This window comes from Saccharicrinis sp. GN24d3 (assembly GCF_052400645.1).
GTDB lineage: Bacteria > Bacteroidota > Bacteroidia > Bacteroidales > Marinilabiliaceae > Saccharicrinis.
The window spans coordinates 230685-317685 of sequence record NZ_JBQTGI010000004.1 but is presented as its reverse complement, the minus strand read 5'-3'; the positions used below and the strand labels follow the sequence as shown (position 1 = coordinate 317685).

General features: G+C 36.7%; 45 protein-coding genes, 1 tRNA gene and 2 pseudogenes (1 of these 48 running past the window's edge). 18 read left to right on the top strand and 30 right to left on the bottom strand.

The window, feature by feature from the left end:
- Positions 1-360 precede the first annotated feature (360 nt).
- Positions 361-897: an RNA methyltransferase gene (locus ACT29I_RS07335; protein WP_444793095.1), complete on the bottom strand. Its 537-nt coding sequence runs from the start codon at positions 895-897 to the stop codon at positions 361-363.
- A gap of 117 nt (positions 898-1014) precedes the next feature.
- On the opposite strand from ACT29I_RS07335, the gene sucC reads away from it, so the two are divergent.
- On the top strand, positions 1015-2205 hold the full coding sequence (gene sucC / locus ACT29I_RS07330) for an ADP-forming succinate--CoA ligase subunit beta (RefSeq protein WP_444793094.1): 1191 nt from the start codon (positions 1015-1017) through the stop codon (positions 2203-2205).
- 73 nt (positions 2206-2278) lie between these two features.
- Here the strand turns inward: sucC and ACT29I_RS07325 are convergent, their stop codons facing one another.
- Entirely contained in the window at positions 2279-3238 is a 960-nt protein-coding gene (locus ACT29I_RS07325; RefSeq protein ID WP_430934853.1) for a GDP-mannose 4,6-dehydratase, read from the bottom strand.
- 376 nt (positions 3239-3614) lie between these two features.
- On the opposite strand from ACT29I_RS07325, the gene lepA reads away from it, so the two are divergent.
- The gene (gene lepA / locus ACT29I_RS07320) at positions 3615-5402 is read left to right on the top strand and encodes a translation elongation factor 4 (RefSeq protein ID WP_430934854.1); all 1788 of its coding nucleotides are present in this window, start codon (positions 3615-3617) and stop codon (positions 5400-5402) included.
- Between the two features lie 256 nt (positions 5403-5658).
- Here lepA and rprY read toward each other — a convergent pair whose 3' ends face one another.
- The 5 genes from rprY to ACT29I_RS07295 all read right to left on the bottom strand — a co-directional run bounded on the left by rprY (position 5659) and on the right by ACT29I_RS07295 (position 10372).
- The gene (gene rprY / locus ACT29I_RS07315; RefSeq protein ID WP_430934855.1) at positions 5659-6342 is read right to left on the bottom strand and encodes a response regulator transcription factor RprY; all 684 of its coding nucleotides are present in this window, start codon (positions 6340-6342) and stop codon (positions 5659-5661) included.
- A complete protein-coding gene (locus tag ACT29I_RS07310) occupies positions 6315-7925 on the bottom strand; it encodes a sensor histidine kinase (protein WP_430934856.1) in 1611 nt (536 codons plus the stop codon). Before ACT29I_RS07310 ends, rprY begins: the two co-directional genes overlap by 28 nt.
- A 174-nt stretch (positions 7926-8099) precedes the next feature.
- Positions 8100-8843 carry a ribonuclease III gene (rnc, locus tag ACT29I_RS07305; RefSeq protein WP_444793093.1) on the bottom strand — a complete coding sequence of 248 codons (744 nt, stop codon included), beginning with the start codon at positions 8841-8843 and terminating at the stop codon, positions 8100-8102.
- A 6-nt stretch (positions 8844-8849) separates the two neighbouring features.
- Entirely contained in the window at positions 8850-10097 is a 1248-nt protein-coding gene (gene fabF, locus ACT29I_RS07300) for a beta-ketoacyl-ACP synthase II (RefSeq protein ID WP_444793092.1), read from the bottom strand.
- A 38-nt stretch (positions 10098-10135) separates the two neighbouring features.
- Complete coding sequence (locus ACT29I_RS07295; RefSeq protein WP_027470525.1) at positions 10136-10372, bottom strand: acyl carrier protein; 237 nt, start codon at positions 10370-10372, stop codon at positions 10136-10138.
- Between the two features lie 172 nt (positions 10373-10544).
- Here ACT29I_RS07295 and purN point away from each other — a divergent pair, with 172 nt between their 5' ends.
- Positions 10545-11135: a phosphoribosylglycinamide formyltransferase gene (purN, locus tag ACT29I_RS07290; RefSeq protein ID WP_430934859.1), complete on the top strand. Its 591-nt coding sequence runs from the start codon at positions 10545-10547 to the stop codon at positions 11133-11135.
- A 134-nt stretch (positions 11136-11269) separates the two neighbouring features.
- Positions 11270-11998 carry a DUF169 domain-containing protein gene (locus tag ACT29I_RS07285; protein WP_444793091.1) on the top strand — a complete coding sequence of 243 codons (729 nt, stop codon included), beginning with the start codon at positions 11270-11272 and terminating at the stop codon, positions 11996-11998.
- Between the two features lie 195 nt (positions 11999-12193).
- Here ACT29I_RS07285 and ACT29I_RS07280 read toward each other — a convergent pair whose 3' ends face one another.
- The 5 genes from ACT29I_RS07280 to ACT29I_RS07260 form a co-directional block, all read right to left on the bottom strand.
- Complete coding sequence (locus ACT29I_RS07280) at positions 12194-13468, bottom strand: peptidoglycan DD-metalloendopeptidase family protein (RefSeq protein WP_444793090.1); 1275 nt, start codon at positions 13466-13468, stop codon at positions 12194-12196.
- 130 nt (positions 13469-13598) lie between these two features.
- Positions 13599-14459, bottom strand: coding sequence for a YitT family protein (locus ACT29I_RS07275; protein WP_444793089.1), 861 nt, complete (start codon positions 14457-14459; stop codon positions 13599-13601).
- Between the two features lie 55 nt (positions 14460-14514).
- Positions 14515-15375 (bottom strand): YitT family protein, encoded by an 861-nt coding sequence (locus ACT29I_RS07270; protein WP_430934863.1) that lies wholly within the window; start codon positions 15373-15375, stop codon positions 14515-14517.
- 384 nt (positions 15376-15759) lie between these two features.
- Entirely contained in the window at positions 15760-18546 is a 2787-nt protein-coding gene (gene leuS / locus ACT29I_RS07265) for a leucine--tRNA ligase (RefSeq protein WP_444793088.1), read from the bottom strand.
- Positions 18547-19489: 943 nt separating this feature from the next.
- Complete coding sequence (locus ACT29I_RS07260; protein ID WP_444793087.1) at positions 19490-20698, bottom strand: glycosyltransferase; 1209 nt, start codon at positions 20696-20698, stop codon at positions 19490-19492.
- A gap of 510 nt (positions 20699-21208) precedes the next feature.
- Between ACT29I_RS07260 and ACT29I_RS07255 the strand changes: the two genes are divergently transcribed.
- Positions 21209-21283 (top strand) — tRNA-Arg (locus tag ACT29I_RS07255).
- Positions 21284-22013: 730 nt separating this feature from the next.
- On the opposite strand, the pseudogene ACT29I_RS07250 reads toward ACT29I_RS07255, so the two are convergent.
- The 17 genes and pseudogenes from ACT29I_RS07250 to ACT29I_RS07170 all read right to left on the bottom strand — a co-directional run.
- Positions 22014-22847: pseudogene (locus ACT29I_RS07250) on the bottom strand (recombinase family protein); the annotation flags it as partial.
- Between the two features lie 60 nt (positions 22848-22907).
- Positions 22908-23111: a hypothetical protein gene (locus ACT29I_RS07245; RefSeq protein ID WP_444793086.1), complete on the bottom strand. Its 204-nt coding sequence runs from the start codon at positions 23109-23111 to the stop codon at positions 22908-22910.
- A 272-nt stretch (positions 23112-23383) separates the two neighbouring features.
- Entirely contained in the window at positions 23384-24400 is a 1017-nt protein-coding gene (locus ACT29I_RS07240) for a nucleotidyl transferase AbiEii/AbiGii toxin family protein (RefSeq protein WP_444793085.1), read from the bottom strand.
- A complete protein-coding gene (locus ACT29I_RS07235) occupies positions 24393-25007 on the bottom strand; it encodes a DUF6088 family protein (protein WP_444793084.1) in 615 nt (204 codons plus the stop codon). Before ACT29I_RS07235 ends, ACT29I_RS07240 begins: the two co-directional genes overlap by 8 nt.
- Positions 25008-25279: 272 nt before the next feature.
- On the bottom strand, positions 25280-28807 hold the full coding sequence (locus ACT29I_RS07230) for an SNF2-related protein (RefSeq protein WP_444793083.1): 3528 nt from the start codon (positions 28805-28807) through the stop codon (positions 25280-25282).
- 23 nt (positions 28808-28830) lie between these two features.
- On the bottom strand, positions 28831-29730 hold the full coding sequence (locus tag ACT29I_RS07225) for a helix-turn-helix transcriptional regulator (RefSeq protein WP_444793082.1): 900 nt from the start codon (positions 29728-29730) through the stop codon (positions 28831-28833).
- Position 29731: 1 nt separating this feature from the next.
- A complete protein-coding gene (locus tag ACT29I_RS07220; RefSeq protein WP_444793081.1) occupies positions 29732-31822 on the bottom strand; it encodes a UvrD-helicase domain-containing protein in 2091 nt (696 codons plus the stop codon).
- Positions 31823-31871: 49 nt separating this feature from the next.
- The gene (locus ACT29I_RS07215) at positions 31872-38162 is read right to left on the bottom strand and encodes a DEAD/DEAH box helicase (protein WP_444793080.1); all 6291 of its coding nucleotides are present in this window, start codon (positions 38160-38162) and stop codon (positions 31872-31874) included.
- A gap of 2 nt (positions 38163-38164) precedes the next feature.
- Positions 38165-42760 (bottom strand): sacsin N-terminal ATP-binding-like domain-containing protein, encoded by a 4596-nt coding sequence (locus ACT29I_RS07210; RefSeq protein ID WP_444793079.1) that lies wholly within the window; start codon positions 42758-42760, stop codon positions 38165-38167.
- Positions 42761-42773: 13 nt separating this feature from the next.
- Positions 42774-43241 carry an IS200/IS605 family transposase gene (tnpA, locus tag ACT29I_RS07205; RefSeq protein WP_444793078.1) on the bottom strand — a complete coding sequence of 156 codons (468 nt, stop codon included), beginning with the start codon at positions 43239-43241 and terminating at the stop codon, positions 42774-42776.
- Positions 43242-43503: 262 nt separating this feature from the next.
- Complete coding sequence (locus ACT29I_RS07200) at positions 43504-48381, bottom strand: Eco57I restriction-modification methylase domain-containing protein (RefSeq protein ID WP_444793077.1); 4878 nt, start codon at positions 48379-48381, stop codon at positions 43504-43506.
- 3 nt (positions 48382-48384) lie between these two features.
- The gene (locus ACT29I_RS07195) at positions 48385-48768 is read right to left on the bottom strand and encodes a four helix bundle protein (RefSeq protein WP_444793076.1); all 384 of its coding nucleotides are present in this window, start codon (positions 48766-48768) and stop codon (positions 48385-48387) included.
- A 26-nt stretch (positions 48769-48794) separates the two neighbouring features.
- Complete coding sequence (locus tag ACT29I_RS07190; RefSeq protein ID WP_444793075.1) at positions 48795-51668, bottom strand: helicase-related protein; 2874 nt, start codon at positions 51666-51668, stop codon at positions 48795-48797.
- Between the two features lie 644 nt (positions 51669-52312).
- Entirely contained in the window at positions 52313-55012 is a 2700-nt protein-coding gene (locus tag ACT29I_RS07185) for a CHC2 zinc finger domain-containing protein (protein WP_444793074.1), read from the bottom strand.
- Positions 55013-55056: 44 nt separating this feature from the next.
- The gene (locus tag ACT29I_RS07180; protein ID WP_444793073.1) at positions 55057-56172 is read right to left on the bottom strand and encodes a hypothetical protein; all 1116 of its coding nucleotides are present in this window, start codon (positions 56170-56172) and stop codon (positions 55057-55059) included.
- A gap of 327 nt (positions 56173-56499) precedes the next feature.
- Positions 56500-56721 (bottom strand): hypothetical protein, encoded by a 222-nt coding sequence (locus ACT29I_RS07175; protein ID WP_444793072.1) that lies wholly within the window; start codon positions 56719-56721, stop codon positions 56500-56502.
- Between the two features lie 71 nt (positions 56722-56792).
- The gene (locus ACT29I_RS07170) at positions 56793-57026 is read right to left on the bottom strand and encodes a DUF4248 domain-containing protein (RefSeq protein WP_444793071.1); all 234 of its coding nucleotides are present in this window, start codon (positions 57024-57026) and stop codon (positions 56793-56795) included.
- A 766-nt stretch (positions 57027-57792) separates the two neighbouring features.
- On the opposite strand from ACT29I_RS07170, the pseudogene ACT29I_RS07165 reads away from it, so the two are divergent.
- From ACT29I_RS07165 to ACT29I_RS07135, 7 genes and pseudogenes are all read left to right on the top strand, one after another.
- Positions 57793-57906: pseudogene (locus tag ACT29I_RS07165) on the top strand (hypothetical protein); the annotation flags it as partial.
- Positions 57907-58281: 375 nt separating this feature from the next.
- Positions 58282-58659: a hypothetical protein gene (locus tag ACT29I_RS07160; RefSeq protein ID WP_430934866.1), complete on the top strand. Its 378-nt coding sequence runs from the start codon at positions 58282-58284 to the stop codon at positions 58657-58659.
- Positions 58660-59143: 484 nt separating this feature from the next.
- Positions 59144-61837 (top strand): glycoside hydrolase family 2 TIM barrel-domain containing protein, encoded by a 2694-nt coding sequence (locus ACT29I_RS07155; protein ID WP_444793070.1) that lies wholly within the window; start codon positions 59144-59146, stop codon positions 61835-61837.
- A gap of 21 nt (positions 61838-61858) precedes the next feature.
- Entirely contained in the window at positions 61859-63592 is a 1734-nt protein-coding gene (locus tag ACT29I_RS07150; RefSeq protein ID WP_444793069.1) for a sulfatase family protein, read from the top strand.
- Between the two features lie 2 nt (positions 63593-63594).
- Positions 63595-65124 carry a sulfatase gene (locus ACT29I_RS07145; RefSeq protein WP_444793068.1) on the top strand — a complete coding sequence of 510 codons (1530 nt, stop codon included), beginning with the start codon at positions 63595-63597 and terminating at the stop codon, positions 65122-65124.
- Positions 65125-65220: 96 nt separating this feature from the next.
- The gene (locus ACT29I_RS07140) at positions 65221-66333 is read left to right on the top strand and encodes a glycoside hydrolase family 88/105 protein (RefSeq protein ID WP_430934870.1); all 1113 of its coding nucleotides are present in this window, start codon (positions 65221-65223) and stop codon (positions 66331-66333) included.
- A gap of 135 nt (positions 66334-66468) precedes the next feature.
- A complete protein-coding gene (locus tag ACT29I_RS07135) occupies positions 66469-69303 on the top strand; it encodes a family 78 glycoside hydrolase catalytic domain (protein ID WP_444793067.1) in 2835 nt (944 codons plus the stop codon).
- A gap of 221 nt (positions 69304-69524) precedes the next feature.
- Here the strand turns inward: ACT29I_RS07135 and ACT29I_RS07130 are convergent, their stop codons facing one another.
- Positions 69525-73622 (bottom strand): hybrid sensor histidine kinase/response regulator transcription factor, encoded by a 4098-nt coding sequence (locus tag ACT29I_RS07130; RefSeq protein WP_444793066.1) that lies wholly within the window; start codon positions 73620-73622, stop codon positions 69525-69527.
- Between the two features lie 356 nt (positions 73623-73978).
- Between ACT29I_RS07130 and ACT29I_RS07125 the strand changes: the two genes are divergently transcribed.
- The 6 genes from ACT29I_RS07125 to ACT29I_RS07100 all read left to right on the top strand — a co-directional run.
- A complete protein-coding gene (locus tag ACT29I_RS07125) occupies positions 73979-77233 on the top strand; it encodes a SusC/RagA family TonB-linked outer membrane protein (protein ID WP_430934873.1) in 3255 nt (1084 codons plus the stop codon).
- A 17-nt stretch (positions 77234-77250) separates the two neighbouring features.
- A complete protein-coding gene (locus tag ACT29I_RS07120) occupies positions 77251-79074 on the top strand; it encodes a RagB/SusD family nutrient uptake outer membrane protein (protein WP_430934874.1) in 1824 nt (607 codons plus the stop codon).
- Between the two features lie 34 nt (positions 79075-79108).
- Positions 79109-81841, top strand: coding sequence for a SusC/RagA family TonB-linked outer membrane protein (locus ACT29I_RS07115; RefSeq protein ID WP_430934875.1), 2733 nt, complete (start codon positions 79109-79111; stop codon positions 81839-81841).
- Between the two features lie 112 nt (positions 81842-81953).
- The gene (locus tag ACT29I_RS07110) at positions 81954-83660 is read left to right on the top strand and encodes a RagB/SusD family nutrient uptake outer membrane protein (protein WP_430934876.1); all 1707 of its coding nucleotides are present in this window, start codon (positions 81954-81956) and stop codon (positions 83658-83660) included.
- A gap of 123 nt (positions 83661-83783) precedes the next feature.
- Positions 83784-86699: a T9SS type A sorting domain-containing protein gene (locus tag ACT29I_RS07105; RefSeq protein WP_444793065.1), complete on the top strand. Its 2916-nt coding sequence runs from the start codon at positions 83784-83786 to the stop codon at positions 86697-86699.
- A gap of 99 nt (positions 86700-86798) precedes the next feature.
- Positions 86799-87001, top strand: the start of a protein-coding gene (locus tag ACT29I_RS07100; RefSeq protein ID WP_444793064.1) for a glycoside hydrolase. Its footprint extends 2362 nt past the window's final position; only the first 203 of its 2565 coding nucleotides appear in the window; the start codon lies at positions 86799-86801; its stop codon lies off the right edge, out of view.

The window sequence follows — 87001 nt, the reverse complement described above, 5'->3', positions numbered from 1 at the left end:
AAGTCCTGTAGCCCGATAAAGTTCTTTAAATTTTCAAAATATATAAAACAAGAACTTAGGGCGGTGGTTCATGTTTGTAATGTGTTTTCGTGCTGGTTCTCAGACACTTTTTGTGAAATTGCAGACTCTTTCACAATTGAAAAGAGATTGAAAAAACAAACGCATCCAGAAATAATTAATTTAATTTTTAATGGCTAAAGTTAACGGCTATGGAAAGTAATCGGGACATGTTATGCCTCGTTTCAGTAATGCGTTGTTTTATTGTACTTGCAATGCTCATGACGAACCTCCAATATATAATCCGGGTTTAACCATTACGACCATTCAATAGTTCTGAAATTCCGATATGCGTTAAGTGGATTATACCAAACCCCTAATCCACTTTGCCGCTTCCCAAAGCACGATACCTGCACTTACACTAATATTCAATGAATGTTTGGTGCCAAATTGAGGTATCTCGATACAACCATCGGAACTGTCAATTACAGCTTGCTGAACACCTTTTACTTCATTTCCAAATACGAGTGCTATCTTCTCGTTTATTTGTGGCTTAAAGTCAAGTAATGAGGTGCTTCCACGGGCTTGTTCAACACAATATACTTTATAGCCTTCAGCTTGTAAGTCAACAACTGACTTATTTGTGTCTTCGTGGTAGCTCCAGTTCATGGAATCTTCGGCCCCCAAGGCAGTTTTATGTATGTCATTATGAGGTGGAGTTGGTGTAATTCCGCACAAGTATATTTCTTCCAGGCATAAAGCATCCGAAGTTCTAAAAACGGAGCCAACGTTATTCAGGCTTCTCACGTTATCCAATATGGCGATAAGGGGAGTTTTTTCGGTTTCTTTGAACTCTTCTACGCTTAGTCTGTTTAGTTCTTTGTTTCGCAGTTTTCTCATGAAATAATTATTTATCGTACAAAAATAAACATTTTGAACGTTTTATTTCTGCATCCAAAATTGTACATTACACTAGTCTTAAAATTAGGTGTATAACCTTTTAAAATTAAATCTACCATGAATATACACGAATATCAAGGTCAGGAGATCCTAAAAAGATACGGCGTTCGCGTTTCTGAAGGAATCGTTGCAGATAATCCGGATGGCGCTGTTAAGGCAGCCAAGAGATTAACCCAAAAAACAGGGACGGACATATGGGTTGTAAAGGCTCAGATTCATGCCGGGGGTAGAGGAAAAGGTGGAGGTGTTAAAGTGGCCAAATCTTTGGATGAGGTTAAAGCTCTGACTAAGCAGATTTTAGGCATGCAGTTGGTTACACATCAAACCGGTCCGGAAGGTAAGAGAGTTAATAAGGTATTGATTGCGCAAAACGTGTTTTATCCCGGTGAATCTGAACCTGAGGAATATTATATGAGCGTGTTACTCAATAGAAACACAGGCAGGAACATTATCATGTATTCTACCGAAGGAGGAATGGATATTGAGAAAGTGGCAGAGGAGACCCCGCATCTAATTTATAAGGAAGAAATTGATCCAGCTACCGGTGTGTTGCCATTTCAGGCAAGAAGAATAGCTTTTAACCTGGGCTTATCAGGAAAGGCATTTAAAGAAATGACCCAATTTGTGCCCGCTTTGTATAAAGCGTATGAAGGCGCTGATGCTTCGTTGGTGGAAATAAATCCGGTATTAAAAACATCCGATGATTTAATTATGGCCATCGACGCCAAATTAAATATCGACGATAACGCGTTGTACAGGCATGCCGATATTGCCGAAATGCGTGATTTAAGCGAAGAGGATCCCGCTGAAATAGAAGCCTCCAAGCATAGCCTGAATTTTGTGAAGCTGGATGGCAATGTGGGTTGTATGGTAAACGGCGCGGGTCTGGCCATGGCCACCATGGATATTATTAAACTATCTGGAGGGGATCCGGCCAACTTTTTAGATGTAGGGGGTGGCGCCAATGCACAAACCGTTGAGGCAGGTCTGAAAATCATCTTGTCCGATCCCAATGTAACTGCTATACTCATCAATATTTTTGGCGGGATAGTTCGCTGTGACAGGGTAGCCAATGGCGTAGTTGAGGCTTATAAAAAGATAGGCGAAATCAATGTTCCCATAATCGTGCGATTACAAGGTACCAATGCGGAAGGCGGTAAAAAAATAATAGATGAGTCAGGATTGAAAGTGTACTCGGCTATTACCCTTAAGGAAGCTTCAGACCTGGTTCAGGAGCTCGTCGGTTAATTTATAAGTCTGCCGTTTTCAGTCTACAGCCATATTGTATGCTGTAGACTGCTTACGCTGAACTCCTGAATGCCTACTTAGTGGCCATGTGCCAATGTACAAAAGCCTTTAACCCTTCCTTTAACGAAGTTTTTGGTTCGTAACCAATCATCTTTTGGGCTTTGCTGATATCTGCGTAAGTAATATCTACATCGCCTGGTTGCATGGGTAGTTGTTCAATGATAAGGTTTTGCCCCGTGACTTCTGCAAGGGTATTAATCAGCTCCATCAGTTTGATCGGCGAATTATTCCCAAGGTTCATATTCTCAAATACACCATCATTGTTTTTAATATACTCTATAGATTTAATAATTCCTGAAACGATATCATGTACAAAAGTGTAATCTCTGGCTGTTGACCCATCTCCATACATCGGTATGGATTTACCCTCGTATAACAAGCGGGTGAATTTGTTGATGGCCAAATCGGGGCGTTGGCGGGGGCCAAAAACGGTAAAAAATCTTACATTAATAAAATCTAAACCGTACAGGTGGTGGTAGGTATGGTTTAAAAGTTCACATGATTTTTTCGAAAAGGCATAGGGCGAAATAGGCATAGATACATCCGCATCCTCGTTCCAGGGAGTATCAGGTATATTGCCATAAACAGAAGAAGAACTGGCAAACACCATTTTTTTTGTGCCCGTATCTTTCATTAAGTCCACCAGGATTCTAGTGGCGCTAATATTGTAATCGATATAACTCTGCGGATTTTCAATAGATGGACGCACGCCCGCTTTGGCAGCAAGGTGTACAATGCAATCAAATTTCTCTTCAAGTTTTTCGCGAACCAGCGTTTCGTTACACAAATTTAATTCGTGAAAAGTAAAGTTGGGATGAGCGGAAAACTCTGATAGATTATCTTCTTTTAATTTTCTACTGTAATAAGGGTCAAAATTATCTATTCCTACCACTTGATAACCATTTTTTAAAAGTGTTTCCGATAAATGCGAACCGATAAATCCGGCACAACCTGTTACTAATATCTTGCTCATGAACCATTGATTTTGTGCAAAGATATATATATCTGCTGGCGACAAAATTTTATTTGATGTAAAAAGTAATTTTTTAGGGCTTATTGTTAACCATATAATAGTATATTTAGGATATGGGCTATTGATGGCAGGTCTATTGCTTTAAACATTGCATATACAAAATGCTTTGTAATATGTGTTTTCAAGTTATCCACAGATTTAATTGCCTCGCGTTTCCCTTATGGGTGACATTTGCCTTTTAATGGTGAATTCCCTGATATTGATAGTCAAAAATGAATTTAAATTAGAATGATTTGAATATCTTTGCCAATTCATATGGAGGGCAATTGCCCTTTAGTTTAGCAAGATAAATTTACGAGTACGGGAATATCATATTATGAAGAATATAAGAAACTTTTGTATTATTGCTCATATCGACCACGGAAAGAGTACTTTGGCCGATCGTCTGTTGGAATTTACCTCCACCGTTTCGGAGAGGGATGCACAAGAACAGGTGTTGGACGATATGGACATTGAAAGGGAGAGGGGAATCACGATTAAGAGTCATGCCATCCAAATGGATTATGAGTTGAACGGTGAGAAATATGTGCTTAATTTAATTGATACTCCCGGACATGTCGACTTTTCCTATGAGGTATCCCGTTCCATAGCGGCTTGCGAAGGTGCCCTTTTAATCGTAGACTCAACTCAGGGGATACAGGCACAAACGATATCCAATTTATATCAGGCTATTGAGCACGACTTGCACATTATTCCTGTCATGAATAAAATGGACTTGCCCAACGCCATGCCCGATGAAGTTGAAGACCAGATTATTGATTTGATTGGAGGCGATCGGGAAGATATTATTAGAGCCAGCGGAAAAACTGGGCAAGGAGTGGATGAAATATTACAAGCTATTGTTGATAAAGTTCCCCCACCGTTAGGTGAGCCCAAGGATCCGTTGCAGTGTTTGATTTTCGATTCGGTATTTAATTCTTTTCGAGGAATTATTGCCTACTTTAAAGTGGTGAACGGAGAAATCCATAAAGGAGACCTGGTTAAGTTTATGGCCACAGGTAAACAATATAATGCAGATGAGATTGGAGTGCTTCGTTTGGATATGGAGCCGCGGAAAGTACTTGGGACAGGGGATGTCGGTTATATTATATCCGGAATAAAAACCAGCAAAGAAGTAAAAGTAGGGGATACCATCACACATGTAAAGGGTGGTTGTGAAAGTCGTATCGAAGGATTTGAAGAGGTAAAACCAATGGTTTTCGCGGGAGTTTATCCTATTGATAGTGACGACTATGAAGATTTGCGTGCTTCCATGGAGAAACTTCAGTTGAATGATGCCTCACTCACGTTTGAGCCGGAGTCGTCGGCAGCGTTGGGCTTCGGTTTCCGTTGCGGTTTCCTGGGAATGCTTCATATGGAAATCATCCAGGAGCGTTTGGATAGGGAGTTTGATATGAACGTGATTACCACCGTACCTAACGTTCCGTATATTGTCCATACTAAAAAGGGTGAAGAAATGGAGGTGCATAACCCTTCGGGACTTCCGGAACCAACCGTTGTCGATAGAATCGATGAACCGTATATCCATGCTCAAATCATCACCAAGTCCGAGTTTATCGGTCAAATAATGACCTTGTGTCTGGCCAAGAGAGGGGAGCTGGTTAAACAGGATTATTTGACCTCTGACAGGGTTGAGCTAAATTATAACATGCCCCTGGCAGAGATCGTATTCGACTTTTATGACAAGTTGAAAAGTATTTCGAAAGGGTATGCCTCATTCGATTATTATTCAACAGGTTTTAAGCCAGCCAAACTGATAAAGTTGGATATTTTATTGAATGGGGAAAGTGTTGATGCATTATCTACCCTTATTCATTTCGATAATGCCTATACGCTAGGACGCAGGATGTGCGAAAAACTAAAGGAATTGATTCCTCGTCAGCAGTTTGATATTGCTATCCAGGCCGCTATTGGGACTAAAATAATAGCGCGTGAAACCGTTAAAGCGGTGCGTAAAGATGTTACGGCGAAATGTTACGGAGGTGATATCAGTCGGAAGCGTAAGCTGTTGGAGAAGCAGAAAAAAGGTAAGAAGCGTATGAAACAGGTAGGTAACGTTGAAGTGCCACAAAAAGCCTTCTTGGCCGTTTTGAAGCTAGATTAAGTTCGAAACCACGAATATAAATAAAAATGAAATTACCGCGTAATTAACTTTATTGTTGGTAGCACCTATTGTTTGTAGGAGCGTTAAATGTGTATTGTTAAAAATACGAATCGCCTGTTTCTTATTTTCCCGTTTTTATTTGGGGTATCAAAAAATCCGATAACACAAAAAACGTCCGATACTAGCGTGTATCGGACGTTTTTGTTTATACCTTTTCGTTCATCAGCTAATGATGTGAATTATCAAGGATGTCGGATTACATGACAAGCTTGTATCCTTTTCCGTGAACGTTGATAATTTCAACAGAGGTTTCCTCTTTGAGATGTTTCCTTAGCTTGGTAATGTACACATCCATGCTTCGGGCATTGAAGTAGTTATCGTCTACCCAAATGGTTTTTAGCGCAAAATTTCGCTCTAAAACCTTATTGGCGTTGTTGCAAAGTAACTTCAATAATTCAGACTCTTTGGTCGTTAGTTTAACAATTTCTTCACCATCAATAAGCTGCTGCTTTTGGGTATCGAACTTGTATTTGCCCAATTGATACACATCTTGTATCGCATTCGTTCCTTTAGTCCTTCTGATAATGGCTTCCAATCTAAAAAGAAGTTCTTCCATACTGAAAGGTTTGGTGATATAATCATCCGCACCAATCTTAAAGCCTTGAAAAACATCCTCTTTCATAGACTTGGCCGTTAGGAAGATAATTGGAATATCCGCATTGATTAAACGGATGTCCTTGGCCAGTGTAAAACCATCTTTTTTAGGCATCATTACATCCAAAACACAAAGGTCGTACGTGTTTGCCGTAAATGCTTTGTAAGCTTCTTCTCCATCCGGACAAAGATCTGTTTCGTATCCTTTAGCTTCCAGGTATTCGCGCAATAGCATACCCAGGTTTTCATCATCTTCCGCTAAAAGAAGTTTGTATTCTTTTTCCATTCTTTTGTGCTTTTTATCGGTAAAAAGATTTCAAATTTTGTTCCTACATTTAATTCGCTTTCTGCAACAATGTTACCTCCGTGGTCGTCCACAATCTTCTTTACGTATGCCAAACCTAATCCGAAACCCTTAACGTTATGCACGTTACCTGTAGGAACCCGGTAGAATTTTTCGAAGATGCGACTAAGGTTCTCTTTAGAGATCCCCATTCCATTGTCTTTTACGGAAATGATAACCCCATTGTTTTTGTTCCAGGTTTTAACCTGCAATATAGGGATGCCTTTTCTGTATTTAAAAGCGTTGTCAAATAAATTATAAATCACATTGGTAAAATGTACCTCGTCCACATAAACCGTGCTGTTTTTCGCGTCCAGGCTTTCAATTATTTTACCTTTCTTATTTTCTACTTTGAGCTTAAAGTTAGTAGAAACATTGTGAATTAATTGGTTTATATCTAATTTTTTTATTTTCAGCCCCGATTTTCCCTTGTCAAAGATGGCCATCTGAAGAACCTTTTCTACCTGAAAGCTTAACCTCTTGCTCTCGTCCTGTATAACCCCGGAAATATGCTGCAAGGTTTTTGGCGTTTTAGCAACACTCGGATCTTTCAGCATTTGGGAGGCTAAGGATATGGTGGATATCGGGGTTTTAAATTCGTGCGTCATGTTGTTGATGAAGTCGTTTTTGATTTCATCCAGTCTTTTTTGCCTAAAAATAATCATGATAGTGATGATGGATGTAAAAATCATCACCAGGGTGAACGCGGCGGACGGTATAAAAGTCCCGATTGATTGTATCATGAAATTAGGTCTTTCGGAAAAATATAGGTTTAAATGATGCGCCTCAGGATGTGGGTCGTTCGGGAACAGGTATTTCTGATAAATTGTTTTGGATGCATTGGGCTTAAATCCTGTAGTGGCCATTGCCATTTTTCCTTTTCCGTCGAAAATAGCAAACTCAAATTGAAGGGTGATTCCCCTGTCTTCCAATTGTTTCATCAACAACACATCCACCTTCTCCCGGTCAATGCGTTCCGAGATAGATCTTTTAGGGAAAAAAGTATTCAGAATCATTTCCGCTTTGTCTTCCACTTTCGATTTGAGTTCATCCTGAATACTTAGCAAAGCACTCGTTAAAGGGCCAAACTTACTGGATCGGGTCGATATTGGTGAGCGGTTATCCAGGCTAAATATTAACGAATCTTCATTGAAGGTCTGCAAGGTAGTGCTGATATATTTGTCTTGCATTTGAAACTTAAACGAGAATTCCAATATTTCGTCTTCACTCAAAGCGTTATCCGGATTGTTATTGAAATACTTTGGGTCCCGTTGCAGGTTTTTGGGTAGCGCTTTAGATGCTTGTATTTTCTTTCTGTATTCTTTCTTTATAAATGCGGCTAGCTCAGAGTTTTCCTCGCGTTCAAGCTTTTCAATAACCTTGGTCATTGCCTGATTCACCAGCTTATCAAACTCTTGTTCTTTTCTTTTGCTGTCATTTTTCATCCAAAGCGTTTGGATATAGATGATACCGCCAAGGCTTGCCGCTATGATAAATGATAAAAGATATATGTATTTTTTATTCATTTCTGTCCTTTCATTGTTGGTAGGCCTTTGTTTAAAGGTTTGCGTTGTTAATTTAAAAGGCTTACAATATTGGGTATTCCGCTCATGAACGTTGATCGGAAAAGTTATCGCAATATAGTTATTTGCACTTTAAAATGACAATAATAATGTGTGTTAAGTTGTTGGTTGGATCAATTATTGCAAATCGTTTTTTCTAATAGAAACATTTTGTAGCGCTTCCATTGCCGCGTTTTGCTGCGATTCTTTTTTTGATGATCCCTCGCCACGGCCAAATACTATGTTTTCTATTTCAACCGATGATACAAATAACGGAGCGTGATCCAACGTGCCCGGTATTTCATCCGTTATAAATTGCACGTCCTTTTTATGTTTTTGCCCCCACTCAATTAACATGGATTTGAAATTATTGTCTTTGCTGGCTATTTCGTTCAGGTTAACAAAAGGGATCAGAATTTTTTTCAAGATAAACTTGCGGCATTTCTGGTAACCGCAATCCACAAAAATGGCTCCGATTAATGCTTCCAATGCATCTCCCGGGATATTCGTTATTTCAAGAGAAATTTTGGATTGGGATGTGATTATATTGTTTAAGCCTATTTTATTGGCTGTTTCGTTTAAAAAAGCACGGTTTACGATTTTTGACCGGGTTTTTGTCAGGAAACCTTCGTTTACATCGGGGTATTTGTTGTACAATTCTTGCGCAACAATAGCGCCTAGCATTGCATCACCTAAAAACTCCAGGCGCTCATTGTTAATAACTTGACCGTTATTTTTCTTTTTCATGGCAGATTTATGAACCAAGGACAATTCATAAATCCCCAGGTTATTGGGGCAGAAGCCGATTACAGACCTTAATAACAAATAAAGCCTTCTCCGGTCGGGAGAAAGCTTTATTATGTTCAATAATGTTTTTAACACAATCGATTAAATTGCTTTAAATATAACAGATGCATTATGACCTCCAAAACCAAAGGTATTTGAAAGCGCTGCTTTAACCTCTCTTTTTTGAGCTTTGTTATATGTCATGTTTAATTTAGGATCAATTTCCGGATCATCGGTAAAGTGGTTGATGGTAGGAGGAACAATGCCGTACTTAATAGCAAGGATACAAGCAATTGATTCTATCGCACCAGCAGCACCTAACAGGTGACCAGTCATTGATTTTGTTGAGCTGATGTTTAATTCGTACGCATGCGCACCAAACACTTCTTTAATCGCTAATGTTTCTGCGATGTCACCTCGGGGGGTGGCAGTGCCATGGACATTGATATAGTCGATTTCTTCGGCTTTCATATCGTTATCCTTTAACGCCATTTTCATCACATTTTTGGCACCCAGTCCTTCAGGATGTGGTGCTGTGAGGTGATGGGCATCGGCTGTCATTCCGGTACCAACTACTTCGCAGTATATTTTGGCACCGCGGGCAACGGCATGTTCATATTCTTCAAGAATTAAAGATGCTCCACCTTCTCCCATAACAAAACCATCGCGGTCTTTGTCGAAAGGTCGAGAAGCGGTAGCCGGATCTTCGTTTCGTGTAGAACATGCTTGCATCGCGTTAAAGCCGCCCATGCCAGCTTCACTGATAGCAGCTTCAGAACCTCCGGTTACAAAGGCTTTTGCTTTGCCTAAACGGATTAGGTTGTATGCATCGCCAATCGCATTGGTAGAGGATGCACAAGCTGAAACCGTGTTGAAATTGGGTCCCCTGAATCCATATTTCATTGAAATTTGACCAGCGGCAATATCACCGATCATCATGGGTATAAAAAATGGGCTGAAACGTGGCGTGCCATTGCCTTCCACAAAGCCCTTAACCTCTTTTGTAAATGTTTGAATTCCACCAATACCGGCACCCCAAATTACGCCTACCTCATCATGGTCGATGCTTTCAGCGTTGATGCCGGAATCTTGAACAGCCTGCTCAGCTGCTATTAAAGCAAACTGAGCAAACATATCAAGTTTTCTTGCCTCTTTACGATCGAAATAATCGTTAGAGTTGTAATTTTTTACTTCGCAAGCAAATTTTGTCTTGAAATTGGTGGCGTCAAATCGAGTAATGGGTGCGGCACCGCTTACTCCTTCAACCAGGTTTTTCCATAGTTCTTCAATGGAATTGCCCAAAGGAGTGATGGCTCCTAATCCCGTTACTACTACTCTTTTTAACTCCATAACTTCGTTTAAAGTGTAAACTTCGTTTTTAATTTAGCTTACTTAGCGTTTTCCTCTATATAAGAGACGGCATCACCAACTGTGCCAATGTTTTCTGCTTGATCATCAGGAATTGCGATGTTAAATTCCTTTTCAAACTCCATGATCAACTCAACAGTGTCAAGAGAGTCAGCTCCTAAATCATTTGTGAAGCTTGCTTCAGTTGTAACTTCGGTTTCGTCAACTCCTAGTTTGTCTACGATGATTGCTTTTACTCTTGATGCAATGTCAGACATAGCTTTTAATTTTAAGTTAATATTTAAAATTTATTGATTAAAATAACTTTGCAAAGGAAAAAAAATCAGGATAATCAGCCAAATAATATTTCAATAAAATCATTCCGGGGCGTTTTTTTTCTATTTTTGGGACATATAAAATCTACAGTAATAAACCTATAAAATACAGGAAATGAGTAAGGTTGCTATATTCGCTTCGGGTTCGGGAAGTAACGCAGAAAACATTGTAAATTATTTTAAAGGAAGGCTTAATTCAAGCGATTTTCACTTTTTTACGAACAACAGCAAAGCTTATGTCAACGAACGGGCGCTAAAATTGGGTGTTAACTTAACCTTATTTTCGCGTGAAGAGTTTTATAATTCGGATAAAATTATCGAAGTTTTAAAAGAGGAGGCATGCGAACTTATCGTGCTTGCAGGTTTTCTGTGGTTAATTCCAGAAAATTTTGTCGAGGCATTTAAAGGACGTATTATTAATATTCATCCGGCTTTATTGCCTAAATTTGGGGGCAAAGGAATGTACGGCAAACGCATACATGAAGCGGTTGTGGATAATAAGGAAACGGAGACCGGTATTACAATTCATTATGTTGATAGTAATTACGACGAAGGAAAGATTATTAAGCAGGTAACATGCAGGGTGTTGCCAACAGATACAGCTACAGATGTGGAAGCCAAAGTTCACGAACTGGAATATGAGCATTACCCGAAAGTTATAGCGGAGATGCTCAGTCAACATTCATCAGTGGGAAGTCAACAGTAACAGTGATCGGAATGTATGATTTTTATACTGATGACGAACACTCATTGTTTAGTTGACTACCACCCTTTGACCAATGTATGATTAGCTATATGCGTTTTTTATAACCAGTATTAATTTTTATATTCAAAAAAAAAATGTCTACACTTTTAGATTCCACCTATATTAGCGATAAACTGGATATCGACCTACCGTTAATTGGAGTTTACGATGCGCCTCATGACGCTATGATGGATAGGGTAATTGAACCGGTAGCTCACCGGAGAACTTGTATTTTTGCTTATTTTAACGCATGGATGCGCGGACAGACATTGAAATTAACTTCCATGAATTTTGGATGCAAGGGAAGCGGTTATTGGTTGTTCGGGAAAGAAACCAGAGATCGGGAGGAACTTGTTGATTTTTTGGTAGGTGAGGAAGGTTTAAAATGTTCTGGTGAATTGATGGATGATTGGTTGGATGTAACTCCTGCATATAGGTCAAAACACAAGTGTTTATATGTTGGGCCTATTAAAAACTCCATGGTTGAATATTTAAAGTCTGTTACCTTTTTTGTTAACCCGGATCAGTTGAGCGCACTTATTGTTGCAGCCAATTATCATGCCGGCCCCGAAGAGGGCAATCCGGTGGACATCCCGTTTGGCTCAGGGTGTATGCAATTGCTTACTTTGGTGCCGGATAACGAAAAGCCCAAGGCGCTGGTTGGAGCATCGGATTTGGCCATGCGTAAATACCTTCCAAACAATTTACTGGCTTTTACAGTAAATGTAAGAATGTTTGATAGGCTTTGCTCTATTGGGCAGGATAGCTTCTTAAATAAACCTTATCTGAAAGATTTAATAGAGTTTAGAAGGTCTACAAAATAGAATGACCGACCGGAACCCATTTAAGCATAACCTGATTCAGGGTTCTCAAATATTTGTTATATACGATTGACTGGCCTGATCTACTCATAAATTTTTCTATTACGAAAATATATGTATTAATCAGGCTAGCTTTCAATATGAGACTTTTAAAGAGTTTGGAGTTCCCTAAAGCATATGCTTACCAGTAATATTTGATCACTGTGCTACCGGAAGAGATAAATTATCGACCGATTGTTTTAGTGGTTTGTAGAATTGTTTGAACCTCTTCATGTCTTCTTTTTTAACGGGTTCTACGGGAGGAGCTTTTACTTTTAAAGGATCGATAGGTTTCCCATTCTTAAATACTCTAAAGTCAAGATGTGGGCCGGTGGATAACCCGGTTGAACCTACATAACCGATTAGATCCCCCTGTTTCACTTTGTCGCCTTTACTAATGCCTTTGGTAAACCCGTTTAAATGCATGTAAACAGTAGTATAAACGCTGTTGTGTTTTATTTTTAGATAATTTCCGCCTCCTTTGGCCTGGTACCCTTTGGCAATTACCCTACCATCACCGATAGAATACACATGAGTTCCTTTTGGGGCAGCATAATCAATGCCATGGTGGGGGCGTCTTATTTTTAAAACGGGATGGTATCTGCTGTGCGAAAAACGACTGCTGATACGTGAGAATTTTAATGGTGCTTTTAAAAATGCCTTGCGCAGGCTATTCCCTTTTTCGTCGAAATAATTGTAAGTTGTACTGTCTTCCATAAAGTTAAAGGCGTAATAATCGTCTCCTCTGTGATGAAAAAGAGCGGCTTCAATAGATCGGATTCCAACGGATGTAGAGTCTACATAATCCTCGGTATACATCACTTTAAAATAATCCCCTTTCTCAATGCCAAAAAAGTCAACCGTCCAGGCATAAATGTCAGATAATTCAAGCGCCAAAACCGGACTAGCGTTATTTTCTGTCATGGCATTCCATAAAGACGATGTAATAATTCCGGTTGCGGTTCTTTGCACTTTTCTTACAGGTTTCTGACCTTTGGTAATGGTTATTGAATCGTTTAGATTGTATACAACATAGTTAATCTTGTCTATCTCATACACAAAATACCGTGCTGTATGTAGCGTGTCATGATCAAGAAAAACATAATACGGATTACCGACTTTTATTTTTCGGACATCGAAGGTGTCTTTACTTTTATGGGCCAATAAGTCAATTTGTTTATAGGGGATATCGTACCTAAGAAGGATGGAAGCCAAAAACTCGTTTCTTTTCACTTTATTGTTTTCTATTACAAAGGAGTCAACAGGCAAGCCAAACATTAAATGGGCCGGTTTAGGTGCTTCAACCAGAGCAAGAGAATCAACAGTTGTTTCGCTTTCTACTTTCTTTTTATCGGGAGTGCAGCTGGCCATAAGTACAACTGCAATAAATAGTAATATGGATACGACGGGTTGGTTTCTTAATGTTATACGCATGATAAATTTTGAAATTGTATTGTGTTATGTTGTTTGATTGCGCAAGTTATTACATCAAACGAATAAATCAAGAAGGAAATTGTTGATTTATGGCAAAAAGACTCAAAATAAAAATAGATAATTAAATTTTCTATCCTTTAATTCTGTCAAATCCTTTTCCAAAAACATTGGATACATTGCCCATGGTCACAAAAGCCTCCGAGTCTATGTCTTTTATGATTTTAAATAATATAGAGGAGGTGCGTTTTTTTGAAATCACCATTAGTATTTTTCTGTGTTCACGGGTATAGCCACCCATACTATCAATCATGGTAACGCCTTTGTTGCCAACAGTCATGATTTTATCCATCATTTCCTCATATTTATCCGTAATGATAAATATTTGTACGGTTTGTTTATTGCCTGATATGACCAAATCTATACAGTAACTAAATATGGCCATGGAGATTAAACCATACATTATTTTTTCTATGTCCTGGAAAACAATGTAGCTCGTGGATATTATTACAATATCAAATGTAAGTAAAAGACGGCCCAGGCTGAAGTTTTTATATTTATTGATAATCATCGCAATGATCTCAGTTCCACCGGTACTTCCCCCATTAATAAATAAAAGGGCTGTGCCACTGCCACCCAGGGCAGCTCCTGTTAGCGTTGCCATAAATATGTCGCTAATTATAGGTTCGGTAAAATATTTGGTCAGCACCGAAAGCATTGTGGAGAATAGCACGATACAATAAACCGTTTTAACTCCATATGAAAACCCCAATTTTTTTAGTGCCAATAAAATTAAAACGATATTAATAGTAAGCGACGTTATACCAATGTCCCAGCCCCATAAAAAATAAAATGTACTTGATAAACCCGTAACACCTCCGCCAATAATATCAGACGGAATAAGAAAACCTGCCCAGCCAAGACTCGAAACGCAAACCGCAAAGGTTAGGAAGATATATGATTTTATTTGGTTAACTATTTTTGTCAATGTCATGAATACTGATTTTTATATCAGGTTAAACAGAGGATAGTTGTTGATGTGCACTAAATTACGCTCTTATCTGATCGAACCCTCTTCCGTATGCGCCGGAAACAGTACCCATGGTTACAAACGCATCCGAATCTATTTCTTTGATTATTCTAAATAAAATAGTTGAAGTTCTTTTCTTGGATATTACCATCAATATTTTCTTTTGATCTCCAGTATACGCACCTACGCCATCCAATATGGTACATCCTTTTTCAGTTCTTGAAATGATGTTTTCTGAGATTTCCTTATATTTTTCACTGATAATAAATAGCTGGACGGTTTGTTTGTTACCTGTAATAACCATATCCACCGCATAGCCAAAAATGGCCATGGTGATAAAGCCGTACATCACAATTTCAATATTATGAAAGACAAAGTATCCGGTAAAAATGATAAATACATCGCACAGCAACAACAATCTGCCCAAGCTGATATTCTTGTATTTATTAATAATCATGGCAATAATGTCCGTTCCGCCTGTGCTCCCCCCATTAATGAAAACTAAACCACCACCGGTTCCGGCAAGAGATGAGCCAATAAGCGTTGCCATAAAGGTGTCTTCGGTAAGCGGAGCCTTAAAATGACGGGTTAAAACCGAAAGCAGTACGCCGAACAAGACAATGCAATATATGCTCTTAATTCCAAATGAAAAGCCGAGAAGCCTTAAGGCCAGAAGCACAAGGATAGTATTGATGGAGATAGAAACCAATCCCACATCCCACCCCCATAAGAAATGGAAAGTACTGGCTAATCCGGTGATTCCCCCTCCGACAATCCCGGCAGGGATAATAAAAGCGGACCATCCCAAAGATGCAATACAAAGAGAAAAAGTCAACATGAAATATGACTTCACTTCCCTGATAACTGTTTGTCGTGACATTGCTGAAAATTTGATAATTATCAGACTTTTGGTCTGTGTTTAAATGCTTAATAAACTTTCGGCAAAGTAAAGTAAAGGTTGTTATAAGAAAATGAAACTATTGTCATGTTTTTCAACAAATTTATTATGATTTTTCTCAGTTATTAGATTTGATTTTCGAAAACCAATCATCTGTCAATAGGCATGGTCATTGGTAATGACACTCTCCGGTATTCAGCTATTTTAGAAGTTGCAGAATTTGTTTGGAACAATTTAAAATGTAATACGTGCCAACTTTGTAAAACGGGAATTTTCTAAGGCATATTGCAGGCGTAAGGCAACCCCATAATACGATGAAAGGCCGGCTGAATGAGCCGACCTTTCATACAAGTTTGATTTAAAATATTAGCCTACTACCACATTGATTATTTTCCTGGGAACAATAATCATTTTTTTCACTGTTTTTCCTTCCAGCCATTTTTGAGCGCTCTCGTGCTTTTTGACGGCATCCTCAATTACATCATTGGCTGCATCTGCCGGCATGTCAAGTTTAAAGCGCATTTTGCCGTTAAACGAAACGGGATAGCTGAAAGTGGACTCCACCAAATGAGCCGGTTCAAATAGCGGCCATTGTGCATCGCATACCGTTTCTGTTTTCCCTAGTTTTTCCCATAACTCTTCACTCATGTGCGGTGCAAAGGGAGCAAGTAAAACGGTCAGTGGTTCTAATATTTCACGTTTATTACACTTTAAGGTACCTAATTCGTTAACGCAAATCATAAAGGCACTTACGCAGGTATTAAACGAGAATTTCTCAATATCGTCGCTAATCTTCTTAATGGTTTTGTGAAGAACCTTGAGCTCATCTTTTGTTGCTTTTTCATCGGAGACTTCCAACTTGTGGTCAGCATTAAAGAATAAGCGCCATGTTTTACGCAAGAACTTGTGAACACCGTCTATACCATTTGTGTCCCATGGCTTGCTTTGTTCCAGCGGCCCCAGGAACATTTCGTACAAGCGCAATGTGTCTGCTCCGTACTCTGCAATAATATCATCCGGGTTAACCACGTTAAACATGGATTTTGACATTTTTTCTACTGCCCAACCACAAATGTATTTTCCATCTTCCAATATAAATTCTGCATCTTTATATTCCGGATTCCAGCTTTTGAATTTCTCAATATCTAACACATCGTTACTAACAATGTTTACATCAACGTGGATAGCAGTTGTTTTGTATTCGCCTTTTTTATTAAGGGAGACAAATTTGTTGGTTCCGTTGATTCTATAAACAAAGTTCGAACGGCCTTGAATCATTCCCTGGTTAATCAATTTTTTATAGGGCTCATCTTTGACAACATGCCCCATGTCGTATAAAAACTTGTTCCAGAAACGAGAGTAAATTAAGTGTCCGGTTGCATGCTCGGTACCCCCAATATATAAATCTACATCTTGCCAATATTCGTTGGCTTCTGTACCAACTAATGCCTTGTCATTTTTAGGATCCATGTATCGCAGGTAATAGGCCGATGATCCTGCAAAGCCGGGCATAGTATTTACTTCCAGCGGATACGTGTTTTTATAAACCCAGTTTTTGGCACGTGCCAATGGTGGTTCGCCTTTTTCTGTAGGCAGGAATTTATCTATTTCGGGTAATTCCAGGGGCAAGTCGGATTCACTGACCATTTGTGGCATGTCATCTTTATAATAAACCGGGAATGGCTCGCCCCAATAGCGTTGACGACTGAAAATAGCATCGCGCAGTCGATAGTTGGTCTGTACATCACCTACTTGTTGTTCCCTGATGTATTCTTTTGTTTTTGCAATGGCTTCAGGTACACTTAGTTCATTTAAGAAACCCGAATTAACCATGGTTCCGGCTTTGGAATCTATAGAATCTTCCCATGTTGCTGGATCGGTAGCTTCTTCTCCTTCAGGAACAACTACCTGTAAAATGGGCAGATGGAAGTGTTTAGCAAAAGCAAAGTCGCGAGAATCGTGCGCGGGGACAGCCATTATTGCACCTGTGCCGTATCCGGCCAATACATAGTCGCCAATCCAAACAGGAATTTCTTCGCCCGATAATGGGTTGATGGCGTAGGAGCCCGAGAATACCCCGGTTACCTTTTTAACTTCAGCCTGGCGTTCGCGTTCGGTTCTTTTTTGGGTTTCTGATATGTAAGCATCCACTTCAGCTCTTTGCTCAGGTGTGGTAAGCTGATCTACTAATTCGCTTTCCGGGGCTAATACCATAAACGTAACTCCAAATACAGTATCAGCCCGTGTGGTAAAGATATCCATTTCTACATCGGAATCTTTTACCTTAAATTTCATTTCGGCACCTTCGCTCTTGCCAATCCAATTACGTTGGATCTCTTTTAATGAGTCTGTCCAGTCCACATGGTTTAATCCATCCAATAACCTTTCGGAATAAGCGGATACGCGTAACAGCCATTGGCGCATCACCTTTTGTTCAACCTGGTGGCCACCTCGTACCGAGATTCCTTCCTTCACTTCGTCGTTGGCCAAAACCGTACCTAAAGCAGGACACCAATTAACCATGGTGTCGGCTAAGTAGGCCAATCGGTAGTTCAACAATATTTCTTGTTGTTCTTTGTCCGTTTTAGATTTCCATTCAGCCGCCGTGAATACCAATTTTTCTGTGCACGCCAAATCCAAACCTTCCGTACCAACAGCATTAAAGGCTTCTATCAATTCTGATATTGGAGCTGCTTTTTTGGCCTGGTTACAGTAATAACTGTTGAACATTTGGATAAACGCCCATTGCGTCCAATGGTAGTAATCCGGATCGCAAGTTTTAATTTCCCGGTCCCAATCGTAGCAAAAACCAATTTTATCCAACTGCTCACGATATCGGTTTAAGTTTTTCTCCGTAGTGATAGCCGGGTGCTGACCGGTTTGTATGGCGTATTGCTCGGCAGGCAAACCATAGGCATCGTAGCCCATAGGGTGCAACACGTTAAAACCATTCAGTCTTTTAAAACGACTGTAAATGTCAGAAGCAATATAACCCAGCGGGTGACCAACGTGTAATCCGGCTCCCGAAGGGTAAGGAAACATGTCCAAAACATAAAATTTAGGACGGTCTTTATCAATTTCCACTTTGTAGGTCTTGTCACTTACCCATTGTTTCTGCCATTTTTCTTCAATGGCTTTAAAATTGTAATCCATTTTATACCTGTATGTATTTAGTACTTTTTCAAATTTTGATAAGCTCAATAAACGAGATTGCGAAATTAAGAAATCTTTTACAAAATAGTAGTTGAGATTGGAATTAAGCTGCAATAATCAATTAAGAGGTAAAGTCTTGTTGGCTAGAAAAAATCTTTTACAAAAAATATCCTTACTGACCTACTAAGTATTATTTCGTCTATCGTATTGATCAGAATAGCAAGAGATTTAACCCGGATTATGCATTAGAACTTCGTCGTGAACATTGAAAGTGCAATCTTACTAGGTTTTCATCGTTATGGTGAGTTGAAGTGAAGCAGCGGAGTGTCTTGTTTTGAAACAATTTCAATGTGTAATAGATTATCTAATGTATATTGGGTTTAAACGAGTAAGCATGCTGTCTGGGTAATTAATCCACCTTCATGCAAAAGCGTTAAAAAATCAGTAATCGAAGCGTTAAGAAAGATTTTTTGCGATAAGTGAGTGTAATATTATGCTTGTTTAGGTATTATCGAACGGAGCAAAAATCAATAAAAGTAAGAGCTGTTTGAACGCAGTGAGCCTGCCTGGCCGGTAGGCAGATTCCTTCCTTGTAGCAAAGAGCACTGATTTTTAGCTTTTTCATGTCTGCGGCGCCGCAAATGGCAGTGCAATTTGTATTTCGTTGGCAGCTAAGGCTATTGTAGCGTAGCTGAAATCATAACCACCGTTGAGATATAAAAAACTGAGGTGAACTAATAATGAAAAGCCCGTCGGCTTGAGACAAACGAGCTTTAGGTTATTAGGAGCGTTTTATTGTCGGACACTAACGAAAAAATATAATGCTTGTTTGCTTACACATAACCGTTACACAAATAATACTGCAATTGAAACAGTAACCTTGTTAAGTGACTGGAATTAAGTAAAGAAAGCAACAGTATTCCGTAAAATGGAAATTTCAGGATTATTTTAATACATCGTGCATCAGAATCAGATAGTCTTTCAACAAACGAGGTAATAAAAATTTACGTTTAATATTATCCCGGGCACTTTTCCCAATCATTTCGCTGAGTTTTTTGTTTTGCATCAGCTCTATGATACAATCCGCAAAGCCTTGGCAATCATTTGGATCAAAGAGAAAACCATTTTCCCCATCGTCTATTTGAACGGGAATACCGCCAACGTTTGATGCCACAACAGGAGTACCTTTCCACATGGCTTCCGTTACACACAAACAAAAACCTTCCCGCAAGGATTTTTGTATGACAACATCAGAGTACCTCTGAACTGCATTTACAAGGTAGTCATTGTTTCCTAATACGAACAATATATCATCTTTAAAAGGTAAGTTTTTAACCGAATGTTTGATTCGGTTAAAGATATCTACACCTTCCGGATCATCGGTAGCCAAGTTATACATGTATAGCAATCTACAGTCAATGCGTTTTTTTACTAATTCAAATATATTCAGTACACCTTCGGGGTCTTTCCATTTATCCATCCTTGAAACCTGTGAAATAATGGGTTTGTCAGTAGGTATGCCGGCATCTTTCAGTATTTTTTTGCAGCGTAGCTCGGATAATTCTATGTTTTTAGGTGCCAGCGGATCAATGGCCGGATGGATTATTCGTTGTTCTACCGGGATATCCTTTTTTTTGTATTTTTCGGCGGAAACAATCATTACATCATAACGAAGAATAAATGGTTTAATAAATTCCCAGTACTCAGGATTCGGATGTGTAATGTCAATATGGCATCGCCAGATCCATGGTTGACTTTTTTTTATATACTTGATTAATGAAAGCGGTTGGGGGTCATGGATAACTATGCAGTCATGGTCAAAATGAGTGTATGTGGCAAAGTTTGAATTCACATTTAAATAATTGCGTTTGTCCTCCTCGTGCAAAATATCCATGGAACCTTGTAAGCCATTATGCATTTTTTTTGTGATATTGTAGAATTCAAGATTACCATGTAAAACGCGCCACCCTGTATCCAATCCAATGTCATTCGATAAGGGGACAAGGTTATTAAGGATTTCTGCCACCCCGCCACCAATAAAAGTAGAATTAACATGTAACAAGTGTTTCTCGTATAGCCTGGAGGCCAATTGATAAATCTCATATACCTCTTTTTCCCCTACAATAGGTAAATAATCTTCCATTTGTTTCATGGCAAAAATGCTTTAAGTAATGTTTTATATACAAAGGAATACAGTTGTGATTCGCTATATATGATCCTGAAGATTTTGGGCTAGCTAAAATTTAACGAATATTAGGGAGGAATGCAAAAAAAATGAAATGGATCAAGGATTGATGGACTTAAATATTTGAATGTAACCTATCGCAACCTTACATCAATAGAATGATAAACCCGCCATATGCATTAGAAACACTGTTGCGCAATTCAACTACTGGAAAACATGGCGTTTCACTGAGTTGCTTCAACCGACCCGATCGTTGCTATGCCTCGTGTCGGCAACACCTTCTTTTATATTGTTTTAATTGCTCATTATGTACCTCTAATATATCATCCTGGTAAAAGACAAAATAAAATTGCACTGTCAAATCTAAATGCATGCTATAACTTCAGTATTATCTTGATAATTGAAAACTTTTTATAAATTTGCACGACTTTGTTGGAATACGTATGGTTTTCATATCATATATGATTAACTATATTGGGCCCCTTAGTTCAACGGATAGAATACTGGATTCCGGTTCCAGCGATATGGGTTCGAATCCCGTAGGGGTCACCAGAGCGGGGATTTTGTCAGTTTTGATGAAATCCCTTTTTTTATGCCCTTCTGTGTACCTTGCCAGCTCAGGGATTAGAGAGAAAAAAGAATTTACACGTGGGGTTCGAACTTGGTTGTTTTCGTGATTGTAGTAAATTCCTTCGGGGAATAGCAAGTTTTGGAATACTTTCTTACTGTCAATACTTAGTGATTCCCACATATTCAGCAAATTAGAACTTATTTTGGTGACAAATTTCAGTGCATTATTGAGGTTCGAACTATAATTCCCTGTTGCATTTAATTCTTGCTCAATTTCGACAATTTCTTTCTCGAATTTCGGCTTAAACTTATCATATAAGGAACGGTCTATTTCTCCAATAACAAATCTTTCTTCGATTGCATCCAGTTTCTTTAGTACCTCACTTCTTTGTGCTTTAAGCTTTTTAGAATCTTCACTTTTCGATTTGAAAAACACATTCATCTGTTCTGATAGTACTACCTTGATTACTTCTTGCTCATCTTTGTCGATATGAAAAGCAGAAACTAAATTCTGAAACATCTGATGCAATGATTTGGCACTTTTATTCACTCTGCAACCTTTCGTTCTGCATTTGTAATAGTATATGCCTTTTTTCTTTACTAAATATCCTGTCATTGGTGTTCCACATTTCTCACACTTGGTAAATACCTTTAATGGTAAGTTCTCGTTGTCTTTGTCATGTACAAAGCCATGAACCCTATTTTCCTGGCGAATATTATTTACTTGTAAAAACAAATCACGAGTTACCAAGGGTTCATGCCGCCCCTCAATAACCTCACCCGGTAGCATTTTGCTTGTAATTAAACCACAGTAAAACGGATTTGTAAATAGGTTGTGTAATCTTTTTTCAGAAATATCAACGCCCAATGTTTTTAATTTTCGCGATATTTCTGCGTTAGGAGTTTGTTTATATGCTTTCCATTCAAAAGCCTTCTTTAATATTTTACCTTCAGCATTCACTACTAAATTACGCTCAGTTGCTTTTCCTTTATTAAGGTCAGTATAACCTCTTGGAGCAGCCCAAACCCAATGACCTTTCATTAACAGTTCTTTCATTCCGGTTACCACTTTATCTCGTCTCAACTCATTGTCCATCTGACCGAAAAGAAACATTATATTTTGCTGAAATGCACCTGAAGGAGTTGTTGGGTCAAGTTCCTGAGTTACAGCTAATGTTATAATACCATGCTTTTTAAGCAAATCATTGGCAATGGAAGCTCCATTGATGCCAGAACGAGAGAAGCGTTCATAAGAATATACGATAACGTAATTGATGCTTTTTGAGCGTTTTAAAAAGGTGAGCATACGGTTAAATTCTTTTCGGTCATCGGTTTTAGCAGATTCGTACGTTCCACCAAAATAACCGACAATATTTAGCCCTCTTTTTCCTGCAAAATTTTCACAATATTTTTTTTGAGAACTAAGACTTGTATTATCCTCTTGGTCTGCCGACGATACTCTTGTATAAATCACGGCATTATTACCTTCCTTGAATTTTTTAGGGACTTTCGGTGCAAATTGTTGAAAAAGGGATAAATTGCTCATAAACTTCGTTTTTAGACTTACTCTCTACAAATATACTGATTCCCTGGATTTTACATAACCCTATAGCTCTTGCTCTACAACTTCTTCCTTTGATAAGGACTCAAGAATCAATAAAGAAAAGGTTTCAGCGCAATCAAAAAGGTCATTGTAATCCTGTTCTGTAATATCCTTGTATTTATTTCTTCTTTGCAGTTCCCCTATAGAAAGGCGTTGTTTTGCCCTCTGAGTAGCTTCTTGAATAGTATGTGAATCTGGTTTTTGCATAATTATTTTAAGAATTATGCTGTAAACCTATGTAACTTGAAGTGTGTAGATTGGCTTGTTAATGGTTGTTTTGTTTGTTTTTGGCTGGATGTAGTTATTTTTTGTTATTTGTAAGTGAAAATGCTTTAAATAAGGGCAATAACTCCAAATGTGGTTTGCATTTATTATCTGCGGTTATTATTAATTTCAGTATCAACATTATGAATAGATACAGCAAACCATTCCGCTGTTTTCTTTCTTTAATATAGTTTGATAAAGATTTCATCCATTTATTAGAATCTAACATTCATTTTCCACGAAAGCGAATTAATCTTTTCATTAAGTCCTTGCAATGAACTTATAAGCTCTGAAAATTCAGGAGAATCTCCATGTATCATTTGCTCTCGCATGATTTTATAATCTGCTTCCCATGCAGGAAGCAATTCTTCCGGAGGAATAAAATCAATTGTTTGGGGTTGGTGTAAATTATAATCCACACCACCTAATTTAGTAAAACTATGTCTGTGTTTTACAATTGTTTCGTAAAGTTCTTTGTTTTCAAGAGCTTTGTCCATATGCTCTGTTTTTGATATTTGATGAATATCGTACAAATGCCTACTTAATCTGTCAACCCTTATTTTTTCTTTCGGACGTTGAAATTCCTCATGCAACAAAAACATTTTTTCCAGAAACGTACGCTCAGGTAGAACAGAAGGTATTTGTACTGGCCTTTGAGCAAACACTGCCTCTGGATAGGATTCATCAACCAAAGAAATAATTGAGTTATCCTCAAAAGGCTCTCTTAAAGAGCGACAACCAATTTCTATTTGAACCCTGGGCTGAATATAACCTGGTGTTACTATCACATTGGGATAATACACACTTATAATAACAGGGTCTTGGTCACTTGTAACTATTTCTTCCGGCTCAATACGGACACCTGTTAATCCTTTTGCTTTAAAAGCTTCCTGTAGTTCTGGGTATAGTTTCTCTATAATATATGAATTAGCTGTTTTACGGAGATTAGTCCTTTGTTTTTTACCTAATTCGCCTTCAAAACCAAAGAAAGTACGGTTAACGGCTAAGTCAATATCCTCACTAAATCTCTCTATTATTGCCCATGACTTGCTAAGTGAAGTACCCCCTTTAAATACCAAGTGTTCTCCAATTTCCAACTCAAATAAAATGGAAAGTGTTTGAACAACCCACCAATCTTTTTCAACTGCAAATGCAGGAAGGTTGGTCTTTTCCCAAATCTGATTGTATGCTACCTGTTTGTCTGCATCCGGAACACTATGCCATCTATTCATAATCTTCTTTTTTTAAGGCTTTTCTCATAATAATTCGTATCCACTCCGGGGCTAGTTTTATATCGTGTTCTAAACGATGCTGCTCTTCTTTTTCTAATTGTTTTAGTACAATCTTTATTTCATCATCAGTTGCATTATCTTTTCCTATTTCTTTAAGTGCTTGTATGACTAGGCTACTAATAGCTCCAATCGTAGCAAGGTTTTTAGGAGAAGTTTTCTTGAATTTTATCGTTCGTTGCCCAATTTTAATAATCCGGGCAGAACCATCTGTCAGATAAACAATTTTTAATGGTACTTGAGTTGATAAACCAAGGGCATTTAATGCTAAAACTCCGGTAGGAACAATGCGAGCTTTATCTCTTTTAGCTATTGCTTTTGCTATTTCTTCAACAGTTGGCTGAATCTCCCCAAACATTTCATGTTTCTTTAAGCGTGCATACATACCTCTGGCTACTCTGGATATTTCATCTCTCATAACAAGTCGCTCCAAAGCTTTCCCTACTGCTTTCGACGAACCAAAGCGTAAAAAATCATCCACAAAAAACACCGAACCCCTCTTGGCTTTTTTTATTTTTTCAATTATATGTATTTCAGTTGTTTCAAGCATCTATGATGTATTTTTATGTCGCAAATTTAGTAAATATTTGCGACAATATCGTAGTTGTAATGCTTAATTGTAATTTGAAATCCCGGTTACTAAACTACAAACAACCTTTACGTTTCAATATTTGGCTTTTATGTTCTTATAATCAGAGTTGTAAATAATAATTATCGGTCTTGAAATTTCACATATATAGAATAAATTTGTGAAATTAATGTCGCAAATTTGGTGGATATTTGCGACAAAGCCATTCCTTACAAACACTCAGGCACTCAGCCTTAATCATTCATGCTAACAAGGTTTTTAAGCTCTGTGTTAGACAAGTCTCCAATCCATTTCTCACCTGCTGAAACGGTTAAATCAGCCAGGTGTTTTTTATCCAGGAGCATTTCGTTAATCTTTTCTTCAAAAGTTCCCTTGGAAATCATGCGATGTACCAATACATTTTTTTGTTGACCAATACGAAAAGCCCTGTCGGTAGCTTGTGCTTCAACAGCTGGATTCCACCACAAATCGTAATGGATAACATGATTAGCTGCGGTTAAATTTAATCCTGTACCACCGGCTTTTATGGATAGAATGAAGATTTTTTTATGCTTTTTAGTCTGAAAATCTTCAACCAAAGCATCTCTTTTCTGACGAGAGATACCACCATGCAGGAACAAAGGTTTACTATCAAAAACATCTTCTAATATACGTACAAGAATTGCCCCCATTTCTTTGTATTGGGTAAATATCAGTACTTTTTCATCATTCTCGTAAATGGAACGAAGCAACTGAATCAACATCTCCGTTTTTCCTGATAATTCTATACGGTCATCTTCTTTCTTTAAGAATTGTGACGGGTGATTACATACCTGTTTTAATGCTGTCATCATTTTAAGCACCAGCCCTTTTCTTTCGATGGAGTCTTCTTCTGCATTTTCAAGCGTTTTCATCATCGAATCGACTACATTTTGATAAAGTGCTGTTTGTTCTTTTGCAAGTTCCACAAAACAATCATGCTCAATTTTTTCGGGTAAATCCGATATGATTAATTTATCGGTTTTTAACCTTCTAAGAATGAAAGGTTCTGTTATTTTTCTAAACCTTTCCAGTTGTTCCTCATTATTGTCATTCTCGATAGGTGAGGCAAAAGCTTTCTTGAAATACTTTGCTGAACCCAGGTAGCCCTTATTAACGAAATCAAACAAACTCCAATATTCACTTAACCTGTTTTCAACAGGAGTTCCACTCATAGCGATTTTAACATCGGCTTTTAATTTTTTAACTGCTTTTGTTTGTTCCGTTCCCGGATTCTTTATGTTTTGTGCTTCGTCAATTGCCAATACTTCCCACTTAATCTTTTGAAATTTAGATGCATCGCTACGCAACATTCCATAGGAAGTAATTACCAAATCGCATTCATCGGTTTTAAATTCTCGTTTTGCACCATGATATATATGAGGTAACAATTGCGGTGCAAATCGTTCAATCTCCTTCTGCCAGTTAGTAATCAATGTTGTAGGAACAACAACCAATGCTTTCTTCTTATTTAAGCGACCTTCTTTTTTGAATTGCAGTAATAAACTAATGACTTGCAATGTTTTTCCAAGTCCCATATCATCAGCAATAATGCTTCCAAAGCCTACCTTACTATTGTTGTATAGCCATTGGTATCCACGTTCCTGGTATGGACGCAATGTTGCATTCAATTCGGCAGGAGTTGCAATTCTGTCGCTTTGTAATAATTCATTTATCAATTGTCTTGCAGTATCTGAAAGCGATATTTTTGCTTCCTGATACTCCTCAGTCAAAGCAGACTGGAGCAATTCCGCATGAGAGAGCTGCTTATCTTCGTCAAGATTAGCGAGCAAGGTTGCCACTTCTTTTTGGTCAATTAGCACATATTCTCCCTTAATATTTACCACACCCGATGTGCCGTCAACCAACTTTTTAAATTCACTTACCGGAATGGTTTTGTCGCCAATAGCTATTTGCCATTCAAATTGCAGCATTTCGTTAAGGTTAAGATAACTTTTGCCGGACGAGTTTGAATTGTTGCTTTCTAATTTTAAAGATGCTTTAGGGCGAGCCAGGCTCTTAAGTGAGTTAGGCAATAAAATACGGATGCCCAACAATTTTACTACAGGCAAGATGTTTAGTAAAACTTCGGCAAAAGTATCTGAATCAAAGAATAGCTGTTCTTTACCCGAGGATGATATTAATGGATTTATTGCAGTAAAATCATGCGATAAACTTGCCAGTGCTTGAAATAATGATGTCTTAAATTTATTGTATGTTTTATCTTTAATGAAATCAGCAAGTGATATTGGTTCCTGAATTGAATCCTTACGGTTTTCAACCCAAAGTTGAAATTCAAAGTTGTTTTCATCTGGATTATCATCAATTTTAATAAGTGGTACGTATGGCTTTTCGCTAATGTAAAAACGTTGCAAATATTGATGTATGGCTTCTGGTATTTGTTTTTCACCAAGCTGATTAAAAGTATAGCATTCATTCCTGAAGAATAATTGTTCAATTTTTGTTTCTAAATACTGCGTTGCTCTTGCTTGAACGGAACTATTCTCTTTTATATAGTGACTTAAGAAAAGTGACACGATGGTAATGGATTGTTCTCGAAACGATAAGTATTTTTGCTTTTTTGCACTAACCGACACTTTAACCAATGTCGGAGAAATACTTTGTTCAAGTGCTTCAAGTAAAGCATTAACTTCTTCGTTTATTATAGCCGGAATCCATCTTATTACATACGTGTCTTTTTTTATTGCTAATATTTGAGGCAAATAAGCTCCACATTCGGCAAGTTTAACGCTTAAATGCCAGGCTCTGTACAAGGTTTTTAAACCCGGTGATAATCGTTGTTCATATTTTTTCGGCAATCTTGCCAGGAAGTTAATCAAGGAATCTATTCCATCGTCAGCTGCATTAAAAACCAAATCTCCTTTATCGGAATTGAAGCTTATTTTTTGGAAAGAGCAATCGTGATTAACAAATAACTCCCCCTTTTCAATGCTTTCAAAAACTTTTGGCTCGAACTCCACAACCTCTTTATCCAATAAGGATTTGGCATGACGGGCAAGAGCTTTGTAGTTTTTCCTGAGCAAGGGTACAAAAGGTTTATCGTAAAAAATACTTTTCGCTTCAAGCAACGACAAAAGATTTTCTGTTTGAGGTGTTACTTTTGACAAATCAAAGTGTACATCATTTACTTCTGCTACGTTAAGGTTTTCCGATGGATTATCCTGAATCATTTGTTGAAAAACCGGAATATCCATTTCACTTTCAAGGGTCATTCCGGTTTTGGTTAACTCATTTAATATGTCTAAACCATGTAGCTGAAAAATAAGGAAGGGGTTTCTGTCAATTTCGGCCGAAATCATATAAATAACCGATGCTAAATGTTTGCAGGGGACAGCCCAATCGGGGCATGAGCATTGCATGTTGAAATCAGACCACTTATTGGGGAATACAGCTATATTATGTGTTTTTGCTATTTCGTTTAATTCATGTGGCAATTTCCGGTTAAGTAAATTAGAGAGCAACAAAGGGTCTTTACTAATGGCTTGTATTAACTTTTTCTTCTCGGTATCGGAAAACATTGGTACTGTAACCTGAACCGAGTAGGGTGTTCGACGGCTTCCTTTAACTTTAGCTTCAATGTTGTTATTTACTGTATTAATGGATGCTACATATCCATTACGAGCATAACTTCTACCTCTGGGTAATCTGTTTGAATAGTCAATATCTGTAAGTGCTTTTAGGAAGTGTTCTCCCCACCACGTTTGTCCAAATTGCTGTGCCATTGGTTAAAAGGTTTTTAGCTATTTTAAAAACTCAGTTTTGATATTTTTGAGTTCAGGTAATCTTTAAAAGCTTGTGGATATACAACCTCTATTTCCCCGGGTAATCCCAACACAAACCTACCAACGCCAATGAAGTTACCTACATCAGTTGTAAGTATGTATTTGTGGTCATCAGATTCTTTGATATTTTTTTCACTTAAAGGAAACTCTTCAACAAGTAGGTTGTAAGCCAGCATTGATAATTTTAATTGTATAGCAATTGGTTCAAAGCTTTGCATTCTAAAAATATCGGTTATGCCTTTGTGATGTTTTGGTTTGTATTGCCAGCATTCATCGGTTACAACAACTTCTTTAATTCTTGCTGTTTTAAATATCTTGTTGCTTTGGTCTTCGGTATCATAACACCAAATGCCCATATAATTCACAGTAAAATCAATAGGTTCAACCAACCTGTCACGGATATTATTGCTGTGACCTGACTTATATTCTTTTAAAACAACCTGTTTTTGTTGCTTTATTGCCTGAATTACATTGAAGATATTATCGGTTTCTTCTTTTTTAGATATGGCATGAATAACCCGGTCAAAATCATACAAGCTATATAGCTTCTTTGCAAGCTTGTCCTTTAATTCAGAACCATCTTCGATAGAATGAATAGCCTTACCCAAAATAAACGCTTCTTCTTCGGTAAAATGAAGTAGTTGGCTAATGTCTTTAGCCGAGGAATCGTCTTTATTAATTTTAAAATATCCGTTCTTGTTCTCAATCACGAAACCAACTTGTTTAAATGTATCGAAATAACGATATACAGTTCTTGGAGAAACATCGAAACGTTCGGATATTTCCTGAATCGTTCTGCCATACTTACAATCAAGCATTAACAGAATCTCCAACATTTTTTGAAACTTCGCTTGTTCTGCCATTTTAGTCAACCTTAATTGATTCAGATTTATTTCCTATTCCTGAAATAGTAACATTCTCAATAGCCCTAGAAACAGCCACATAGAGTAGTGATTTTTCATTCTTCAAGTAATTTGCTTGCCATTCACTTTCCATCTCGTTAAAATTGTATGGCAACTTTGGTATTGTTCTGTCGTTGGCATCAACAATAAAAACATGTTTGAATTCCAGACCTTTCGTCTTATGAAATGTTAATAGAGCTAAAGAATCAGTGTTAACATTACTGTCGTTATTTGTATAGGGGATATTCTCCTTATGTAATATGTTTCTGAAATCTTTAAGAGCATCTTTCGTTCTTGCGCAAATTGCTAATTCACCATTTTGATAACCTTTGTCCTTTAGGTCTTTAAGACTATTAAGAACAAAATCAATTTCATCATTCTTGGTTTTAAAAATTTGGTATGTTGGCTTATTGCCATGAAATAAAGAAACATAGCCTCCTTTATTTTCTTCTTCACCATCAAAATTGTCATAGTGGCAATCTTGAATAACAGAAAAAGCCATTTTCTTAATTTCTTCGGTTGTTCGGTAATTAATTCTTAAACGTCTGCTTCTATTACCTCTTACATTAATACCTATTTTTGAGAAGTTAATATGCCTGTCATATATTTTTTGCATTGGGTCGCCAACCATGAATAAATCATTTGGTTTTTCAGCAACTAAACTTCTAACAAGTCTTAATTCAATATTTGAAAAATCTTGAAGTTCATCTACAAGACAATAATCGTAAGGGGTAATATTATTTTGAATTAAGTAATTATATAAAGCATTAAAGGTTTCATCCTTATAGTAAAGGTGTTTTTCCTTCTTTTGAGCCTTAAACTTTTCAATATACTCCCAAATTTCAGTTCGTTGTCTTCGGCTAATTGGTTTGCCACGTCCTTTTCTTGAGGTCTTGATATATTCACTAAGCGAACTGACATTATTATATAGAATAACGTCTTTATATTCTGATTCAAGGAACTCAGGTGAGTATTGGGTTAGTTCAGCGGAAATTAGTTCTTCCCATATCTCACTGGCACTTTTTACCGGGTTTAGCTCAAATGTTTTATAGTCTTCTTCAAGAATATTATACTTTGAAATTAAGCTGGCAACAATACTATCTATCGTTGAAACAGTAATATTACCTTCATTCATATCCAAACCTTTAATTAAATGGTTTAGATTGTCCGTTAAAGCATTTGTATAGGTAGTGAAAAGAATACTTTCCGATGATTTTTTTATTTGAGTCAGGTATTTTAATCTGTGAAGTGCAGCTACTGTTTTTCCTGTACCAGCTCCACCACTTACTTTTACTGAACCTTTAAAGTATCCATTCACTAATTTTCTTTGTGAGGGGTGCAGGTAATACTTCCATTTTTTTAAGTTCCCAGACAGTATCTCATTGAATAGATTATCATCTGTTAATTCAATGAAGCTTCTTTGGTTATTAATACTATTAACCTTAGCTTCAATTTCCTGTTCCTGTACTTTACCTTCCTCAATTTCATAAATAATATTGTCAATATCAGCTCCATCCATCAAGTAGAACAGATTTTCAAATACATCAGTTGGAATGAATTGTTCAAGTTCCTCTAAATCATCAATAGTATCAATTTTAATAATAGAAGGTAACAATACTTCCGGAACGCCAATCTTTAATAGTTTATCATTCCCAATTGTCGATAAAAATGGTTCAGATTTGTAGTTTACCTCCTTACTCTGCTGAACTTCCAATGTTTCCTCAGGGGCTGTAAACATTTGCATTGATTGGGTAGCATCATTCCATTGAAAAACTTTATTTGTAGCCCATTGGTAAGCTTCATCGTGATGGTCAACCCAAAGTAGGTAAAATATATCTCCGGATTCCGGAACTTTAATGATAGCACGATATGTTTGGTCAATACGTGCAGACCTTAATGATTTATCTTTAAAAGTTGAGATTGGTTCTAAATGGATTCCGGCCGATTTAGAGTTTTCCCTGAACTTTTTTTGAAAATCAATCACCTTTTTTTGAATCCCTTTCGGTAATAAAATCAAGGATTCAAAAAACTTATCGTAGAATAGTAGTTTCATATTGCAATGTTTAATTTCAATGGTAATATGTTTCTCGCTTGCGCTCGATTCATAATTCAATTTCTTTTAATTTATCTTCATCAACAACCTGATAGCCCTGCTTTATAAAAACAGATTCATCTTCAGTTGAAAATGGATTGATTACAAATTTTTCAGCTTGTATAATAAATTCAGCTTCGGCTAAAATATCACCGTTAGAATCGGTTAAACTATAAAGGGCTATTTCATCCTTCTCAGTCTGTAACTTACCTGATTTATATAATTTTTCAATTATTGGATGAAATGGAGTATTGAACTGACTTAGTATATCGTCCAAAATCAATTCCGATGTAAAATCACTTAAAACATCAGTTTCCTTATTTCTTCTATTTAATTTGAATAATTGAAGCAGGTTATAAATAATCCAGAATGCGTTCCAATTTTCTTTATTTATTTCTACATCATTAGTAATGTCAAATTCGGCAACTATTTCAGCCTTTTCAATATTGATTGCAGCTTTCAGATAGAACAATTCATTTGTGTCAATTAACAAAGAAGGTATCCATCCATCAAGAGTTCTGTTTGTTATGCAATAATTGTCTAGGCTCTCATTTTTTATTGCATCTGCAATATTGTCGGGAGCGAATGATGGAGAAAGTAATTTCTTTTGGAAAAATGACAGATATAAAGATGTATCCTTTTGATATTTAGTAATATCATTGGTTTGCTTCAACAATTCAATAAATCGGTTGAAGTTATTATTAAAGTTTCCGATACTGCTGTCTTCTCTGCGAACTGCTTTTAGTAAGGCAGTCTTTGTTTTGGTAAATTCATCGCTTTTTAGTCTCTCATCAAGAAAGTCACGTTTTTCAATGACTTCCGCATTATTTAATTCAGCATCAAATAATTCTATATCATCCCATGTTAGTGTCCAGGTTACATGATTGCTTGAATCTGCAATAGCATTACGTTTCTGAAAATCATTTACAAACCGATTATGCTCTTTTGATGCGTGAAACTGATAACCATCAAGATATACTGCTATTCTCGGAATTGCATAAAGGTCAGAAACAGGAGTGCCATTAACTTCATACTCGGTACATATCATTAAGAAGTCGGTTCGGGTATGAAATTCAATACCATCACTATGCCCAAGGTTTACTTGTGGTCGGATATGGTAACTGATTTTTTTATTTAAGGCTGTGTATGATAGTGTATAAGATATTATTCCATCATCATTGACTTCGTTAAGCTCCCATGAATCATTGACAATTGCCAATTTCTTTAAACTTCTTATAAATCTTTCTTCCAGTTCCGATTCTTCAATATTCCCGGTGTTGGTTAGGTTTCCAAGTCCATTAGGTTGATTCTCCCAATCTTCTGAACGTTTATAAATATCATTAAACCTCTTCTCAGCAAGAGAACGACTTAATTCTAATTGATAATATTGGTTTGAATAGGAGTAAATACAACGGTAACATCCATCTTTCCCTATAAGCTGACAATTACAATCTCTGATTTCTTCATAAGCAACTTTCAGAAGTTTACTGAACTCTTTTGCATCAAACAGTTTTTCTAAATAACCTGTACCGCCCGGAATGGAATCAAATAGCACCAGGTACTTATCAAATTTATTTGTGGTATGGTTGTATTCGCTGTAATCTGCAAGTCTTATATGCTGTGGGTTTCCTTTAAAGAATTTTTTCAACCCCAACTCAATCCCTGCACGGAACATCTTTAATTCCGATTCACTATTCAACTCCTGAACAGGCAACAATATTTTTAATGCCTCGGTATTTATTTCTCTAAAGAAAAATACTTCTTCAAATACATCATCTTCTGAACCTTCATAAGATTTATCCTTGTGCTTGCAGTAGGCGTAATGGAATTTATAGTTTCGTTGATAAATGTTTGAGGAACTTTTACCGCAATGCTTACAGGTAATAAAACCATGTGCAGGAACTTCTTCCTCATTAATTTTCACTTTTCGGGCGTTAACAATATCTTTTCTGCCAAGATTTCCTTCTGTGATTGAAACGTCTTTAATAAATTCAATTCCAAATGGTATTTCTTTCATTGCAAACGCTCCATAGGAAATAGACTTTTTAAAGTTAAAATGCCTTTGCACATTATAAACAATGCTATCTCTATCGTCTCCGCTATCGTTTAGTGTAGCATCGGATTGGTTGTTAAACGATTTAACCGATAGTAATTTAGCATAGGTATGTACATTGGATGAAGCTCCCCAAGATTCATGTCCACACTTAGGGCAGTTCCCTTTTTCTGCTGTATCAGCAATTTCAATATGGTCGCAATTTGAGCAGAATCGTTTTTTATGGAAATTCCCCTTGTCTGACCAATCGAATGTATTTATACCTGTAACAAGGAATCTATATCCTTGGGAATAAAAGAAATTATCAGGTGCAAATTCACGGATTGCCTGACTTGCAGAACGTACAATTTCAAAATCTTTATTTAAAGGCGGTTTGTTGCTTGCTATTGCTTTATTCCCTAGAACTTTTGCAGATAAGGTAACACCTGTTTCGGGGAAAGCATAATTTGGTAATGCCCCTACATTTGTTAAATGTTCCAGCGTATTCCTTTTCTTAATAGCCATTACAATTCCACCAAGGTTTTTCTTTTCTTTCTCCAGCTCAATTCTTTCAGGGTCTTCTTTACCCAATTTTAAATCCTTGATGCGGTTATCAATCTCTTTCTTGATGGATTGAATATTGGCTATTTCTTCCTTTAATTTTATAAATATCTGTTTGTGAAAATGATAAAAAGCATCATTGTTTAACTCGTATTTTAAGCTATCAAAAACAGTATCATTAACATCTTTTTTATAACCTTCTTTAAAGGCAGTAAACAGCTTATCCTCATTTACTTTAATATAGTTCAGAATCTTGTTCATAAAGAAGTCAGAGGAAAGCATATCGGTTGTTTCAATTCTCAAATATTTGAGGTTAACCGGAATGTTGTGATTTTTAGGATTTTCTTTTGTCCATGAATCTATACAGAATGCAAAGAAGTGTCTTTTTAGTATCTCTTTTGCCTCAATATAACAGCCGGGGGTACTTACTTCACCTGCCATCATATCCATAGGGTCGCTAAAGTAGAATAAATCGTGAGCCTGACTTTTAGCAAAATTTACAATGAGTGCTGAACCAGTTGACCTTCCTGCACGTCCGATACGCTGTAAAAAGTTCGATGGCAGAGGTGGAATAGAGTTGTTAAATGCTGTATTAAGGCTACCAATATCAATACCCATTTCGAGGGTACTGGTGGCTACCATAGCATTTTTAGAATTGAATCTAGGTCTCGTCTTAAAATCAATTTCTAAGAGTTCCCTTTGCTTTCTCTCTAATAACCCGGTATGGTCGGCAGCATAAATACGTGGCGACCTGTTTCTGTTGTAAACAAGCTGATAATAATTGTTTCCGTTGTTTTCCTTATTAATGGCATAAGTACCTTCACAACGATAGTTTAAGCATTTACCACCTGTTAGTTCACTATCTGTTTTAGCAGCATATACCTGATGTCCACACGAAGCACATTCGTATGTAGTTGCATTATTATTGACAAATATTTTGGCAGGATTTAATGCGTAATTTATCTGTTCGTCTTCATTTTTAACGTCAAGGATATTGGTTTCTGCCAAAGCTTCAATGAGAACTTTGTAGAATTCATTTACAATATCGGTGTAATTTGTAGCTTGAATGAAACTCTTTTTATAATACTGATGGAACCAGTTTGTTGTTCTGGCTTTTGTGCCATCAAGAAGTCCTCTTGCATCATTATTATAAGTTAGAAGCTTAGGTATTCTTGAACGTGGGTGGAACTTTTTATTTAGAAAGTGACGGTTGTCTTTCATCCAGTTTAAGTCCCATAATTTCAAATCACGTTCTCTAAATTTAGATAAGTAAATATGACTGATTGCTCCACGAGTTCTGATACGGTGCAACAATAAATCCAAAAACAATATAAAACTATCTTCATCAATAGTTCCCGATGGTTCATTAGCTTTTAGCCAGGGAGAAACAATTGCCCAAACCTTTTTTAAATCATCAACACTAAAACTAACTGCTGACGATACCGTTTTCTCCAATGTTCGACCAATAAGCGAATTGTAACCGAATTCAGCAAAGACTTCCCAAATAATACGCTCATCAAATTCATTTATAAAATGGGTATCGTATCTTCCATTTTCAGAATAATCTCTTGGTGATGATTTTCCAATATAATCTGTTGGATAAAAGCGATAATAATACGCATCTAAAGGAGCTTTGCCCGATTCATCGGAATGTTGCTTCCAATAATTAATAAAATGTTCTGACAGCTCGTTAAGTGGAACAGTCTTGTTTAAATCGTTGATAACCTTTTGCAGAGAAGAACGGAACGTAAAACGATAGTTACGAGCTTCAACAAAACCAGCCTGATGTGCTGCATCTTGAACAGAATTGGTAAAAGCAAGTACCTTTCTTTCTTTTTCAATTTGCTTATCAAGGTCGGTAGATAAGGTCTGACTAACAGCAATACTGCTTAATGTAGCTATACGAGTACCGATTATTGAAACCGTATTTCGGGTATTACATTCCGGGCAAACATGGTCGTTTTTACCGTTATTATCAAGCTTTCTAAAAGCTGTAATATCCGTTCTGCCTTCATCTGCCTGGTCATACAGTTCAAGATTTTTATTGTAGATATGTTTGTGAAACACATCACTTGCTTCGTATCCTGTTTTGGCAGCATCTAACTGAGAATGCCACGATGTTCTGTTTGCGAAATATATGTGCTTGTGATTAGAGAAAAATTTGGTGTAAACATCCTGAATATCTTTCTCAAATCGCTCTTTATTATCGTGCTTAATACCTAACCAACCACTTGCTCCGCAATCCCGACAAAACCATGGAGGAAGACCTAAATCTCCATTGGTCTGGTCAATATCTTCTTTCCATGCGAAAACAGGCTCTTGACTAACAACTCTCAGTAATCCGCTTAATTCACGTATCCATAATTGAGTTTGGGTGTATAAAAACGGTGACTTTCTTCCATTTTTAGGGTCAACTATTTTTGCCTCAGAGATGAGTGCAAAAAGCGATAGTATTAAAGCTTCTTTAGGGTTAAACTGATATTGTTCATCCCATTGAGGTGTTTTCTTAAAATCGTCATTAATATCCGACAGCTTTTGTTGAATGGCTGATAAAGTATGTATGCCTTTATCGGTATTAACCACATTAACAAGGTCTTTTACTATATTTAAGCGCAATAAATCGTTGGCTAAATTTGCTTTATCGCTTTGCCAAACATTTACCTGACGTTCTATATATTTTTCATAACCTTCGCCAGTTAACGGCTTTATGTCTCTTAATGCTTGCGCTCTAGGTACATACGTATCAAGTTCATCTGTACCAAAATACTCGTCAGTAGTAAGGCGGTTTTCTGTAATTATGCAATCAGGCTCAATTTTTTCTCCGAATATTTTTGAAGCATAATCAGACAATAATTTGGGTGCTTCTTCTCCTGAACCAATGGTTGCCGATGTACCAACAGGGCATAGATGGTTTTCAGGAATTGAGAGCTTTAACTTTAATCGTCTTATTAGGTTTGCAACGTCAGTTCCCTGCGCTCCATCGTAGGTGTGCAATTCATCCAATACAAGGAATTGAAGTAAAGTATTATCCTTATAATTACCCAACCATAAATCGTTGTAATTGCTTTTCATTAAGCCATAGTCCAACATTTTAAAGTTGGTTAGGAGAATATCGGGGGGAGAAGCTAGAATAGATTCCCTGTTTTCGATGATATGGTCAGCCCCCATTGTTTTAGGGTACTTTGCAGCATCTTTTCCTTCACCAATAAACAGCCCGGCAGATACTTTCCCTTTTATTCTTTCATCTTCATAAATAGCCTCTGCTAAACGCTTAGCTTGGTCAGTTGCCAAGGCATTCATTGGGTATAGAATAATTACCTTAATACCCTGACGGCTTAGATTACGGTAGCAATAATCCAAAACAGGATACATAAACGATTCGGTTTTACCTGAACCTGTTCCTGTGGTAATAATAGTTGGTTGTGCTTCCTGGTTTGCCGTACTTAATCTATGCCACGATTTTACCTGATGGTCATAAGGTAGCCAATCGGGTTTTATGGTAAGCGGAATATGCTGTTGGTCTTCCTCATTTGCTTTTACAAAGGGAAGTTTTAAGGATAAATACGAACCTTTAAATAATCCTTCTGTTGGATGATTAATGAACTTGTAAAATGCCTTATGCACCTCTTTATCCTGAAAGGTGAATGTTGCTTTCAGGTATGCAAGTATGGACTCCTTTATTTCAATTGCCTGGTTTAAACTAAGCATGTTTATTCATTTATATTATACGAAATCTTATATTCCGATGGTTCTGCAAAAAACGTTGAGTTATTTCCAAAACTCTCTTCTTGAAAATCAAATGGCTTTTCTATGATATGAATTGTTTCATCATTTACGATGGCAATATCATATTTTTCTCTATTCTCTTTCATTATTGCTGTTTCCTTTTCAGCTTTACTCAAAAAGAAGAAGCCACCTGAATCTTTTTTCACTTCAAGGTAACGCCATTCGTTACAACCTTTCTTTTTATATTCTAAATCATAATGTTTTACGTCCCTTTTCTTTGCAATATTCCTAACCTCATAGCCATTTTTAGTCAACGCTTTAACAACATCTTTTTCTTTACGTTTACCAACTGCTACCTTCTTTTTATCACCTTTTGAGTTGTGAGAATGTGACCCTGACGACTTGATATTGCCTCCCTTTGAAGGTTTTGCTTTAGATAAACTGCTATTAAAAATGGTCAATTCATCATCATCTTCACCTTTTGCACTACCTTCAATTGAGTGATTGTTATGTTCTTCAAGATTATCGAGATGAGTTTTTATAATATCCTCATTCCCTTCAAAGAAAATCAGACTATGAATATGTGGCAATTCATCTTTAAGTATATTTTCCATATCCTCAATATCATGCCCATAGCGATATTTTTTAAATAACTCAGTGTAGAGATTTATTATTTCAGGTATTCCTTCATCTTCTTCCTTTAGAATTACACCATATTTGCTTTTTGCAAAATTCCTAATTGCTGTGTTGTAGTTTGGAGATAAATTATACTTGCTATCATTCAGAAAATTATCAAAACTATTCAATATAACAGCATCATCAAATTCAATGCTCTGTTTAAAAAAAGCCTTCTTTAACTCTTGATTGTCGGATTCGTTTGCCTGTTCCCAAAGGTTGTATTCAAACTGCTTTGAATAGTTTCTAATGCCATTATTGAGATTCTCTTTGTGCCACGGTATTAATGTATCGTCAGTTATTAAACTCTCTAAGGCTATTGGTTTCATTTCCGAAAGCCATGATAAAAACTTTATACCGTATTTAGTACCTAAATCCGAGAAATCTATTTTTTGATAATAGTCAGGGAACTTATTTTCCAACATTAGCTGAATGCTGTTCTTAAAATCGTTCTCATCAGATATGTCAATATCAATTTTGTCAGGGAATACTTTCATCCAAAACTGTTGTTCTTCTATTGATATTCCTAACAACTTTCGGGCTTCGGTTAAATACTTCTCAAGTTCATCTGTTTTTATGAGGTGAGCTGTTTCGATTAACCCATCTTTAAATATTCGCCTAAAAGTATTTTTTAAGTCTTGAACTTTAAAAACAATACAACACATTTCGGCAATAGCATCACAGAACAAAGGGTCTTGCTGCAAATATTCCAATGATACTTCTTGATTACATTTTAAAATGAAAGTGTTTCCATCAGGGATAAAGTCGTAATTTTCTAAATGTTCAGGTATTTTATTATCGAATTCTATAGTAGCCTGACAAACCAAGTTAATGACAAAAGGTTTAAGCAGGTTTACTTCGTTTTTTCGACTTTGGTTTTGTTTTAATGATTGGAGACGATAACAAAGTAGATACGGTTTTATTTTATTAATGTAGTTGCCTAATTCTTCATCTAATCTATTTGTTTTGCTAACGTTAATTTTAATGTCCTTTATAACGTTTTTAATTAGCTCCACTCCAAAAAAACGACTGATATTTTTCTCACCAATTCGACTTGGAAGATTAATGTACCAATACTTATCTAATGTTTTTTGAGGCAATAGTTTATTATCTGAATAGAAGACATCTTTAGCTTCAATTGCTTGTAAATCTTTACCGATTCCTCCTTTGCGAGAAAAATACTTTACATCTGTAATATCTATTTTCCAACCACTTAGTTTTTCCTCGTTTGCTTTAAAATACTCATTTACCAACTTATAAAATTCCTGGCTATTAGACGCATTTTCAGAATGCTCACCAAATATTTTTAGAGCATTTATTACGCTTTCAATTGGCAGTTTATTAAACGAAGTTTTAACGCCTAATTTTTTAGCTAAAAGAACCTGTTTGTTGGCAATGTCTCCATCAACTGTTTCATCCAATTCAATTTGGGTGATTTCAGGTATCTTGGGCAGATTCTTATCAATTATAAATGTATTAAAATCAAATGCCGTGTTAAACTGATATACGATAAAGCTTGGAGCTTTATGAACAGGTTTTTCATATTCATTACCATATTTTGTATAAAACTCAGCATCGTTCAGAATCGAATCAAACAACTGATTATTTTTTATCAATAGCCTGAATAGCTTCTTTACATCTAACTGTTTTACCTGGTCAATATTGGAAACTTTAAGGAAATTATTACATGCATAGTATGTGATTTTTTCGGGTAGTTTGATTTGACTACGAACAAATTTGGCATAACTCCAATTGTGATCTTTATGATGTTCTTCTCTTTTCTCCTTTTCTAATATTACATCCTCATTAACTCCTAACCATAGAAAGAAGCTTTCAAAAAAATCTTCGTTATCTGAATCTAAGCCTAAAATATCTGCTCCGGCTATATATGTATCATCATCATAAACCCCCTCAAATATAAATTCAGTTTCTACTCCTGAATTATATTCTTTTCCAAAAAATAATTCATTCGCAAATCTGACTGTTAAATTACGAGTTATAATAGGTATCGCTTTTATTGCAGTCAATTTCCCACGTCTATCGGGATTGCTCAGGAAAATTGAAAACAGAGTTTTAAGCATTTCATTTACTGTGTCAAGATTGCTTTGAGCATCTTCAAGTACCCGATTAGTTTGTTTTACAATTAAGTCTATTACATCTATAATATCATCTGAACCAATATTGACTATATCCTTTAATAACCTCTTTATTGCACGGGAAGGACCAGTTTCATTGTCTTGCCTTGCATTGTTAATGTCATCTGCTAACTGTTTCTTTATTTCACTATATAGCTTTGTTGATATAAAGGCAATATCATCAATATAACTTGGTAATTCATAAGAAATATCTTCGGTGTCTTTAGTGAAAACTTGTTTTGAAGCACTTACAATCTCACCGGAATTGTCGAGCAATAGAGGTAGATTTTTATGGCTAGAATGAATTTCATCAAAGTAGCTTATTAAGCTGCCTTTTTTAATTAATAAACCAATAAGCTGTGTTCTGGCTTCAATATTTAATGATGGATTTATTGTTTCTATGATGTTTTCCCATTCTTCAAAACTATACCTGCCTTTAATGATAACTTCATTATTGTCCTTTGCTTTCACCAATCGAGGAAAGTAATCGCCAAGTTTATTATCCAAAACCCAATTAGAGAAATCATCACCATGGAATACAGCATTATCAATGCTTACATAGGAATCATCGACACATGGATAAATAGATTCTTCATCACGAAAGTTCTGAAGCATATCATAGAATTCACTCAATAACTCATTGGTGTTCTTACTTTGCGGTAAAAGAAATACATAGGGTTGCCAGCTTGCAGGTGTTTTGCATAGTTGCGATAGTGCTGTATCTTTCATTAATTGTGCAACATGCTTTAAAATTGTTTGATTCTCGCCATTATCTGACGTATTCAAATAATTACGTGTTGGGTCAAGGTCGAATGTTGCATGAATAAGAAATGGTAAATTCGTAGGAACTGCCGTTGGAAAGTAAGTATAGAATTTTGAATCTGTATCGGATAAATTATCCTTCCACGCCAATTTTATTCTGTAATATCTATCATTTTCTTGTGTCTTATCAAAATAAACATCACCTGTATCTTTAATGTTCCAAGCTCCGTCATTGGTAACAACTAATTCATCGTTGCTTGCTTCTTCATTTACTCTTATTTCAGTATTACGATTTTCGTCAACATAATCAACCCTAATAACTCGTATATGATTTAAAAAAAGTAAAAGTTTGGTGTTTAATTGTTGTAGCTGCTTTTTAATATCTTCTTCCTTTTCTTTAAGGTAATGAAGTTCAACGCTTGTAGAGAATTGTTCTTCTTCATTATTTTCTACAATCTTTGGCATTGAAAGAACAGCTAATGGAACTTCACCCTTATCTAAATGCTCTTTATTATCAGCAAATAATGTTTTTTGTAGGTCTGCGTTTGGAACAAGCTTATTAAATGATTCAACAGCCAGTTGCTTTGAGAAAGAAATTATACACCCTTGTGTAAATAGTTTTATTTCATGCACCCAATTTAGTACAGAGCGAAATCCTAAGCCTTTGTTTCCAATAAACTCACGACCTTTGCTTGAGGTATTTGCTATTAATAATGAACCTATTCCATCTATTGAAAATGGTGCTCCATGATTGGATACACGTAAAATGTTTTTTTGAGTATCTAATTGAATATTAACTATACATTCACCATTATTGTACCCATGTAAAGCATCATCACAATTTTGTAACAATTCAAGTATCTGTCTTCCATTATAGGACTTAGTAGTAGCCTTCTCCATCCTAAAGTCAGCCGTGATTCGCTTGGGTTGTTTGTAGGTTTCAATATTCGACTGCCTTAAAGCGCACACACCTTCAATAAACTGTATGTTTGTTGCAACTTCGTTCATTTCTTTTGTAGTACTATACATCATCAACCCATTCAAATAGATATTCGTTTTTGAATTCGATTTCAAAAGCTTTTAAAAAGGAAAGGTATTCTTGTTTAAATGTTTTCTTTTTATGGTGTTGCTTTTGGTTTTCGATGTATTGAATTACATCGCCCAATTGTGAGTGGTTGTACGAGAAGGCTCCGAATCCTTCTTGCCAATGAAAATTGAAATTGGTAAATCGTTTTTCTTTTATGAATTCGTTGGACGATTTTTTAACCTCGCGCACCAAATCGGACAGGCAACATGTTGGTTTCATTCCGATAAAAAAGTGAATGTGATTTGAGGTGCCATTTATGGCGAGCATTTTCTGTCCCTTGTTTTGTACGGTGCCGGTTATATATTTGAATAGTTCCTCTTCCCATGTTTTGGCAATGAGGCTATCGCGGTTTTTTACGGCAAAAACCACCTGAATGTAAATTTGGGTAAATGTATCGGCCATAGTTTATATTTTTTCAGGTTTATTATTTATGGTTTGTAATAATCTCGGAGGGATTGTATGTATATAGAAAATATGATTGTAACAAAGGTGCGACACGGGCCGGGGTCGAATGTTCCGTATCGTTCTTTTTTCTATATACATGCGACTTCTCCGAAGTCGGGTTTAATTCATTTATCATTGTTCTATAAACATATGACCTCGTTGAGGTCGTGGTTAATGTTTTCAATGTCATTCTATATTCATTCAACATCTCCAACCTTGTTTATTTGTTAAATATTTTCTCAAAATGTTCCCAAGCCACCTTGTAATCTTCAACTCTATCACACTTATCAAATGGGGCATGGTAGCTTACTTTTTTGCCGTGGTACAATTCGCTTTTTTCGATGGTGTGTTCGTAGATTTCTCCGGCTTTTAGGTCTTTTATGGTGTTCCATACAGGGCGGTCAACACCTACGCCTGTAAGCCCTTTACTGCATGTAAATACAATGTTTCCTTTGGTATCGTACCAGGTATCGTCTTCGTTTTGCTGCAATACCGGGAACTGCACATTATAAATCAAGATTAACTCATCCAAGGTTAAGCCCAAAGCCATGGCGGTAATTACATCAATTTCAACTAAAGCTAATCTTCGTTCGTACCAATTGCGTAGCGGAATTTCCCACTTCCATTCAGGAGTTAAAGAGCTAAAAGGTTTTAATCGATTATCGCTTCTACTCCAACTATCATTTATATACTCATCCTGCCAATTGCGTTCCCATAAAGGAGCATAGTATTTGTTTAGGCAGTTGAGTTGTAAGGTTCGGACAAATAATTGAGGAATGAATTTTTGCTCAATACCTAAAGGCAAAGAATTTAAGTTACTTGCTCTAAAGTCTCCTTTCCCTATGGATTTTATAAAAAAATCGTATAAAGTGGAAGAAGAAATACCTGCCAACTCTATTAAACTCGATTCCTCTTTAAAAATAACTGAATTAATGGTGTTGACATGTCCTGTTTTGGGTAAAGCAATTGTTGTTTGAAAACTCCTTTCACCAGCAAGGTTAACCATTCTACTCCAGATTAATTTAAAAGAATCAAAATAAGGTTCATCATTAAATCCAAGAATTCGACTTTTAAATGTGTCAATGTCTTCTGATGGAATAAAATTAGTTAAAGGTAGAAAGTCGTCTTCTATATTTGTTGATACGATTATATCGTAATCACCTTTTTCTTCACAAATTGTTCTTGGTGTTTTATAAAAAGGTTGTCCAACATAAAAGTGTGGGCCACTGTAGATAAATTGATAATTGTCAATTTCTACCTTAGTCGTTTTTCTTTCAAGGATACCATTTATCTGAGCATTCGATTCGTGCCACCCTTCTGTAGCCTTGCATTCAAAATTATTAACAGAAGTAGAGAACTTGCCTATTTTTTCTAAAACACTCATTATTTCCTGGGCATGCACGCTTACTAATTTTGCATCTTCCCATCTATCAGAACCTTCAAAAGTCTGAGCAAGAATTTTCAACTCGTTTTTTGTAAAATGTACTAACCGAGATTTATGAGGTTTTATATTCCATATAAAGGAGTTTGTTGCATCATCCTTTCTCTTAATTCCAGCACAGGCTTCATTACCAGGATGGATAAAACAACCATCAATAGTTGACGGTTGAAATAGATTGTTGATTGATTGAAAATCAGCCTCTTTTGATTTTCCTGAATAAATATGACTACCATATTTTTCACGGTGAGCTACTTCTGCAAATAAATTATAAGCATTTTGGAATTGAAAATGATACTTCAAGCGTTTATAAATTTCTTTCCTTAAAGGTTGCCCTTTGGGGTCATCATAGACACTTTCAGGGTGTATCAATCCTAAATAACCTTTTTCTGAAATCCAGTTAAAACCATTTTCCAAAACACATTTATATAAATTAGTTTGTTGTCCTTTAAGCAAAGGGTAATTTTGAAATGCGTTCATGAAAGTTGAGGATGACTCTATCTCAATAAATTCAGAAAAGTATCCATCTTTCTGGATTTCTATTTCTAGAAAATCTGACTGTAATTTTCTTACTTGAGGTGCTGATACCTTGCGTATTTCTAGTTCAGGAAATGTTTCGCTCATCAAGCCTTTTTCTTCAAAGGTTATTTTTAACCATGGTGGATTACCAACTGCCACATCAAAACCACCCCGTTCTTTAAATACCTCAATAAACTCCAATTGGTAATGGAAAAAGCGGTAGGTTTGGGCGTAAGTGCGCACCAGCTTTAGGCGTTCGTTTTCGTATAGGGTGGTTTTTTGAGCATTGTCAGCTATTTTTTTTGTGATGGTATCGGGGCGCGCTAAGTTATTAGTTATTGGTAATTGGTAATTGGTTGAGTTATTAGTTATTAGTGATTGGTTATTAGAAGAGTCATTAGTAAGTGGTAATTGGGGATTAGGGGCTTCGCCGTAATTGAGAATATACCATATATCGTTGTGCCATTCTTGTCTTGTGGGAAGGTGTTCCGCTTGGCGTACATCCCAAAACCATAAGGCACACCAATAGTCCATTACCATTTTTAATTTAAAATAAGGGGCATTATAATTTAAACGCTCGGCAGCCAATCGTTCTTTTTCTTCGTAGCTTTCCATTCCCAATTCTGGTGCTGGCTCACCAAATAAGGCTACTTTCCCGGCAGTCAATGCGTTTATTCGTTTTTGGTGTTGGTAGTGGTCTTCAATAAGTGTATCAATCTTTGAGCATATCTTTTGTAAAGTTTGAATCTCATCGCCACTCAACGGCTGACAGAATTGATTACGCCACTCACTAACAATTTTATCAAATGCGGCTATCTGCTTTTCTGCCTGTACAGCATTCTCTGTGCTTTCTTCAATGTTGTTCCTAATATCATCTCGTAATAAGCGGATATTGGCAGATGGTAGCATTCCTTTGTCTGGTAATAAGAAATGGTAAATTAGGTCATTGGTTCTTAGTAATTGGTTATTGGTTTTGTGGAACTTTAAATGTTTGGGAGCTTTGCTCCACCATTCCTTTTTTATTGGTTTTTTGCGTTGTGCCGGAGTTCCTGTTTTTGGGTATTCAACATTAATATCCTTAACGTCATAAGCTTTTAACCATGAGCCAACCACCGCATTACCTGTTCCTAAACGGTATCCAAAAAAAGGTGTCTGCATGTCTTTATGGATAACATTAAGCCACAAAGAGAGTTTACCCAACTCAATAGCGGTTGGGTTTAAATCGACACCGTAAACATTATTTAGCGCAATGTATGCTTTTACCTTTTGTGTTTCCTCACGGTATTTATCAGGCGCAACTTTAGTTTTTAATTCAACTTGTCGGTATTGCAAGTACGCTTCTGCCAATTGGTTAATTACCTCATTATGGAAAGCTGCTGCACCCATAGCAGGTTCCAGTATTTTAAGCTCCAATAACTCATGAGCTTTCATTTCACCCTTATCCAATTTTTCAAGAATTGGTTTCAGGGTGTATTTAACCGTGCATTGGGTTAATACTTCCGGGGTATAATACGATGCCGATTTTTGTCGGTCACGTCCACTCAGTCGATAGATAAAAGTACCTTTAGGAATAATTCGTTCTTCGTCAGTTTTACTATCGGTATACACTTCCAAGGCATCAAAATCATCTCTGCGATGGCGTGGCACAAGGTATGAGCCATCGGTATTTACTATCTTTTTAGATGTTTCTTTGGCTTTTCGCTTACGATGCACCTCTATATAATCTGTCTCGGCAAAGAATCCTCGGAAAGCTAAAAGGCTTTCATATACACTACCTAATTGGTTAATGCCAAGGTTGGCATACGATATACGCCCACGAGCTTTTTTGTTTTGTTTCTTCGATAACGATAGTTGGCAAATTACATCTTGCCAAATAACGTTGCGTAGTCTCACATTTGGTAATATTTCCAATTGCTTATCATCAAACATAGGAGAATCTAAATGCCTGATTTTAAAACTGCGATTTGATTTATCCTGTTCTCGATATCCGGAACTTAATAGTTCAAAAAGTCGGTTTAACGAATCGTGAAAGAAGAATCCATTTTGGCTACTTGCCGTATTTAATGGCACTTGCTCCAGGTCACGCAACATTTCTAATGAATAACCATGTTGGTAAATGGCATCATCGGCAGGTAAAATATCAAGGTCATCTCTTGATTCAGCATAAAATAAGAATAGCAAGCGATAAACATAGTTTAAGCACTCATTCTTTAACGTTTCGGCATTTAGGTTAGTGATTAGTCCTTGGTTATTAGTGCTTAGATAATAGACTGCTTCGTTTGCAATGGCTTCAACCGCATGAATAACACCTTCCTTCAAATCTTGTGTAACCTCGTAGGCACTTTTATGGCTGTCTTCATCCAGTTGCTCCATTAATACAATCTCTGATTTTGGAGCAAGGGTTTCTTTTGCTAAAAGGAAATAGAATAAACCATAGTAATCACGCTTTATACTTGCTTCATCGAACAAGCTTTCCAAGTCGAATTCCAAATAACTACCTCTGAACCACTTTTCTTGTTCAAGTATATAATATACATTCCCTGCACACAGCAATATAAATTTAGGTCTGCGATGGGCATCCAACAAAAACAATTGAGATACTGCTTTATTAATAACCATTGGAGATATACTTACTCCGTCAGGTACTTTAAACACATTCTCCCATTGAGAACGGTGGTATTTCTGGGGTGGTGTTTGGGATTCTTCTTCCTCTACATTATATCGCTGTTCAAATAATCCGTCCGGTTCTTCATCGCCCTCTTTAATTAACGATTGCATTTCCATAATCATCAAATGTGGCTGGTTGCCCCTGTATAAGATATTACGAACAGGAAGTGCCGATTTTTCATCTACAAGATACAGTTCCTTGTATTCGGGATTATTGCCATTGTATCCCAAGGCATTTAAGACAATAGTATGGAACTGATGGGTTTCAGTAACCTTATCTTTAATTCTTAAACGTCCTTCAAGTATGGTTTGCTTGTAACGGAAATACTTATCTTTTAAAGCACTAATATTTTTCTGTAATTGCTTTATATCTTCGGCTGCATACCCGGTTTTATCCAATACCTTTTTAATGAAGTCTTCATCAAAATAATTGGATGAGAAATAATCGCCTATATTGTGGATGAACTTTATCATTCTTTAGTGATTAGTGATTGGTTGTTGGTAATTAGTATTTGGGCTAGCTTTCAGCTTTGAACGGTATGCGTTAATCATTTTCTGAAGTTGGTTTAGGTTTATCGAGAATTCATCAACGTTAATTTGATAAACCTCCCTCATAATAATCATTTGGGTTTCTAATTCAAATGCAGAGCCTAATGCTATCTCAATAAAGCGCACCAATTCAATATCGGAAGACCGGGAACAACCTTCTGCAATATTGGATGGCACAGAAACTGCACACCGGTTCATTTGGCTTACTAAACCATATTGTTCGTTTTGAGGTAACTTTTTAGTTAGCCCATATACTTGCTTAACTAATTCGATACCTTTTTTCCATATTTCTAATTTCCTAAAATCTTTCATCCTAATTACCAATTACTAATCACCAATCACTTGTTATAAAAAACAGAAATAACTTTTAAATAAGCATCCTGATTTAGTGAGGTTAAATCTTTAAAATACTGGCTTGATTTTTCAAGAATCGTTTTTATTTCAAGCTCTCTGTCTTCAAATCGTCTTTTAACAAACCCGGTCATGGCTTTATCCTCAAAGTCAATGGACATTTGATTTTTAGCATCACGTTCCCAATTTTTAAGTTTCTCGGTATAAACAGCCATTTGCTTCTCCATTTCAATTTGCATCAATTGCTGTCGTTGCCCCATGTGCATATCAACACCCCACCTAATTACTTCGGGTAATAGGGCAGTTAGTTCCTGAATATCTCCATCGGGAACTTTTAAGGTGACCATCTCATCACTAACATTAAATTTCTTGAAGAAATCTTTTATCATTAAGGGCTGCTCTGCCAAGCCTCCGCTGATAAAAAGTGGAACAACAAAAAAGTCTGATATTACTGCCTGTCCAATATTATTTGAAACCTGGCCATGTATTACATACCAGGCTGTATTTTGTGGTAAATCTTTTAGTTTAGAAACTAAAGCAACGTCTTTATCAACGCTGGCTTCAAGCTTTGTCATTAAATACTTAATAACCGGATGAAGGTCATAAAGCATTTGAAATTTAGCCCATTCTCCTTTTTTCTTGCGTGCTTCTGCAATGGCATTTTGTACCGTATTTTTATCTAATGATAATCGGTAAGGTTCATTAAGCGAAGGTTTAGCTTGACGTGGTAAATCAAATAATACCCGATTTAATTCTTTATTGTTTTTAACCTCAAGGTAGGTTGGGTCTATAAACTCCGCTTCGTCTGCTTCCAATAGGCTATCTGTTTTTAATTGGTCTATCAAGTCTTTAAAATATAGATAGTCCTGTTTATAAAGCGAGTACTCTTCTTCTATCGGTTCTTCTTCAATCAACGATTCTGTAATGTCAGATTCTCCATCGCCAAAAAGTAAGTTAAGGTCAAAATCACCCAAGAAGTCTTCCTCTCCTCCGGCAATCGCTTTCTCAACCTGATTTTCTTCTGATTTAACGTCATAAAGGCTCATCACAGAACCAGCATCACCTAACGTTTTATATACTTCTTCTTCTTTCTTAGTTAGATTTTCGATGATATGTAAGTCTGTTTTTAGCCCTTCCATATCACTTTTTGAAATCAGATAATAGATGTATGGCGTTTGTGTTTGACCATACCTGTCAATTCTACCATTCCTTTGTTCCAAGGTAATTAGTGACCAGGGGATGTCATAATTAAACATTGTGTTACAGTAATAATGTAAGTTAACCCCTTGCGAACCAGCATCGGAAGTGATTAGAATCCTTATGTCAGAATCTTTTTTTCCAAAGTCTTCAACCAATGCTTGTTGCTCAATATCTGTTAATCCGCCATGGAAGGTTTCAATGGCTTTATCGTTGATATTAAAATCTTCTTGAATTTTGGCTTTCAAATACTTGATTGTATCAATTCTTTCGGCAAAAACTACAATTCGATTATCGTTTTTTCTTCCTGACCAACCCAATTCGATAAGCTTTTCTTTGAAAGCATTATACTTTGCATCTTTGCCTTTACTGATAATAGCTTCAAGTTTTGTACACAAATCTTTCAGTAAGTCAATATTGTCTTCAACAGCTTCTGATTTATCGGTTCTTTGTTCTAGCTTTTCAATTCGTCTTTTTAAGCTATTTAAAGCTGCGAGTGGCGAAGACATATAACCCTTAAAAAGACCTATTGAAAACAGTAAGTCCTTTTTTTCTTTAGTATCTGCTTCACCAAATAGATTCTTTCCACCATTATTTTCAACGGCACTAAGGGCATTGTATTTTATCTTTTGCTGAACTTTAAGGAAATCTTCTTCCAAATCACTAAGACTGGCGTGAAGAGGTATTATTTCTCTATCCTGAAAGTTTGAACGTACTTTTTCATCAAGAATGTGCTGTTTGAATCGCCTTACATAGTATGGTTCAACATCTTCTTTTAAATATTCTCCATTTTTTGGTATTGCAGTTGGCTCAATCATGTTTATCAGATTGGCGAAGGTTTGCTTTTTACCGTTATGGGGAGTTGCAGAAGTAAGTACCAGGGATTCACATTTAGTTGCTAAGAATTGAGCTAAATCTCCTCTTTGACTTGAGGCATTGGCAACAGTATGGCACTCATCAATAACAATAATATCCCAATGCGATTTTTCTATGTGATGCCTGAACTTTGCGTTGTTTTTTAGTGTATCTATTGAAACAATAGTTTTGTCGTAATATTCAAAGGGATTCTTATTTGCAGGAAGCTCGGTTTTGATTTGTGCTATTCCATGAGAATCTAACCGAACTAACGGGATAGAAAAACGATTCCAAATTTCTTGTTGAAACTGCGCAAGGATTGATTTTAATGCCAATACCATTATTCGTTTACCTTTTCCTCGTTTCATCATCTCACTCAAGAAGATTCCAACTTCAATAGTCTTACCTAAGCCAACACCATCAGCAATAAGCATTCTTGCACGTGGTAGCTTAAAAGACTTTAATGTAGGGTCGAATTGATAATTGGAAATATCAAACGCTGCTTTATGAGCAACTGTTATTTTTTTAGAATAATTGGTCGAATGCCTTAATTGTGTTTCCAGGAATAATCGGGTTCGTCTATAACCGAAATCAGTATCAGCTACTAATTTCGTTTTGGCAGGGTCTAGTACCTGAATGTCACGGTCAATTTTAGTATCAAACTTAAAGGTTTTTCCTTTTACCAATTCACTTATGCCTTCTGCATCAATTAGGAAAGAACCATCAAAGTTCTCTTTTATGTCTGTAATCAAGAAATCTTCACCTCTTGTGCCTATTCTTGCGCCTGTTACAAATGCGGTTTTATTCATTAATAGCAATAATTACCAAAATACTCAGTGACTTTTGACAAAAATCGGATGTTCTATTGTCAATTAATGTCAAAAATAAGAAAATAAGTCACTAAATAATAAGAAAAGGCAATAAATAGTAATAACATTTAAGCTATTGAGATTAACTATACATTGCTCTATTCTCATTAAATAATGATATGTGCAGCCCAACACTCAAAAAAACATGTTAACCGTGTCAACTTTGTTAACCACGCTTCTAAGTTGCAGTAATTCTGTTATTTAAAGGTTAATGCAAATGCAAATCACATGTTAACCTGTGTTAACCGATTCAAAAACATTTGCTAATTAGAACTATTAATAAGAAATTAAAATATGTAGGTATGTTAACCATGTTTACATCATGTTAACCACTAAATAGTTGTAATACTGAATAATATGACATGTGGTTAACACGGTTAACATAGTTAACAAAGTTTTTCGTTCAACATCTTTTCAAGTTTAATAAGGACAAAAAAAATACCGATTAAAACGGTATTATACCGATTACCAAATAAAATGAGACTTAAATTCGCTCTACTCTTTAAGTCTCTTTATTTGTGTATCGGCATTAACAATTGTAATTTTTAAATATCGCTTAAAGCTCTTTGAAAAAACAATTTGTATTATAAGTTTAGTTCAACATCATTTATTATTATCCCAATGCCTTCGGGTATGTCTTCATATTTAAACCGATAACAGCTCCCCAAAGGTTTTTTATTAATTGCCTTGTCTCTTGACTTCTGAGTTGTATTTTGAATGAAAGATGTATTGCCTTTTGATGTGAGCAATGATTTCAATGAGTTCGCATCCAAATCGTTTAATCCGTTCTTTTTCACATATTCCTTGTAATATGGAAACAGGAGAGGGAATTTTATAAACAGGTTTTTATTTACCGGGTCTTTTAAGTAATGAGTGTTTACCTTAATCTCACTTTTTGGTTGGCTTAGTTTAAAAGCAATTGCTTCCCAAAATATGGTGACATCTTTAATGGTACTGGCCATCTCATTTTGCTTAATTGTATTCTCAATAACGGACTGTTTGTATGTTGAATAATCAAACGGAAGCTCCAAATTGTTTTGTAATAGCTGAACAGAAGTTAGCAATAAAGCTATATGCTTAATCTGTCGGTCAGATATTTCAGTAACAGCCGTTATTTCCGGTTTAAGTTCATAAAATATAGAATCAAACACCGTTTTAAACTTCGTCTCAATTACATTCCTGTATTTTAGAAGTTCCCTGGTTATGTTACAAAAGCCTTGTTCTTTTTCTTTTAAAAGTGTTTTATAAGCATGAGTGCTTTCGTCTGAAAACTTATTGTCCTCAAAATGTAGTACAATCATTCGGGCAAATAATGCAGCTTCAGATGTTGGCAGCTCGTTGCCATCAACCATACAGGCAGAACTAATTTCAAGCGTTGTGGTTTTATTATCGTTACTCTTTTGAGCCATAGTGTAAAGCTCTCCATCGTAGCCAGTTTTAAATACATCAACAGTTTTCTTATCAATGGCATTAGTGTATTCTTTCAGATAATAAAGTGCATTATTTCGTTGTGTAATCGAACGAGAAAAACCTTTATCGGTTGAGTTTAGTAATGATATGCCATGATTTGGCTCGCCAAACAGATGTAGAAAAAAGTTGACAAAATTTGATTTCCCGGCTCCCTGGTCTCCAAAAAGGAACAGGAATGGGAAAAAACCTGTCAATTCAAGTATAAAATCACGATACAAGGCAAGTATGATGAAGGATATACCAATTGCGCCATTAATACCATAAGCTTTATAAATTAGTTCCGACCATTCCTTAAAACTCAGGTTTCCTGCTTTGTATGTAAATTTACGTTGTCCGGAATAGCTTTTATCATCAAGGTTTGTGTATGCAAATGGAGGCAAATAATAGGGAGATTTACCATGATTCACAATGCCAAGCTTATCAGGATATAGCAATTTGTTGTCATGGGTTATTGTGGCATCAGCAAAACAATAGTTTTTTGATTCTCGCTGATAACCAAGCTGATTAACAGCGATGGCATTTTTCTCATTATCGTACAGGTAAGTCAGGATAGTGTCAAGATTTTGTGTGTTCCCAAAGAAAGTTAAGCCACGCCCGGATATGCTACGAATTACTTTCTTAAACTTATCGAGGTTAAGCTCTGAGCTTGTAATTTCATTTACTGTAATCTCTCCGGTATTTCTTTGAAACTTAATCAAGCGTTTGCTTTCTTTTGTGCCATCCATTAAGTGATAAACCGAATCCATCAGGAAGTTGGATAGCTTTCTTTCAACAGGTTTGCTTTTATGAAACTCATTGGCATAGTAACATCCATTTTTCTTATAAAAGTTGTATTCTTCAATGTCGGTTAGTTCATCAATACTAAATTTTGGAATAGGCTTATTAATAATATCTTCCCAAAGCAATTGGTAATTGTTCATATTTTGAAGAAAGTCAACTATTGTTTTATCTTGAAGTAAATCATTGGCATCCTTATTCTCAGGTAATATCAACCTACGAAGCGATTTAATGTCAAAACGGTTGGACAAAATAAAATCTTGATAATACTCAGCACATTTATTTCCTGCACTATCGTTATCCATTGCTAAAACAACTATTTTCCCTTCAATATACTTTTGAAGGATTTTAGGATTCTTGATTTTATTCTCTGTGGAAAACAAAGCTATGGATGAACAGCCTTTCATAGATAATGCATTTACAACGCCCTCCTGTATAAAAACAACATCATAATCAGGATTGTACATTTTATCATAGATGCTGCCGTTTAACGTTCCGTTATTCTTTGCTTTCGGCTTACCCTTTGTAGGATTAATCATCCTGCGGTTAATGAGTTGATTGTTGGCATCAGTAAAAACAATCGCATTAGCGTGTGAATCGTACCAATAACTATCGTCAGGCAAAGCATCAATAAAACTAATTCCACGAGATTTTAGGTACTCTGTAGCTGTTTCTTTTGGATTGTTTTTTATGGCAAAAAGCATTTTTTTGAAAGCACTTGTTACATTTTGTGATGGCTGGAACGTCTCTTTTATACCGAGATATTCCTCCTGTAAATATTTGATCGCCTTATGTTCGTTCCAACCTGAGTTTAGGGAAATCAAGAAATCAATGGTACTGCCACAAGAACCACATGAAAAACATTTGTAGAAATTATTTTTCTTTTTAATGCTAAAAGCCGGAGACTGATTCGTGCCTTTACCGCTACCACAAAAAGGACATTTTTCCAGTTGATTAGTTTTATTGAAGCAAGTTCCGGTTTCCTTTTCAATAAGTGCTTTTATATCAATTTGCTTTACTTTTTCAATTGTCTGCATCTGCAATGTTATTGAGCCATAACCTGGCTGTTTAAATCCTTTTATTATTCTTTCGCTATGCTTTCATCATCTTCTTCAATGCTCAAACGCTGTTTTTCCTTTTCGAGATGCTGAACCATACTATTCGTAAGCTCTTTGCTTTCCATGCAATTGCCAATTATTGTTATCATGTAAATAGCAAATTGAATATCGCTTTGCTTGAGAGCTTTTGCAGTATCATTTATGGCATTAAAGATTTGTTTTTGCTGTTCTGTTTTTGGAATAGGCATTTCTTCAATTTCAACATCGTGCTGAACAGTAGAAGAATGTCCTTGCAATTCTTCATCCTCTTCAACAAAACCCAGGGCAGCTTGTAGCTCATCTTTTGATAAGCCCATTAATTCAGCAGCCTTTGGGCTATTCCCAAGTATCTTACTACCGATGCCTGATAGTACACCCGTTGCTACACGTTTTAATAATTCCGTGTTTGAATACCCTGCAAGTCGGGTTTCAAGGTCGGACACCTCAGTTTTGTATGCCGTATTTGCTTTTTCTAATTCCTGATTTTGGGTTTTTAGGCTATCTCGTTCAGTAGTTATTTCATGCAACTGCTTTTTCAATGTGTTGAGTTCGGTTTCCTGTTTGTAATCGCTGAGTTTTTTCTCAAACTGCATCAAGGTATTTTCATACCGTGAGTTATTGACAGCTCCCAATAATCCTGCTAATCCATTTAGGGTATTGCCTTTGTTTTCATTGTCTGCATCATTACCTGTTAATGCACCAAATAACATATTGAGGTTTTCAATACTTCCCAATCCACCTATATTATTACTAAATTGGTATTTTTTAATAGCCATATCAACAGCTTGTTCTATTTGCGACTGATTTGTTTCAGGTTTCTCAGTTTTGCTGTTATCATCTAAATCAATGTTGTATCGTGTAACTAATCCGGCTTTTGGACTTTTACCACGATAAATATCTACTTTGATATTACCGCCATCTTGCTTGACAATATCTTTAGCCGATTTCATGTTCTCATTAAAAGCCTCGATATTATTGGTTCGGGGAACAATCAGTATATGTCCTGAAATGTCTTCGACTAATATTTCATAAGCGTAAGTTGCGTTTTCCTGCAAATTCCGATATATGGCATCTTGTAAATTGCTATATTTTTCCTTCATTGTCGCATTTTTTTATGTTGTACTTAATTCTTATGGTATTATCAGCTATTGGTCAGGTACATTTTTCTATAAAAAGCTATTATGACCAACTTTGCAGCGATTATTACCTTTTGTGAGCAATTAAATTCTACTAAACAGCTACTTTTTTAAGTTTTGCAGTTATTTATAGTTACTGCTCATCTATTATTTTTTTTAACTCCTTTTCTGATTTTAACTTAGATCTACTTCTAATAGACTTTTCAGTACTATTGAGCAAAAGAAAGGGATTCTAAACGTATAAGTTTGAAGTTATGGGCTAATAATATTAACCTATAACTTACCATTACCTTACTCGTCATCTTCTTCTGAGTAATCTTCGTCCAGGTCTTCTAGGTGGTCAATCATTTCAAGAATCGCCTGGCTGTGTTCCTCAGGTTCGTATTCTACTTTAACAAGGATTTCATCATCTTCATTTGTGCCAATGATTGCACCTTTAAGTTCATACTCTCCCAATAACCCGGCAAATTCAACCATCAAATCTGCCGAAACATTAAATGTTCTAATCTTCATAATTTTAAAATTTAATTAAACAAAAAATTGACTACTCATTTCGGGGGGGGAGTATCGTCTAATATGGAGTATTACAGCTCCTCAAATTCTTCCGGCTCAACACAAAAATGTTCAAGTATTAATAAAAGCTGCTGTTTGTTGTAGTAGTGCCGTTTAGTATGTCCTGCTTTTGCAATCCGTTTTTTTAAATCCGGACAAGTATCTATTTCACGCCTTAGATGCTGCATGGCAGATTTAATTGAGACACTATTGGGATATAACTTTGTTACTAACTCTTGCTTTAATATTGTTCTGCGATTTATCATAGCGATGAATTTTATTTAGATAACTGAAATATTTTAAGAGGAATTGACGGTGAGAATAGAATGCAAGTGTTGAACCTTGATATTTCGGATAACAAATCGAAACATAAGGCAACAAATCAAAAAACACTTAGGGACTATAAACACGAAAAGCCCCTGAACGGAGCTTGTTTTAAAAGAATCGGCATGTATTTTCGGCATAATTATAAAAATTACACCCTTGACAATTAGCAAAGGCAAATATATAATTTTAGCTGAAAATTGCTGAAAGTTTTCGTTTGAATTTATTTGAAGTGGATTGATTAACATATCTCGGACTTTAATAAGTTAATCAAGTACTCCGCTACGGATTACATTAGAAATTGCCTCTAAATCTTCAAGTATATAGTTCGAAATTTGACCGTTTGGGGTCACTTCGCAATATGTCAATTGTAATAAAAAGCGTTTAAAATGAGAGTTTTAAGCGCTTTTTTTTGTTTTGTAAAAAGTCATATAAAAGCATCAGAATAGCAGAAAAATGAGACCGATATGTGACCTATTCATATTTTTCAGAAAATAGGTCGCCAGAAATATAACATTAGGGTAAAGTGTTGTATGATAGTAGAATTGTTTGGTTGTTTTGATATTGTTTGTGTTTGCAACGAAAAAGAAAAGTTGTTAATTTAATAGTAGGCTGGGGACAGGTCACCGCTGCAGAAAAAGATGCATTAAGAAGTTTTACGCGAAGTTATTGCTAAGGCAGAACAAATAAAGATAAGATGGAACTACGCCAATTTACATCCAACCTTCATTGAATCAAAAAAGAGTTGAACTTTCTGCCAGTATTTTTGTAAATCCGAATAACTGGGATGAGGTAAGACAGATTTTTGATTATCGTTCATAAAAAGCTGATTTATATAATCATCAATTACAATAGGTAATTACTGTTTTATTTCCTCTTAACAAAACTAACTTCCATTCTTTTAATCTTTAGGTTAATTATTGCAGAGTTGAACAAATAGTTCAATTTGGTGCATGTGTTCATACTTGAATTATATGTTCATTAATCTGGTATTCTATTGAAATTAAAGTTTGTATTGCTAATGTACTTTTGGTAGGTATAGTCTTTTGAAATATAATTTCCCAAAAGAAACGATTATGAGATAAACCTTTTCCTTATTGTCGGTCCGGATTCAACAGGAAGCATGACTTTTTCTGGAGTGTTGGATGCCTGTTTGAATTGGACCCGTATATTAGAAATAGCGGAAATATTAATCATATGAAGCGAAGAGATTTTTTACAGGTATCAACTTTGGCAGGTATTAGTTTAACATTTTCATCAACATCCGTGCTTAGTTCATGTTTGCACAATAAAAATACTGTACATTCTGCCGAATATAAAAAGTTAGTCTTCGAATTACTCATGGATTGGTGTGATGGAATGATAAAAATTCAAGTAGTTAAACCTTCCTACCCAAATGTACATGGGATGTTAGAGTGTCCTTCGTGTAGCAATGTGCACACGCGTTTAATGGACGCTGTTTATCCTTTCTTGTATATGGCCAAGGTTACTGAAGATCATAAATATCTGGATGCAGGCATAGCACTAATGGAGTGGGGTGATAATGTATCAAGGCCTGATGGTGCCTGGGGTTGAAGCGCTGCCTATTATGGCATATTTTGTTAATGAAAAAAAGAGGTGAAAATTAGTATTGAAGTAGTATAATGGACAATAATAAAAGAATTTGCATGGAAAGACATGACTTATTTGTAGCACAAGAACTATGAAAAAATACGTATTAATCATTCAGATATTGATATGTGGGACTTGCTTGTTTGCACAAGTAAAACTTATTGATGCCCGCATTCAAACGAGGGGGTTCGATGAAGACAAAGTGAAAGTTTCCGTTAAATGCGAGGCTCAGGTAATCTTTCCAAGTCAGAAAACAACGGTAATAGCAAGTGCATACTTGTTTAAAGTATCATTAAAATGAAAAGTTTAACTGTAAATAGCATCTTGAAAAAACAAGTATATTGAGCATATCGGATAAAGGATTTGAGTTAGAAGCTCAGCCTGATAAATGATGTATTTGTATTGAGCTTAAAGTAAGTTTTTAAATAGAATAGTATATAAGTAAATCATGGGAATTAAATTAAGTGTTACCTGTGCGTTCTTTTTTAGTATGTTAACCGTGCTATGTGGACAGCAATTGCGATACACTGTAAACGAATCGTGGCATTACATCAAGGACAACAATATTACTGACGTGAATGAATTTTTATTACTTCAGGATAAAGCTGAAATAATTGATCTGCCACATACCTGGAACGATAAAGATGTGGTGGATGAAAATGAAGGTTTTTACCGTGGTGCAGGATGGTATACCAAGGAAATTAGAATACCAACAGCTTATAAGGATAAACAGGTATTCTTGTTTTTCGAGGGTGTTGCTATGGTAGCAGAGGTTTACATAAACAAACAATTGGCAAAGCGCCATGTAGGTGGTTTTACACGTTTTGTTGTACCGGTTTCTAAATATGTTGAGTTTAATGAGGATAAAGAGTTTGCCACGTTTAATGTGGTGGTTAAAGCGGACAATAGCGAAGACCCCAATGTGCCCCCATTGCACGCCGATTTTACCTTTTTTGGTGGAGTATACCGTGATGTAAATCTGGTAGTAACAGAAAAAGTACACTTTAATGTGGAGGATTACGCAGCCAATGGCGTATTCATCACAACTCCTAATGTATCTGCCGAGAGCGGAGATGTTAATCTTAAGGTAAAGATTAAAAACGATGCTACATCAACACAAAAAGTGAAGTTGGTTACAAAAATATACGGGCCTAAAAATGAGTTGGTAAATACCGAATCTAAGTCCCTAAAGCTGATGGTAGGCAAGTCGAATGAATTTGACTTACAAATGAAACCGGTAGCCAATCCGCAATTATGGACTCCGGATGCACCAAATTTATATAAAGTGGTTTGCGAGATTTATGATGTCAAGACCAAAGCAAAGATAGATGAATCCATCAATTCATTAGGGTTCCGTTGGTTCTCGTTTGATGCAGAAAAAGGATTTTTCTTAAATGGTAAGCATTTAAAATTAATAGGAACTAACCGTCATCAAGATTTTAAAGATATAGGCAATGCTGTGCCTGACCACATCCATACCGAGGACTTATTACGTATGAAAGCTATGGGAAGTAATTTTCTGCGTATTGCACATTATCCGCAAGATCCTATTATACTGGAGTTGTGTGATCGTTTGGGAATCATTACTTCGGCAGAAACACCGATCATTGATACGGTAACAGAATCGGAAGAATTTGCCCAAAACTGTTTAAGTGCCCAATTGGAGATGATACGTCAGAATTACAATCACCCAAGTTTATTGATCTGGGCATACATGAACGAAGTACTTCTACACCCTCCGTATAAAAATGATAAAGAACGGTATCAGAAATATTGCAGCTATTTAAATAAACTGGCTCAGAGCATAGAGGATCTTACTCGTGCCGAAGATCCATATCGATATACAATGATTCCTAATCATAACAATGTTGATAAATATAAAGATGCCGGTTTAACCGATATTCCGAAGATTATAGGTTTTAATATTTATTTAGGTTGGTATGGTGGAGGGTATGAGTTACTCGAAAATCGTTTAGAAGAGTTTAGGCAAGGTGTTAAACAACCGATAATAATAACAGAATATGGTGCTGGTATTGACCCGCGTCTCCATACCTTAGAACCAATACGCTTTGATTTTACCCATGAGTATGGTACAGAACAACATAAACATTACCTAAATACCATAAAGAGTAAACCATATATTGCAGGGGCAAATGTATGGAATTATGCAGATTTTAATTCAGAAGGCCGTGTTGATGCAGTTCAAAGTATCAACAATAAAGGATTAGTTGGTTTAGACCGTACTCCTAAAGATGCTTTTTATTATTATCAGGCTTCGTTGTTAAAAGATCCATTTATTGCTATCGCTACCAAAAGCTGGAATCAACGAACAAATGTTGAGGATAGAGAAGGGTCCCGAATTTCAACCATGCCTGTTCAAGTATTTTCCAATCAGGATAAAATTGAGCTGACAGTCAATGGTAAAAGTTTAGGAATAAAAAACGTAGAAGATGCAATTGCTGTATTTGATGTGCCTTTTATTAATGGTATAAATAAGTTAAGAGCAATTAATCAGTCATCAGAATATGTTGAGGATTTTTCAGAGGTTCGGATCAATGTTCTTCCACTTTCATTAAAAGAGTTTCCTGCAAGGGGAATATCGATAAATGTTGGAGACAAGCGTTTCTTTTATGATGATAATATTGATCAGGCATGGATGTTTGACAAAGAATATAAAGAAGGAAGCTGGGGACATTTTGGAGGAGTGCCATACGTAAGACCGGGAAATAGGAAACAACAGCCCTATGGTGCAAAACAAGTCATTGCTGGAACTACAAATGATCCTATTTACCAAACCCAGCTAATCGGAATAGAACAATACCGCTTTGATGTGCCTGCCGGGGTTTATGAAATAAAGCTACATTTTGCAGAATTGGAAGGAACAAAAGCTAAGCATTTACCATATGATTTAACCGATGAGAGTGACGATGTTGCTAAATTTACCAATCGTACTTTCTCCGTGGAAATCAATGATAAAACAGTGTTGGATAAGATGGATATATTAGGGCAGTATGGTGAATATAGAGCTGTAAAGTTTAAATCGGAAATCAGTGTTAAAGTAGGAGAACCGATTATTGTTGATTTCAAAAAAGTGGTTGGAGAACCGGTATTAAATGCAATTGAGATTTATAAGAAATTGTAAACAAGATAAAATAAAAATAAAGTGCGAAAGAATGTATTATCAATCTTGCTTTGTATAGCCATTGTGGCATGTCAAGGTAATCACAATAGAAATCAGGAGTCATCTCTTGATTATTCCGGAGTTCAGTTACCTGAAAAACCCAATATACTTTGGCTGGTAACAGAGGATATGAGTGCGTATATTCCTGCGTTTGGCGATTCTACAATTAAAACACCAAACTTAAGTCGTCTGGCTTCAGAGGGGATAAGGTACCCAAATCTTTATTCAGTGGCAGGAGTATGTGCTCCAAGTCGTTGTGCCATTGCCACAGGTATGTATCCTACAAGTATAGGAGGGAGTCATATGCGCGTTAACTCCTATACTGAAGAAACCGGATTACCAGCTTATGAGGCTATTCCTCCTGCCGATGTTAAAATGTTAAGTGAAATGCTTCGTAAGCAAGGTTACTATTGTACGAATAACTACAAAACCGACTATCAGTTTAAACATCCCCTTACAGCCTGGGATGAATGTAGTCCATATGCACACTGGCGCAACAGAAAAGAGGGACAACCTTTTTATGCCGTATTTAACTTTACCGAAACACACGAGTCGGGATTGTTTGAACCATATGGGTATCGTCATATAGAAACCAGACATTATCATTCTGGCGACCGAAGATATGAGTGGGAAGATGGACGTATGAAAGAAGAGCAAACACCTGTTCATTTATCGAAAGAAACAAAATTTGACATTCCACCTTATCTGCCCGACAATGATGTGGTGCGTCGCGATATCTGGAAGGAATATAACAACATCGCCGAAATGGATCGTCAGGTGGGTGCTGTACTTAAGCAATTGGAAGATGACGGACTATTGGAAAACACGATTATCTTTTTTTATGGAGATCATGGTGGACCTTATCCGCGTCAAAAACGTTTGATTTACGATTCGGGTTTAAATACGCCAATGATTATTCGTTTCCCGCAAAAGCAATTGGCAGGAGATGTTGATGATCAATTGATAAGCTTTGTGGATTTTGCACCCACATTGCTTTCTTTAGCTGGTGTAAATCCTCCTGAATATTTGCAGGGGCAAGCCTTTATGGGGAGATATCCTTCAGCAAAAAAAAGAAATTATATTTATGGTGCTGCCGACCGATTTGATGCAGAAACTGATGCAATTCGTGCAGTTAGGGATAAGCGATTTAAATACATTCGCAATTATCGTCCGAATCAGGGATATTACTTGCCGGTTAAATATCGCGAAAGAATCCCTACCATGCAGGAATTATTGCGATTGAGAGATGCAGGAGAGCTTGATAGTATCCGGGCCCTTTGGTTCCGAAAGAGCAAACCAACAGAAGAATTGTTTGATTGTGAGGCCGATCCCCACGAAGTAAATGATATTGCAGGTCTTCCTGAGTATAAAGAGAAACTGGTTGAACTGAGATTGGAGATGGACCGTTGGATCCAGGAAATAGGTGATCAACCTAACCTGCCGGAAAAGGAGCTTATTGAACAACTGTGGGACGGAGATGTACAGCCTGTAACAATAGATCCGGTTATAAGCGAAAAGAATGGGAAAATTGAAATAAGTTGTGCCACTACCGGGGCATCCATTGGTTATAAAGTGATTCCAATGAACGCTAAGGCTCCAAATTCCTGGACAATTTACCAATTGCCTATCGCATTGCCCAAAGGTGCAACCTTAAAAGTAAAGGCGCACCGGATTGGCTATAAATCAAGTAAGGAAATGGAATTTAAAGTAATTTAAGTATGAAAACAATAAATTACGCCATTGTGCTTTTGGGTATTTTTATCCTATCGGCATGCGGTACAAAAAGCAAACAGCAAGCAAGTAATGCTGAGCTTCAGAAGCCCAATGTATTGTTTATTGCAGTAGATGATTTAAATACCTGGTTGGGTTGTATGAGTGGGTACTCTAACAGCAAAACTCCAAACATGGACCGTTTAGCCTCAAAGGGCGTGTTATTTACCAATGCACATTGTCAGGCTCCTTTATGCGGTCCTTCGCGGGCTTCAATAATGTCGGGTTTACGACCGTCCACCACAGGGATTTATGGAATGATTCCTGACGGTAAGATCAGAAGAGAGGATAAGCCTGAGACAAAGGACATTGTCTTTCTTTCAGAGTATTTTAGAAACAATGGTTACCATACCATGGGTATTGGTAAGTTGTTTCACATCCATGCACCAGATGGCGTATTTGATGAGTCAGGTGGCCGTGTAAAAGGTTTTGGTCCGCTTCCGGAGAAACGTTTTGTTTGGGATGGGAGAGGCAATTCGGATAGAAAAAAATATGGTAGAACAAGTACCGATTGGGGGGCTTTCCCCGAGGTGGATTCATTAATGCCCGATCACGAGTCTGCTAACTGGGCAATAGCAAGAATTTACAGGGAGTATGACAAACCATTCTTTTTAGGAGTTGGATTCTTACGCCCGCATGTGCCATTGTATGTACCACAAAAGTGGTTTGATATGCATCCACTTGAAGGAATACAGGTAGCTCCGTATAAATCTGATGATTTGGACGATGTTCCCCCTGTTGCATTGAAAATAAATGATTTGCCCATGATGCCATCTACCGAATGGGCAAAAGAAACAGGCGAGTGGAAAAAGATTATTCAAGCTTATTTAGCTTGCGTTAGTTTTGTGGATTACGAGGTGGGAAGAGTGTTGGATGCCCTTGAAAAAAGTGGAAAGGCAGATAATACCGTTATTGTACTATGGTCTGACCATGGATATCGATTGGGAGAAAAAGGAACTTTTGCCAAACATGCCTTATGGGAGCCTGCTACAAAAGCTCCCTTGATGTTTGCGGCTCCTAACCTTCCCAAAGGTAAAGTCATTGATACCCCGGCCGAAATGTTATCGATTTACCCTACGCTTATCGAATTATGTGGCCTTCCTGCTTACGACCGAAATGAAGGCAGAAGTTTGGTTTCTGCTATGATGAACAGAGGAGAGGATGATAAAGCCTTTGCAGTTTGTACTTTTGGTATGAATAACCATGGTGTTAAGGCTAACGGATTCAGATATATCCAATACGAAGATGGCGGACAGGAGTTGTACGACCACAAAACAGATCCTAATGAATGGGAGAATTTAGCATCTAACCCGGATTATAAAAATAAGATAGAGGAGATGAAACAGTTTCTTCCAACAAAAAATGTTATTTGGGATTCTCATTCTTCTTATACTTTTCAGCCTTATTTTGTAGATCAAAAGCAAAGAACCAATGGGTCAGATGGTATACCAGTACATGTTATTGGCGCAGCTCATTAAAGAAAAAGAGAAAATGGACAGTCCTTTTACGAAGGATGCCTTATTGTATTTATACAAGTAATAATAAATTTTTAAACATATAATAATTAAACTGTTATGAAAACATTATCCTTATTGTTAATATTAAGCGTATTGAGCGTTAGTTCGTATGGGCAGAAACCTAAACCTGAGGAAATCAAAAATGACATGAGGCGTGTGGCTGATTGGCAAATCGAGCATTTTCGCGATAACTACAGTAATAGAAAAGAGCCACATCACCCATTGGCATGGACCAATGGAGCCTTATATGTAGGTATGGTTAAATGGGCAGACATGGCTGATGATGACACCTATTGGGAGTGGATGAAAAGCATTGCTGAAGATAACGAGTGGAAATTGCACAAGCGTATGTACCATGCAGATGATCATACCGTAGGGCAAATGTATATAGAGTTATATCGTAAGTATGGTGATAAGAAAATGATTGCTCCAACCAAAGAGGCTCTAAGGTATATTTATTTTCATCCGGCAAAAACATCGTTGCATTGGGTAGGAAATAAAAATTATAAACATGACCGTTGGAGTTGGTGTGATGCGTTATTTATGTCTCCTCCAGTTTGGGCAAAGCTATATAAAGAAACAGGAGATAAAATGTACCTGGATTTTATGATGAAAGAGTTCAAGGCAACTACCGATTTCTTATTTGATAAAAAAGAGAATTTGTATTATCGCGATCAAAGTTACATGGGTAAGCTTGATAACGGTACGAAAATTTTCTGGGGACGAGGTAACGGATGGGTTCTTGGAGGACTGGTAAACATTATGGAGGAGCTTGATCCTGCATCAAAAGAGTACAAGTATTTCTTGAAAATATTTAAGAAAATGTCTGCTCGATTAATTGAGATTCAAACAGAAAAAGGTCACTGGGCTATGAGTTTATTGGGCGATAAGTATTATCCAACACCGGAGACCAGTGGATCTGCCTTTTATATATTCGGTTTAGCCTGGGGTATTAATAACGGAATTCTTGATAAAGAGAAGTACGAGCCTGCCGTAATCAAAGGCTGGAAATCATTGGTAAGTCATATCACAGAAGATGGGATGTTAGGATACGTTCAGCCTATTGGTGCTGCACCTGGTAAAGCATGGGCTGATAAAACAGAAGTATATGGAACAGGTGCTTTCTTGAGTGCAGGTTCTGAGGTGTATAAATTAGTAGGAGGGAAATAGTAAAATAAAATTACCATAATAAAAAGGAGCATCTTTAAGGGCACGTTAATTTTTCCTTTTTAAGGTGAAATTATTATTGAGATGGCTCCTTTTTTGTTTTATACTATAAATAGTAAGAAATAAAAACAAATCGTGATGTTTAAAAATCAGTTGTTAACCTTAATTCTGTTGTTTCTCTCCAAACCCTTTTTTGCGCAACCATTAGAATTTAAATTACTAAGCTGCAATTCACAAACTAATCCAATGGCCATTGAGGGGCAACATCCACTTTTGTCATGGATAGTTAAAGCGGAGGGTTTTAATCGCTCACAAACGGCTTATCAGGTATTGGTGGCTTCTGAAATGGAATTGTTGAAAGATGAGAATGCCGATCTCTGGAATTCGGGTAAAGTAATTAGCTCACAATCTACTCATGTAAAATACAGAGGAGACAAATTATTGCCAACACAGAAATATTGGTGGAAAGTAAAAATTTGGGATGAAAAAGGTAATGCATCAGATTGGTCAGCAGCCAATAGTTTTGAAACTGGTTTAATGGAAGATGCTAATTGGGGCAATGCAAAATGGATAAGTTTAAGTAAAGACACCCGTTCCTCAGAATATCGTTTCCGTGATTACAAAACCGGAGGAATGAAAGAACCCATAAAACTAACAAGTCAAGCTGTGGGCTATTTCAGAAATGTAATTGATGCTGAAAAAGAAATTAAAAGTGCACGTGCTTATATATGTGGTTTAGGTTATTATGAGTTGTATATCAATGGAGAAAAAACAGGCGATCATGTATTGGATCCTGCCCCTTCAAATTACGACAAACAAGCGTATTATGTGACTTATGATGTTACCCAACAAATTAAAACGGGTAAAAATTCCATCGGTATCATTCTTGGGAATGGTTTTTATGGGCAAAATATTTCATGGAAAAGAGACCCTGAGTCGGAAAATGACCTTTCGTATGGTGCACCTGCGGCCCGATTGATAATTAAGGTTACTTATGAAGATAACTCCCAAGATGAGTTTTATTCTGACGAGCACTGGAAAAACTCCACAGGCCCCATTGTATTCGACAATGTTTACGGAGGTGATACTTACGATGCCCGTTTTGAAATTAACGGATGGAATACCCTTGATTTTAACGATAGAAAGTGGACGAAGGTAAAAACCATTTCTCCAAAACTAAACAAGGTTAGTGCCAATCAAATGCCGCCAATTCGTAAATTAAAAGAGTTAAAACCTCAAAGAGTATTCAAATCTGTAAAAGGCAATTGGATTGTGGATTTTGGACAAAACATTGCTGGTTGGGTTAAAATTAATGTGAAAGAGAAAAAAGGGCAGGTGATCAACATTACTCCGACCGAAGCTCTAACGCAATCAGGAGAAGATATTTACCCCGGCTCTACAGGTGGGGGAGCCAACGGTATGCCACAGTTGTATACATACATCTGCAAGGGTAAAGGACTTGAAAGCTGGGAGCCTAAATTTTCGTATCACGGTTTCCGTTATGCCGAAATAACCGGTGTGTCAACCAAGCCCGATGCCCAAATGATAAAAGCCGTTTTAGTGGCTACGGATGTTGAACAGCAAGGAAGTTTTTTGTGTTCGGATCCGTTATTGAATAAAATGGATACCATCAGTAAATGGACTATTGTTGATAATTTGCATGGAATACCGGAAGATTGTCCGCACCGCGAAAAATGTGGTTGGCTAGGCGATGCTCATGCTTTCTGTGAATATGCCTTATATAACTACGAGTTGGGTAATTTCTATAAAAAGTATATGGAAGATATCCGAACGCAAAGAAAAATAGTTGATGGTAATAATAAGTCAGGTGAAAAGTTCCGGGTACCTACGATGATTGCACCAGGAAAACGAACCTCTACCATCGCTAAATTGGATTGGGGTATCGCTGCGATATATTTGCCCTGGTACAACTACGTGTATTACGGCGATTCATCCATAGTAAAGGAGTATTACGAGGATATGAAAGAACTGACAAACTATTATCTAACCTTTAAAAATGAAAAAGGTATTATTGATAATGGTATGGGAGACTGGTGTCCTCCACGTTGGGATAGAAAAAGAAACCCATTGGCTATGGAGTGTCATCCGGTTGTCTCTGCTAATGCTTATTTTTACGATATTCTTGGTATCATGGAAGCTTTTGCTACCATGAACAAGGATGCAGCGTTTGAGGCTAAAATGAAAGAGGAGCAGGAGTCACTTTTTAAAGCCTTTAATGCTGAGTATTTACAATCCATTCCTATGGCTCCACACCTATGGTATGGAAGCCAGACAGCAACCGTGATGGCGTTACAGTTTGGAATGGTTCCCGATGAGAAAGTTGAAACGGTGGTAGATGGACTAGCTTATAATATTGTTGCTGTAAAAGGAGGTCATCATGCCACAGGTATCCATGGTAACCGATATATTTACACGGTTTTAAATAAATATGGTAAGGCCGGGTTGGCGCATAAAATATTAACCACACCTACTTTTCCAAGTCAAACGTATGTGATGAATTACGGATTCACCACCTGGCCCGAACGTCAATTTTTCTGGGAGGATATGGAAGGCTTGAGCAATTCGTTGAACCATCCGATGCATAGTGGGTTTGCTGCTTACTTCTTTGAATCATTAGGAGGAATAAAAACTGATTATAACACTGCAGGTTATAAGGAGTTTACCGTTAATCCTGTCTTTCAAAAGGAAATAACAGAAACCACAGTGAATGTACCAACTCCATATGGAAATATATTTAATAGTTGGCATATGACTCAAGAATCTTTTTCAATGGAATTAGAAGTGCCATTTAATACCAAGGCAAAATTGGTGTTAGCGGCGGAGGAATTGAAGTCATTAAAAGTTAATGATGAGGAATGGTTGAGATATCAACAAGAAAACAAAATTAAATTAGTCAATAACTCTATTGTTATATTGGGTTCAGGCACATACAAAATTAAGTATACAAAATAGACAAAGTTAATATAATTGTTAGCAGAACTATCAATCAGTTCTTTATTGGTTTAGCCGGGTAAAGGAAGAAATTTACCCGGTTTTTATATATTGATTGTTTCAGGGACTTTGATTAGTACATCCAATCATGCTTTCAATATCAAAGTCTAAAATACTATTTAAATAATAGCACAATGGTTATGACTTTCCGAGACAAGTTATTAGCACTACCTACTATTAGTTTAACTTGACCGTGTTTTCTTTTTGAAAGCAGAAGGAGTCTCTCCAACTTGCTTGACAAAATTTTCCCTAAAATGTCTGAGATCATTAAACCCTACTTGATAAGCGACTTCAGAGACAGTAATGTTTTTGTTGGCAAGTAAATTTGCTGCTTCTTTAATTTTTACCGATCGAATAAATTCATTAATCGATTTACCTGTTAACATTTTAATTTTCCGATATAGGGAAGAGCGACTAAAGTTCAAATCTTCTGCAAGTTCAAATACCGAAGAATCAGAATTTAAGTACTTTTTAAGAATCAATTGCTCTATTTCTTGTAGGAACTCATGTTCTAGTTGTTGCGCCTCATTTATTTCAATCTCTACATTTTCTGTTTTGTTTTCATTAAAATAGTTCAAAAGACTAATTCTGTTTTTTAGCAATGCAATCACTCTCGCTTCCAAAATTCTGAAATTAAAAGGTTTGGAAATATAGTCGTCAGCTCCTGTTGTTAACCCAATTAGTTCATCCTCAACAGTGCCTTTGGCAGTTAGTAAAATGATTGGAACGTGACTGGTAGTAGGACTGGTTTTTAGTGTTGTGCATACTTCGGTTCCCTGTATACCAGGCATCATAATATCTGATATTATAATGTCCGGAATAACTTCCTGAGCTATTTCTATTCCTTTTTCACCATTTTCAGCAATCTTCACCTCAAACTTGGATGAAAACTTGGATGCTAGCAAGGAAGAGATATCATGATTGTCTTCAATAATCAGCATGACCTGATTGTCTTCATTCCTAATCGGAGTTATCTCTCTTTCATCAATTAAGATGTCTGATTCAATTTCTTCAGAGGATTCGATAGGTTTAAGTTGACCAGGTTCAAAATGATTGTTTCCCTTTAAGAAAGTTAAAGTAAATTTAGATTCTTCTCCTGCAATTGTACTTACGCTAATCTTACCTCTGTGCAGCTCTACTAATGATTTTGTTAGAGAAAGACCAATTCCAGTACTAGTGGAATTATTTTCTGTTTTAAAATAGCGATCAAAAATATTAGGCAGGGCTTTTCTTGAAATTCCTGCTCCTGAATTTATTACTTCAATATTAATAACGTCGTTTCGATCTTCGGTGTTTACTTTTATTATGCCATGTTTAGGTGTATATTTAAATGCATTGGAAATAAGGTTATTCATAATCATGGATAGTTTATCAGGGTCAACATATAACATTGTACTATTAACCGACATAGATAGCTTTAAATCTATTGATTTGCTTTTGGCCATTTCTTTAAAGTTTGAAATATAAGTCGATAGCCATTCATTAATATTTAAATATTCAACCGAAATTTGTGGTGTGCCAGTTTCAACCCTTCTAAATTCAAGTAATTGATTAACTAATTCAAGCAGCCTGGTAGAATGAAAGCTGGCAGTTTTTATGAGTTCACTTACTTTTTTATTCCTTGTATTTTTTAAGGCTGTTTTTAAGTCCTCTACAGCACATTCAACCATAGTCAGAGGCGTGCGCAACTCATGAGAAATGTTTGTAAAAAACACTAACCTTTCTTGATGAATTCGTTGTTCCTCTTGTCTGATTTTTTGTTCATAATGAAGTTGATTTACGGTTTTTACCTGGTTGGTTCTAAATCGTGACACCAAAAGGGTTATGACTAACAGAGTAAATGCATATAAGATATATGCCCATATGGTTAGCCAGAATGGGGGTATCACTTCAATTTGAATGGATGCAATATCATCACTCCAGATACCATCAGTATTAGAGGCTTTCACTTTTAAAAAGTAGGTTCCGGCTGGAAGTTGTCGGTATGTGGCTGAATTATTTATTCCAGCCATATTCCATTCCTGATCATAACCTTCCAGTTTAAAACTATATTTGCATTTATTGGCAAAAGGATATTGAATCGCTTGGAATTCTATGGTGAAAACCGATTGTTTATGGTTTAAATGAATGATCGGATTGAATTCAATATTCTTATCTATGATGCCATTTCCAGGTAGAACGTGTTCATTAAATATTTTTAAGTTGGTAAAAACAACTTTTGGCTTGTTTTCTGAAGGTTGTATGTGTTGGGGGTTTAGGAAGTTAAGGCCGCTGGAACTGCCGAAATAAAAAATGCCAACCTTGGAATTGATACATGAACTATTCAGGAATTCACCCGGAAGTACTCCATTTTCTTTATTATAATTAATAAAACTATGATTAGATGGATCAAAACGAGAAATCCCGACATTGGTACTCAACCATAAATATCCCTTTGGGTCTTTCAGGATAGAAAGTACTGTGTTATTGGCTAAACCATCCCGGCTATCGAAATTCTCAAAATTACCGTTTTGTGTGTTCAAACATGACAAGCCACCATATTCGGTGCCAATCCAAATTTTAGCTGAATCTCCTTTCGCTAAGAAATTAATGTTATTAGAGGGTATACTATTATTTAATGATGTATTAACAGTAAAATACTTTTTTGTCTTGGTATTTAAATTGTAATATATAAGTCCATTGGCATGAGTACCAACCCATAAATCTCCCTTAGTGGGTTCGAGTATTGCTCTTACATCAATATAATCGAGTTCCGGGATGTTGATAAACGAATCAGTTTTAGAATCATAATAGCTTAGCCCGTTAAGGTTAGTACCAGCCCATATCTTTCCTGACGGACTTTGGTAAAGTATCCTGATATCTGCAGTATAAGATCCGGGATAAGGAGTGGGGATGTTTTGATAGATTTTTATTCGTCCGTTATCTGGGTTAATTCTATTGATACCACCCCTGTAGGTACCAAACCATAGCTCTCCTTTAGCATCTGTTAAAGCACAAAGTATTGCATTGTCGCTGAGTCCGTTTTTTTTGGATAATCTTTTAAAAATACCCTTTCGAGGATTCCAAATATCAATTCCGCCTCCATCTGTCCCTATCCAAATATTTCCATTATAATCTTCTGTAATTCCCCATACTTTGGGGTGTGAGATACTTTCCGGATGACCTGGATTATACGCTAAAGAATGAATTTTCTTATTGTAATTAGAGACGAGCTGTACTCCTCCGCTAAATGTTCCTAACCAAATATTACCATCACTATCTTTAAAAATTTTGTTAATACATCGGTTTGAAAGACTACCATTTTGATTATTAGGTGTGTATCGGATGCTTTTTGCTTGATCCGCATTAGATTCAATATCTGCAATAGAAACAATACTTAAGCCTTCTTCCCTTGTGCCTATCCATAAGTTGTTATTATCATCAACAAGAAGAGATAATACTTCACTTCTCGGAAGAAATTGGTTATTCCTTAATTGCGATTCAAAATGAACCGTTTCTCCGGTCGAGAGATTAATGTATATAATCCCCTGCTTTGTTCCAACCCAAATGTTATTATTATTATCAGGAAAGATGGTATAAATTAAAGTATGTTTAGTGTCTGCGATCTTTGTAACATTTAGTATTTTAGAATTGTCTTCGGTTAAGCTGATTTGAAATATTCCGTCTTGTTGTTTCCCTACAAAAAGGCAATTGTTCTTGTAGGCAATAGCTTCAAGTCCATCGTTAATAGCTGGGAATTTTTGTTTTTCTTGATGAAGATTCTTTATTACTGAATCATTGTGATTTAAATAAAATAGCCCATTGTTGCGTGATGAAATAAATATATTATTCTCGGGAGTGATTGTAAATTTATAGGTATTGTACATAAACAGGTTTTCGTTTGAAGTAGGTTCCTGTTGGAAATGTTTTAGTAGACCTGTTTTTGAGTCCAGTTTGTCTAGCCCACTTGAATATAAAATCCATGGATTACCGAAATGATCAAGATGCATATCGTTAAATGAGTTGTAAACCAGAGAATTGGGGTTTCGTGGAGTGTTTCTGAATATCCGGAAGTTTTTGCCATCGTACCTAAAAAGTCCGTCATCTGAGCTAAGCCATAAAAAACCAAGTGAATCTTGTTCTATATTATAAATGATACTGTTGGGTAAGTTTTCTTTTGCTGAGATCGTCTCAAAATAAATCGAATCAATATTAACATGATTTATATTTCCTTCGAGGGCCAATAATTTAACCGTCAAAGAAAAAAGCAAGATCATAACGATGTGTGCACTTTTGTTCATACAATATTAATGCTTGTTAATAACTACAATCAAAGTTAGGGGATAAATTGTTAATGCTTTTTTTTTTCTCCTTGATTATAGGTGGGTAATTGCTCAAACTTTAGTGGTTAATTGCTTTTTAGGTTTGTAAACCCGTTGGAATACAGGATGATGGCGGATGGCAGGTCGGGTTGAACATTTGAGCCATATTATGAGCTGTTATTTCTTCTTAAGTTTGAATTAATTAAAATTTTAAAAAAATGTAAACAATAATTAATTGCATAATCTATTAGATTAACTGCAAAAAATTAGTCAACGTGATAACGTTAGCTAATAGATTACAAAACTTAAATGATATATAATTAAACATTAAGCTTATGACTAATCAGATCAGAATTAGCAAGTTGTTTGGAAATCACCGCTCCATATGGTTTGTGGTGGTGTTTTTCCTTCTGTTTGACGCAGCTTCACTATTTGCATCTATTTCGTTTGAAGAAGAATCTAACTTTATTCAACAAGAGGAAGTAAAAATTCAGGGAACCATAGTAGACCAAACAGGAGCTCCAATTCCTGGAGTAAGTATAGTAATAAAAGGAACGAGCATCGGCACCATTACCGATATAGATGGTAATTTCTCTTTAAAAGCTTCAATTAACAGTAGCATTGTAGTTTCATTTATTGGTTTTGCAACGCAAGAAATTGTGGTGACGCCGCAAACGTCACAGCTTAATATAGTATTAAAAGAGGATATCGCCAAACTTGATGAAGTTGTGGTGGTGGGATATGGTACGCAGAAAAAAGAAACTGTAACTGGCTCATTGTCTTCGGTAAGTTCAGAAGAGCTTACAAAGCAACCAGTAAGTAGTGTAACGCAGGCTTTGGCAGGTAAATTGCCTGGATTAATTGCAAATCAATCCGGAGGACGACCAGGTAAAGATGGAGCCACCATTAAAATTAGGGGTATTGCTACCCTTGATGAGGGGGCAGGTTCAAGTCCCCTTGTTTTAATTGATGGAGTTGAGCGTCAGCAAAGTGAACTTAACTTTTTAGATCCCAACGAGATTGAAACCTTATCAATACTGAAAGATGCCTCTTCAACTGCCGTTTTTGGTGTAAGGGGAGCTAACGGGGTTATTCTTGTAACTACAAAACGAGGAAAAGAAGGGCCGGCGAAGGTAATGTACAAAACAACTATGGCTGTGATGATTCCTGATAGGAGCATCAAACTGGTTAATAGTTATCAGCAACAAGGCCTTTTGAACGAATATTCAGGATTTGCAGAGGATTCTGAAGATCCAATTGCACCATACCCCAAAAGTGTTCGGGATAGGTATAAAGCAGTAATTGATGGTAACCCTGTGGAACCGAGTGATCCATTCTTTTACCCAAGTACCAATTATGCCGATTTGATGCTTAAGGATTACGCGTTTCAAAAACAACATAATTTTACCATTAGAGGAGGTAGCGACAAGTTTAAATATTTTGCTTCGTTAGGTTACTTCGATCAGGATGGAATGTTTAAAAATATCAATCCTGATTTAGATAAATCAACCAATTATCAAAGGTATAACTATCGCACAAACCTGGATATTAAATTAACAAATACAACAACTGCAAAAGTTAATATTGGCGGTAGTTTTAACCAAAACATTTCATTAGGACAAGGAGGAAATGAGCCTGCACGAAGCTTTTATTGGAATTTAGTGGTGCACTCTTCACCTTGGGACGGCTATGTTCATGATGGCAAGCTGGTGATGCTTCAGGAAAATGCGAATAATGTAATGCTGAACAGTGATTTTCGGGGGTATAATCTAGAGTTGGAAAATACCAGCGACTATTCGTTTATTATAGATCAAAAGCTCGATTTTATTACAGAAGGGCTGTCTGCTAAAGCTACAGCCTCGTTTGTGAGTTACTTTAGTAATTATATTCGAAGAGAGAAGAATGATAAAAACCTCCCTTATTATTCGCCTTTTTTAAACAGCGATGGTACAGTAAGTTTTTACAGAGAGAAAGAAGATATTTTGCCGGCTAATAGTACATCTCAGGATAAAAGAAGAAAAGAATATTACGAGTTTACCTTGAATTACCAAAGAAGCATTAATGATATCCATAATGTGTCTTTAATGGGATTATTCAATGCTGATAAATCTTTTTATTATTTGAGCGAATTTAGTGATATTCCTCGTTCATATTTAGGTTTTTCGGGTAGGGCAACCTATAACTTCAAAAGCAGATATATGGCCGAGTTTAATATTGGTTATAATGGTTCAGAAAATTTTCTTGAAGGTAAAAGATTTGGTTTTTTTCCTGCTTATTCAGCCGGATGGACATTTACCGAGGAACCATGGTTAAAAAACCTGATAGGCGAAAATATTCTTACCTATGGTAAGTTTAGATTCTCTTATGGTACTGTTGGAAATGATAAAATGGGGGGGAATAGGTTTTTATATCTACCGGATACCTATACAATGGGTAACTCAAATTACTGGGGGCCACAATTTGGTCAGTTAGGCGCTTTGCAATACTATGCGCATGCCTTACCGGGAAGAACAGGTAATCCTAATGTAACCTGGGAAAAGTCAAAAAAAATCAATTATGGTGCAGACCTGTCTTTTGTTCAGGATTTGATATCTCTTAATATTGATTATTTCACAGAAGACCGTACCGACATTTTAATTGATCAACAAGTTGTGCCTATTTATCAGCAAACCGGTGCTTTAGCGTTAAACCTGGGGCAGGTTCATAACGAAGGGTATGAAATTGAATTAGGTTTTAATAAAAAGCTAAATAGCAATACAAGAATTTGGGCAAATGCCAACTATACACATACCAGAAACAAAATTATTGAAATTGATGAGCCGGAGGTAGATTTACCCTATAGGCAAAAAACAGGAACACGTGTTGGTGAAGCATGGGGGTATCAACAAGAAGATTTCTTTAAAACGGTAGAAGAAGCGGAAACGTATAAAGATGAATTATGGGCAACCTATAGCGAACTGAACCCGGGAGCAAGTAAAAATGATTATCAGGCGTACAAAATATTTGACGACGGTAGTGATGTGTCAGCGGGAGACCTTAAGTTTATTGACCGTAACAATGATGGTTTAATTACTACCGATGATGCCGGATATCTGGATATTCCAACATTCCCGGAAACCATGTTTGGGTTTGGAGCTGGTGTTACTCATAAAAAGCTTTCATTTTCATTTATGTTTCAGGGAGGTGCGGATTATGCAATTAATGTAAGAACGGATAACTCACCAACTTTAAGCAAAGGTACGGCACTGGATTTTGTAATGAACAGGTATACTCCGGAACGATATGCGGCTGGCGAAAAAATTGAATTTCCTCGTTTACTGGCCTCTAATGATAACTGGAAATATGTGGGCTCATATTGGATGAGAAATGCAAGTTACATAAGGTTAAAGAATACTGAGATAGCTTATACTTTTGATAAAACGGATAAATTCATTGAAAAACTAGGACTGGACAATGTTAGAGTTTTTGCCAATGGGTATAATTTGTTAACCATTAGTGATATTAAATATATAGATCCTGAAACTACAAACGGTGTGTTGAGATATCCGCGCAGTAGAGTTATAAATCTTGGAGTTCAAGTTCAATTTTAATTTATAAGTAATTAGACATGAAAAAATATATAATATATAGTTTTAAGTCCATTGCTTTTCTGGCATTAATGGTAACATTATTTGCCTCATGCGAAAAGGACTTTTTAGAAAAACCTGCTGGTAGTGATATCACCATCGATACAGTATTTACTACATCAACGAATGCACAACAGATTATAATGACCCTTTATCAGGATCGTTATTTTAGCCCTGATAATATTCCGGTTAACTGGTGGGATGACGCTGCATGGCTAAGTTGGTCATGTATGGGTGAGGATCTTTATTATCCTAAAGCACCCTGGGTAAGACACTGGCAATATGTCGATGGAACTATGAGCTCTAATAGTAATCAACTGTACAAATTACCACACTTGTTTTTTGCCGTACGTATGGCGAATGTGTATTTGCAAAAAGCGGCAAATATAACACCGGTTTCTGCAGACGACGAAAAATACATAAACTATATGCGGGGTGAGGCACATGCCAACCTGGCCTATCAATATTTTAAAGGATTTAGAATATGGGGTAGTTTACCCTGGATTAACAGAGTATTGGTAGGTGGAGAAGATCCTATTCCAAGGGCACCATTTAATGAGCTGGTGGACAGTATAGTTTCTCGTTTAGATATTGCAGCATCCATGCTGCCCGAGAAATGGGAGGATAGATGGGAAGGAAGATTTACCAGTGTTGCAGCAAAAGCCCTAAAAGCAAAAGTATTGGTTTATGCGGCAAGTGACCTGTACAATGGTCCTACGCCATCATATGCTGCCGGTTATGAGCATTCGGAAGTATTGGGGTATGGAAGTTATGACCAACAACGCTGGAAGCGTGCTGCCGATGCCTGTAAAGAGGCCATTGATGCAGCACATGCTGCTGGTCATCAGTTGTATACTGGCGGGGGAGAAGAAAAGAATGTTTATGAGTTGGCCATTAATAAAACAGACGAACATATTTTATGGCAAAGATTATCCAATGGATCTATTGTAAACTGGGCATATGCACATAATATGATGAACTATCCTTATGGAATTGCCTACTCTAATAGAGCTGATTTGGCCATGCAGCCAACATTTCAGCACGTAGATGCATACCAAATGAGTAATGGGAAATTTCCGATTGAAGGCTATGAAGGTGGAGATGGTACCAAACCTATTATTTCTCAAGCAGGTATTGATGCGGGCTACAGCGATCAGGATTTTGCTAAAAACAGAGATCCCCGTTTCCATCAGAATATTGTCTATCATGGCTCTACATTTGGTGAGTCCTACAATGACAAACTAATAAATTTCGATCTTGATAAATCAGTTCCGGATAGAACACATGGTGATTGGGCTAACTTTATATCTGGTTTTATGGTGCGTAAATTTGTTAACGAAGCGATCGGAGAGTCTGAATCGGTAACTTATACGCCTATACATCCTATTATTCGGTTGGCAGATATTTACTTGTTATATGCCGAGGCACTTAATAGATTTAATAACGGGCCAGATGCCGAAGCTATAAATTATCTGAATCAAATTCGATCTCGCTCGGGCATGCCTGATTATGCTGCCGAGAACTATAAGGGATCTGCTGCAGAGGAACAATTCCAAAATGCCATTAAGTACGAAAGAAGAGTGGAGTTTTACCTGGAAGGACAACGTTATTTCGATTTAAGAAGATGGAAAAATGGTGAAGATCTTCAATTGACTATGGTGGGGCAGGCAGTTAACAATGGTGTAGTTTCAAGAACATATTTAAATTGGACCAATTCTTGGGATGACAAACTTTATTTTCACCCCTTCCATGCAAAAACATGGGTAAACACTACCCCTGGGCTATACCAAAATCCGGCTTACTAATCCATTTAATTCAGGAATTAATACGTTAATAATTATGAAAAAATATATTAGATCATATATATTCCTTGTTGTTTGTTGTGCCATTGCAACTCAAGGGTGGTCACAGTCCGACACGATACAAAATAATAAGGAGGTAATTTCAAACGGCAAAATAAGTATTGCCTATGGGGAACAGGAAAAAAATAATGTGTCTTCTTCAATATCTGCGGTTTCTGGAGAAGAACTCGAAAAAGGATCTGTATCCAATTTCGGTAACGCATTGATGGGTAAGCTTCCCGGGTTATTTGTTATGCAAGGCGGTGGAGAGCCAGGTAACAATTCTCCTACATTAAGAATAAGAGGAGCTGGTCATGCACCATTAATAATGATAGATGGGTTTGAGAGGGATATGACTTACATTGCCCCGGAAGAAATTGAATCTGTTTCTGTATTAAAAGATGCTTCAGCCCTGGCCCTATATGGTATGAAAGGAGCTAATGGAGCTATACTGATTACTACCAAAAGGGGTGAGATTCAAAGACGTAAACTTAGTGTTAGTATTCAGTCTGGTATACAAACTCCCCAAAGCACAATGGGAGTATTGAATGCTACCCAATACATGACTATGTATAATCAGGCTGCATTAAACGATGGTTTACCTGCTAAATACTCGACAGCTGATATAGCCGCTGCAGGCACTTCACCGTTATATCCGAATGTTAATTGGAAAGATTTGGTAATTAAAGATTTTACCAATATTACAAGAGCAAATATCGGATTAACAGGAGGATCAGAATACATTAAGTATTTTTTTAACGTTGGTGGTTTATACAACAATGGTATATATAAACCCGAAAATCCTGAAATGAACGCTAATGTTAGTCTAATGCGTTTAAATATAAGGTCGAACATTGATGTGCAGGTTACAAATAACACGGTGTTCTCATTGGATTTGGCCGGAAGTGTTGACAAGAATATACATCCGGCAGATAATGCATCCAAGCTTTGGAGTTCGATATTGACTTTACCTCCAAATGAATTTAATGCGGTGAACCCTGATGGCAGTTATGGAGGTTCATACTTGTCGTACAACAACCCTTTAGGAATGTTGGAGTATACCGGAGATAGCAATTCATTGAGTCGCATATTCAATGCGAGCTTTAAATTGCAACAAGACCTGGGAATGATTACTGAAGGACTTTCTGTAGGTTTAGGTTATGCGCTTGATAATGGTTCAACAAACGGAGATGGAACCTGGAGACATTTTAGAGTAAGACAGGTAACCGGTCAAGTAGGTGATGAGTATACCTATGAATCGTATAGAGAAAACTATCCTTTTAGCAAATGGAGTAATGCCGAAAGTAACAGGTTTATTATTTATACAGGTGATATTGCCTACGATATGCCTGAGAAGAATGGAAACAAGCTAAATGTTTTATTACGTTACCAAGGCGACCAGCAATATAGAACCAACAACGACTTATCGCCCTATTTGACTAATAATTATGCCGGTAGAATTAATTATTCAAAAGACAACAAGTACCTATTAGAACTTGCCGCGAGTTACTTTGGATCTGACCAATATGCTGAAGGGAAACAATATGGATTTTTTCCTTCTGCATCGGCAGGATGGGTGTTTACCAATGAAGACTTTGCAGAAAACAGTGCCCTTTTTACTTATGGTAAAATAAAAGCTTCATATGGTATTACCGGATATAACAGGGCTGTAAATGGCAGATACCCTTATGCTCAGTTTTATACCAACAATGGCGGCTTCCCATTTGGTACAGACTGGGCATGGTTTGGTGGAACACAGCCTGGTGTGCTAGCAAATGAAGATGTTCAATGGGAAATATCCAATAAGATGAACATTGGTTTGGAGTTGGAGATGTTTAATAAATTATCTGTGGAAGCAGATTATTATCAAAACAAAAGGACCAATGTACTTTATGTAGATTATACTATTCCATCAATATCAGGAGCTACCCTACCCTATGAAAATATAGGAGAACTAACTGATACAGGTGTTGATGTAAATATTGGATATACCGAAAATAGCAAGGTGTTGAAATGGTATGCAGATTTAGTATTCTCTTATTATGATAATTCCGTTGATGAGATGGGAGAGTCCCTTAATACAGGCGATTTGGCACATCTGAATAAAACGGGCAATTCAGCTACTTCAATTTACGGTTATAAAACTGTCGGTTATTATGAGAGTGGTGCCGATATACAATCATCCCCAACACAAACCTTCGGTACACCAAGAGTGGGTGACTTGAAATATAAAGATATGAATAACGATGATATCATCGATTCAAGGGATATGACCGTTATTGGAGATTACATGGCCAATATTGATCTTGGGCTTAGACTAGGAGCTTCGTATAAAAATTTCGATATAGAAGCCATGTTGCAGGGGCAGTTCAATCGCGATATTAATTTAAACGGAAATGAATTAGCAGAGCCCTTTATCCATGGTAATGCGGTAAACGAAATTGCTGAAGAAGAAGGATTCCCGGCTTTAACCTTGTCAAATATGAACAATTACCAAAGTTCATCATATTGGGTTAGAAAAGGGGACTTCGTTAAGCTTAGAAACATTGAACTGGGGTATTCGCTAGGAACAAATGTACTGTCTGACCTTAACATGAAGAAAGTAAGATTTTTTGTAAGGGGGGTTAATGTTCTTACAATGAGCAAGTGGAAATATACCGATCCCGAATATACTTCTATAGGATATCCACCTATGAAATCTTATTTGCTAGGTGTTAATATAGATTTTTAGACTTCAAGCGGTTAAAAATTATTAAGATATGAAACCAGCCACGGAATGTTATCTAACTAAGAATAATTATAGGCGGTTTCCATTGAATACCAAAAACTTAAAATATAATGAGATGAAAATTCATATAAAAATATTATCAGTAATAATTCTTGCAGCATTTACTTTTTCCGCATGTCAGGACCTTGAAATGCTTGAAGACACAGGTATTAGTGATGAATTACAATGGGATAATCCTTCGTATGTTACCAGATATGTTACTAACGTTATTAGTAATATGCCCACAGGGTATAATAATCTTGAGTTTGGTTGGGCACTATATGCCAATGCCACCGATGAAGCGGAAAATTCAAATCCAAGGCATGCCGTGCAAAATATGAATACAGGTAACTGGAATTCTACTACAGGTTTTATTGATAATATCTGGAATAGACATTATCAAAACATTTATAAGATAAATCATTTTCTTGAAAGAACTGAGCCCATTACTTATGAGAGCTACGCTCCAAGTAAAAGATCATTATATATGAAAGAACTTGAGGGTTACAAAGTTGAAATGCGTTTTTTAAGAGCTTTGTTTTATTACGAGTTGATTAAACATTATGGAGGTGTAGTCCTGGTTGGAGATGCGGCTGTTGATAGCCTTGAGGATGTGCGAAACGATGCCTTCAAAGCAGGCAGGTCTACCTTTAAAAATTGTGCAGAATATATCATAAGCGAATGTGACTATATTATCGATAATGAATTGCTTCCGTTGCTCGATGAAGGTGCTGATCAGGGGAGACCCAATGGAACTGCTGCAAAGGCGTTGAAATGTAAAACACAATTGTTGCTTGCCAGTCCGGTGTATAATACAGCAATAACAGAAGGTTCTGCGGAACAAATGGAATATTGGAAGGCAGTTGCAGCAACGGCCGAAGATATTGCATTTGACAGGGTATTTACATTTGGACCATACGATGTATTTGATGGTACAAGCCCAGAGGTGATACTTGGTTATCGTCATGCAAATTCAGGTAACTTTGAAATCAGAAATTATCCGATAGGCAGCGAAAGAAAGACACCTGAATTTTCGGGAGCAACCAACCCGTCGCAAAACCTGGTGGATGCATATCGCATGAAAAATGGCATGAGCATAGATGAGCCAGGTTCTGGGTATGATCCTTCAAATCCGTATGCAAACAGAGATGACCGTTTAGCACAAACTATTCTATACAACGGCAGCGGTTGGAATGAACGTAATGTTGAACCGCGAACTGTTGACATATATAGAGGTGGAAGGGATGGTATGGATCGCCCATATGGAACAAGAACCGGATATTATCTGAAAAAGTTTGTAGATACAGGTTTGGATTTAAGGCAACAGCAAGGTTCAAACAAAGAGTGGCCTATATTTAGATTTGCTGATATTGTGCTCATTTGGGCAGAGGCCGTGAATGAAGTGTGGGGACCAACCGATCGAGGAGATTCGTACCTTACTGCAACAACAATTCTTAACCAAACCATTGTTCGACATGGTGGATTGGATGAATTGCCGCTAACCGGTATAAATAAAGAAGAATTAAGAGAGCGTATTCGCGAAGAAAGATTTTTAGAACTGGCTTTTGAAGGACAACGTGCCTGGGATTTAAGACGCTGGGGTATTGCAAAAGATGTATTAGGTGCTGCTCTGTACAAAATGGAGGTAACAATGAACACTGATGGTTCATTCAATTATTCAAAGCAAAAGTTGGAAGACCGTTATTTTGAGGAAAGAATGAATTTATACCCGATTCCACAAAGGGATGTAAACAATGGTTTGGAACAAAACCCGGGATGGTAAGAGTTAAGTGTATAAACATTAAAAGCTAAAATCATGAAACGAGCCATGTGAAATACTACTTATACAAGAGTATGACTAAGGTGGCGAGTTCCATGTGGCCATTGAAAAATTAAATTTAGACACATGAAATATTTAGTTAGCATATTAATAATAACCTGCTCCATGACAATGGGGTGGGCTCAGCAAGCTTTTGAGCCGAAAGTTGATGGTACAAAGTATTATATTCAAGTTTACGATGGCGAAACCAACGAAAAGATATTGTATCAGAATGCAGCACACCCAAGCTGGCAAACTAAAATTCAGTTAGCAGACTTCTTTGACGGGTCTTTAAGCCAATTATGGACTTTTAAAGCAACAGCAATGTATCCGGGTTACTATAGCGTATTTAACCATGATGAAAATTTAACTGAGGCTCACCATTTGATGTCGTGGAACTGGAATGCTTATTTAGGGGCTAACCGGGATCCTGCTGATTCTCCTGAAATGCAGTACCGCTTTATAGAAGTAGCCGATGGTTGGTATAAATTTGAAACCATAGAAAAGGAAGATGGACTTAACGGTATAGCCTATACACCGGGTGCGGATGCATTAAATCTGAAGGCGGAAGGTTTTGTTTCGTTTAGTGACGTTAAAAGTGCAGATGTTACTCCACAAAATATGATCAATAATGTCTTTCGCTTCGTAGAATTTGACCCATTAACAGCATATGATAATTCTCTGGAAATCGGTGAAAACTTGTATAAAACCTACCCCAATGCTCCGGAGACAGCACGTTACGATTTCTTCTATGCACTTGAGAAAGGGCGGGAAGCAAGAGTATTTGCCACAGAATCGGAAATATTGGCCTCTCAGGATATGATCTACGAAGCCATTGCCAAATTTACCAGGGTGGTTGAGTTTGATACCATGTTGACTGATGCTTTGACCTTTATTAATGCATCAGATGCAGATAGTGACGTAAAAACCTCATTCACGGCTTTAGTAAATAATGCGGATGAAGCATTTAACGCGGGGAGTTTAAGTTCAGAAGATATTGAAGTTATTACACTAGATATTGCAGCTGCAAAAGAATTGGTGGAGGCCATTATAGCTGCACAAACATTCGGTACATCATTAACTGGCCTTGATAGCAGGTTACGCAGCGGAGTGGCTAACGCTGTTAGTAGCGCAAAAGCTATTTTGATTTCCGCACAGGGCAATGCTGATGCATATAACGCTGCAATACTGCATCTTGAAAAAATGGAGGATACCATACTTGAAATAAATACTGCTACTGAACTACTTGAGGGAACACAAGAGTTTGAAGAAGCAAAAGAAATTTTAAGTACAGCCATTGAAGCAGCCATTGTGGCAATAAATACGGTTGATGTTACTTCCGAAGAGTTAGATGCAAGTATTGCAGCTATGCAAGAGGCTATTAAAACTTTCCAAAAAGCATTGGAAGCAGGAGATACGTTGGTTGAATTGCTAAACGCAGGTTTTGAAAGTGACCTTGCCGACTGGGTTGTTGATTCGCCGACCCCAAGTGCAGCATACCCTGAAAATAAAGGTGTTGATGGTTCAAGAAGTATTACTTGTTGGAAAGGTTCTGAATATCAAATGAGAGTATATCAATCCATTAGTGGGATACCTAATGGTACTTATACAGTAAGTTGTTTTGCAACGGTGAGGACAACGGATGATTTTTCGTTGTTTGCGGCAAGTGATGCAAATTATCAGGTACTTCCATTAGTAAACAATGGTACTCTTACCCAAAGAACAGTTGAAATTGAAGTTACCAACGGAATGCTTGAGTTTGGCTTAAAAGGTAGTGGATCTGATAATATGGTGCCAGCAGGAAGTTGGGTTGTTTTTGATGCTTTTGAAGTTAAATGGGCGTCGCAAACTAAAGTTACCAATGGTGATTTTGAAAACGATTTGACGGATTGGTCGGTAGAAGGAGACGTAAGTCGGGCTTACCCAGAAAATAAGGGTGTTGATGGATCTAGAAGCATTACCTGTTATGGAGGTGCCGATTATGCCATCTCAGTTTCAAAAACATTATCCGGATTGGAAAATGGTACCTATGCGGTGAGTGCAATGGCAAAAACCAATGTGGATAATGCCTTTGTGGTTTCTGGTGAAAGTGCAGGTGTTGAGTCAATGGTGCCTGTAACAGGCAATCAGCTAATGAAGTTTAAGACTGTTGTAACGGTTACCGATGGTACACTTACTGTTGGTGTTCATGGAGCTGGAGAGAACAATGCTGTACCGGCAGGTAACTGGGTTGTATTTGATAATGTAGAGGTGGTTAGGATGCCGAATATACCTGTTGTAAATGCAGGCTTTAATGCAGATCTAACGGATTGGTTGGTGGATTCTCCGACTCCTGAAGCAGCCTACGCTCAAAATCGGGGAATAGATGGTTCTCGCAGTATTACCTGGTGGAGAGGTTCCGACTATCAGATGATGGTTTACCAATCGATTAACAATATCTCAAATGGTACTTATAAAATAAGTTGCGTTTATAGAAATAGTAGTGAAGGTGCGATTGGTTTGTTTGCAGAAAGTGGGGCTAATATCGTTGACTTGCCTTTGCCCTTGTATAATAACGGCGAACAAGATTTAACAAAAAGTGAAATCGAAATAACAGTTTCCGATGGTACTTTAAGTTTTGGTATTAGAGGTCAAGGGGATAATAATGGAGTGCCGGCAGGTCAGTGGATAGTATATGATGAGTTTCAGGTTTTACTTAAAACCATAACCCCTGTTTACGAAGAAGCAATTCCTCAAAACCAGGAAGTCATTCCTGAAATAATAGAGCGTGCTATTCCTGAAAGTGAACCTAAAATCATCTATTCGCAAGGTGGCCAGTCCTTAAATATCCAATCTTCGGATGTTATTGTTAAATATGCTGTCTTTAGCCTAACAGGATCGATGGTTGATACTCAACAAACAAGTAGAAATTCCGTGTCTATTCCTTTGAATAGAGGCATCTACATTGTTCGGATTACAACTGAAAACGGTGTTGTTGATACTAAAAAGATGACCATTTATTAGTCATTCCCATCATACTATTGAGGAGAAGGTGTTTGTTGCAACATCTTCTCCTTAATCCATACATATCAATTATTTCGTCTGGTTATTAGACTTTTCAGTATGCGTTTATTATTAAAAATATTAATAACGGTTATCTACCTATCTCTTATTGAGAGAAATATAGTGGCTCAGGATTATTATACGCCTATAGCAAGCTATAGTTTTGATAACGATTCTGCTGTAGACGAAATGGTTAATTCTGTTATTAATCTTTATAATCAGGCATCTTTATACAACGATTCTCAAAGAGGTTCGGTATTGCG

What these genes read in the sequence shown, in the direction of transcription:
- ACT29I_RS07335 (WP_444793095.1), bottom strand. Translation starts at nt 897, where the DNA reads ATGAGAAAACTGCGAAACAAAGAACTAAACAGACTAAGCGTAGAAGAG.
- sucC (WP_444793094.1), top strand. Translation starts at nt 1,015, where the DNA reads ATGAATATACACGAATATCAAGGTCAGGAGATCCTAAAAAGATACGGC.
- ACT29I_RS07325 (WP_430934853.1), bottom strand. Translation starts at nt 3,238, where the DNA reads ATGAGCAAGATATTAGTAACAGGTTGTGCCGGATTTATCGGTTCGCAT.
- lepA (WP_430934854.1), top strand. Translation starts at nt 3,615, where the DNA reads ATGAAGAATATAAGAAACTTTTGTATTATTGCTCATATCGACCACGGA.
- rprY (WP_430934855.1), bottom strand. Translation starts at nt 6,342, where the DNA reads ATGGAAAAAGAATACAAACTTCTTTTAGCGGAAGATGATGAAAACCTG.
- ACT29I_RS07310 (WP_430934856.1), bottom strand. Translation starts at nt 7,925, where the DNA reads ATGAATAAAAAATACATATATCTTTTATCATTTATCATAGCGGCAAGC.
- fabF (WP_444793092.1), bottom strand. Translation starts at nt 10,097, where the DNA reads ATGGAGTTAAAAAGAGTAGTAGTAACGGGATTAGGAGCCATCACTCCT.
- ACT29I_RS07295 (WP_027470525.1), bottom strand. Translation starts at nt 10,372, where the DNA reads ATGTCTGACATTGCATCAAGAGTAAAAGCAATCATCGTAGACAAACTA.
- purN (WP_430934859.1), top strand. Translation starts at nt 10,545, where the DNA reads ATGAGTAAGGTTGCTATATTCGCTTCGGGTTCGGGAAGTAACGCAGAA.
- ACT29I_RS07285 (WP_444793091.1), top strand. Translation starts at nt 11,270, where the DNA reads ATGTCTACACTTTTAGATTCCACCTATATTAGCGATAAACTGGATATC.
- ACT29I_RS07280 (WP_444793090.1), bottom strand. Translation starts at nt 13,468, where the DNA reads ATGCGTATAACATTAAGAAACCAACCCGTCGTATCCATATTACTATTT.
- ACT29I_RS07275 (WP_444793089.1), bottom strand. Translation starts at nt 14,459, where the DNA reads ATGACATTGACAAAAATAGTTAACCAAATAAAATCATATATCTTCCTA.
- ACT29I_RS07270 (WP_430934863.1), bottom strand. Translation starts at nt 15,375, where the DNA reads ATGTCACGACAAACAGTTATCAGGGAAGTGAAGTCATATTTCATGTTG.
- leuS (WP_444793088.1), bottom strand. Translation starts at nt 18,546, where the DNA reads ATGGATTACAATTTTAAAGCCATTGAAGAAAAATGGCAGAAACAATGG.
- ACT29I_RS07260 (WP_444793087.1), bottom strand. Translation starts at nt 20,698, where the DNA reads ATGAAACAAATGGAAGATTATTTACCTATTGTAGGGGAAAAAGAGGTA.
- ACT29I_RS07245 (WP_444793086.1), bottom strand. Translation starts at nt 23,111, where the DNA reads ATGCAAAAACCAGATTCACATACTATTCAAGAAGCTACTCAGAGGGCA.
- ACT29I_RS07240 (WP_444793085.1), bottom strand. Translation starts at nt 24,400, where the DNA reads ATGAATAGATGGCATAGTGTTCCGGATGCAGACAAACAGGTAGCATAC.
- ACT29I_RS07235 (WP_444793084.1), bottom strand. Translation starts at nt 25,007, where the DNA reads ATGCTTGAAACAACTGAAATACATATAATTGAAAAAATAAAAAAAGCC.
- ACT29I_RS07230 (WP_444793083.1), bottom strand. Translation starts at nt 28,807, where the DNA reads ATGGCACAGCAATTTGGACAAACGTGGTGGGGAGAACACTTCCTAAAA.
- ACT29I_RS07225 (WP_444793082.1), bottom strand. Translation starts at nt 29,730, where the DNA reads ATGGCAGAACAAGCGAAGTTTCAAAAAATGTTGGAGATTCTGTTAATG.
- ACT29I_RS07220 (WP_444793081.1), bottom strand. Translation starts at nt 31,822, where the DNA reads ATGAAACTACTATTCTACGATAAGTTTTTTGAATCCTTGATTTTATTA.
- ACT29I_RS07215 (WP_444793080.1), bottom strand. Translation starts at nt 38,162, where the DNA reads ATGCTTAGTTTAAACCAGGCAATTGAAATAAAGGAGTCCATACTTGCA.
- ACT29I_RS07210 (WP_444793079.1), bottom strand. Translation starts at nt 42,760, where the DNA reads ATGAACGAAGTTGCAACAAACATACAGTTTATTGAAGGTGTGTGCGCT.
- tnpA (WP_444793078.1), bottom strand. Translation starts at nt 43,241, where the DNA reads ATGGCCGATACATTTACCCAAATTTACATTCAGGTGGTTTTTGCCGTA.
- ACT29I_RS07200 (WP_444793077.1), bottom strand. Translation starts at nt 48,381, where the DNA reads ATGATAAAGTTCATCCACAATATAGGCGATTATTTCTCATCCAATTAT.
- ACT29I_RS07195 (WP_444793076.1), bottom strand. Translation starts at nt 48,768, where the DNA reads ATGAAAGATTTTAGGAAATTAGAAATATGGAAAAAAGGTATCGAATTA.
- ACT29I_RS07190 (WP_444793075.1), bottom strand. Translation starts at nt 51,668, where the DNA reads ATGAATAAAACCGCATTTGTAACAGGCGCAAGAATAGGCACAAGAGGT.
- ACT29I_RS07185 (WP_444793074.1), bottom strand. Translation starts at nt 55,012, where the DNA reads ATGCAGACAATTGAAAAAGTAAAGCAAATTGATATAAAAGCACTTATT.
- ACT29I_RS07180 (WP_444793073.1), bottom strand. Translation starts at nt 56,172, where the DNA reads ATGAAGGAAAAATATAGCAATTTACAAGATGCCATATATCGGAATTTG.
- ACT29I_RS07175 (WP_444793072.1), bottom strand. Translation starts at nt 56,721, where the DNA reads ATGAAGATTAGAACATTTAATGTTTCGGCAGATTTGATGGTTGAATTT.
- ACT29I_RS07170 (WP_444793071.1), bottom strand. Translation starts at nt 57,026, where the DNA reads ATGATAAATCGCAGAACAATATTAAAGCAAGAGTTAGTAACAAAGTTA.
- ACT29I_RS07160 (WP_430934866.1), top strand. Translation starts at nt 58,282, where the DNA reads ATGAAGCGAAGAGATTTTTTACAGGTATCAACTTTGGCAGGTATTAGT.
- ACT29I_RS07155 (WP_444793070.1), top strand. Translation starts at nt 59,144, where the DNA reads ATGGGAATTAAATTAAGTGTTACCTGTGCGTTCTTTTTTAGTATGTTA.
- ACT29I_RS07145 (WP_444793068.1), top strand. Translation starts at nt 63,595, where the DNA reads ATGAAAACAATAAATTACGCCATTGTGCTTTTGGGTATTTTTATCCTA.
- ACT29I_RS07140 (WP_430934870.1), top strand. Translation starts at nt 65,221, where the DNA reads ATGAAAACATTATCCTTATTGTTAATATTAAGCGTATTGAGCGTTAGT.
- ACT29I_RS07135 (WP_444793067.1), top strand. Translation starts at nt 66,469, where the DNA reads ATGTTTAAAAATCAGTTGTTAACCTTAATTCTGTTGTTTCTCTCCAAA.
- ACT29I_RS07130 (WP_444793066.1), bottom strand. Translation starts at nt 73,622, where the DNA reads ATGAACAAAAGTGCACACATCGTTATGATCTTGCTTTTTTCTTTGACG.
- ACT29I_RS07125 (WP_430934873.1), top strand. Translation starts at nt 73,979, where the DNA reads ATGACTAATCAGATCAGAATTAGCAAGTTGTTTGGAAATCACCGCTCC.
- ACT29I_RS07120 (WP_430934874.1), top strand. Translation starts at nt 77,251, where the DNA reads ATGAAAAAATATATAATATATAGTTTTAAGTCCATTGCTTTTCTGGCA.
- ACT29I_RS07115 (WP_430934875.1), top strand. Translation starts at nt 79,109, where the DNA reads ATGAAAAAATATATTAGATCATATATATTCCTTGTTGTTTGTTGTGCC.
- ACT29I_RS07110 (WP_430934876.1), top strand. Translation starts at nt 81,954, where the DNA reads ATGAAAATTCATATAAAAATATTATCAGTAATAATTCTTGCAGCATTT.
- ACT29I_RS07105 (WP_444793065.1), top strand. Translation starts at nt 83,784, where the DNA reads ATGAAATATTTAGTTAGCATATTAATAATAACCTGCTCCATGACAATG.